Here is a 115,343-nt window from a genome sequence, read left to right as displayed (position 1 = left end):
ATTGAAGTGGAATTACTTAATACGAGTAGTGAGCCGCGCACCTTTGTTGCTGGTGAGAGAATTGCACAGCTTTTGGTACAACATATACACCACGCTCATTTAATTCAGGCCGAGGATTTAGGTGGGGTTGAAACGGTCTAGTTTAGGTTAGTGTCATTGCATATGGTGTAGGTGTTTATAGTGAAAGTCGACTTTAATCATTCAGTATTTTTTTCTATGCAGTACACACATATTGAGGCACAAGATAAGGAAGTGTTTGGTGCGCTCACGGGTGAAGAAGAACGTGAGCGGCTGGGAGTGGAGCTTATTCCGAGCGAAAACTATGTTTCACAAGCAGTCCGCGAAGCAGCTGGTTCGGTCTTTACCAATAAGTACGCTGAAGGGTATCCGGGCAAGCGCTACTATGGTGGTCAGCAGTTTACTGACGTGGTGGAGACGCTCGCTATTGAGCGTGCCAAACAGCTTTTTAAGGCTCGCTTTGCGAATGTCCAGCCGCTCGGGGGTGCGGCTGCCAATATGGCGATGTACTTTGCGCTCATGGAGCCGGGTGACACGGTGTTGGGAATGGACCTTTCGCACGGTGGTCATCTCACACACGGTCATCCAACCACTAGTATTAATAAAGTCTTCAACTTCGTTCGCTACAAAATGAAGGACGTCGAGACGGGTGAGATCGACTATGATGAGCTTAGGGCAGTCGCGCTAGAACATAAGCCAAAGATTATTTTGGCTGGTTTCTCAGCCTACAGTCGTGAGCTCGATTATGCGAAGTTTGTCGCCATTGCCAGGGAGGTGGGAGCGTACACGGTGGCAGATGTGGCACACATTGCTGGACTGATTGCCGGTGGTGCACTGAAGAATCCATTCGATTATGGTTTTGATGTGATGACCACTACGACACACAAAACCCTTCGTGGCCCACGAGGCGGTATGATTTTAGTGCGTGAAAGTGAAGAGCTCGCCAAGCGAATCAATAGGACAGTCTTCCCAGGAGTGCAGGGTGGTCCGCACATGCATATTATTGCGGCAAAGGCGGTGGCATTTGGTGAGGCGCTCAAGCCGAGTTTTAAGATATATGCTGTACAAGTACTGAAGAACGCCAAAGCGATGGAAGCGGTATTTAAAGACGCGGGTGTGCGCTTGCTGGGCGGCGGCACTGACAATCACTTGCTCTTAGCTGATGTCTATGGTTCGCTTGGTATCACTGGTGCTGAGGCGGAAGCAGTGCTGGATGAGGTAGGTATTACGCTTAACAAAAACATGATTGCCGATGAAACACGCAGTGCGCTTGATCCGTCGGGAATTCGCTTTGGTACGCCGGCAATGACCTCGCGTGGCATGAAGGAAGGGGAGGCCACAAAGCTTGCTGAACTCATGATGGCAGCCCTCAAGGCAAAAGATGACGTGGAGGAAAAAGCACGCATCAAGCACGAAGTAGAGACGCTTTGCAAAGCGTTTCCGGTGCCTGAGGTGTATGTATAAGAAAAGCGCCCGCTTCGCGGGCGCTTTTCTTTTGGTATGATACCCAGTATGGCAGACTTTGTGCGCAAAACGGAGTATTTTTTGAAACATCACTGGTTGACGATCGCGTTTGTGATGGGATTTATGACTGATCTGATTCTGTTGAATCAGATCGATAATTTGTTCGATAATCTCATCCTGCTTTTTTATGTTTGCTTGGCCACTATTTCGATGTTGCTGCTGTATGTGGGCGTATCAGAAAAGGGGCCGCGTTTCCTGGTGCGCTTTTTTAATTGGTCAAGTCCGATGATAATGCAGTACGCGTTTGGCGGACTGCTGTCAGGAATGTTGATTTTTTACGGCCGTAGCGGTGATTGGTTTTCGAGCGCTCCATTTTTACTCCTGATTGTCTTCGTTATTTTCGGCAATGAAATGATTGGAAAGCGATCAGATAAATTGATCTATCACATTACATTGTATTTTATAGGTTTGTTTTCTTATGTGGTTATGGTCTTGCCGGTCTTAACCGGCAAGATGGGAGATGGCATGTTTGTGCTCAGTGGTCTTATTGCACTTATGTTGGTGATTTTTGTGGTGCAGCTTCTGTATCGTATTGTGCCGCACTTCATGGCGCTGAATACCAAACGGGTGATTCTTTCGATTGGGAGTGTGTATGTCTTATTCAACATTTTCTACTTCACGAGCATTATTCCGCCCATTCCGCTTTCCCTCACCACGCTTGATGTAGTGCAGTCGGTAGATACGATGATGGCAGCAGACGGAGGTAAGTCATATCGCGTCACCTATGAGCTGCAGCCGTGGTACCGTAAGATACCGTTTGTTGATGATGTACTGCATCCGGCACACAGTTCAATCGCGTGCTTCGCTCGCGTGTATGCACCAACGAAACTCTCGACCACAATTTACCATCGCTGGGAATACAAGGATGTAAATGGTGATTGGGCACAGTATGGTGATCGTATCGGGTATGCCATTGCGGGGAGTAATCAGGCTGGATATGGAGGATACACACGTATTGCTAATTTCACTTCGGGCATTTGGCGCTGTAGTGTTGAGACTGAGCGCGGGCAAGTACTCGGGCGGCGTGAGGTGAAGGTTGTCGTTGGTGCACCTAAAGAGCTTGAAACGCGGATCGAGTAACGCACTACAGAAACTTGTGTTTTTTAGATAACGGGGGTACGCTTTACAAAGCATTGGTTTATATTGTTACGAGAAAGAGGAGGAGCGCCATGTTTGCCCCGACATTCTGGTTTCAAGTCTGGTTCTTCCCGTTCGCTTGGTACGGTGTTGCTTCTGAGGAGGAATCACTTCCGCCGGGGGTGGTTGATCTCCGACACCGGAAGGCAGAAGTGACTCATTTTGAGTGGCACGCCGAGCGAGCCTCGGTACGTCAGCTTAAGGTGGCGTGAATGGACACACCTACGAAAAGGCCGCCCTTCGGGCGGCCTTTCTACATGCTTGTGCAGAAACATCGGACAAGTTATGCTAAAAACAGAAACTCACGGGTTGTCCACTGAGTATGCAAGGAGAAAAGAGATGGAAGGAGATGCCAGTCTTGATCCCTCGTGGATTGTTCTTGCCTGATTCCAATCACTGCAGCTGCTACCCAGCAGCTGCTTTTTCTGTTAGGATGCCAAAACACGTCTGATACACGTGGTTTATATGTCTGATATACATAACCAAACAATTTTATGTCTAACAAAAACAACGATACTGTTGAGGTAGTTGAAGTGGAGAAGTCTGAAGTGGCACTCCGCGAAGAATCGATGCTCGAATTTTGGCAGGAGCACGATATTTTTAATAAAAGTTTGACGGCGCCAGCCGGCGGGGCGCCGAAAGGTGACTACGTATTTTATGACGGTCCGCCGTTTGCGACGGGTATGCCGCACTACGGCCACATCTTGGCTGGCACCATTAAGGATGCGGTGCCACGCTTTTGGACCATGCAGGGCTACCGTGTGCGGCGACAGTGGGGCTGGGATTGTCACGGCTTGCCGGTTGAAAACCTCATCGAAAAGAAGCTTGGTCTGGCGACCAAGCGTGACATCGAAACCTACGGGGTGAAGAATTTTAATGAAGAAGCGCGCGAGTCGGTGATGGAGTACGCCGATGATTGGCGGAAGATTGTGCCGCGCATGGGTCGCTTTGTGGACATGGAAAACGACTACAAGACTATGGATAGCACCTACACCGAAAGTGTGTGGTGGGTATTTAAATCACTCCATGATAAGGGCTTGGTGTTTGAAGGGTTTAAGAGTATGCATCTCTGTCCACGCTGTGGCACGACGCTCTCAAACTTCGAGGTAAACCTTGGATACAAAGACATCAAGGATATTTCAGTCTTTGTGGAATTTCCTCTGGTAGATGAAGAAAATACATCACTTATCGCGTGGACAACGACCCCGTGGACACTGCCAGGGAATATGGCGCTCGCGGTCAATCAGGAGATTGAGTATGTGAAAGTGAAAAATGTACACTTAAACAGAACTTCTGAAACTTGGGTTAAGTCAGAATCTGATGATGTTGATGAGTCTTCTGTTGTTTCTCCAGGTGCTTACATTTTAAGTAAAGAAATTTTCTGGAAGAATCTAAACAGCGGAAGAAGTGTGATGTCAGCCTTAGATCAGCTTTTTGACAGGGAAGAGTTAGAAAAAAATATTACAAACTCTGCTGGTGATTGGGGGGTATTTGCTGATTTTTATCCAAATCAAATTGAAGTACTTAAGGGCTCTGAATTGCTCGGAAAAAAGTATGAACCGCCATTCCCATGGCTGCGCGAGCAAGTAGCAGAAGCCGGCGAACACGCCTGGACGGTGCTCCATGCTGACTTTGTGGAAGTCGGTGAGGAAGGAACTGGCATCGTACATATCGCGCCAGCCTATGGTGAAGATGACATGAAGCTGGGGCAGGCGCATGGTATTCCAGTAAAGCATCATGTGACTGAGTCGGGGCATTTCGAAGACTTCGTGACGGATTTTGCTGGGCAGCTCGTGAAGCCAAAAGATGAAGGTGACATTACGCATATGGATGCTGACATCGAGGTAATTCGCGCGCTGGCTGCTCGTGGTCGGTTGTTTGCGAAGGAGAAGATTTCGCACAGCTATCCGCACTGTTGGCGCTGTGACACACCGCTGCTTAATTACGCGACGACGTCGTGGTTTGTGGACGTGCCACAAATCAAAGACCAACTTTTGGCGGCCAATAATACTGTTGGTTGGGTGCCAGGACACGTGGGAGAAAATCGCTTTGGTAAGTGGCTCGAAGGTGCTCGTGATTGGGCGGTTAGCCGGCAGCGCTATTGGGGTGCACCGCTGCCAATTTGGCGTAATACCGCCAATGGACAAGTTAAGATTTTCGGCAGTTTGGCTGAATTACAAAAACATGTTCCAGATTACGGAAATCAATTCTTTATTACTCGTCATGCGGAGTCTGCCCTTAATACCAAAGGGGTCCTTAATCGTGAGAGCGGGGTAGAAAATGGCATCACGGAAACTGGCAAGGAGCAGGTGAAGGCTTTGGCGGCTGAGCTCCGCGAAACCGGCATTGATTATATCTATTACTCACCACTCCAGCGCACCAAAGAAACGGCCGAGGCAGTCGCGGCCGAACTTGGGCTTTCTTCGGATATGCTCATTGCTGATGATCGACTTCTTGAAATGTCGTTTGGTGAATTTGAAGGGAAGCAGGTAGATGAGTACCACGCATTTTATGAGACTGGTATGGACCGGCTTACGAAGCGTCCGGAGGGTGGTGAGAATTGGAATGATGTACGAACGCGTACTGGTGCATTCCTCTACGAAGTAAATGCAAAGCTGGAAGGGAAGAAGGTGCTCGTTGTCTCACACAACGGCACGATGCAGATGCTCCAGGCAGTCGCTAAGGGCGACAGTGCGGAGGTGGCAGCCAAGCATATCGAAGATAATTCATATGACCTCGCGAATGCGGAGCTTCGCGCACTGCCGTTTACACCAATGCCGCACAACGACTTCTATGAGCTCGACTTCCATCGGCCATACATCGACGATATTGAGCTCTTTGATAATGGCGTGAAGATAGAGCGTATTCCAGATGTGTTTGATTGTTGGTTTGAAAGTGGTTCGATGCCATACGCACAGTTTCACTACCCGTTTGCGTGCCAGGACACCTTTGAGACTGAAAATTTCCCAGCGCAGTTTATTGCTGAAGGACTCGACCAAACCCGTGGCTGGTTCTATTCGCTCATTGTGCTTGGCACAGCACTCTTTGGTAAATCGCCGTATGAGAATGTGATTGTGAACGGGCTGGTGCTCGCCGAAGATGGCAAGAAGATGTCGAAGTCGCTGCAGAATTATCCTGACCCAATGGAGCTGGCTGATCGAGTAGGGATTGATGCGATGCGCTTCTACTTGCTCTCATCACCAGTAGTGCGCGGAGAAGACTTGAGCTTCTCAGAAAAAGAAGTGCTCGAATTGCAGCGCAAGAATATCGGTCGGCTGCATAACGTGCTCACGATGTACCAAATGTTTGCTGCAGCGCCGGCGGCCAATGATTCGACCCACGTGCTCGACCGCTGGGTGCTTGCGCGACTCAATCAGCTCATTGCTGAATCGACCGAAGGATATAAAAAGTATGAGCTTGATAAGGCAGTGCGCCCACTGACAGACTTTATTGATGATCTGTCGGTGTGGTATTTGCGTCGCTCACGAGAGCGTCTTAAAGGCGACGATGCAGCTGATAGAGACCGAGCGCTCGCTACCCTCCGCTACACGCTCCGGACGCTCGCGCTCGTAATGGCGCCAGTCATGCCGTTTTACGCTGAGTATCTCTGGCAGGCGGTGAAAGAAGACGATGATGCTGAAAGCGTGCACCTCGGCGCGTGGCCAGAGGGAGGGGAGGTTGATGAGGAAATTATTCTAAAAATGAGAGAGACTAGAGAGTTAATTACGATGGCACTAGAAGATCGGTCAAAGACTAATATTAAAGTGCGGCAACCATTGAATGAGTTGCGTGTTAGAGATTTGAATGGTGGTTTATATGAGCCATTTCAATCTCTTGTGAGAGATGAGGTTAACGTAAAGATGGTTAGTCATGATTCAAACATTGAAAATGCAGTAATGATTGATGCAAATCTTACTCCAGCACTCATTGCTGAAGGGGCGGTGCGTGAACTGATGCGGGCTATTCAGGGGCGGCGCAAGACCGAAGGTCTTGCGCCGAGCGATGCAGTCACGCTCACGATTGCCACGAATGAAGCTGGTCAACAGGCAATCGAACTGCATCGTGAACTGCTCACTAAGACTGTGGGCGCAAGCAAGCTCGTCTTCGCTGAGACAGAAGGAGAAAGTGTGCAGGCGGACGACTACGAGTTTGTCTTTGCGATTTTGAAGGTGTAATCATCATCAGTCTCTTGTATTCAGTGGCAGTTTCGGCAGGCCTCGCGGAGCAGCGGTTCTGTCCAGATGTGCAACATCTTGACAGGTTCGCGTCGCGAGCGGAGAGCTTGACTCGTGCCTGCAGAAACTGACAATGAGATGCAATACTTTATGGCCTACGAAACCTACACAACCGAAGCATTAGTCTGTGGCACGAGAGACCGGAATACTGCCGACCGGTCTTTTTTGCTGTTTACCCGTGAGGCCGGTATGCTTTTTGCTGATGCGCGCAGTGTGCGCGAGGAGCGCTCGCGCCAACGCTATGCACTGCAGGATTTTACCTACCTTCGTGTGTCATTGGTAAAGGGGAAGGCAGGTTGGCGGATTGGGAGTATTGAGCCGCTTAGAAATTTCTATCATGAAGCGGATAGTAAAGAAGCGCGCGGGAGCGTAGTGAGTTTGGTGCGGCTGTTGCGACGGTTTGTGCATGGCGAGGAGGCGCAGCCGCAGTTTTTTGATGAAGTAATAACCTCACTTGAATCACTGCTCGGCAAGCTGTCTAAGCGGACGTTTGTAGAGCAGGTGGTGCAGGTGCGGCTTTTGGGACAGTTGGGGTACGTAGACATGACGTACATACCAGAATCGCTCCGAGCTGCATCGGTGATTGAGATTCCAGACTTATACGCAAAATCATTTGAAACTGGTATTGCCAAACTCTATGCCCATGCGGTGAAGGCGAGTCATCTCTAGGGCGGTGGTATACTTAAAAGCATATGATGAAGCCACTACAATCACAGGATAATCTCGATGAGATGCGTAAGCGTCTGTATGATCGAGGAGCAGAAGCTGAGAAAGCCGCTCGGCACCAGCTGACCGATGAAAAAGTAGATGTATCGCGGAATTGGAGCTTGCCCAGTCAAGCGCGTCGTGGCGATACAAACGATCTTCGGCAAGGTATGGCTGCTGCTGGTGAAGAGTCCGGGTTGTCTGAGGCTCCCAGCGTGCAGTCACCGCGACGGCATTATCGTAGTTTTGTGCTCCTAGGGAGCTTCTTCATTTTTGCCTTTGTGGCGCTTATATCAACTATGTTCTGGTATTTTGGTGGTAACCAAATTTCCAGTGATAATATCCAGGTCACGATTGAAGGTCAGTCACTCATTGGTGGTGGTGAAGTGATGTCACTTGAAGTCTTGGTGGCCAACCAAAATACTGTTCCGATTGAATCGGCGACCTTGATTTTGCGATATCCAAATGGCACGCGCTCAGTAGGAGACTCCCCACGAAATTTATTCGAAGAGCGAATTCCGCTCGATGATGTCGGTCCGGGGGAAATACAAAAAGTACCAGTCAAAGTGGCTGTATTTGGTGAAGAAAACGCTGAGAAAAAGATTGAGGCTTCGGTAGAGTATCGTATTAACGGTTCTAATGGCATGTTTTACAAAGACGCAAATCCGCTTGCCTTTCGAATTAGCTCGTCGCCACTAGTGCTTCGTATAGATAATGTTGAAAAAGTTGCGTCGGGACAGCGGGTCGACCTAACCATCACTGCCGTTTCAAACGCCTCATCACCACTTGAGGATATACTCATCACCGCGTCGTATCCAAATGGATTTGATTTTGAATCATCTACGCCTGCGCCAATTTACGGAGAAAATGTGTGGAAGATTGATAAGCTGCTGCCGGAAGCTAGCACCACCATTAAATTACGGGGGATTGTCCGTGGCTTAACAGATGAAACCTTCCGTATCAATTTTGCAGCGGGTCCAGCTAATCCAGACAACCAGTATCTCGTCGGATCGACACTGACCGATGCACGAGCCGATTTTATTATTGAACGGCCATTTATTGATGTGGCAATTTCCATCAATGGTGATCGTGATGGTTCTGCCATTTTGCCAGAGGCGGATGGTTCTAGTGTAGGAATTAATATCAAGAATACGCTTGAAGAATCGGTGTATGACATGATTGTTGAGGTGGTGCCGGGAGGCAATGCACTTGACGAAGATTCGATTGCAAGTAGCAACGGCTTCTATGACTCAAATACCGGCACGGTCCGTTGGGAAGTTTCCAACAATCCTTCCTTTGCACAAATCAATCCTGGAGATACGCGCGGACTTAGTTTTAGCCTGAATCCAGGACCGCTTAGAACAGAAGCCTTTTTTAACATGGTGGTAAATGTCTATGCGAGACGCGTGGCTGAGACAAGCGCTCAAGAAACACTCATTGGTTCGGTTACTGCGGAGGCTAAGTACTCATCACACGTTGCAATGAGAAGTCAGGTAAGCAGGGACGCCGGTAGCTTTACTGGCAGCGGCCCGATTCCGCCGAAAGTTGGTGAGTTTACTACGTACGCGGTTACGCTGGTGGCTGAAGCTGGTGCCAATAACGTCGGGAATGCGATTGTGGAGACTAGCTTGCCGATTTATGTTAACTGGCTCGATATGTACGAAGGTGATGGTACATTGACATACAATACCGTATCAAAAAATATGGTTTGGGATATTGGTGACATCACGCGCGGTCAGCGAAAAGAACTTACCTTTCAGGTGAGCATTCAGCCAAGTCTCTCTCAGCTTGGAACTAGTCCGGTGCTCGTGCGACCGCAGTCTTTGAAGGCTAATGATCGCTATACCGGTGTGCTCTTGCAAGATTCTGCGGGAGCTGTTACAACTGAACTCTCAACCGAAATGGGATTTGAAAAGGGGGACGGGGCAGTGGTTAGATAATTCATGTTGCCCAAGACCTAGGGCAAATCGCTGGACGGAGCTGAAAAGCGAAAGAAATATGAAAGAAAACATTGATCAAAAAATGGAAAAAATAACTAGTCTGTGTAAGCGACGCGGTTTTGTGTTTCAGGGGAGTGAGATTTATGGCGGGTTAGCTGGGGTGTTTGATTATGGTCCGATGGGCGTGGAGTTGCTCAATAATCTAAAGCAAGCGTGGTGGAAGGCTAATGTATATGACAAGGAGAACTACTATGGACTAGACTCGGGAATGTTTAAACATCCTATGGTTTGGGAAGCGAGTGGCCACACGTCTGGCTTTTCAGATCCATTGGCAGAATGTAAGGAATGTAATACGCGCATTAGAGTCGACAAGGAGCTAGAGCGAGTTGGAGTAACGGCTGACGAGAAAATGTCGGAGGCAGAAATCAATGAACTTTTTGATGCAAATCGAGATAAGATTCCATGTCCTAAGTGCGGCCAGAAAAACTTCACTGCCGCTAAAGCATTCAATTTGCTTGTGAAATCAAACCTAGGTGACTTTACTTCAGAAGGAGCTGAGCCGGTTTATCTTCCGGGCGAGGCTTGTCAAGGTATCTATCTAAACTATAAGAACATTGTTAATTCGATGTCGCCAAAACTTCCGTTCGGTATTGCTCAGATTGGTAAGGCGTTTCGTAATGAAATTTCTCCGAGAAACTTCTTGTTCCGTACTCGTGAAATGGAGCAGGCGGACACGCAGTTTTTTGTAAAGCCGCATGAAAACAAAGCCGCATACGAAAAGATTAAACAAGACCGACTTGATTGGTACGTATCTATTGGTATCAAGCCAGAAAATCTTCGCTTTAAGCAGCATGAGAATTTGGTGTTCTATGCAGCTGATGCTTGGGATATCGAATACAATTTCCCTGGAGGTTTTGATGAGTTGGAAGGAATTCATGACCGTACGGATTATGACTTAACTCAGCATCAAAAATTCTCGGGAACAGACTTACGATTCACAGATCCTGAAACAGGAGAGAAGTACATTCCGTGGATTCTTGAAACATCAGTGGGTATGGGTCGAATGTTCTTGGCTGTATTGTGTGACGCTTATGACGAGGATGAATTAAATGGGGAAACTCGTACAGTCCTTCGCTTGTCATCTGAACTAGCACCATATCGCGTGGCGGTGTCACCGCTCCTGAAGAACAAGCCGCAGCTTGTAGAGAAGGCGCGTGAAGTCTTTGTGGCGTTGAAGAAAGAGTTTGGCAACGTGGCATGGGATGACAACGGCAACATCGGCAAGCGCTACCGTCGTCAAGACGAAATTGGTACACCGGCGTGTGTGGTAATTGACTTTGATACGCTCGGCGAAGAAAATCCAGCGCTGAAAGATACCGTGACTGTACGCAATCGTGATACCGGTGAGCAGGAGCGTGTGGCAATTGCTGAGCTAGCTGCGTACTTGAAATAAAAACAAAGAGCAAACTGACGCAATGAGTAGGCACGAGTCAAGCTCTCCGCTCGCGACGCGAACCAGTCAAGACACTTCGTATCTTGACTGAACCGCTGCTCCGCGAGGCCTACACATTGCGTCAGTTTGCTTTATGTCTCAAAACGTATTTTCTATGCTACAGTAATTTCACTATGTCTGAAAAAACACCGAAATACATCACTACAACGCTTCCGTACGTAAACTCGAGTCCGCATATTGGGTTTGCGGCTGAGTTGGTGCGCGCTGATGCCTACGCACGCTATTTCAAGCTGCTCGGGCATCCGGTGTTTTTGAATACCGGTACTGATGAGCATGGTCAGAAAATCTACGATAAGGCGCTCGAGCTCGGTAAGGATACACAGATGTTTGTGGATGAGCTGGCTGATGAATTTAAGAAACTGTTGCCTGAGCTCGGCATTTTGCCGGAGGCAAATTTCGTTCGTACAACAGACGCACATCATAAGTTGGCTGCGCAGGAAATGTGGCGACGCTGCAAGGCGAAGGGGGATATTTATAAGGCGGAGCATGAGGTGAAGTACTGCAAAGGGTGTGAGCTTGAAAAGACCGACTCAGAGCTTGAAGATGACAAGTGCCCGCTCCATCCAAATTACGAAATTGAAATCCGCTCTGAGGAAAACTACTTCTTCCGCTTTTCAAACTATCAGCAGGCGTTGCTTGATTTGTATGCTTCACAAGAAAATTTCGTCGTGCCAGATTTTCGGTTGGCCGAAATTAAGAAGTTTGTTGCAGGTGGTCTCCAAGACTTTAGTGTGTCTCGTCTGAAGACTAAAATGGCGTGGGGCGTGCCAGTGCCAGACGATGAGGAGCATGTGATGTACGTGTGGTTCGATGCTCTGACCAACTACATCTCAGTCACAGGTTGGCCAGAGCAGGCCGACTTCGGCGGCTGGTGGCCAGGCGTGCAGTTTGCTGGTAAGGACAACTTGCGTCAGCAGAGTGCGATTTGGCAGGCGATGCTCCTTTCGGCTGAGCTTCCGCCTTCAACCCAGATTTTTATTGGTGGTTTTATCAATAGTGGTGGCCAAAAAATGAGTAAGTCACTCGGGAACGTGATTAGTCCATTTGAACTTACTGCCAAATATGGGGCAGAGGCGACACGCTACCTGCTGCTTCGTCACGTGCATCCATTTGAAGATACCGATGTAACTTGGGACAGACTCGATGAGTGGTATACCGCCAATCTTGTGAATGGCCTGGGCAATCTCACCGCGCGTATTATGAAGATGGCCGAGACGCACCTTGAAGACCCGGTTGACACAAAAGATGTAACAACCATGGATCATGCGGCACTTGAGCGGTTTGAATTCCAGACGGTGCTTGATGGAGTATGGAATGCAATTGGGCAGATGGATGAATACATCACGGAAAATGAACCATTTAAGGTGGTGAAGACCGACAAGGAAGCCGCGGTGGAAATGATTCAGAAGCTGGTAAAAGATCTGCATGAAGTAGCAGAAGCTTTGGCGGCGTTTATGCCAGAAACCGCAGCGATTATTTTGACTGCGATTAAAGAGAACAAAAAGCCGGATAATTTATTTGCGCGACTTGAGCAATAGCCATGAAATACATCGACACTCACGCACACTTGAATCTCGCGGCTTTTACGGAGGATGTAGACGTAGTGCTTTCACAATGTGTGGCTGATGAGGTGGCGATTATAAATGTAGGGACTGGAGAAGCATCGAGTAAGCGAGCGGTGGAGATTGCAAATGGGACGTTCAACCAAGCGAGCGAGCGAAATAGCGGAAAGATTTCCGATATTTCCGAGCGAGCGCAGGTTGCCCCCGGAGGGGATAATTGCTACGCAATTATCGGCCTGCATCCCATCTACACTGTTCCGGGTAGAGAAGACGAGGATTCTCCTCGTTCGGGAATAGAGTCGTTCAATCCAGATTTTTACCATGAGCTCGCCAAAGCGCCGAAGGTAGTGGGGGTTGGGGAGTGTGGGTTTGATTATTGGCACACGGCGCCAGATAGTTATGAGACACAGGAGCAAAACTTTATCGCCCAGATACAATTTGCGAACGAGCATAACTTACCGCTTATGATTCATACGCGCAATCCAAAGCCGGGGGAAGCGAGTCCGACTGGGCGCAGTGTGTATGAGGATGTCTATGAAGTGCTCAAACAGTACGCTAAAGTGCCGTTCAATGTGCATTTTTACGCCGGCACCTACGATGAGGCTAAGAAGTTTTTTGATATTGGTGGCACGGTTTCTTTCACTGGGGTGATTACCTTTGCATCGGTGTATGAGGAGGTGGTGAAGGCGGTGCCGCTTGAGCTTATGCATGGCGAGACTGATTGTCCGTACGTGGCGCCGGTGCCTCATCGTGGCAAACGTGCCGAGCCATGGATGGTGATTGAGGTGTACAAAAAGATTGCGGCCATTAAGGGAATGGATGAGGAAGTGGTGCGGCAGCAGCTTGTTGAGAATGCTAAGCGATTCTATAGGATTTAAAAAGGCCGGCCCTCTCGAGGGCCGGCCTTTTTAAAGAGCGTAATAACCAATGCCGCCACCTTGAGACACATTTACTATCTGCTTTTCAGAGTAACGAGTTAACGTGTGTCCGCTGCCAAGTACAGTACCGTTTTTAACAAAGAAATGAGGACAGAGGTCAAAATACAGCTCTTTAGTTATTACTGTGTTTTTATCATACAAATCAACAGCGCGTTTCGGTATTTCAACTAATTCTTGAGCTATATAGTTCTTTTGAAGTAAGGAATACGCCAACGATTCCCACTCAAGTGGGGTTATTTGATGCCCAAAGTATATACCGTAACCCTCACATCCATCTGCGGGCTTAAGGACTATTTGGGACTGTCTGGAGGTAACTTCCGGTACACTTTCAGAAGTTAATTTGATTGTTTTGGGAACAAAAGAGTGATTTATGGTTGCAAGTAAATCTTTATAGCCCAAAGTTCTTAAAGCTAGAGTGTTGATGTATCGATGGTTGTTGTTTTTTAAACGTTCGACTTGTTTTGGAGTGAGTTTGCTGGTCTCAAGACATCTGCGAACAGTTGCATTTGATGGTATTTCAGTGACGTCGTATCCAATAAAACTCTCCTTGCCATGATGAGTAAGTTTGTTGTGTTCAGCATGGTAACTATCAACAAAAAAAGCGTGTTCATTATGCAGCACGTACACAGACTCGGCTTCGTTAAGTAGTTCTAGGAATAAGTTGTGATGCAGGTTGGTTTCGGTGCTCGTCAGTACGCTATATGTACTGTCATGAAGTAGTAGGCCGTCAGGATAGTCACAGTTAATCTCTAGAATTTTTACCGAACCAGTAGCTGGCTCCCAAATGCAATCAAAGCGAACAATTCCTGTGTATTCGTCAGTAATTAACGGTGTAATAAAATCCTCGCCAGCATTTTTAGCACGAGTCTCAGCGCTTTGTTTCGTGCCGTGTGTATCAAGCAGTTTTTGTAAAATTGCTTTCAGTTCTTCTTGAATCTCTTTATGTACGAAATTTGGCAGCGAGGTGAGTTTTGTAGCTATGGGCAAACGAAGACTGCCGCGAGAAACGGGATACGCAGGAGATAGACGGGCCCAAAACGCCTCGTACGCTTGGTCGGCTGAGGGTTTCATTAGTCAAACAAAGTCAACAGATACTCATTAATATCACGCTGGTCAAGGTCGTAAAATGTTTTATCTTTGCGATGCAAGTCGCGAGCCAAGTCGATCCCAACAAAGCGCCAATGCCACGGTTCGAAAATGTAATAATCATTACCTTCAGGGTAGGAAAGGATAAAGCCGTATTTGTAGGCGTTATCAAGGAGCCAGGTGTAGGCATCGGTATCTTTAAAGCTGGTATATGTCCCGCCAACTTCAACGGTAGTGAGGTCAACGGTGGTGCCAAGTTGGTGTTCTGAGTAACCTTGGTCGGCTGAGAAGGCATTTGCGCCAGTGCCATAGACTTGCGTGTATTGACCCTTGAGGTCAGTTTGTTCGTCGAAAGAGCGGTAGGCGGATGCAACTTTAAGGTCGAGGTCAGCTTTTTTTGCTGCGTCAAGTAAATCTTCGAGGTGGTCGATGGCTTCAGCGTGAAAATACTGGTCTTTCTTACCTGGGAGGATGTACTTGTCATCAATTTGTTTTACGCGAGACGGGGTATAGTTTTCATTCAGGAAGTACACTTTTGAATATTTAGCAAGTAGCTCCTCATCAGTCTTGGCCAGTTTGTCGAGGTCGCCAAGGGTGCCAGCGAGGTCGCGTATTTGGTCTTCGAAGTCGTCATTCTTATTTTTCTCGTCGCGGTAGTCATCGGCGAGTTCTTCAAGTTCTTCTTTGAAATCAGCCAAGTCTGATTTGAGGTCGGCAATCGTACTACTAGCTACTTCTAGCTCGTTGATCTTTTGAGACTTTTCTTGCAGTAAGTTGTTTCGTTCGGCTGTAAGGATGGCAATTTCAGAGCTTTTGTTCTGGTTCAGGAGGGTGAGTGCAGTGCTTGCAATTATGCCTATAACAGCGACTGTGCCTATCAAATATGTCGTTGCATCGTGTGATAATTTCATGTGTTTTTTATCATACCACTAATCGTAATTTGAGGGTACGTAAGTGCTACTATGTGGGTATGTTTGCTAGTTACGTGCTTTTGGCTGTCTTCGGTATGGCCAGTGCCGAGCTTTTATCAGGTTCATCACCACTGTGGTTTGTTAGTCCTTGGGCGCTTTTGGTGACGTTTCCGCTATATTTTCTACACATCGTCTTTCTGTGGTCGGTGGCTGTTCGATTCCAAAAAACCGCTTGGTACCAGCTATATTTTCTAGGAGTGATGTTTGCCTTGTATGAAGCCTGGATTACCAAGGTGCTATGGATTGGGTATCCAAGTAACGGTGGATTCGTATTTGGTGAAGTGGCAGGGGTGGGAATTGGTGAGTATGTTGCGCTCGTTTTGTGGTGGCACCCCGTGATGTCATTCATTGTGCCAATTGCGCTGTATCAGTTAATTTCAGGTAAGGTTTTGCCGGAGTTTCAATCACTTTTGCAGTACGGAAAGAAGAAATGGCGGCTGATCTTGGCCTTGGTGGTAGGCTGTGGACCGATTGTGGCCACTTCTCACGGGTTTTTTGCGCCAGCAGCTTGGTTTACGATACTGGGCACCTTTTTAATGGTCGCCTTGCTTAGGAAACGTCAATTGGTTGATATTCGAGCATTGGCAGTAAGTAGGATGGGTTTTTGGGCTTATGGAATATTGCTGACGCTGCTCTATCTAGTGACGTACCCCAAATTGGTGCCGGAAGGAATTCCGCAAACCGTAGAGCCGATTGTGGTTATATTGCTCACCTATGTAGTGGCTGTGTATCTTTTTGCGCGCTCCCAAAAGGCAACGTCTACGGAATCAGTGTTAGGGTCTGAATTTTTCAGTTGGCAGCAGATCCGTACGGTATTTTTAGTCTTTGGCGTATCGGTAACGATTTTCAGTGTTTTGCCACCGGTGGCAATTATTGGCATAAGCGTCTGGTATATCGCGCTGATGACGGGTGGGGTGTATATTGCCGTGGCAGCGCTAAAAGCACGCTCGAGGGAGCGAAAATAGTATTGAAATAAAACCATCTTTGTGGTATTGTTCTCCGCGTTATTAATTAAGTTCCTGAACACATGTCAGAAACAAACATGCCAGCAGCCGAGGTGAACTCATACGAGCTTGCCTTCCACGTACTTCCAACGGTTGCTGAAGGGGAAGTGACTACAGTCTTTGATAAGCTCAAGGCTGCCATTACTAAGCACGGTGGTACCGTGACTATCGAAGAAGCACCAGCTCGTTTTGAGCTCGCATACGAAATTGTGAAGCACCTTGAAGGTCGCAATCGCAAGTTCGCCAGCGCATACTTCGGATGGGTACGCTTTACAGCAGAACCGGCAGCGATCGAAGAAATTATGGAAGAAGTAGATGGAACCAAGGAATTGCTCCGTCACATGCTTACCAAGCTTACTAAGGTTGAAGAGGAAAACCCATTTTACTTCCACGAAGCACTCGCTGCTGCTGGAAAGAAGGTTGAAACAGTTGACCTAGACGAAGCGTCAGAAGACGGTGAAGAGTCAGCCGAAGAGGTTGACGAAACTGAAACCGAGGAGGCTACTGAAGCCGAAGATGGAGCAGAATCAGAAGACAAGGTATAATTGCCTGATACACGTCTTAACGATTCAAATCCGAAATTATGTATCTTAACAAAGCAATGGTCTACGGGAATCTCACTCGTGACCCAGAACTCAAGGCTCTCCCAAGCGGGATGCAAGTATGTAGCTTCTCAGTCGCAACCAACCGCGTCTTCAATGACCGCGATGGTAAGCGTCAGGAGGCGGCTGATTATCACAACATTGTGGTATTTGGTAAGCAAGCTGAAAATTCTGCAAAATATCTCTTCAAGGGTAACGGCGTCTTCGTAGAAGGTCGCATGCAGACCCGGAGTTGGGATAAGGACGGTCAGAAGCAGTATCGTACGGAAATCATCGCCGATCGTGTCCAATTTGGGCCAAAGGGCGGAGCGACCGGTTCTGGAGCACCAGCTGCAGCAGCAGTGGGGGGAGATGATGGAAAAGCGCCTGCGATTCCAGATTATCCAGAGGAGGAGATCAATCCCGAGGACATTCCTTTCTAAATACAGAATGTAACCCAGCTACGGTGTTGCCTTTCAGTAAAATAATACTCACTGGACGTAAGTCCCATTCGTATTATTTTCTTCCGGCGCCTTGTATCTGGGTCACCTCTGAATTTAGAATTTTGACCTGTTGCTTTGTCTAACTAATAAAATCATGACCGAAGTAAAAGAAACCAGCCAGCCTGCGCACCACATCGACTACAAGGACATTATGCGCCTTAAGGCTAATGTGAACCCACACGCTCGTATGTTCAATCGTCGTCGTACACACATGACCGCAAAAGCCCAGCGAAACTTCGCTTCTGCTGTAAAGCGCGCACGATTCATGGCTCTTATGCCATACATCCAGCACTAGGAACAAAAACCGCAATCAAATGATTGCGGTTTTTGTTTCCTCTGCCATAATGGGTATGGGAAGTACGAAAGGAGAACGCTATGTTCATCTTCGCGGTAGCAACTGCGTGTGGTCGCTTGTACCAAGTGGCTCAGGCAGCATTTCGGCGCACCGGACAATGTCTGGCGCGGTTCATCAATGATGAGGCAGTAAATGACAACATCACCACCGTTGAAATTCAAACCATCGACGTGCCGCAAATTCGGCGAGTCCGGGAATGGGCGGCACAGCATCCGTTTGATCAGCGAATGGAGTAGGGTCAAAAAAGGGCCGACGCGTACGCGTCGGCCCTTTCTCATGCATTAATTCTTCTCAGCGCGAGCAGAGTATGTACCTTCTTCGGTGTTGATACTAATGATGTCACCTTCGTTGATAAACATTGGCACCATGATGGTAGCACCAGTCTCTAGTGTTACCTCCTTTTGAGCGCCGCTTGAAGTATTGCCCTTAACTGCCGGCATGGCTTCAGTTACCTTAAGGTCTACCTTAATTGGGAACTTGAGACCAATAATCTCTTCGTTGAAAATGAGGGCGTCAATCTCAGTGCGCTCTTTCATATATTTGCCTTGATCGCCCACCTGGTCTTCTGGCATTGCGAAGCGTTCGGATGGCTTGCCGGTGTTGTGGAACCAGTATTCTCCAGGTTTTTTGTAGATATACGTAACACTGCGGGTCTCCAGTTCGGCTTCATCGGCAGTTTCGTTTTGATGGAACGTAACCTCAAGCAATTTGCCTGATTTAAGGCTTTTGAGCTTGGTGTTATTGACTGGCTTGCGCTTCTGCTTGCGGAATACGTGTGACGAAATCACCAAAAAGGGTTCATCCTCGTAATTAATGACTTTTTTAACGGTAATCTCGTTGTAAGATAAAACTGCCATATTAAAATTTTTCTATTGTGTTAGAGTGGCAGCATACTAGCATATGTTGGGATTTACAGCTACGGATGAAGCGGAGGAATGGGAAGATGAGCGGCTTTTGGCGGAGTCGCAGTCTTCGCCGTGGTTGTTCGCTATTTTGGTGCGCCGATACCAAGACCCGTTTACGCGAAAGGTTCGCGCGATTATCTATGATCCACTTGATGTGGAGGAGGTGGTACAGGACGCATTTACCAAAATCTACGTAAACGCTGATAAATACGAGCCACAATCGGGGGCGAAGTTTTCATCATGGGCGTATCGCATACTACTGAATACTGCTTTTACGCGCTATCAGAAAGTGGTGAAGGATAGGCAGCGTTTTGTAGCAATGGATCCAGAGCTGGAGCAGCAGTACGGTGAGTGGAAAGAACATAGCGGCTTTGCTGAAAAGCGAGACGGGGTAGACCGAATATTAGCTCGTCTTCCAGAGCACTTTGCGGTCGTGCTTAGGTTGCATTACATTGAGCGGTGGTCGCATCAAGATATCGCCGATTATACTGGAGAAAATGCCGGCACTATCAAGGCGCGCATTCATCGCGCCAAGGCAGCTTTTAAAAAAGAGGGGAAAGATGGAGAAGCCGAGGCGTTGCTATAAGTCCTGGCTGGATGCAGTAACTTTTTTGTAACTAGTTGAGATATAGAGAGTATGAAGTCAGATATGCAATCAATCATCATGCGGCGGGTGTACTACAGCTATGGGCTTAGTATTATTTCGCATAGTATGTTTTGGCAGGGAGTATTTCTTCCCGTCGCGGGCTTTTTCTTAGCAAAATGGCTTCACGTGGCGAGTATTGTGCACAATTTACTTTCTGTACCCGTGGGCGGTGCGCCGAGGTTTGTGTGGAATAGTTTTGTGGAGGCAGCTACGCATGGCGAGCTCGTGACCGTAGTAACCTTTGTGGTGGCTGGGGTAGTGACAGTGAGTGCTGGCTATCATCTCATGCAGGCATTGGCGTCTCGTATTTTGCTACCTAAAGTAGCGTAGTCATAACGTTGTATTGAAAAACCGGCTGGGACCCAAAGGGTCCCAGCCGGTTTTCGCACAGCTCATTACTTCGCAGCTTCTTCCTTAAGCGCCTTACGAATGTTCTTCAGTAGTTCCGCTTTGAGTTTCTTATCTTCTTTCAGCGTGGTGCGCGCAGCATCATAGCCACGGCCGAGCTTCACGACAGTTGACTCATCGCCACCTGGTGGGGTGTATGAGTATGAGGCGCCGGCTTTGGTGACCATCTTGTACTTTTCACCGAGAGCCAAAAGTTCACCTTCGCCTGAAATGCCTTCTCCGTAGAGGAGGTCGAATTCAGTGGTGCGGAATGGGGCAGCGACCTTATTCTTCACTACTTTCACGCGGTGGCGGCCGCCAACTACTTCTTCGCCCTTCTTAATCTGTGCGATACGGCGAATATCAAGACGAACTGAAGTATAGAATTTAAGCGCTTTACCACCCGGGGTGGTTTCTGGGTTACCAAACATCACACCAACCTGCATACGGATTTGGTTAATGAAGATCACTACCGTTTTGCTTTTGGCCACAATACCGGTGAGCTTGCGGAGCGCCTGGCTCATGAGACGAGCTTGCTTACCTACATGGTGCGCACCCATCTCACCCTCGATTTCGTCTCGTGGAGTGAGCGCAGCGACTGAGTCAATCACAATCACGTCGAGCTTACCGGAGCGGACGAGTGACTCCACAATCTCCAGCGCCTGTTCGCCGTTGTCAGGCTGGGAAATAAGGAGTTCGTCGAGCTTCACACCGAGATTCTTAGCGTACTCTGGGTCCATCGCATGCTCTGCGTCGATAAATGCACAAATCCCACCGGCTTTTTGTGCTTCGGCTACGGCATGCAAGGAAAGAGTAGTTTTGCCCGATGACTCTGGACCAAATATTTCAATAATACGCCCGCGCGGATAACCGCCAATGCCAAGCGCATCATCCAGACCGATTGAACCTGATGAAATTGCTTCCACATCGACGTGCTTGGTTTCGTCGAGAGTCATAATTGCCTCGTCACCAAACTTGGTCTTGATGCTACGAATTGTCTCAAGAATCTCATTAGTGCCTTTCTTTTCAGCGGTTTCTGGTGCGTCGGTGGTTTTTGCGGTCTTCTTTTTTGCTGCTGCCATAGTATGTATTGTTATGAGTAAACTTGGGTTCGTCTAGCAATTTCGCCTAGGGCAGGGCGAAATTGAGACGTAAATTCAATATAGTCGCTTTTGCTCCTTATTTCATTTATCTTTTTTGCTGCTGCCATAGTGTTCGTCATTGCTTAGATTGATTGGATAAAACTCGATGGTGTGTACACGAAAGGTCTTTCTACAGTGGTGACACGTCCATATCTATCTTCTGCCCGAAGGGTAGCTACAGTATAGCCGTTTTCGAGGATGAGCGCCTCCTTGAAATGTCCGTGCGCGTCAGTGTAAATTTGTCGGTCGTTGAGCCAAAGGCGACTGATGTTGAAGGTGGAGCCAGTGAGGTAAATTTGTCGGTCGTTATGAATGATGGTAGGGCTGCTGGTTAGGGTGATTTGTGGTCCCATAATCAGGAATCTAGCCTGAAAAATCACATATCCCAGAATAATTAAGAGTCCCGAGGCGATGAGGGTTGATTTTACAACCGAGCGAAATGGGACAGTGTCTTCATGCATAGGTTAGAATTGACGTTTTTCGTCTGTTTCATCATCTTCTTCTGCGTCGTCGTTCATATCATCATTGCCGCCCGTCATCAGAATTTCGCGTGGCTTTGAGCCATCGGCCGGGCCAATAACACCATTTTCTTCCAAGAGGTCCATGAGACGGGCGGCACGAGAGTAGCCAACGCGCAGTTTGCGCTGAATGTATGAGGTGGATGCTTTACCAGCCTCAATGACGGCCAGTTTGGCGTCTTCGTATAGCTCATCGTCTGCGTCGTCGCCACCACCAACCATGCTACTAAAGACGGCGTCGTTGCTGCTGCTGGCTGCGTCGTCAAAATTGATCGTATCAAGCTCGTGCGCGTCTTGCTTCTTGAGATATTCTACCACTTTCTTGATTTCGTCTTCCGACACATACGCAGACTGGAGGCGGATTGGTTTTGGACTGTCCGAAGACTGATACAGCATGTCACCTTGTCCAAGGAGTTTTTCGGCTCCGACGGTGTCGATAATCGTGCGTGAGTCTACCTGCGAGGCCACCATGAGTGCGACACGGGTTGGGATGTTTGCCTTGATTGTACCGGTGATAACGTTTACCGACGGTCGTTGGGTGGCGAGGAGAAGGTGAATGCCGACGGCGCGCGACATCTGTGCCAAACGCACAATGTACGCCTCGAGTTCGCGTGGATACGCTTGCATGAGGTCATTGAGCTCATCAAGAATAATCACAATATAAGGGAGTGCTTCAGGTAGGTTGGCGCGATCTTCTTCGTTTTTGCCAGCGGCTTCCCAGGCTTCTTTAGCTGGTTGGTATACATTCTTGTGGTATGAAGACAGGTTTTGTACTTGTTCAGACTCGAGAATGTCGTACCGCCGTTCCATTTCCTTCACTGCCCAGTTAAGTGCCTGCAGGGCCTTCTTGGCTTGCGTGATAACTGGTGTGAGGAGATGTGGAATCTTATTGTATAGGGTGAGCTCGACGCGCTTCGGGTCTACAAGGATAAAACGAAGCTGGTCTGGTGAGTTGCGATAGAGGAGTGAGATGATGATGTTGTGAATTGCCACCGATTTACCAGCACCAGTTGTACCAGCGATGAGGCCGTGCGGCATGCGGGCGATGTTGGCAAAGTGAACGTTGCCGGTTACGTCTTTGCCGAGTGCGGCTACAAGCGGATGCGGTGAATCAGTGTACTCCGGAGTAGACAGAAGTGAAGCGAGACCAACCGTGGCACGGGTCTCATTTGGCACCTCAATACCCACGAGTGATCGGCCAGGAATCGGTGCTTCTACACGGATAGTCGATGCTTTGAGGGCAAGCTGCAACTCCTGCTGCAGACCAACGATGCGAGAAATTTTGACACCCTGTGCTGGCTTCAGTGCGTAGCGGGTAATAGTCGGACCGCTCTCCACCGCATCCATTTCGACGCTGATACCGAAGTCACGCAGGGTGCGTTTGATGGTATTGGCGTTGGCTTTTACGTCGCCGATTTGTGCCTTGCCTTTTTCTTTATTGAGCAGGGTCAGTGACGGAGCAACGTAGGTGCCGTTAAAATTCTTGATAACGATTTCGCTGCCACCTTTGGCTTTGCCGAGTGAGGCGACTTTCTTGGTCATGGCAGCAAGGCCCGTCGCTGGCTCTTCATCAGACGCTTCGTCTTCATCTATTGTCTGCTCGTCCTCGACTGGTTCGATGTCGGGAATATCGAGGGCTTCAATGTCATCGAAAGTATCCATTTCATTTTCTGTGTTTGGTTTCTTCTTTAAGAATCCTGGCAGTCCGATGCCGGTATTGAACAGGAGGAAGATGGAAATGAGCACGAGACCAAAGATAAGGATGCCCGCAACGGTCGTGTCGAGGAGATATGCGAGCGGTGCTTCAAGTGCCCAGCCAACCCAGCCTCCACGATCAGCTTCTGAGAGTTCGAGTCCGGCAAGCAAAGAGACAAAGAGGAGAATCATTCCGGTAATTTTGGCACCACTGAGACTCTGGTCTTCCTCACGTGGATTCAAGAGCACATATATGTATGTTGCGCACGCAAGTGGCGAGAGCCAAGCACCGGCCCCAAACAGAGCCACAAGGGCTTCCTCGGTAAATGAGCCGACTGGTCCGGCGTAGTCGAGTAGGGAAAAGAGAAAGAACACCGCCAAGATGCCCATCACTACCGCTCCAATTGCTTGCTTGGCGTGTGGACTCAAGTCATGGAAGAGTGGTTCTTTTTCTTTTTTAATCGATCGTTTCTTGCGGGCCATAGGACAAATGTAGCGGGTTGAATTTCTGAATGGTTACTAAATTAAAGTACCCACATGATAGCACGAAGAAGGGCCTAAAATCAGGGTCAATCATCTCAAGGACGAAGAAAGGACAGCTCTTGCAAAGTACAAAAATGTCCTTATAGTAGTAGATAACGTACAACAAAGACACGTCTTAAAAGTCGTTAAGGTCAGACAACTATGCAGGCAGAAAAGGACAACACAATTCAGATTAAAAGACTCTCAAGCGACACAAATTACTACAACAATGTCTTTAAGAAGACAGAGAAGATTGTGTCGGTTATTTTCTATATTCTGTCTGAGACAAAAGACAGTTCAAAGACAGAAACTCATATTGAAAAAATTAAGGACAGAGCATTAAAGACTCACGAGCTATCTTTGGAGACACTGACTCTGCAGTCACACGAGCTGCACGATGGTCTTTTACGATTTCAGTACGGACTCGTTGGACTTGAAAGTACACTACGTATTGCGCAGATGGCCAAAGTAATTCCACTCGATATTTTCCGCCTCCTGTCTGATCAGCTAGATGCAGTACTTCGATATATCAACAATCACTACACCAACAACGAAGGAGTGTCAGTAGAAGAGTTGACAGAAGTGGTTATTCCAAAGCAGACACCGAGTAAGCCCGCCAGCCGGTCGGCCGCAAGCAGTGGGAGCGGTCAGGGTGCTCCAAACAGACAGCGCCGCGTTACGATTCCGGCTGGGGACATCAGCACAGACGCGTACTTGGTCTATAGTCAGCTGACCGATAGAGCAGAACGCATAAAGACAGTCCTTGAAGCAAAACCACAAGCCACAATCAAAGACATTGCGGAAGTGATAACAGACGTGAGTGAAAAGACAATTCAGCGTGAGCTCAATAGTCTCATAGAGTCTGGACAAGTTGTCCGAGAAGGAGAGCGTAGATGGTCTAGATACTCAGTTAGCAAATAGTGTCTTAGACTGAATAAGTCCTTGACTATCTATGCTGATAAGGTAAGAATAGTCATCATTGTTCTTTATCTTGTTTTAATAAGACAAGTACTGGCTCTGTAATAAAAGACACTAGACTGTGTATAGGAGAAGGAAGATTGCGTGCGGGACACCTACGGTGTCCCGCACGCAATCCAAAGCACTGCCTCCAGGTATCACATAGTGCGAGCGTATGACTTGCAAAACAAATTTTGTGTTTTGTAATTTGTGGCTTGGTAAGACACTGCGAGGTGCCTCGTCTTAATACACAGAACCACAAGATGGGTGTTTATCTGTCGAAGCAAGAGTCATCTGAAGGGCTATGGGAACAAGGCAGGCTGCAGTTGCAGCCGACCATGTATCCACAACCTGTGAACTCCCGAGTAGACAAAAATAATGCTACTATCTTGGTACGCGCTGGTGCGCTTTTTTTCTAGGATTGTTATGCAAGGGGCAGTACCCCAACCATACCCTTAGAGACAAAAGTCACTAGATGGATGAGCGTTTGTTTTTTGACAACTACATAGCAAAAACAAAAACCATTTTCTATGGAGTGTTTACTCTATAGAAGTGAAACCTACCGCACGACTTTTTCCCGCCCTGTCCGCCGCACAGACACGCAGTCCGAATTCGCAGCCTAGCCTCACACTCTCGGGTGAGAGGTTTGGTGATATTACGTAAGTGATCTGATAAACCACTTACTAATATGAATTAATTCATATTATTAGACTTATCAAGTTTAAGTCTCCTTCGGGAGGCACGCGTAGTAATTACGCAAACTATTACAGATAATTATAGTTATGACTAACACGAAAGACATTGCTTCAAAGCTTTCAGTAGCTTTTGTAGCAGTAGCTATGATCTTCACTGCATTTGCTTCAACAGCAAAGGCGCAGACTACTGAAGATCTACAGAAGATGATCAATGACTTGCTCGCGCAGGTTGCAGCACTTCAGTCACAGACTGGTGCAGCTACTACAGCAGCAGGTGTATGTCCTTACACATGGACCCGTGACCTTTCAACAGGTGCTACCGGTGCAGATGTAAAGATGCTCCAGATGTTCCTCAACGCTGATGCTGACACTCGCGTGGCAGTAGAAGGTGCTGGTTCAGCTGGTATGGAAACTGAATACTACGGTCCAGCTACCGCAGCAGCAGTTTCAAAGCTTCAGGTAAAGTACCGTTCAGAGGTTCTTTCACCAGCAAACCTTGTTAACCCAACAGGTTACTTTGGTCCAGGTACACGTGCTAAGGCTAACAGCCTCTGTGTAGCTGCTCCAGTAGTAGACACTGATGAAGACATGGACGAAGATGAAGACATGGACGAAGATGAAGACATGGAACTTTCAGGTGAAGCTTCACTCGACAAGTTCGAAATGGACTCAGCTTCAGATGATGAGCTCGAAGAAGGTGCTGAAGATGCAGAAATCGCAGAAGCAACTGTAGAGTTCGCTGATGGTGATGCTGAAATCTCACGCATCGATGTACAGCTTCTCGGACAGGCTGAGACTGATACTTCATCAGTACGTCCATGGGACGCTTTTGAAACTATCTCTCTCTGGGTAGATGGCGACAAGGTTGCTGAAGAAAATGCTGACGATGAAGATGATTACCTTGATGAAGATGAAGGTACACTTCGTTTCTCAGGTCTTCATATCGTAGGTATGGAAGATGAAGAGCTTGAAATTACTATCGCTGCAACAGTACAGACTGGTCTTGATACAGAAGAATTGACCACTTGGACTGTTGGTGTAGTAGCTGTTCGTTTCTTCGATGCTGATGGTGTTGCTACAACTGAAGATTCAATGGATGACATTGGAACTGATGGTGAGCAGACTTTCACTGTTGATGAAGCTGGTTCAGAAGATGAACTTAAGGCTAAGACCTCATCAAACGATCCTGATGCTTCAACCCTTCAGGTAAATGATGATAAGAAGTCAGACTGGTACACTGTATTCGTGTTTGACCTTGACACTGATGATTCAGTAAACGACATTGAACTTAACTCAATCAAGATCAACGCTTCAACTACACTTGCTGCTTACAGCACACTTGTGGATGATGTAGAACTTGTTATCGACGGTGTAACAATCGACGATGTGTCTGTAGCTAACGGTTCAAGCCTCGTTATCCCAGCTGTTCTTACATTTGATGTAGACGGTGATGTGGTTATCGACGCTGGTGATCGTGTAGAAGCAGAACTTATGGTTCGCTTCAAGTCAATCGCTTCAACAAGCGAAGGTGCAACTATCAAGGCTTCTATTGACGCTCTTGATACAACAATCGTAAGCGCTGAGGGTGCTGATGATCTTGGTGACAGCCAGCTTTCTGGTGCTGCTACTGGTGATGCGCACACTCTTCGAACTGCAGGTATCGACGTGTCTCCAGTTTCTACTGACGCTGACGTAACAGTTAACGACGGTGCTACTGATGACTACGCTACTTTCGAAATCGAAGTAGAAGTAACTGCGTTCGAACAGGATGTATACCTTTCAACTGATCCTGCAACCTCAACTTCATGGTCACTCGTGAACGGTTCAGGTGCTACAGTATCAGCTGGTACATCAACGGTTGTTCTTACTTCATCAGCTGATGAAGTGGGTGGATTCTTCGAAATCACTGAAGGTGAGACTGAAACTGTTACTATCACCGTTACATACGTTCCTGGTGTAGCTAACACAGCAGCTCGTCTTGTTCTTAACTCACTCTCATTCGATGAGGATCAGGACACAACTCCAGATCAGACACAGTCAACACTTCCAGTGACTGACTACCGAACATCTGTTGTTACAATCGTTAACTAGTTTCTAGTTTCGATGCAACAATGGTTTGTGACGAACGTCTAAGCTAGAGTTAACAAAAAGCCCCTTCGGGGGCTTTTTGTGTATCTGAGTGATTTTGGTTGGCGGTGACGGAGTGGGGAGAAAGGAAGCAAAACCGCCGGAAACCCGAAGGGTTTCCGGCGGTTTTGCGTTTGATTTGGTATACTGTACTCACTATGCCACCACGTAAAAACGCCTTCCGCCAAAACATATCAGAGAAACTCGCCAACAAAACCTTCTACCGCTTTCTCTTTAGTTTCATTGCGGTCGTCGCTGGTGTGCTCTTGTTTATTTTGCTTATCGGTACAGGTGGCGAAGGTGTACAATAGTCTTATGTTTCGTATTACTGATCAATATTTTTGGAACTTTGTTTTCTCCGTTTTTTTTGCAGTTTTGATAATCATGGGAGCGATTATTCTAGAGACCGAAGCTCGGATTCCACTGGTCGATCTCACGCTGGTTGACTTTGTCCTTATCACGCTTGCAACGTGGCGTCTGACTCGGCTGTTTGTGTACGATGGCATCACTAAGTTTATCCGTGAACAGTTTTGGGATGTGGTGAAGGTGGGGCGAGGATACGAGCTTCAAAAGCCGAAGACTGGCCCGCGCCGCACGTTAGCTGATCTGTTTGACTGTCCGTGGTGCATGGGCATGTGGCTTGCAGCAGTAGTGATTTTCTTTTACCTCATTACACCGTACGCAGTCTTCCCGGTATTACTTCTAGCTCTCTCTGCTGTAGCTACATTTTTGCAGCTCCTTTCTAATCTGGTTGGCCACAAAGCCGAATTACTCAAACAGCAAAATGACTATGATCGGTCATAGCAGAGTGTCATATTTTGTCGCAATCATGGTTTCTGTTTGTGCCTGGGCGCTGTCATTTGCAGCCTCCCAGGCATTTTATGAAATCAATGCAACTGGCGGTGGTTGTCGGTCCATTGGCAACTGGGAGGCGACGAATCGTACGTGCACGCTGACTACAGACATTTCTGAACCAATTATCATCACTACTTCGGCAGCTACCCTTGAGGGGGCCGGACATACTATAGATATCGATGATATGTCAGGCGAGAAATGGGCGGTGCGAGTGAACAGCGTCGAGGGTGTGGCTGTTCAAAACCTTAATTTGATTGGTGGTGGAATTATCTTTGATCAAGCAGATAGTGGCCGGGCCAAGTCCAATGTCATTGAGTCTTCGTTTAGTGGCATCCACTTCTTCGATCAGATTGGTGGCTTGGTGGAAGGGAATGTGGTGCGCGGGAGTAGTGATGCTCCACTTTGGACTGCGGTGAGTGCGCAAAATGCTGCAAATCTTGAGATACGTAATAATTTCATTGAGCATGCTGCTGTTGGTATTGATTTGAATGCGGTTAGCGGTAGTGTGGTGAAAGAGAATCGCATCGCCGAATCGACTACGGGGGTATCAATTGATCTATCAAGCAGCAATACAATTACTGCCAATGATATTGCGCGCTCAAATATTGCTCTTACGCTACAGACAGATAATGCAGCAGGCAACATCGTTACAAACAACGCCTTTCGTGACGGGAATACGGGTGTGGTGGTAGTTGCTTCGAGCGACGCTGGTGGTCCAGGTGATGAGCCGATCCCTACGTTTGGTGCTGCACATCAAGTGCGCAAGATTGCGCTTAGTGAGCAGCTAAAAAATCTTGTTCATAATTTTGCAGTCATAGTACGGTCAGCAGTATCGAAGGTTGCGTACGCGCAAGCTGAATCAATCAGCTGGCTGTATGGTAATAATTTTATCAACAACGACACGCATGTTGATGTGCCGGAGTGGGCTACTGAAGTGGCTTTCTCGCACGCTTCGCTGGGTGGTAATTATTGGGATACCTTTGATGAGGTGGGGGAAGGCTGTGTCAATGAAGATGCTGATGATTTCTGCGATCAAGCCTATGAATTGAATGGCTTTGGTTTGTTTGACGAATTCCCACGCACAGCAGCACAATTGGTCGAGTTGCCGCTGGCACAGTGTAGCGATGGGATCGATAATGATGCTGATGGTCTTATTGATTTTCCCGCTGATCCGGGTTGCGCTACGGCGGATGATTTTATTGAGGTGAATCCACCAGCACCAACGTGTGTTATGTATGCAGCACCAGCGACAATTGCTGCTGGTGGCACGACAACTCTTTCTTGGACCAGCGAGCATGCGGCATCGGTCGAGATTGATACTGGCATAGGCGCGGTTGATCCTACTGGTGAATTGGTCGTATCGCCGACGGAAACGACAACCTACACTGCTATGTTCACTAGTGTTGGCGGCTCGAATAATTGCCAGGTGACAGTAGCGGTGCAGTCTGCACCAGAACCAGAGCCTGAACCCGAGCCGACTCCTGAACTCACGCTGGGTGAGAGGGCTGCGGAGTTGGCAAAACAATTACTAGCGGCAGCGGTTCAGTCACAAGCAGATCCAGGAGATGTGTATGAGTTAGGTTCCCGTGGTTGGAACTACATCGAGGGTTATTTCGTTGATCCACATGAGATAGTTTCAGGCTACTATCAAAAGAATCATTATTACAATTACGAAAGAGTTGCGCCTGGAATCGACTGCTCGGGGTTGATTTATTGGGCTTTTAACAAGGCAAATGATCCAACTGAAGCGCATGACAATTATGTGGCCAATGTAACTGCTGATGGCATGTTCGGTGATGTGCAGTCAAGTGAGGTGGTGGGGGAGTTGGAGCCGGGGGACGCATTATTCTTCGGGGATGATTCTCGAATCAGTCATGTGGCAATGTACGTTGGTGAAAGCGAAGGGTACGATGTGGTGAACGCATCGTCTGAAGATCTTGGAGTGATTCAAGGGGAAAGTGTAAATTATGAAAAAGATTCTGATTTTGTTGAACGCAGACGTATTCACCAGCACGGATTTTCTTCTGCCAGCACCTTTTCTCCGGTTGACCTGATTGTCACCGACCCTGATGGCTTGACGTTGTCATACGAGGATATCATCCCATCTGATTTGGAGTATATCCGAGAAGTTCCGGGGGTAATGTATTACTCAGAAATTGAGCGCGGTCACGATGGTCAGTCAATTGACCGGGTGTACTTCACAGAACTGAAAGATGGCGTCTACATATTTGAGGTGGCGCCTGATGAAACAGCTACTTCTGGGAGTCAGTATTCACTTGTGCTGAACACGGGTCAAACAGTTATTGAGCTTGCTAAGGATGAGTTAGTGTCTGAAATTCCCCCACAAGGTTTTGCGGTAGAGGTGAGTGGCGGCGGAGAAGTGATTGAGGAGGTCGAGGTTCCACTAAATACAAAGCCGCTATTTAGTCTATTAAATGAACGAATTGATGAAGCTGAGATTCAAAATCGATTTCTTCGGTTACGACTAGAAGCTAATTTGAAGTTGGCCGAGAAACATTATAATAAAAATCGTAAGCGCGCAGCATCGGCTATTTTAAAAAATCTTAACCGTTTGGTAGAGCGACGGGCTGGTCGGGGAATGAATAACAGTGACGCTGACGAAATAAACGACATTATCAGTCAGTTAATTGCAAAACTGAAATATGAGTAAGTCACTTTTAACTTTTGTATTGATTTTGGTAATCATTGGTGCTGCTTGGTGGGTGTGGCACGAAATGTCTGATTCAGCAGTTGAGGTTGAGATTGGCACTAATCAAACTGCCACCACGTCCCCAGAAGAATTTGTTGAAATAGAGACAACCGATGTAAATATTTATCGCAATGAAGACTGGGGATTTCAGTTTGAGTATCCACAGGAATGGGAGGTGCGGGAACCGGCATTCGTGAGTGGTGTGAGTTTATTCAATATGGCAATTGGTCCAGCGCCTGCCAATGGCATCACGATAAACATTACTCCCAAAAACTGGATAGAAGGTGCCATGACCAAAATGAAGGCTAGGGGAGTTGTTTTTGAAGAGATTTTTCTAGACGGGAAATCAGCCTACAAGACATATGATAAAGATGGGTGGAGTCGTCCAGCGATTCTCACGTTAGTCTTGGTCAGTGATGAGTATTGGATTGATATTACTGGAATTAGTAAATATGAAGAGGAGTACAATCAGATCATTGAATCTTTCGAGTTCATAGAATAGATGTGATTAACAAAGATAGAGTTCAACAAATTATGACAGTGCGCATAGTGCCATTGAAATTATGAATAAAAAACTCACAGTATTAGCAATACTTTGTATTGTAGTTGTGGCTGGACTAGTAGCTTGGCACTGGCTTTTTATTGAGACAGGCGAGCAGGCCACAGAAGACATTGCGGAAACGGAGCAGCCTGAAGAGATCGCTGAAAGCGAGAACCACATCTATAGAAATGAAGAGTGGGGATTTCAGTTTGAGTATCCCAAAAGATGGAATTTACAAGATCCCGTTTCAAAGTGGCAGTTCAGAGTTTAATGTGACTCTCTATCCTGATCAAGAATTACATCACGGTGACCCAGTGCTGGTAAACATTGTTACACACAGTTTTGCGGAAAAATCATTTAATAACATAGACAAGACCGAAGAATTGATTGTAGTCGACGGAGTTTCTGGGGTTAAGTATATTTATGACTGGAAAAGTGATACAGAGATAGCGATAATTCTTCCCATTAAAGATTATAAAATGATTTTGGGCACAAACGGCCATTATGAAGAGTTGTTTGCTGGTGTTGTTGAGTCCTTTGAATTTGTTGATGAATAAAAAACTCCCAGTATTAACAATACTTTGTATTGCGGTCGCGGTCGGATTGGCAGCTTGGCACGGGCTTTTTATTAAGACGGGCGAGCAGGCCACAGAAGACATTGTGGAAACGAAGCAGCCTGAAGAGATTGCTGAAAACGAGAACCACATCTATAGAAACGAAGAGTGGGGATTTCAGTTTGAGTATCCCAAAAGATGGAATTTACAAGATCCCGTTTCTTCTAATAAGGCCGCCCTACTAAACATTGGTTTAATTGATGATGAAAAATTAGCCTTTTCCCCATTACGTATTTTCATAAGCTCAAAAGAATGGGGGGAGCGATTGAGAAAGAAATTTGAGTCAAAGATAGTAATAGGTGGTCGGGAATGGTGGAGTTATTCCTCTGTTACTATGTCTTCAATACCGACGCAAGAATACTTTGTACTGATTAATGATGAATATTGGATAAATTTGAGTGTGCAAGATGAGTACGCGTCAGAGCTCCAGCTTGTTCTCAACACCTTTAAATTCATCGAGTAAACCTGTGTGACAAGTGGGCAAAAATGATGTGGTGGCAGCGAATGATATAGAATAAATAACGCACATTATCAACCAATTAATTACAAACCTGAAACATGAATAAGTCACTCTTAACTTTTGTAGTGGTTTTGGTACTCATTGGGGCTGCTTGGTGGCTGTGGCATGAACCATCTGATTCAGCAGCTGAGAAAGACACCAAACAAACCGCCACAACGTCCCCGGAAGAATTTGTTGAAATAGAGACAACCGATGCAAATATTTATCGCAATGAAGACTGGGGATTTCAGTTTGAGTATCCACAGGAATGGGAGGTGAGGGAACCAGCGTTTGGTAGTAGTGTCAGTTTGTTCAATATGGCTATTGAGCCTATTGATCCCTATAATTTACATGCAATTTTGGTAAATATTACTCCAAAGAGCTGGATCGAAAGCGCGCATGCAAAAATGAAGGCCCGTGGAGTGGTTATTAGTGAGGTGGAGTTCAAAAATAGAACTGCATTATTTGCGGTAAATGATCAGGGTATTGGTGGTCCAACTGAAAATTACTATATCTTGATTAGCGATGAGTACTGGATACACTTATCTGGCCAGGTAAGACAAAAGGATGCATTTGTTGATTTTCTTAACTCTTTCGAGTTCATAGAGTAAATACAATTAACAAAGATAGAGTTCAACAAATTATGACAGTGCGCGGAGTGCCATTGAGATTATGAATAAAAAACTCCCAGTATTAGTAATACTTTGTATTGCAGTGATGGTTTTGCAGGCACTGGATGGCGGCTCCCTAGGCAGAAAAATAAAAATAGGATAGAGTACGGCTTGATCTGGTCTTTTTGTGTTGAAAGGGGAACGACATGCATATGGCAGAGATGTACTGGCAAGGGTCGTCGCGGCAGTGGAATCTACCCAATGCCATTTCGCTCAGTCGAGCAGTGGCGGGGGTGGCTGTGCCTTTGTGGTGGCTTGCCGGCACACACGTGCTGTTTTTGGCAGTCGTGTATGCTGGTCTGTCCGACTGGCTTGATGGCTGGCTGGCGAGACGGCAGGGGATGGTGACGCCGCTTGGTGCGGTAATCGACCCGCTGGCGGATAAGTGCTTCACCAATCCGTTTTTGCTTGGTCTTGCCATTACGTCTGGTTCGGTTTGGCTCAGTGTGTTGTTTGTGGTCAACTTGCTGTATGACATCGACAACACCTACCAGCGGCGGTTTGATATCGCAGCGGCGATGCGCGGGGTACGTGCACCAGCTACCAAGCCGGTGACACTGCTTTCAAAAACCAAAACGGCCGTGCTGTTTGGCTTGATGATCGTGGCGTTGTATCCCTCTCTGGTGTCGTTTGTGGCGCCCGATGAGCTGGCGATGGTCTCGCTGGGATTGGTCCTTGCCTCATGGGGACTTAATCGGGCGGCTACGTTCAGGCGGTATTTTCTATAGTTAACGGCCCGCGCAGCGGGCCGTTCTTTTGTCAAGCGCGTAGCGCTTGGCAATTTTAATTTTTTTGGTATAGTGTCTCCACGCAGGCTCATGACAGCTGGTTCCTCAAGGGGAGTAAAGGCATTCGCCGCCGGCCGAGGTCCAACTATTTTTTAGTGTGGAAAGGTCGAGCCCGTCAGGGGTATTTTTTATATCTACCCGCCGGGCCTGCAGTTTATCCATTGATTTCTATAAAATCATGGCAATTACAAAAGCAAAAAAACAAGACATTCTTGCAAAACTTGATGGCGTAAAGGCTGACTCAGAGTCAATTGTGTTTGTGAAGTTCAACGGGATGACCGTGGCTGACACAACTGCAATGCGTTCACAGCTTCGCGAACAGGGCGTTGGCTACTTTGTGGCTAAGAAGACGCTGATGAAGCGTACGTTTGGTGAAGCGTTTGAGGGCACTATGCCTGAACTTGAGGGAGAGATCGCGGTGGCATACAGCGCCGACGCCATCACTCCAGCGCAGCAGATCAAAGAGTTTGCAGGAAAGTATAAGGACAACATCTCAATTGCAGGTGGAGTCTTCCAGGGCGTATTCAAGGATGCAGCTGAAATGACTGAGATTGCTTCAATCCCAGCGCTTCCAGTGCTTCGTGGTATGTTCGTCAACGTTATTAATTCACCTATTCAGGGGCTCGCGATTGTTCTCAACGCTGTAGCTGAGAAGAAAGGTGCATAATTAAATTCTAGATTATGTCAGAAGATAAATGAAGAAAGGAGCGCAAGCGACTATTCTGAATTTAGTTCCCAATTTGCTTCTTTACTAAAGCAAATTGCTGGAACGCTCTGACTATAGAACTAAACTAAAAATTATCATGAGTGAAGAAAATGAAACAAAGGTAGAAGAAACTACTGAAACTGCCGCTCCAGCAGCCGCTGAAGTAGTAGCAGAAGAAACTACTGAAGAAGTAGAAGTTCCTGCCCAGTTCAAGAGCATCGTAGAAGCTATCGAAAAGATGAGCGTTCTCGAGCTACACGAACTCGTAAAGGTATTTGAGAAGAAGTTTGGTGTATCAGCAGCAGCTGTTGCAGTAGCCGGTCCAGCAGCCGCTGGCGACGCTGGTGAAGAACAGTCTGAATTCACTGTTGAACTTACTGAAGCTGGTGCTCAGAAGATTGCTGTTATCAAGGTAGTGAAGGAAGTACTTGGTCTCGGACTTAAGGAGGCTAAGGAAATGGTAGACGGCGCTCCAGCAGTAGTGAAGGAAAACATGAAGAAAGAAGACGCTGAGGCACTTAAGGCTAAGCTTGAAGAAGCTGGAGCCAAGGTGACATTGAAATAAGTCAATTAAAAAACTGCCCAAAGGACAGTTTTTTAAAGACTGTATTTCATTCACCTTTGCTCCAGAGCCGCAGCGATATGAGGAGCTCATTTCCTAGGGCGACAAATCAGCGAGACGGGCTCGCAAGTACTTAGTGCTCACAGCCAGCGAAGCTGGTGAGAACACTTAGTAACTTGTGAGGGAGCAAAAGTTACCCTTGAATAATTACGTTAGTAATTTGATATAAAACCGGCGGGCCCGAAGGGCCCGCCGGTTTTATTGCATTGCACCACGACATTTTCTTCTCACACTGTCCACCGAAAAGCTGTGCTATAATCGCTGCACGTAATTCTGTATGGCAGCGCGCGATCCATTATCCATTCTGTTTGGCAGCACCGCTCGGGTGAAACTACTCCGCTTTTTCCTGTTTAATCCGTCTAAGGAATTTTCGTTCGACGATATTAGCAAGCGCGCTAAGCTTGTTCGTCGTACTGCACGCACTGAAATGAATGCGCTTGAAAAAGCCGAGGTGATTAAGCAAAAAACTATCTATATTGAAGTGGAAGGAAAGGCAAAAAAGATGAAGGCGATTGGCTATTCGGTCAACAAAGATTTCCCTGAACTTCAGGCCCTACAAACTTTCTTATTTGAAACAGCGCCGATTGATGGGAAGAATCTTTTAAAACACTTGCGTCAAGCTGGTGTGCTTGATTTTGTTGGCGTAAGCGGTGTGTTTGTGCGCGACTTCGAACAGCGGCTCGACGTGCTTTTGGCAATGAAGAAATTCTCGCAAGCAAAAGTGGAAAAGGCGATTCGTTCTTTGGAAGCAGAGATTGGTATTGAAATTCGGTTTGCGGCGATGTCGTCGGAAGATCTCATGTATCGAGTAGGAATGTACGACAAACTCACACGAGATTTCTTTGATTACACACATCAAGTATTGGTAGATAAAATCGGTGTACGTGATGAGGTGATGAGTCATAGTACCTTTCGGTAAGCAAAAGCACCGGCCAAATTTTGGCCGGTGCTTTTGCTTAGTGTGCACATTATAAGTGTCTCCAGTTTAGTCAATGCTAGACTAAAAACATGAATACGATCCGGTTAACCGCCAGAGAACGTTTGGTTGAAGATTGGTTTGAGTTGCCGATGCTGGTGGTCACGGTCTGTTTGGCGCTGACACTTGCTGTCCCCGCATTGTTTGCGCTGCCAGACACGTGGGTGCGCGTTTTTGCTCTTCTCAACGTACTCATTTGGTCAACATTTTATTTAGAATTGTTTGCAAAATTTGCCGTCGCTAAGAGCAAGTTGGCGATGCTGAAAAGAAACTGGTCGTTGGTAGTAATCACGGTCATGCCCGTATTTCTATCGCTTCGCTTAATGCGACTATCGCGGCTGGTGAGTCTGTTGCGTTTTCTTCGGTTGCAAAAGAGTGTCGCAAAGTTGCGCAAGAGTGCTCGGGAATTGGTGTATAACATCGAGTACATTCTCATCACCATAAGCATATTTATTGTCAGCACTGCGTTTATCATGTGGCAGGTGGAGATGCGGTTTGATGGCTCAATCACGTCTTTGTATGACTCACTGTGGTGGGCGGTGATTACCATCACTACCATTGGCTATGGCGATGTAATTCCGTCATCTCCACAAGGAAAAGTATTTGGTGGCATAGTGAGTTTGTTGGGGACGATTTTATTTATGATTTTTGTCGCCCGTGTTACCACAATGTTTGTGCACAACAAAGAAATTAGTGATTTAAAGCGAGTGATTGAGCAGCAAAATCGTTCGAAGGCACACAAAAACTAGCAATTTTTCGGTGGGGAAAAACTGTTGATAGAACCGAGGATAAATATCCAGAATAAATGCTTGACTTTATTTTTTATTCGTATAAGATAGCGGGCACGTATTTATGAAGTTTGGAGTTAAAGCTCAGTCGTAGTAAGAGAGTCACTCGTGATTTTCTTGCCGCGACACCGCGGCTTTTTTCTTCCAAAGTTCAAGGGGATGCGCGATCGTTGAAAATTGCATATTCAAGAAGTCAGATTGATAAGGTCTGACTTCGAAAAGTCCTACCGTGGAATCGACGCCCGGTAGGCACCGCTTGGTGTGACTGGTCGCAAGCCCAGAAGCATCAAGCACAGGTAGTGTGTCGGGTTAAGAAATGAGTTTGGTGTTGCAACCGCTCAGGTCTTTTCGTCCCCGACACACATCAGTAATGCCCGCGCCGGTAGGCGCGGGCGACACTCAAAATCTATACAGCGGTGTATAGCGTTCCCTATGGGAACGAAGGGTGTATGGTGGATACCTTGGCTTCAAGAAGCGATGAAAGACGTGATATGGCTGCGATAAGTTTCGGTGAGGTGCCAAATAACCTTTGACCCGGAAATGTCTGAATGGGGAAACCCCACTGTCATCGGCAGTGATCCTTGTATGAGGAGGCGTACCTAGGGAAGTGAAACATCTCAGTACCTAGAGGAATAGAAAGCAATAGACGGAAATTTCTTTTTGAGCGGATGCTTTGCATCAGCTCAAGCAATTGAGCATGGTGCCTAGCGCCATTACGCTCAAGAAGAAGTTTCTTGCGATTCCCGGAGTAGCGGCGAGCGAAAGGGGAACAGCCCAAACCATACGTATTTATATGTATGGGGTTGTAGGGCGAAATCTGCATTTAGTTGCGCAGAGTTATCAAAGCGTAATATAGGAAAACGAGCTGGGAAGCTCGACCCCAGAAGGTAATAGTCCTGTATTCGAAATGTTACGCTCTCTGTTGATTTCGTTCCTGAGTAGCCCGAGACATGAATAGCTCGGGTGAACCCGCCAGTACTAACTGGTAAGGCTAAATATTCTTGAAGACCGATAGTGAACTAGTACCGTGAGGGAAAGGTGAAAAGAACCCCGGAGAGGGGAGTGAAATAGATTTGAAACCATACATCTACAAGGAGTCGGAGCCCTGCGGGGCGACGGCGTGCCTATTGAAGAATGAGCCGGCGAGTGTACCTTTATCCCTTGTCTAAGTGGCAATCCCACGGAGGCACAGTGAAAGCGAGCGTGAACAGCGCGACTATGGGGTAGGGGTACGACCCGAAGCGGGATGAGCTTGCCATGAGCAGGGTGAAGCGACTGTAATAGGTCGTGGAGGCCCGAACCGGTTGGCCGTACAAAACCATCGGATGACTTGTGGTAAGGAGTGAAAAGCTTATCGAATTCCGTAATAGCTGGTTCTCTCCGAAACAGCTTTAGGGTTGGCGTCAAATGTTTCTGCTGGGGGTAGAGCACTGGAAAAGAAGAACAGGGAGAAATCTCGTCTTCTTTATCAAACTCCGAATACCAGTTAGTTAAGTTTGGCAGTTAGACTATGGGGGAGAAGCTCCATTGGTCAAAAGGGAAACAGCCCAGATCGCCAGTTAAGGTCCCTAAATTCATGCTCAGTGCAAAATGAGGAGGTGAGGATTCCTCAACAGCCAGGAGGTTGGCTTAGAAGCAGCCATCCTTTAAAGAAAGCGTAACAGCTCACTGGTCGAGAGTCCTTGCGCCGAAAATGATCGGGGCTCAAGCATGATACCGAAACTGCGGATTTGTACTTTTAGTACAAGTGGTAGGAGAGCGTTCGTATTGCGATGAATCCAAGGCGGGAGCCGCGGTGGAGCGATGCGAAGTGAGAATGCCGGCACAAGTAACCGCAAGGCAGGTGAGAACCCTGCCCGCCGAAATACCAAGGTTTCCTTCGCGATGGTGATCAGCGAAGGGTTAGTCGGTCCTAAGGGAATCCCGAATGGGGGACTCGATGGATAGCAGGTTAATATTCCTGCACACTGCTACGTTCCTATGGAGGGACGGAGTGTTGTACCCAAAGCTTCTTATTGGATTGGAGCTGGAACTATGAGGACGTGTCTTAGGCAAATCCGGGACATATAATCCGAGTAGGGTCTGAACTTACGGCTACGGCCGTGGGAATGAGGGGAGCACACTTCCGAGAAAAACTTCGTTTGGGTTAAGCGTAGCGGTTCCGTACCGCAAACCGACACAGGTGGTAGAGTCGAGAAGACTAAGGCGAACAAGTGAGAGGTCCTCAAGGAACTCGGCAAAAAAGCGACCGTAACTTAGGGATAAGGTCTGCCCAATCTCTTCGGAGGGAGGGCCGCAGCGAAAGATTTCCTGCCGACTGTTTAACAAAAACACAGCTCTCTGCAAACACGAAAGTGGAAGTATAGAGGGTGACGCCTGACCTATGCCGGAAGGTTAAATACGGGGGGTGATATGAGATTCGTCTTGTATTGCTGGACTGTATAAGCCCCGGTAAATGTCAGCGATAACTATAATCGTTCTAAGGTCGAGCGCATGATCCAATAAATCATACGCTCGACGGATTGGAACGATTGTAGGGTTAAGCAGCCTAGCCACAGTTACCTTATGGGTCAGAAATGATTCATATAATCCAAACCAAACCTACAAGAGACCAAATGTTTGGCACCGCAGCATTCACGCAAGTGAGATGGTGGTGAAGATAGAGTCCTATTGTGTACGTGTGATTCAAGGGTCACACATAAAAGAAGGGAAAATAGAGCGTATTTCCTTGTCGGGTAAGTTCCGACGTGCACGAATGGCGTAACGAGTGGGAAACTGTCTCGAGGACTTGCTTGGTGAAAATACAATCGCGGTAAAGATGCCGCGTACCTGCAGTTAGACGAAAAGACCCCAGGAGCTTTACTGTAGCTTCGTATTGGGGCTATTGAATTAATGCGTAGTATAGGTGTGAGACTTTGAAGCGGGCTTTCGGGTACCGTGGAGTCGCCAGTGAAATAGCACCCTTTATTTTGGTAGTCTCTAACCGGTGAGGAAAAACCTCATCGAGACAGTGCGTGGCAGGCAGTTTTAGTGGGGCGCTACCCTCCCAAAATGTAACGGAGGGGTCTCAAGGTTGGTTAGTCGCGAATGGAAACCGTGACGATAGTGTAATGGCATAAACCAGCTTGACTGTGAGGAGTAGATTCCGAACAGACACGAAAGTGGAGCATAGTGAACCGATGGTTGGCTTTAGATGCCGCCGGAGATTACCCGATAAAAGTTACCCTGGGGATAACAGGCTAGTCGTGCCCAAGCGTCCATAGCGACGGCACGGTTCGGCACCTCGATGTCGGCTCATCTTATCCTGGGGCTGGAGCAGGTCCCAAGGGTTTGGCTGTTCGCCAATTAAAAAGATACGCGAGCTGGGTTTAGACCGTCGTGAGACAGGTTGGTCTCCTATCTACTGCAGGCGTCGATTTTTGAGGAGAGTTGTCCCTAGTACGAGAGGACCGGGATGAACGAACCTCTGGTCTATCGGCTGTCACGCCAGTGGCACTGCCGAGTAGCTATGTTCGGAATGGATAACCGCTGAAAGCATCTAAGCGGGAAGCCAACTCCAAGATTAGAAATCATTAAGTTCCCAGAGAGATGATCTGGTTGATAGGCACTAGGTGTACGCACAGTGATGTGTTTAGCCGAGGTGTACTAATAGAACGTAGTTTCCCATAGGGAACGCTGTACATCATGTATAGATTTTGAGTAGCGAAGAAACTTCTTGAATATGCAAATACGATCGTGTGAAATGGTCAAACGGAGGGTAGCTCAGCCTGGTAGAGCGCTAGTGTAAAAAGCTAGAGGTCACTGGTTCAAATCCAGTCACTCCGACCATTTCCCGACAACGGGCGGAATAGCTCAGTTTGGCAGAGCACTGGTTCACCACCAGAGGTCGCAGGTTCAAATCCTGCTTCCCCCTCTTCCTTGTTCTTTTGTCGGGACCATTTCACACGAGCGTAGCGACGATTAATTTGAAAGTTTTATGTTGGTGCTTTGGGGGAAGGGGTACACCCGTTCTCATTCCGAACACGGAAGTAAAGTCTTCTACCACCAATGGTACTGCGCAAGCGGAAGAGTAGGTAGGCGCCAACATAAAGCTTTTAATACTCCTAAAAACCGCCTTAGGGCGGTTTTTTTGTGTGAAGTGGCAGCTGATATCTTGTGTACAGCAAGGGAAGCTATTGCTAGTATCGTAATGTGTGTTATAGTGCAAGTGCCTAATTACACCTGCTAAGGAGGGTAAAGTCATGGCAACCAAGTTCCGCGGTCTTTTTGCCGCTTTCATGTGTGTCGCGTTCTCGCTGTTTCTGGCGGCGTGTACGACCACTCAAACCAGGTCATCGGCTGTTGGCTCCGGCCTGCAGGCGGTGAAGCTGGGCTCTGGCAGCCAAGCGGTGACGCTCCCTAGTGAGCTGAACGGCAACTGGCGAGATGGAAATGCGCGGGGATGGATGACGCTCGAGATCAGCAAGCAAACCGCTGATGGATTCGAAGGCCAAATCAACTTCCGCAGCAAGAACAATCCGGCCTGCCGGAACTTCACTCCGGCAAAAGGCACACTGTCCGCCGACGGCACGCTTCATGTGACGAACAGCTGCCAAAATCTCATTTTGACCCGCAAGGGCAACGTCTGGGTGGATCATCGCCCCTGGGACGGTGTTGAGCTCAAGTGATGAGCTCCCTGCCACGAATGTGGCGGGTTTTTGTTTGTAATAGGTACTCACACACATGCAAGGCGTGTTTCCTGGGTGGATAGTCTGCTGAGCGCTGTGTTGCGCTGGTGGTACAATGCTAGGGATAATGTAATCATATGTCTCTTACCAAAATATTTACGACTCTTTTTCCAGCGGCTTTCTTGCTGGCAACTCTTGTCGCTGCTGTTCAACCTATTGTGGTAGAGGCAGCTGCAACCGATAATGTGTCTGGCTACGCGTGGAGTGAAAACATTGGCTGGATTTCGATGAATAGTCTAGATGTACCTGCTAGCCCAGACTATGGCGTAACGGTAAACACACTAGGAACAATCTCAGGCTATGCTTGGAGCGAACATGTTGGTTGGATTAGCTTTGACCGAGGTGATTTAAGCGGTTGTCCAAGCGGCAGCTGCGTGGCTCAATTAAATCGTGCTACAGGCGTAGTTACTGGATGGGCGCGAGCATTGTCTGCGGTAGCCGCCGGAGTGAACAGTGGCGGCTGGGACGGTTGGATAAGTCTTTCTGGAACGGCCTTGGATGGTGCGCCGTATGGCGTAGCGGTTGATAATTCTTGTGACTGGAGTGGTTGGGCATGGGGATCTTCGGTAGTTGGTTGGATTGATTTTGGTAATGATGGTGGTAATGCTCCTGGGGTTACTGGTTCAGCTAGTGCTTGTCTGGGTCCTGTTTTTACAGCCCCGGATATAGTGGTAGAAAACGTTTCTGTGGTTGGTTTGCTGCAAGAGGGAGAGCAAATTACCTTTAGTGCAGATATTCGCAATATTGCAGACTCAATGACAACAGAAAATACCTATGGCTATCGAGTGGCAAGTGAGTCAGAAAATATGTATGCGGATGGTGGTGTGTATGACATGGTCCAGGTCGGAAATTACTTGTATGCGGCGGTCTACACTATTTCTGCAGAAGGTTTACGTATTTATGATGTTTCAGATCCGGAAAATATTATAAAAGTTGGCGGTGTGGTAGTGCCAGGCGGTGATTATCCAAATCAGATTGAAGTGCGGGGCAATTACGCTTATATCGGTGCGCGCGGAAATGTCGATAATGTCAAAATTTATGATATTTCAAATCCAACTAATCCAGTGTTAGTTAATACGTTTACCACAGCCTTGCCTTCATTTGAGGTGCTAAAGATTGACGAAAGTTACTTATTTACAGGAACAGCCAATGGTAATGCTGGTTTCCCGATGGAAAATCTAGAGGTTTTCGACATCACTGATCCAGTTAACCCAGTCAAAACAGCTTCTATTACTGAAGCAGATACCGTACCAAATTTCACGGTCGGCAATGGTTTTTTGTATAAATTATCGGTTCCAGTGTCAGGAGGAACAAAGCTAAAAGTATACGACTTGAATTCTCTGGCCTTGGTTAATGAGCTGGATTTGCCGGACCTTAGCCCGGTTGGTGTAAACAAAATTGACTTATTTGGGGATGACACGCTGTACATATCGCTCAATGGATCCGATGATTTCGCGGTGGTTGATGTAAGCGATCCTGCTAACCTTATCTTACTTGATCGTATCGACTTCAGTGACTTCTCTACGAATTCAAATTTGCTGTATGGAGGAGGCATTTCTCACAATGATCGCTATGCTTTTGTTGGCAACGTGACTGGTTTTGCCGGAGTCAACGCTGTTGATGTGTCGGTGCCGTACAGTGCTCAATTGGTGGGGCATGCTGGTGGAAAAACCTCTGGCTATGCACATGTAAGTTATGAGTACGGCAATCAACAGTATTTATTTGCTGGTGGTTTAAATGGTGTTCGGTCGTATGGTTTGAACAGTTTAGTTCGATTTTGCGTTGATAATCCAAACTGTGCTACTAGTAACATTGGCCGAGTCCATGGTGATAGTAATACGGGTCGTTTGGCCAATGGCATGACATATTCGACTAGTACCACTTGGTCAACGGCAGTGGTCGGCTCGCATGTCTTGTACGTCTGCGCTGACGCAGTCGATCTTGATTTTGGATTTGATAGCGTATCAGAACTCGATGAGTCGAACAATTGCGCCTCATATCCGTTTACCATTTCGGAAGCTCCACCAGCTCCTAACCTTTCTGCTGATGTTGGCAGCTTGGCAACTTCAGTTACCTTTGATCGGACGACAGGCCATTATGACTACTTCACTATTAATTACAATATTTTTAATGATGGAACTACTGAGGCGCTCGAGTCAGTGTTAAGATTCAACATTGATTATGGCGGTGGAGGTTTTGATGAGGTTGTAAACGTATCTATTCCCTCAATAATGAACGGTAGCGATACCGGAACACAATCAATCAACCTGGGCAGCGATATTCCGCCTGGCCCACATATGGTAGAGATTTTAGTTGATGCTGATGATGATGTTCTTGAATCAAACGAAGATGACAATATTTTTATGCGCCAAATTTATGTTGGGTACCCTGATCCAGACATTTCACTAACAACTGATCCGGATCGTTTGGTACGAGCGGGCAATGCTATTGATCTACACTGGGATCTTAATGGTGCCGGGTATATTGGCAGTTGTGAAATTGAAGGGCCGTCTTTAGGCGGACCTCAAACAGTTTACTCCGGCGGTTTAGTCACGAGCGGAACGCTAAGTAATGTGGGACCAATCAATAACAAATCAGAATTTATACTCCGCTGTGTCGCGGTTGATGGTTCTACTATATTTACTGACACGGCTGTTATTGAAACGACTGGAACGGTCGAGGAGATATAGCAAAATTATCAGACGGTGGCAGTTTTGTGCATAGGGCAACGTTCTTCGCTTTGTTTTACCTGATACAATAAGGCACATGAGCATTAGACCTTGGGCAGTGGCAAGAAGAGTACAGTATGGTTCTGGCTTTTTGTTGTTTTGGTTGCTCGTGGGTGCGTTTGCATATTATGTTAATTTTTATCAAGCTCCTACGTGTCTTGATGGAGTGATGAATGGGGCAGAGACAGGCGTGGATTGCGGTGGTGGCTGTGTGCAGATTTGTGCGGCGACAGTAGTACCACCGCGGATAGTGTGGGCACAAAGTTTTGAGATTGCGCCTGGTCAGTATAATTCGGTCGCGTATATCGAAAACACCAATCAAACCGCCGGTGTGCCGGAATTGAAATATGTGCTAGAGCTCAAAAACAACGGTACGATACTTGCTTCACGAGAGGGTGTTATTGCACTGCCTCCCAATAGTGTCTATCCCATTTTTGAAGGGAAGATTTTTACTACTGGCGCAACAGCGGTGACTGAAACAACACTCACGCTAAAGCCAGCGTCATTGTGGTTACCAGCTTCAGTAGCGCGTGATCAATTCCGCTCACTTGATATCGACCTGACTGACGCTGACGAAAGTCCTCGTCTTGATGTAACCATTGAAAATACCGAACTAGTGGGCGCGAGCGACGTTGAGGTAATCGCGACTATTTTCGATGAGGGAGGCACTCCGGTAACCGCATCAAAGACATACGTTGAGTCAATTCCAGCTCGTGGCACTAAAGACATTGTATTTACGTGGCCAAACTCAATCGCCAAGACTGTAAAAAGCTGTATTATTCCAACCGATGTGGCCGTAGCGATTGACCTGTCGGGTAGTATGAACAATGATGGCGGGGATCCGCCACAGCCAGTGACTGCAGCACTAGAGGCTGCCAGTACGTTTGTGAGCGCGCTTAAAGATACAGACCAGGTTGCGCTTGTTACGTTTGCTACAGAGGCGACATTGATTTCACCACTTGGCGCAAGTCGGGATAGTGTGGTTGGTGCGTTAATGGATTTGCAGATTGCTTCAAGTGAAGAGTCTGGATTTACAAACACCAGTGCTGCGCTCACGCTGGCGGCGTCCGAATTAAATGCAGTGGAGCATAACAACGACGCTCGTCGAGTGTTAGTGCTTTTGACGGATGGATTGCCAACTGCTGCGGGAGATGAAGATGCAGTGGCAGAAGCAGTCACAACTGCTGCGGAACTGAATAAAGATAATATCGAAGTGTACGCAATTGGCCTTGGTGCTGGAGTCGACCGCCAGTTTATCAATCAGATTGCGAGTGAGCCGGCTAATGCCTACTTTGCTCCAACTGGTGCCGATTTGGCAGATATTTATGCTGAAATCACGTCTTCACTTTGTGAATCGGGGCCTACCAAGATTGATATTATTGCTAAGCCGAAAACTAATTTCGCAGAAGTGCGGTAGGTTGCGCAAGTTCCTGGAGCTGCACCAGAGGGGTACAATGAGATAATGGGACAACTCAAAACATTTTTTGGCGGGTTTGACGTAACGCTGTTTCTCAGTGTGATTGGCCTTTCGCTCATGGGGTTGGTCACCATGTACTCACATGTTGGCGATAATGAATTTTTCAACCGTCAGCTTATTTGGATTGCGGCAGCAACGATTGCACTGTTAGTGGCAATGGTGCCTGATTATCGTTTTTTGAGAATGGGGAACACCGCCTTTTTCTTGTACCTTTTCACTATTGGTTTGCTGTTGTTGGTACTTATGATTGGTGAAATTACGCTTGGTGCGCAAAGTCGTTTTGACTTAGGCTTCTTTTCATTCCAGCCATCCGATCCCGCTAAATTAGTATTGATTATTGTGTTGGCGAAGTATTTTGCCAAACGACACGAGCTGATTGGTGACTTCAGACACATTATTGTCTCGGGAATGTACGCACTTGGTATTTTTGGCCTGGTGTTTATTCAGCCTGACTTTGGCTCGGCAATTATTCTTTTCTTTGTGTGGTTGGGGATGGTGCTTGTTTCAGGAATTAAACTCCGGCACTTACTGACGGTGTTTTTACTCGGCGCGGTGGCGTTTGGGATTTTGTGGCAGTTTGTGTTTTTGCCGTATCAAAAAGAGCGTATTATGACGTTCTTAGATCCGCTATCAGATATTCAAGGGGCTGGATACAATGCATATCAGTCGACAGTAGCCATCGGATCTGGTCAGCTTTTTGGTAAGGGGATTGGATATGGTACACAATCAAAGTTGCTCTTTTTGCCTGAATATGAAACCGACTTCATTTTTGCAGCGTACGCTGAGGAATGGGGGCTTATTGGTGTGTTGTTGCTTTTTACGTTGTTTGGCTTGGTGGTGTGGCGATTGCTCAGTAGCGCGGTACATGGTGCAACCAATTTTGAGCGTCTGTTTGCTGCGGGGGTATGTATGCTATTTGTGGCGCATTTTTTTGTGCATATTGGTATGAATATTGGTTTGCTGCCAGTGACGGGAACAACCGTGCCGTTTTTGAGTTATGGAGGTTCGCATTTACTTACTGAGTTTTTGGCCATCGGGATGGTAATGGGGATGCGTCGTTATGCGCCAGTTAGGTACAAAGCATCTCACATTTTAGAGTCGTAGAGCGAGAAGGTCTCACGACACATGCGATTGACAGAAAACGTTTGTTCCACAAATGCTTTGTGTGCTTGGCCAAGACGACGACGCATGCCTTCATCGCGGACAAGCATTTGCAGTGTGGTGGCGAAGTTGGTGGCAGTTGGCTCTACCAAGAGACCGGTTTCGCCGGTTTTGATGATGTCCTGATTGCCAGGAAGATTGCTGGCGACAGTGGGCAGTGAAGCGAGGCCAGCTTCAATAAGGACATACGGCAAGCCTTCTTTTATGGATGGTAAAACAAAGATATCAATGGCTTTAAGCAGCGGTGCAGCGGTATGGAATCCAGCCAGATAGACTCGGTTTTCTAGGCCAAGCTTTTTAATCAGCGCTGAAAGTTTTGGTCGCTCTTCGCCTTCTCCGATAATTATCAACTTTGTCTTTTCAGGAAGGGCGGTCATTGCTTCGATGATGACGCTCCAGTTTTTGTTGGGGTGCAGCTCGCCAACTCCACCAATCCATAATGCGTTTTGTGGTAATGACGGCGCGAGCTTTGCTCGCGCCGTTTTTCGATCAAGAAAATCAATCGGTGCTACACCATTGAAAATAAGGGATGCTCGGTCTTGCATGCTTGGCATATTTCGAGTCCGGGCGACTGTGTCGGTTGAAATCATGATGGTGTGTCGTGAAAGGAGCAGCGTAAGCCATGTTCCAAGGTAAATGAGCCACTGCTGCCACTTAGGGCGCCAGGTTTCATCTGTGGTAAGGCCGTGTGAAGTGAAAATAATTTTTGGTATTCGTAGTAGCCTTCCCGCCAAGGCCCCAATGCCACCAGCCTTTGAACTGCTCGTGTGCAGTACTGTTGGTCGGTAGTTGTGTAGTAGCTTAAGCACTTCAAAAAAAGCTTGGATGTCATTGAGTGGAGACATGTTGCGAGCAAAGTGGTTGATGGGGTAGGTGGGTATGCCGGCTTCACGAAGTGCTTCGTGCAGGTGGCCTACGGCGGCACCGGCTTTGCCGGTGCCGCCGTAGGCCACCGCCACCTCATGGCCCGCTGCTCGCGCCGCAATCGCTAGTTCGTAGATGTATTTTTGCGCCCCGCCCCAGTTGCTCTTGGTAATGAGGTACAGTATTTTTTTTCGATTCTGATTAGACATACGGCTCGTGTTACAGGGTTTGGGGCAATGGGGCGGTTAACTGGAAAAGCGCCCCACGCTTTTCCAGCCCACAGTTGCTCTTAGTGATGAGATAGAGGATTTTGTGCTTATGTGCAGCCATATCAGTAGTATATATCTTTAACTAAATTCACCAAGGTTTTGTTATAACGGTTGCTAATACTGAAAACTCAGGTAGGATTTTTGTATTCAGACATAAATATATGGGTGAACGTGCACGAGAACTGTCAGTTTTGATTATCGGTGATATTATCGCTTTTAACGTAGCGTTGTGGCTGACGCTGTTTTTTAGATATCTTGAAATTCCATCCGTCGATCGACTTGCACAACACGTGCCCCCATTTCTCACTATTTCAGCGGTCTGGCTTGGTATTTTTTTCATTTCTGGTCTGTACGATAAACATACTAATCTACTAAAGAAACTGATGGTGAGTCGAATCCTGACTGCGCAAATTATCAATGTGGTGGTTGCAGGAGCGCTTTTCTTCGTGTTGCCTTTAGGGATTACGCCTAAGACAAACTTAGCAATTTACCTGGTTATCTCTATTGTACTGCTGACTCTGTGGCGATTACGAATCGTGCCTAAACTGTCACCCAAACAACGACACAAAGCAATTTTGATTGCCGATGGCAAGGAGGCGATTGAGCTAGCAGATGAAATCAACAATAACGATCGGTACAATTACTACTTCGTGCGAATTATCGACGCAGAAACTTTACGCAAGACTGATGATTTTGAATCAAAGATTATGCATCTCATGGAACGTGAAGCGGTGCAGCTTATCGTGGCAGATCCACGAGCGGATGAGATAAAGACATTTCTACCAACCCTATTTAATTTATCCTTCCTCCATTTCGCGTTTACGTTCTTGGATTTCAATCGTCTGTACGAAGATACGTTTGATCGCGTGCCGGTGGGGTCTCTCCAGTATGAGTGGTTTATTAGCAATATTTCGCAATCGAAAAGTACTCTTTATGATGCCGTTAAACGAGCTATTGATGTGGTAGGTGCAGTAGTGCTTTTGCTGCCGGCGGCGCTTATTTTCCCGTTCGTTGCACTAGCTATTAAGCTGGAAGACCGTGGTGAGCTCCTGTACCACACGACCCGAGTGGGTCAGTTCAATCGGTTGATTACCATATATAAGTTTCGCACCAAAAACGGCGCCGATAGGGGTCAGGCGGCGCTCAATAGTACACTCGTCGATACTCGAGTAGGAGTTTGGCTTCGTAAGTTGCGTATCGATGAGCTGCCGCAGCTTATCAATGTATTGCGTGGTGATCTTTCTTTCATTGGTCCACGGCCAGAGATGCCAGCTTTGGCTTCGGTGTATGCTAAAGAAATCAAATATTACAATACCCGTCATTTTTTAAAGCCAGGCTTGTCAGGGTGGGCACAAATTAATAACTATGACGTGCCGCGCGGTGGGGTAGACGTAGAGCGTACTATTGCGAAATTGTCGTACGATCTCTTTTACCTAGAACGTCGTTCTCTCTTGCTCGATATTCACATCGCGTTCAAAACCATCGCGACCATCTTAATGCGCACTGGAACCTAAATGAATAAAGGAGTACGACTCGTCCGACTATTATGAATTCGTTGGCGGCGAGCTGTACGAAACAAAATTGATCTGACGAGAGTTATACTTTTGTATGACACGGACATTTTTAATCACCGGCGGCGCCGGTTTTGTGGGAACGAATCTCGCGGAGTATTTAGTGGCGCATGATCAGAATGTGATTGTGGTTGATAACTTAAGCGGTGGCACCGATCCGACCCGATTGCCCGACGCTGTTACGTTTCATCAGCTTGATATTCGTGATACGGAAGCTTTCACTGCTCTCTGTGAAGGGGTGGATGTGGTGGTGCATTTGGCAGCATTGCCGCGGGTACAGTTTTCGATTGAGCATCCTGTTGAAACACATGATACAAATGTAAATGGCACGCTCTCGGTACTAGAGGCGGTGCGGGCCGCAGGGGTGAAGCGGGTGGTGTACGCTGCCTCGAGTTCAGCCTACGGCGACCAAGAGACGCTGCCGCTCTCGACTAATCTCACTCCGCAACCAAAGAGTCCGTATGCACTCCAAAAATACATCGGAGAAGAAATGATGCGCACCTGGAGTGTGGTGTATGGACTACAGACTGTGTCACTTCGGTTTTTTAATGTGTATGGGAAGCACATGGATCCGGACGGGGCGTATGCACTACTTATCGGTAAGTTTTTGAAGTTGGCAAAAGAAGGGAAGCCGCTCACCATTACTGGTGATGGTGAGCAGACACGAGATTTCACACATGTGTCAGATATTGTCTCGGCAATGTATCGGGCGGGGACGGTCGCTGGCGTGGGCGCTGGCGAAGTGTTTAACGTCGGTGCGGGATCTCAGACGAGCGTGAATGAAATCGCGGCAATGATTGGCGGTCCGGTGGAATATGTACCGGCACGGCTGGAGCCAAAACACACCATGGCTGATATTACCGAGACTAAAGCTGCGCTCGGTTGGGAACCAAAGGTGGCAGTTGCAGACGGAATTGCAGCGTTGAAGCACACGATGGGACTGGTATAGCTTGCGGCAAAAACGGGCGCAAATCCTTCGGATTTGCGCCCGTTTTTGCTATACTGCCGCCATCTATGCTCGTAGACGGTAAAGCAATTGCAGCGGATATTTTGGCGACCGTGCAGGAAGATGTGATGGCGTTTAAAAGAGCGCCGCGGCTTTCGGCTATCACGGCTGCACCTAACTTTGAAACCAAAAAGTATCTTGAGATGAAACGCGCAAAAGCCGCGGCAGTAGGCATTACTCTTAATGTCATTGAGTTGCCGGCTGATGTTTCAACCGCGGCAGCTGTTGCTTGTGTGCACGAGGCCGCCGCTCAGTCCGATGGAGTAGTGGTACAGCTGCCGTTTCCCGCTCAGGTTGATCGGGTGGCACTTCTTGCGGCTGTGCCGGTCGAGAAAGATCCTGATGGTTTTCGCTACGGAGAAGTGCCAGGCGCTTGTTTTTCGCCGGTAGTAGGTGCGATTGATGAGATAAGCAAGCGATATGAGGTAGCGTGGGCAGGGAAAAGAGTAGTGGTGCTTGGTGAAGGGATTCTGGTCGGCCGGCCGGCCGCAGCGTATGCACGAGAATGCGGTGCGAAGGTGACTGTGCTCACCAAAGAGACGTATAGTCCAGCTTTGTTACAGTCGGCCGATATTATCATCAGTGGCATTGGCCAGCCGCACTTTATCACTAAAGACCTGGTACAGTCTGGCGTGGTTGTGTTTGATGCTGGTACTTCAGAAGAGGGTGGTGTACTGGTTGGTGACGCTGCTGCTGCAGTGGCGGAGGTCGCTTCGCTTCTTACACCCGTGCCGGGTGGCATCGGGCCAATCACTATTGCATACTTGCTTAGAAACGTCGTCGCCTTAGCAAAGGGTGATACATAGCAGAAAACACTTTGTTTCTTTGTGTAGGGTGCGTTTCAGGGTCTTTGTGTGGTATAACAAGACCCGTAGTTTTCATATATGTCTAGTAAATCAGAACAATCATCAGCTGGATCCGCCGCATTTTTGCGTTGGTTTCGTGCATTGGTGGTCGTGGGAGTGATGGTGTGGCTCGCTTCTTCGGTGTATCAGAACGCCACCACAGAGGATGCTGCGCACCCGTTTAAGCTTGGTCTCGATTTGGCCGGTGGTTCACACTTGGTCTATGAGGCCGATGTAACTGGTATCGACCAGCAGGATGTGCCAGATCTTATGAATGTTCTACGCGATGTAATTGAGCGTCGTGTGAACGTATTTGGTGTATCTGAGCCGATTGTGCAAATTGAGAGCAGTAGCTTTGTGACCGATGAACCAAAGCAGCGACTTGTTGTTGAGCTGCCAGGTGTTACGGATGTCGGTGAAGCGGTGGCCGAAATAGGCAAAACTCCTCTTCTTGAGTTTAAGCTCTATAGTGAAGAACTGGCGCAGCAACAAGCAGCTCTTGAAAGTCTTGGCTCACTCTCAAGCAGCACCGCTTCCTCTGGTGCAGTAATCGGTACGGTGAAGGTAAATGGTGAAGAGATTGACACCACTGCTGACACAGAAGGCGATGAGCCATTCATCGATACTGGACTGACTGGTCGGTATCTCGAAACGGCTACGCTCGCCTTTGCGGGCGCAAACAGTGGACAGCTTGCAAACGAGCCAATGGTACAGGTGAAATTTACTGACGAAGGAGCAGCGCTCTTTGAGCAGATTACATCTGAGCATGTCGGTGAGCAGCTGGGTATTTTCCTGGATGGTGAATTGCTTTCAGCGCCACGTATCAACGAACGAATTAGTGGGGGCACTGCAGTGATTTCTGGCAACTTTACCCCTGATGAAGCGCGTGCATTAGCGCAAAATTTAAGCTTTGGTGCACTGCCGGTGCCAATTGTATTGCAGAGCACTCAGACTATCGGCGCTTCGCTCGGTTCTGAGGTGCTTGGTCACGGAATGGAGGCTGGAATGCTCGGACTTACTTTTGTGATTGCTTTTATGCTTCTGTGGTATCGCTTGCCTGGACTAGTGGCTGGTGCAGCGCTCTTGTCGTATGTAGTGCTAATGCTGGCGTTGTTCCAGCTTGTTCCCGTGACACTCACAGCAGCAGGCTTGGCTGGTTTTGTGCTTTCGCTTGGTATGGCTGTAGATGCCAATGTGCTTGTCTTTGAGCGCATGAAAGAAGAGTTTCGTCACGGTGAATCAAGTCGCTTGGCCGCTCAGTCTGGCTTTGCTCGTGCGTGGAGCGCCATTCGCGATGGTAACATCACGAGTTTGCTGTCAGCGATCATTCTCTTTTGGTTTGGTACATCAATGGTAAAAGGCTTCGCTCTCGTGTTTGGTATGGGTGTGCTCGTATCGATGTTCTCTGCTTTGGTGGTGACACGAACACTCCTCATTGCGCTTCCTGAAGTGCGACGCGAGCGAGGTGGTATCATGGCCTTTTTATTCGGTAGTGGTTTCAGTAAGTAAAGAATGTATGTTTGCAATTACGTATCGAAAAATCTTTTTAGCGATTGCTACCGTAGTAATGGCTGGCAGTGCACTCATCGTGCTTACGCTGGGGCTAAAACCGGGTATTGATTTTACCGGTGGATCGTTGACCGAAGTGGTTTACACTGAAGCACCCGCCCAGTCGGCAATCGAGGAAGGTTTGGCGCCGCTTGAGCTTGGTGGTATCTCAGTGCGAGAAACCATTGCTGATGATGGTCGTGCTGGCTACATCATTCGCACGCGCGATTTAACCGATGATGAACGCACGTCGCTTGACGAAACCATTTCGTCAGTTGGTTCTGAGGCAGATATCATCCGTTACACCTCGATTGGTCCAGTGATTGGTCAAGAGCTTAAAGACAAGGCGGGCTGGGCTGTCTTTGGGGTAGTGTCTATCATTGTGCTGTATGTGGCTTTTGCGTTTGCTGGTATTGGTACGCCCGTTAGTTCTTGGGTGTATGGCATGATTACAATTCTCGTGCTCGTTCACGACGTGTTGGTGCCAACTGCAGTGATGAGTTTACTAGGCTACTTTATTGGTACGGAAGTCGATGTTCTCTTTGTGATGGCGGTACTGGCGGTGCTCGGATACTCAGTCAATGACACTATCGTGGTGTTTGATCGTGTGCGCGAAAACCTCAAGCTCAATCGTACCGAGCACCGCAAAAAGCACACTGAGCCAGGAGGACTTGTGCGTGAAGAAGTGACCTATACGCTCACCAAGCCGTATGATGAGATTGTCGGTTCTGCAGTGAGTGAAACAATGGCACGCTCAATTAACACTTCCTTAACAACCCTTCTGGCGCTTCTCGCACTCTACTTCTTTGGTGGAGCAACGACGCAGACGTTCACACTCATGTTGCTCGTTGGTGTTATCGCCGGAACGTACTCATCAATCTGTATTGCCAGTCCGCTTGTGGTAACATACGCACTACGTAAGGCAGCAGTAGAGAAGAAAAAATAAATTAGTATGCTCGTTGGGATTACAGGTTCATTTGGTGCTGGGAAAGGCTTCGTCGCCAATTATCTGGTGCAGAAGAAAAGCTTTAAGCATTATTCCGCGCGCGCTCTAATCACTGAAGTGATTGCAGAGCGAGGTCTGCCGATTAATCGAGACACGATGACCGAAGTCGCCAACGACTTACGAGCAAAGGGTGGTCCGACGTACATTTTTGAACGTTTGGTCGCAAAAGCAAAAGCGGAAGGTGGTGACGCGGTGGTGGAAAGTATCAGGGCTGTCGCCGAGGCGACGTACATGAAGGAGCAGGGTGGTATTGTGCTTGGTATTGATGCTGACCCAAAATTGCGCTTTGAGCGTATTCAAAAACGAGGGAGCGAGACTGACAAAGTGACTTTCACTGAATGGCTCGCTCAAGAAGAGCGCGAAATGCACTCGGATGACCCAACTAAGCAAAACATTGCGGGAGTGATGCAGATTGCAGACGTGGTCATTAAAAATAACGGCAGTTTGGGTGTGCTCACCGCCGAGATTGATAATTTTATCGCAACACATCATGGTTAATACAGTGGGTATTATTGGACACGGAAACTTTGGTCAGTTCATTCATGAGCTTGGTCAACGCTTTTTTCCTGAAGTGCAGTTTCGTATTCATTCTCGGCGCGAAACACCTGACAACACAACCTTTTTTGATCTCAAGACAGCGGCGCAATCAGATGTGGTTATTTTATGTGACGGCATTTCTGAATATGAAGAGCGTATGAAAGCAACGCTTGAACATGCACTTCCCGAATCAATCATCATTGATGTGGCGACGGTGAAAAAGCACACGAGTGATTTGTGTAATAAGTATTGTGATGGACGTCGTTTTATTTCGACACACCCAATGTTTGGGCCGGTCAGCTACAAGAAACACGACGGTGTAGTGAAGGGGTTTCGTATTGTGGTTACTGACTACGCACTTAAAAATGACACGTACCAGTTACTGAAGAGAAAGTTTGCAGGGCTCGGTTTTGATATTATTGAGATGACTGCTGATGAGCACGATAAGCGCTTGGCAGAAACACTCTTCCTCACTCATTACATTGGCCGTTCAATGATAGAAGCTGATTTTACGCGTACGGCAATTGATACGCTCTCATTTCAGTTTTTGATGGATGCCGTCGATAGTATTCGTGATGATAAGAAATTATTCGAGGATGTCTATCGATTTAATCCATACTGCAAGGCTGCGGCAGAGCGGTTCCATTCGGCGCAAGAAGAGGTGTATCAGGGCTTGCAATAGTAATAAAGCGCGAGGGACTTCGTCCCTCGCGCTTTTTTATGTATAGCTTAGAAAATCTTAGTCCCCACAAACTGCTCGTTGTGCAGATAGTGACGGAGTGCATCTGGGCGATTGCCGTTTATGATTGCTACCTCAATCTGCTTTTCGTCAGCTTCCTTGGCTGCGATAGGATCAAATGGAGAGGAAAGCCCGGGGTCCCATTCGCCTGGTATTAAGGCGCGGAAATCACTCCAAGAAATAGTCTCGATTTTTTTAGCAGTTTCATCCGTGCGGGGGTCAGCCGTGTACACATAATCAATATTTGAAAGGTTGATGACTTTCTTAGCGCCAACTCGTTCAGCAATTTGGATGGCACGCAGATCGGTAGAACACCCCGGGCGGTAGCCGGAGGCGATAACCACCTTTTCTGTGGTTGGAATATCGAGAATGTCGTCTGGATTGGTAATCATGACGCGGTAGGCAGTGTCACGAAATATCGTGCGGAGCAAGTGACCGTTCAAGCGGGTCGCATGAATCCCCATCCAGTCAAGATCATCGCTCGTGAGCTTTGCTACCTCTGCGGCGGCGTCTTGGTAGCGGCGGGCAGTTTTTCCGCCGCCGGCGATGATAATAAAACGACGGCCTAAAGCCGTTTCTGCATCAATAAACGTTTTTAATGTGGTAAGAAAACCAGTGTCAATCTGGTCGGGAACAATGAGCGAACCGCCCACTGACATAACAATCGTTTCGTGTGTATCCATAGGTGCATTGTGCATTGTACGCTAGATGCGTGCTGCTGCAAAATGGTAAGCTGTTGTATACATTAGTAATAACTCACATAGTAATGAATATGTCCCCAGAACTACTTGCAGCAGTTGCCGAACGAGTCGAGCGAGGATACAGCGATGAGCAAATTCGTACCGAACTTGCCGCTGCTGGTCACGATGATGCAACTATAACAAAAGTACTGGCCACAGCACGCACCGAGAAGGTTGGCAATCCACGCACTATTCCTGTCGCCGATTTACCATCTGTCACCAAACTGGTGAGTGAGGGTTGGCGATACGCTAAAGAACACTCGGTACTTTCACTCGTTCTTGCTATACCGGTTGTGCTTTTGTACATGCTCGAAACTACGCAGCAGATGATGTCAGGTCTTGCATTGCCGCTTAGTGTCTTGATGTTTCTTGTAGTGATTGCCAACATTCTTTGCACCGTTGCAGTTTTGTACGTAGTGGTCCAAACACAAGAAGGGGAGCCGCCGCAAGTGTCGACTGGTTTTTCATGGGCAATAAAAAATATCTGGAGTCTTTTGTGGCTCGGTATTCTGGCAGTGCTGGTTGTGTGGGGCGGTTTGATGCTTTTTGTTATTCCCGGTCTGGTCGTGTCATTTTACATCTATTTTGCACAGTATGTGTTTGTGCGGGAAGGTCTGAAAGGATTCCCTGCATTGTTGCGTAGTCGGCAGCTTGTATCAGGAGATGCATTGGCTGTTGCTGGTCGTTTACTTGGTGTTGGATTTTTGTTTCTTGGATTGTTCATTTTGTTCTTCATTACGATTGGGCTCATCGTTGGTATTGGGTCTCTAGTGTCTAGTACAGACGTGAGCGAGTTGCCGGCTGTTGACTGGACCGTGGGACTGCTAGGGCAACTCGCCGGCGCAGTTTTGACAGTCATCAGTCTTCGGGTGACGGTTATACTCTATCAGGCACTCGCATTGAAAAAACCATATGTTGCTACAGCAGAGCTTCCTGGCCATGGAAAGTATCTTGCGCTGGCAATCTGGGGGCTCGTTTCCTTAGCGCTCTTCGTGGCACTGGCAGTAGCGTTTGCTCCTGAAAGGCAGAGTCTGGAGAAAGGTTTTGATGTCGAAGAGTCGTCTGAGCGCATCATTGATCTTGACGCTAAGGATCGCGCGATGGAACTTCGTTTGAATCAATAAGTGTCGAGGTTGGCTGATTGACAAATTTGTAAAGTATGCTAGTTTGATCGTGTCTTCACGGCGTGCCGGACTAGTGGCGAACTCTTCATCGAGAACTCCACAACATCTGTCTCACGTTCGTGAGGCAGAAATGTCGGTATTCCGACGAGTGTTCCTTTCAATAGTATCAACAGGAGAAACATCATGAAGATGATGCAAAAACTGGCAGCTCTGGCTGCATTCGCGTTCGGTCTGATGGCCACTCCGGCATTCGCTGAGGATGCCACGACCTACACTCAGCCCGGTCCGTGCGGCGGCAATCAGTGCTACGACTCGTTCCTCGGTGTTCAGATCGGTGGCGACGCGCTCTCGGGCGGCTTTGGCACTTCGGTGTTCGAGGGCTCCGAAGGCATGAACGAAGTCCTCAAGCAGGGCTACGCCAAGAGCGAGACGACGCTCGAGATCGCCGGCCCGCTGTGCGGTGTCGAGTGTTCCGACGGCAGCTTCACGTTCAGCGGTTCTGCCGGTGAGCTGGTGCAAACCATGACCCAGGCCAAGGGTGCTGAGTCCGGCGTCGCGACGTCGGCGCTCAACCAGGCCGGCGCCTTCTCGGGCGTCACCTTCCAGTTCGGCAAGCTGAACGTCAGTCCGTAATACGGCCTGATTCTCCACAACCCAAGACCCTACGCACGTAGGGTCTTTTCTTTGTCTAGCACTTGATTTTTTTATTAAAGTGTGCTATAAAAGTGCCCATGGACTCTATCTTGACAAAGCTGTATTACATGGCTTTGTACAGACGGGGATGTTCGGTTCTTCACAACTGAAGAGGAAATTAACATGAAACAAACGCGCTTGTGGGCGCACGTGTGGAGCGTTGTCACGCAAGTGGCGGTGTCTCTCATCCTGTTTGCGGCTTTGCCCGCAAGCGCCCAAAATCTTCCGTCATCACCAGCGCAGGGACACTTCAGTCCCTGGCGCACGATGCATCCGTCGTCGTTTGACGTTGATATGTTCTCGGTAATTGAGCAATGTGAGCGGGCTCGGCCAACTGAAAAGTGGCTGACTTCGTCGCATTGTCAGCGATTGCCGGAGCTCATCTCGAATGGTAAGTGTCCGGTGGTATGGGTGCCTGATGGTACTCGCCTGGATCGCTTGCTTGGCCGAGTGGACGGTGACTCCGGCAAGGAGTCAAAGGCATGGCCGCGGCAAGAGAAGCAAACTGGTCGAAACGACCGGGCGCTGCTCTGCAATCTTGGGAAAGGTGTGTACGCGTACTGGTTTACCGGCGATAAGGGCAAGAGCTGCAACAATGTGGCCTTTGTCCACACGCCCCCAAAACCAGTCGTAGTAGCACCACCACCGCCGGTGGTCGAGGAAGACGAACTCGTCTGCTTCGACGAACCAATTGGTGGGGTAAATCCACAGCCGGAAGGTGAGGTACTGTTTATCAATAGCGCTTACATCGAGTCGTGCTGCTGCGGCGGGAATGGGGACTATGTTCCCAGTCTCTACGTAGACCAACGGGCGCCGGCGAGTGTCTCCCAAGGGAGCGTGCGCCGGTGTGTTCCGAAATCATCTCTCAAGCAACATCGTTAACCAGGAGGACAAACCATGAAAACGATGAAACTTTTCGTGATCGCCCTGGCAGCGCTCCTTCTGGGAGCGTGCGCCAGTCCGCGAATCATGCCGGTCGCGTCTCAGGAGGAGTACATCAAAATGACTCCGGAGGAGCGGAAAGCTGTCGACCAAGAAGCCAAGCAGGTGGCGGATGCTGCCGAGGCGTGGTGGAAAAACGTCGGGGAAGTGCTGTACAAGAAGCACCAGCCGGTGACGGTCGGTACCGAAGGCGCTCGCTGGACTATGCAATGGCATAGTCTGCCCGGCGACTACGATGCCGTGACGGTCTATCCGGGTTACAACCCGCCGGGCATGAACGGCAACAACAGCGAAGGGATGTATACGGCACTGGCGGACAAGCAGGGTAACATCCTGTATGCCAAAGGTGCTGGCGGTATTGTGTCGCCAAACCGCTTGCTGGCCAACGTGACCACTGACGAAGACTTCGGTCGACTGGTGGCACGCGGTGTCCTGCAAATCGGTTCAGCGGCCTCCAACGGCCTGCTCGGTCAGATTTATCGGACTGAGCGCGGCTGCGATGGTGGCAACTGCGGCGGTGGCAGTTCCATTTCACTCACGAACGTGGGTGGGGTGAGTACGGCTGCCTCCGGCGCTACCGCCAAGTCGGAGTCGGCGACGGACGCTACCATCGACATCGGTGGCCTGTGTCCGGGTTGCAAACCGTAAGGGTGGTACAGCGGAACAGCAGTGCAAGCTGCTGTTCCGCCGCTTCACTTTCTGTTCCCTCATAATCTTCAAGATTTTTCATTTCTAGAAGGAGGGCATCATCATGTCCAAGCAAATCATTCGTAACGTCCTCGGCCTGATTGGTGCCTTTCTCGTGACTGGCACCTCGCTTGCGGCGACGGCTATCCAGCTGCCGCTGTGGGAGAAGACTAAGGATCCGCAGGTGTTTGAATCCTTCGTGGCCAACGTCAAGAAAGATGGCGGTGTCATCGAAGGGCGCGAGCTGTTCCGGGTGGATCATCTGGCCGGTCTCGCCTGTGGCATTCTGAATCCGGGTCAGCCGGTCAGTGCAGACTGCAAGCAGCAGTTCCGCACTGACAACGGTCTGCGTCAGCCGGTGGTTTCGTTTGCTGCGTTCAAGCAGCGCGCGGTCTCTGGCGGATGGAAAGTGTCGGTGGCTCCCTTGTGGACCAACGGCAAAATCTATCAACAGATCGCTAAGCAACAACCGGCTGAGTCGGTGAGTGCGGGGGCTATCGAAGCGCCTGCTCCGGTGGCAGTATCAGTTCCTGCTGGCGCAACGCTTGAGGAGCTCAAAGCTGCTCGCCAAGCAGCTGCGGCGGCCGTCTCGGCCAATCGCACACTGTCTGGTACGGTGGCTTCGCTTCAAGGCAAGCTCACCCAGGCAACCGCTGGTTCGGCCGAGGCGAAAGCTGAAATTGCTGCATTGCGGCGTGAACAGTCTGGTCTGCAAGCCGATATGGTCACCATGCAACGTGGTGTCGACGAGGCAATGAACGGTATTGTTGGCACCGCAGCCGAAGCAAAGCAGCAGTCAAAGCGAGCTGAGGCAACCGCTAGCACGCTGGTTGGGCGGTTCGAGCAAAATCGGACGCTCATCTACGTGCTTGGCGGCCTGGTCGCGGTTGTGCTTTGCCTCATGGTCTTTGGTGGTCGCACTCAGCGCAAGCAGGGTAAGCGACTGACTAAGGTCGAGGAGAGTGTTGCTGCTACTACAGCATCGTTTGACGGTGCCGTGGAAAAGGGTATTGCTGCGCGTAAAGCCCAGCAGGAGCAGCTTGACGCTCATGGGCAGCGTTTGACGCAGTTGGAGGCTGACCTCGCTAAGACCCATAGACGTGTCAATGCAGCGGCTGTTGAGGCTCACAATGCAACGAAAGACGTTGCTGCAGTTCGTGAGATGGCAGAGGAGGCGTTGGCAGCGTCAGCTCGGGTTCGGGTCATGACTACGCTTGATGCCGATGCCATGGCAACGCTCCAAGATACAAAAGAGCTTCGGCTTGATGTGGTGACTGTTGATGGTCAGCACCGTGCGGTCGTTACTTTGTTGATTCTCGATAATGGTCGAGTTGGCATGCAGGGTGTGTATCGCGGTGCAATGGGCGGAGAGTATGTTGTGGTCGATGCTGATCCAACCAAAATCCTGCGTGCGATTCGTCGCGCGGGGAATGATGGTCGGATTGAGTTCGGTCGTAATATGCTAACGCTGGCTGCATAAGGGGACGGCGCGCGAGCTTGCTCGCGCGCCACCCAGCTTTTGTTTCATTTTTGAATTTCTACAAGTTGTCCATTTGTTCGCCAATGCCATATCCACGATCGATTCACGCACTGACGTGAGTACCATCGATGCATGTGCCTGAGGCAAAGAGCAGATCAACAACTTAATGTATACGTGTGTAGCTTTATGGGCCGTTAGTGGCCGCCTTGAGCAACAGACTCAAAGCCAATCACTGACCAATTCATACAACCTACACAAATACGTATCCTCTTCATACATGTTCATTCGAACCCGAACACAGTCGACGCGCGGTCCTCGCTGCTCCTGTGTTCAAAAAGCCTTGCTGTTTACACGCAGGGCTTTTTACATTTTAGGAGTATGTGTAGTGGTAGTATATAGAGATGAAGAAAATGCGATATCTCTCTGGTTTTACTCTGATTGAGCTGTTGGTAGTAATTGCCATCATTGGCATTTTGGCGGCGGTGGTGCTTGCGTCGCTGAATGATGCACGAAGCGCTGCGCTCGAAAAGCGCGCCATCTCTGATATGCGTCAGCTCCATACCGCGATGGAGATGCTGGCTAACGATACGTATTTGTATCCACATAAGCGTTCGCGATATTGTCCTCCGCGCAATGCAAGTGGTAACGAGATTAGTCTCAATCTGCCAAGTTCAGGATTGGTAGCGACAGATGGCACGTATCAAAACTGGCGTGGTCCGTACATTCAAGAGCTCACTGACCCTTGGGGGAATCCTTATTATTTTGATGAAGACTACTACTGTACGGCAGGTGCAGAAGGGTGTAAGGGGTTTGATACGACGACAGATTTTTGGGCAGTGATCGTATCATGTGGACCTGATGGTATGCTTGGAGATGACTCCGGGAATCCGCAACCATCTAATGGAACTGCATGTGCGTACAACGATGACAATATTGTGTACGTCCTTTGTACGCAGTAGTCCGCAGAAAAGACTTGCAAAGTTTTTCGGTATATGTATAATAGCGCCACTGTTCATCGGAGGGATGCACTGAGTGATTTTCACTCACGACTCACGGGTAAGTTCCGGAGTGGCCTTTCGAAGGGGATAGCGTTGTTTGAAATTTTCATAACCTACTATCTATAGCCCAACTATAGGTAGTAAGAAGTATATTGTTGAATGAACAAATGCTCGAAGAGCATATTGTGAATTTACTTCTCAATTTTTTCCTTCATAGAAAAAATTGCTAGAAGCGGGATTCATTTTAGTTCATTGAATGGTATGCATCACAGCACTTAATAAAGGCAAGAGATTTTTTCTTTTGTCTTATCCTTAGGTAAATCGTTTTTGAGAGAGCGTCGAGACAAGTACACTCCGCTCACTATGCTCAGAAACGCAGATACATGAAGCTTAGCTTCAGTACCTGTCTTAAATTAGAGTTTGATCCTAGCTCAGGATGAATGCTGGCGGCGTGGATGAGGCATGCAAGTCGAATGGGTTCAGACCCATGGCAGACGAGGTAGGAACACGTAGGTACGTACCCTAAAGTCAGGGATAACCCGGCGAAAGTCGGAATAATACTTGATGGTCCCTTCGGGGTAAAGTTTTAACGCTTTAGGAACGGCCTGCGGTCTATCAGCTTGTTGGTAAGGTAACGGCTTACCAAGGCTACGACGGATAGGGGAGGTGAGAGCCTGGCCCCCACCGATGGAACTGCGACACGGTCCATACTCCTACGGGAGGCTGCAGTCGAGAATCTTCCGCAATGGGCGAAAGCCTGACGGAGCGACGCCGCGTGGTGGATGAAGTCCTTAGGGACGTAAACACCTTTTATGAGGGAGGAAGTTTATTGACGTTACCTCATGAATAAGGGGCTCCCAACTCTGTGCCAGCAGGAGCGGTAATACAGAGGCCCCAAGCATTATCCGGATTCACTGGGCGTAAAGGGTGCGTAGGCGGTTATATTAGTCGGGTGTTAAATCCTTGGGCTCAACCCAAGAATCGCATTCGAAACGGTATAACTAGAAGATGTGAGAGGTGAACAGAACTCTCGGTGTAGGGGTGAAATCCGTTGATATCGAGGGGAATACCAAATGCGAAGGCAGTTCACTGGCGCAATCTTGACGCTGAGGCACGAAAGCGTGGGTAGCGAACGGGATTAGATACCCCGGTAGTCCACGCCCTAAACGCTGTCTGTTGGCTTTTGGGGGAATCGACCCCTCCAGAGGCGAAGTTAACACGTTAAACAGACCGCCTGGGTAGTACGAGCGCAAGCTTAAAACTCAAAGGAATAGACGGGGGCTCGCACAAGCGGTGGATCATGAGGCTTAATTCGTCGATAAGCGAAAAACCTTACCAAGGCTAGAAACCATACTGCATACTCCGGGAAACCAGAGTAGCCTTCGAGGGTGTATGGCAGGTGATGCATGGCCGTCGTCAGTTCGTGGCTTGAGCTGTTCCCTTAAGTGGGGAAACGAACGCAACCCTCGTTGCCTGTTACAAGTGTCAGGCGAGACTGCTCCCTCACGGGAGAGGAAGGTGAGGATGACGCCAGGTCAGCATGTCCCTTGATGCCTTGGGCTGCACTCGTGATACAATGGGACCTACAAAGGGACGCAATACCGCAAGGTGGAGCAAATCCTGATAAAAGGTTCCTCAGTTCGGATTGTGGGCTGCAACTCGCCCACATGAAGTCGGAATCGCTAGTAATCGTGAATCAGCACGTCACGGTGAATACGTTCCCGAGCCTTGTACTCACCGCCCGTCAAGTCAGGGGAGTCGGAAGTGCCCGAAGTTCGTCCTTGAGGCGACCTACGGTAAATTCGATAACAAGGACTAAGTCGTAACAAGGCACGGCTAGCGGAAGCTGGTCGTGGATTAATTCCAATTGGACACGTTGTGGTAGGCCGGTGACGGTTCTACAACTCGCAACTAATTGGTCGGTGTCGTAGGTATCAATTGAGCCTATGACGAGAGATAATACCCACATCTCTGAAATGGTATTGGACTCCAGGGAAAGACCGGACCAAAGGATAAGACAAAAGTGAACGTCTCTCCAAGGTGTAGAGCAGGTTATGAAATTTCAATAAAGAAAGAAAAGCGCGGCCCTTTGGGTCGCGCTTTTCTTTCTTTTAGGATTTATCTGAGTGATTTTATCCGCCTTTCAAATCTACATAATCTTGCTTTGGCTGTGTGCCTTCACCTAGTCCAATACCGTCAACGAGCACATTGACGATGCCCCAGAAGGTGATTATGATTATAAACGCTAGTACGCCATATAGCGCCAGCGCTTTGGCCTTTTCTTGCTCCTTTTCATTACTGCCGCCAATAACAAAATAGCGAATAGTATTGATTGCAAAAAAGAGAAAACCCACTCCTATGAGAAAAGGAATAACGGTATCATTAAAAAATTTTACGATACTGACAAGAAAATCTTGCACGCTTTGTGCGTGGGTAATTCCTGGAGTGATAAGTAGTGCGGTCAATATAAGTAGCTGTTTTTGCATGTACACAGTATAGCGCATAGCAGTCGTTCGTAAGGCGAGTAAGCAACATTGACATTACTTTAGATTGTTTTAGTATATTCCCCGGTGTTTTGTTCTATATCAACCTCATGAGGTTTGCATGCTTACCAAAATCATTAATAATACACTCACTTTTATCGTCATTGTCATTGCGTCTACCGTTGATATTGGTGCGTGGGCTAGTGGTGTTGGTTTTTAGTTTTTGCGCTAGCACAATAGTCGACTTGGGTCGGCTATTTTTTTTACAAGACACTTTCTTTTCTTGAAGAAATTTGCTATAGTTCTGGCCACGTTCGCAAGAACAGGTATATCCGCGCTTAGCTCAGTTGGCTAGAGCGTTCGACTGATACTCGAAAGGTCCTAGGTTCAAATCCTAGAGCGCGGACACATAATAAATGCGCGCTGCCTTTGGCAGCGCGCATTTATTATGTGTCCGCGCTTTGCTACTATAGTGCGTATGGAAAAAATCTCACCAGAGCATGCAAATATTGCTTTTTCAGAAGAAAAGGGTACAGAACCTTTGAATGTGTCTCCTGGCGAACAAAAAGTGCTTGAGTATGTTGACCGGATTAAGTCTGGTGAAGCATTGAGTGCGATTCTTGATGGGTTGCCAGAATCGTTTGCGCTTGGCATCGCGAAGGAACTGCTCGGAGATATCAAAACCCCGGATCATATTATTTCTGAGTTAGATGACCGGGGCTACATTGCTCAATTGTTGGCCGAAGAGCCAGTCGATGAAGAGGCTGCAAGTGTTACTGAAGCGCATTCTGTTGAGTTGCCAATGAGATTAGCAACTGAAGTAGAAAAGGAACGTCTGTCTGGCTGGCCAGCTGGATACGAGCTGGCGCGTGTGGCGAAGGCAGAAGGAGTTGATCTGCTGTCGCTCTCCCGAGAGGAGTACGCAGAGTATGCAGTGTCTCACAATCTTGAGATTGATGATGCGCAGCTGCGGGCAGCGCGCTGGGAGCGGACGGCTACCTCACCAGAAGAAATAGTGGCTCGTCGTAAAGAATTGGTAGCCAACATACCATCTGAGCAGCTCAGTGCTTTTTCTCAGTTCGATACTGACATGAGAGCTCTGGCTGCCACCGACAACCGGTTCTTGCGTGACGGTGTGCGAGTCCGTCAGGGTACGGCACAGAGCAACTCGTGGCTGTTTTTTGGTATCAATCAAAGTCTCGGTAATCACCTGACTGAGATGCACAAGGGGTATCTTACATTCAAAGAGTTGGGAAAATTTTCGCCTGAGATATTTGTGGGGTATCTCGAAACGCTCCAGCAAGCTGGCTATAACGGTGATGTGAAGGTGTTCCAGGACATGGGCAGTCAGGGATTGCTACTTAATGATCAGGTAGTTATGCATGGTGCTACTGCGGAAGATGTTGTATTGGCCAATGATATAGCCCGTCAATACTTTGGTGAAAATGTGGCTGAAGTGGGCGTTGGTGTGGATATGCAGATAGCGGGTAAGTGGAAAAGTTACAGTCAGATTTTGGCGGAGCAAGTAAAGGAACGCATCGCACAAAACCGACAGGCGTAAATGTGTGGGGTGTGTTATATATAGTATAGTTTTGTACAGAGAGATTAATTATGGAAACCAAAGATAAAATTGATCGACTACAGGCTCTGGCGGAGGGGGCAATTGAACGACTGCGTAGATTGCCGCAGCCAGTGGTGCGGGTAAGTGGCCCGATAACCTCTGGTGGATATGGGTACGAGGAAAACGTACGACGCTTTGTGCTTGCCCAGCAGAAATTGCGCGAGCTTGGGTATACGGTCTTTGATTACTTTGAAGACAATACCGATGAAGAGGTGATAAAGAGCTTATCGCTGTCTGGCGACGTGGTCATGCAGTATTATCATCAGCCGATTCTGCAAACGGGACTTATCAGCGCCGTGTATATGATGCCGCGCTGGGAAGAGTCCGGTGGAGCGACCGCGGAGCGTACTCACTTTGTGGAGAACGGTTTACTAGTGGAGCAGATTTCTGGAGAGTGGTTTTTGTAAAATAACGGCCAAGCGCCGTTATTTTTATTGCTTTGATTCGTAGTCAACAGTGTCGCTAGACTGGGCGTTTATTTTTGCTTCGAGTGATTTGGTTTGAGCTTGGAGATCAGTAGCAACACGTTCAAGCCTAAGGCTGAGGTTATAGACAAAAAATGCAAAGCCGAGTGTTACTATCCAGGCTACATACGGAAAAATTTTGTACGATTCCAGAGCTTTATCGTTGCCGTTTGTTTTCATAGAGTAAGTATAGCAGTTGAGTAATCATCGAGTGTGACGGGTCGTGTACAGGCTGGTATTTTTTTTCATTTCCTCTATGATGCAGTCATGGAAAATCTAGGCAGTTTTTTTGCAGGGAAGAAGGTGACAGTCATGGGTTTAGGGCTTCTCGGCCGCGGGGTCGGAGATGCGGCGTATATTGCCGAGGCAGGAGCACATGAAGTTTTAGTGACTGATCTAAAAAGTGAGGCTGAGCTGGCTGATTCGGTTGGAAAATTGCGTGATTTTAAAAACGTACGATTTGTACTGGGTGAGCATCGATTGGAAGATTTTGAGAATCGAGACATTGTATTGGTGGCGGCTGGCGTGCCAATGGCGTCTAAGTACGTGGCGCGCGCAAAGCTCGCGGGCGCGCGAGTGGTGCAAAGTGCTGCACTTTTTGCTGAACTTTCTGGCGTGCCTATCATCGGCGTGACCGGTACGCGCGGTAAGAGCACTGTAACGCACATGATTCATCACGTACTGACACAAGCGACCGGAGAAGAAATTTTGCTGGGAGGCAATGTGCGAGGGTTGTCCAACTTGCAGCTTTTGAAACAAGTGAAAGAAGACTCACTCTGTGTGATGGAGCTTGATTCCTGGCAGCTTCAAGGGTTTGGGTGGGCGAAGATGTCGCCGCAGATTGCGGTTTTTACCAACTTCATGGAAGATCATCTCAATTACTACGGTGCCGATGGAGTGAGCAAGGAGGAGGCAATGCGGCACTACTTTGAAGATAAGGCCAATATATTCACACATCAAGAAGAGAGTGGGGTGTTTATCACCACACCAGCAGTCTTCGAACGTGCCAAACAGTTGGCTGGGGTGGAGATTGGGCAAGAAGTGATTTTGGCTGATGAATCGGTAATTCCTGAGGACTCGCTTCTTTCAATGCCAGGAGCACACAATCGCTTAAACGCTGCTCTAGCGTACGAAGCTCTGAAAGCGGTCAGTCTGGAAGACGAAGAAATTTTTGCGGGCTTGGCGTCGTTCCCAGGTGTGCCGGGGCGGTTAGAGTATCTTGGTGAGCGCGATGGGGTGAAGATTTATAACGACAACAATGCCACCACGCCGGCGGCGACCATTCGTGGTTTAGAGGCAGTCGGCAATGCTGATGATAAAAATGTGGTGCTGATTGCTGGTGGAGCCAATAAAAATATTGATCCGGCTGAATTGCTTGAAGCAATTGGTCGCTACTGCAAAAAGGTGGTTTTGCTACCAGGCACGGGTACTGATGTAATTAAAGGCTTGCTTGAAGCAGAGGTGGTGGAGAGTATGGAAGCGGCGGTGGCGGCCGGGCTGGCCGTAGGCCAGCCCGGCGACGTGCTGCTCTTCTCACCCGGCTTCGCCTCGTTTGGGCTCTTCAAAAACGAGTACGAGCGTAACGACGCGTTTGTGGCCTGTGTAAATAAATCAGAATAGGAAACGGCGGCCCGTAGGGCCGCCGTTTATTTAGCGAAGAACGAGAATTACTGGGTTTCTCAACTTGACCCCTGGATCACGTCGATTGCTGGCAAGTTTCGCGTGTTCGTGTGTACAGAGTCCATCATGGTGGAGGTCTGATTCAGCCACGCCGAGGTCAATAAGCTGCTGACGAATAATCGCCACCAGATTAAGCCTGCCGGTCGCATAGTCGATGAAGGCGTGTTCGCCAAATACGGTGAAAGGCTCGACGAGCGCACGCGCTTCTGGCAGGTCGTGCGGAAAGTGGTTGGCACAGATTGATCCGGTAATGAGCGCAATCACTCGTGACGCAGGCAGTTCTTTTGTCAGTCGGCTGAAACCTGAGGTAATGATATTGCTTAATTCGTCCGAGTTGCCACGTGGAGTGAGAGCCGCTCGGCCGGCATGCAGAAGTACCGCCTTCCCATGAGCCGGCGCAAACAGCGCTACAGCTGGGCAGTCGCCGGTGCGGATGATAGCAGCACTGCCAGCCTCGCTTAAGAGGACGCCGTCAGCTGCGATATCGTGCCCTGATTGTTCGACTGGTCCATACACTGGCTCCTTCACTGCTCCAAAACCCGGTTGTCCGAATGTGGCGGCAGCCCGAATAAAGCAGATGTTTTTTAAGCGTGCTCCTTTTTGCGCTGCCAGATAGCGAGGATTACTACTGGTCGACTGGCCATGATACAAAGCGACTGTCGCTTGGGATTTATAAGGAGGTGCAACTAAGTCTCGTTCATAAACAATCATCTCAATCTCCTGGCAATGTAAAGAATGGTCTATTTGTGATATTATGCTTTGTTCGAGGTATGTCAAGCATAGATATTAATCAGATTACGCGGATTCACTTCATTGGCGTTGGCGGCATCGGCATGTCCGCTTTGGCTCGTCATTTTTTGACTGAGAAAAAAATAGTAAGTGGTTCAGATCGCTCACTTTCGCCGCTGACAAAAGCACTTGATGCCGAAGGGGTACAGATTTTTGGTGAACAGGTAGCAGAGAATATCTCCGACGACATTCAGTTGGTGGTCTACACCGAGGCAATGTCGCCAGATCACGAAGAAATGAAAGCAGCCAGAAAGCTTGGAGTGCCGATGATGAATTATTTCGAAGCGCTCGGCCTGGCGATGAATCCATACTATTTAATTGCGGTAGCTGGTACACATGGCAAGACCACAACTACCGCTATGCTTACTGATATTTTTGAAGCAGCAGGCAAAGATCCAACTGCCGTGATCGGGTCGCTACGAGCAAAGACAAAGAGTAACTACCGCGCAGGGAAAACCAAATACGCAATCGTAGAGGCGTGTGAATACAAGCGAGACTTTTTAAGTTTGCGGCCAGATATTTTAGTAATTACAAACGTTGAACTTGAGCATGTTGATTGCTACAAAAATCTTGCAGAAGTGCAGGAGGCATTTCGTACATTGGTGTCACAAGTAAATGAAAATGGTGTAGTAGTAGCGGATACGAGCGATCCAAATGTTAAGCCGATTATCGAAGGGTCGCCGGTCGAGGTGGTGGACTACATGGACTATTTCGATCCACAATTGGCACTTAAGATTCCTGGTGTACATAATCGTCTCAATGCTGCCGCAGCGTTTGCTGCCGCTAGGCATGAGAAAATTGAAAGCGAGACCATTAACGATGCAGCACTTCAGTTTGCCGGAACGTGGCGTCGGTTTGAATACAAGGGAGATTGCAATGGCGCGCTTGTGTATGATGACTACGCACATCATCCAACCGAAATGTTCGCATCGATCGAAGGAGCTCGTGAGCTTTACCCCGATCGTCGAGTAATTGTAGTGTTTCAGCCGCACACGTACACACGTACCAAGGTGTTGTTTGAGCAGTTTGCCAAGGTGTTTGGACGAGCAGATGAGGTGCTACTACTGCCGATTTACGCCGCACGTGAAGAAAATAGCAGTGGCGTGACCAGTCGTGAGCTGTCAGTGCGCGCGCTCGAGTTTAATAAAAATGTGCAGTTTGTAGAAGATTTTGCTGCGGCTGAGCAGTACTTAAAGCAGACGCTTACACCGCATGAGGTGTTGCTGGTAATGGGAGCGGGGAGTGTCACAGAGTTGGCAAAAATGTTGGTGGAGTGAGCCATAGAGAAAGCGCCGACCCGTAGGGTCGGCGCTTTGGTTACTCATTATCCAAGACGCTTTCAATCACTTCGTCACATTCGTGTTGCATGATGACATGACGATGTTGGTAGAAGAGAGCTGTCCAAATGATGAGAGAAAGAGCAATGCTCGGCAGAAGCTGAATTTCGTCAGAGACGCAGCGCAGGAGTGACAGTATGCCAAAGCCGCCAATCACGGAAAAGCTGGCCAGATCAGACCAGTAGTGCGCTTGCGCTACGGTGCCGGTAAATCTCTGAGCGGATTTGTGTAGCTTTTGATTAATCGGCGCTGCAGCCGCAATTGCGAGTGATGTACAGATAAATACGGTGCTGCCGATTATAAGAAAGGCTGTCCCGGTTTCGGCGAAGCTCCATCCTTTGGTGTTGCCGATAGCTACGAGCGATGGTCCAAAGAGCAAAGCGTCCCAACTGACCGACAAGATTGCGAGTGTATTACTGGCCGTCTTTCTCTCAAGGCCGAGCAAGGTTTCTAGCTTGCTAACAATCGCAAATTTTGCGTCGACGCCAATTTTCTCGCAGAACTCTTCATAGAGAAAGAGACTAATGAAGGCAAAGCCGATTAGGTTGATAAATAACTCAGCGATAAGACCCAGTTGTCCAAGAAGCCAGGCTGCGGTAAAGGTGAGTGCTGGAAACAGCGTGTGTGTTACCGCAATGGGAAGGGCCCAGCTCTTTATGCTTACTCCACTTTTGTGTCGTGCTAGAGTGGCAAAAAAGACATCAAGCGAAATTGAACAGCCGATGCCAATGCATAGTCCAAGATATGGTGTGAGGGCCACGAGGCATCTCCTTGTAAGGTGCAAAACTGCACGTAACAGTAGTATGAAGTCAGTAAATGTCAACTGCGAGCGGAACGATGTTTTGTGTGCTACTGTACGACGATATGGAAACAGGCACGTTATATATAGTGGCGACACCAATTGGTAATCTTGAAGATATTACGTACCGTGCGGTGCGGATTTTGGGTGAGGTAGATTATGTGCTGTGTGAGGATACTCGTGTGACTGGGCGATTGATGGAGCGGTACGACATTGTTGCGAAGCTTCGTCGTTATGATGCGCACGCGAGCGAAGGGGCGCATGAGCAAATTCTCGCTGATTTGGCAGAAGGGAAGCGGATTGCGCTCGTGAGCGATGCGGGGACGCCGGGAGTGAGTGATCCGGGCGTGCTTTTGATTCAGCGCGCCCGCGAAGCGGGCGCGCGTATTGAGGTCATCCCTGGTCCGTCAGCGGTGACGGCTGCGGTATCGCTCGTGGGTATCCCCGGTAATCAATTTACTTTCCTTGGCTTTGTGCCGCAGAAAAAGGGCCGGCAAACGTTCTTCGAACGTTTGCCGGCCCATGTCCAGCCAGTGGTTTTCTTTGAATCTACCCATCGCATTCTCAAAACTCTTGAGGCGCTTAATGACGTGTATCCAGAGGCGACCGTCTATCTCGCGCGAGAACTGACCAAGCTCCATGAGACGCTTCATGTCGGCGCGGCGGGGGAGCTGCTTACGGAACTAACCGAAACTCCGGTTACTCAAAAAGGGGAATTCGTAGTCGTGGTAGACACATCTGCTGCAAAATAGTCTGATTTATACACATTTCGCATCATTTCGCATTTTGCGTTATACTGCCTCTTGTATTTACGTATGACGAAAGAAACGCTGGTTTTTGTTGCAGGGATTGTACTCACGATTGTGCCGTATCTCGGAATTCCGTTAGCTTGGAGACAATATATTATTTTTGGGTTTGGTATTCTTTTAATACTGATTGGCTATGCGCTTCGGCGCGCGGTCTACTTACGACAGCTCGACCTTGGTAATGGCGAGCGCGGCACAGATTCGTTTGTTGAAACGACCGAGCGGCTTTTTGAAGATTCTACGCTACAATAAGGTATGCATACATATGGCACACCACTGGTTCTCGCTGCAGTAGCATTTGCGGTCTTGAGTTTTGTGCCGGTTACTTTTTTTGATGTGACCGTTGAGCAGACTGCAAGCGCAGTGTCTAGCTCAACCACCACTACTGCTGGGCCTGCGATGGTAACCGAACCGCTGCCGGAGCCAGTTGACGTACGGCCAGTAGTGCAGCATGTACCACTCCCTGAAGCGGTGAAAGCTATCTATATGACTTCGTGTGTAGCCGGAACGCCGTCGTTTCGTACGAAGCTGGTGGAGCTGATTCGCGCGACGGAGATAAATTCTGTCGTGATTGATATTAAGGATTACTCAGGTACCATTTCATTCCCACCAGAAAGCACTGAGTGGCAATCTGCTTGGGTAGACGCGCGTTGTGGTACGCGTGATATGCCAGAGCTGATTACGATGTTGCATGACCATGACATCTATGTGATTGGTCGCATTACGGTCTTTCAAGATCCATACTATGCGCCGAGTCATCCGGAACTAGCAGTGCTACGTAGTGATCAGCAGACAGTTTGGAAAGACGGGAAAGGGTTGTCGTTTATTGATGTGGCTTCGAAGCCATATTGGGATCACATCATTCAGCTCTCAGTAGATTCATACAACATCGGCTTTGATGAACTAAACTTCGATTACGTACGCTATCCGTCAGACGGCAACATGAGCGATACATACTATCCACAAAGCGTAGCTGGGCAGTATGGAATGGACAGGCAGGCCAATCTCGAAGCGTTTTTCAAATATCTCAACGAGCAGCTCGACGACGAGTCGAAATTTTCTGCTAAAAAACATACTAATACTGGTCGCGCTTCAAGCACTCCGTATACCTCGGCTGATCTTTTTGGTATGACAACTACGAATTACGACGACCTCTCGATTGGGCAAGTGCAAGATCGGGCCGTGCCATATTTTGATTTCATCGCGCCGATGGTGTATCCATCACACTACCCGAATAATTACCTTGGTCTGGGGGATCCAAACGATCACCCATATGAAGTGGTCTATCACGCCATGAAGACCGGAGTCGATCGCTTGGCAGCTAGTACGACACCAATGAATGGCTTCTTGCACGAGCCGCTCTTTACCTACAATGCGAGTGGTACGCCGCTTGCGACCGGGAAGTATACGAAGCCAGTATATGGCCCAGAAAAGCTCCGCACGTGGATCCAGGACTTTGATTATGGTGGCGATTATGACGCGGCTGATGTGCGTACGCAGATTCAAGCGAGCTATGACGCTGGGGTGGAAAGCTGGATGATCTGGGCACCATCTAATATCTACACCAAAGCGGCGTTGTTGCCGGCCGCCACGAGTACCGGACTGGCCTTGTAAAGTGTGAGCTAGTGTCAAAATAAGGTTGGTTCGTGCGGTATGATAGTGGTATGTCAAAAAAGCCAGATTCGTCTGTAAAGCTGTTTTCGTATAGTGATGATGTGCCTAAGAATGGAAAGGGGATGCTTATTCCGCAAACTGGCTCAAAAGCAACCGTACATCCTAAACACACCTTTACGCCACAAAGTGCTCGGCCGACACCGTTGCTTTTACCTGCTTCACGAGTGATTGTTACAATCATGGCCGTATGTGCGCTTTTTATTCTGGGAGCGACTGGATACGGATTGGTTTCAGAGCGAAATCTAGCAGCTCCAGTCGTAACGGTGGTGAATCCGTACAGTCAGGTGAGTGTTGATCTTGAGTACGGTCCACAACCGGCTCTAGCGCAGGAGTCATTTTTTGCCAGTACGAGAGATTCGTTCATTGAGGCAGGACTTAGTTTTATTGAAGTCGATTTAAGTACTAAGCAGGTTCGCTTGTTTAAGAAGGGTGTTTTGTATTTTAGTGCTGATGTGCTTGCAGTTGGTGAAGTTGGTTCTTGGTGGGAGACACCGTCTGGTTTGTACCAGATTGAAGCTCGTGATATTGAGGAGTTTAGTAATATTGCGCAGGTTGAATTTCCTTGGCAATTAAAGTTTGGTGGCAATTACATTATTCATGGTATACCAACCTATCCAGGAGGCGGTGCAGTTCCCGATGATTTTGTTGGTGGTGGAATTCGGCTGGCTAATGATAAGGCTGAGCAGCTGTATCGAGATGTTGCTGCAGGGTTGCCGGTCTTGGTGCGCGCCAAGTTAGAGCAGAAGCGTGATGTGTTTGTGTATGAGCCACAGGTACCAAATCTAGACACGCCGCACTACTTCATCGCGGATATCGATAACGGCACCATTCTGGCTGCAACAGACTTAGATGCAGAGGCACCTATCGCATCGCTCACTAAGTTGATGACCGCAGTAGTGACAGCGGAAGAGCTCGACCTTGATGGTCGTGTGCAGATTACGTCACCAACCTTTGTTCACTCACTTATCCCACGTTTGTCTGAGCGTAGCAGTGTATCAATGTACAGCTTATTACAGTTGCTCTTGGTTGAATCTTCCAACGAAGCAGCTGAAACAATTGCTGGTGAAATGGGTCGGGTTGAATTTATCGAAGCAATGAATGCAAAAGCGCGCCAGCTGGGCATGATGCATTCGCGCTTCGCTGACCCATCGGGTTTGAGTGCTGACAATGTTTCTTCTCTTGGTGATTTGTTTCGGTTGACCAAGTACATTCGTAGTAATCGCAGCTTTATTTTAGAAATAACTGCTAATGATAAAATCCCAAGTGCGTATGTTGGTGGTGAGTTTGATGGCCTCATCAATTTCAATGAAGTAGAAGATATGGATAATTTCGTTGGCGGTAAAGTGGGTGAAACCTTGGCTGCTGGCAAAACATCCATTTCACTGCACGAGGTTGAGCTGCAGGGTCAGGTCCGTACTTTGATTGTGATTATTCTTGGTTCTGATGATCGGACTGGCGATGTTGTGACTTTGCTTGAGTATGTCCAAAATCGCTTTGGACGCTAGTGGTATACTAAATACAAATGACAGCTTTTGATCCGGAAAAGATTACCTTTTTCGCTAAGACTGACGCTCGAGGTCAGGAGGTGGCTTTTGGTATTAAGGCGAAGGATCGTCAGCGTCACATGTACGTGGTGGGAAAGACCGGTATGGGTAAGTCCACCTTGCTCGAAAACATGGCCGCGCAAGACATCCAAAATGGTGAAGGGATGGCTTTCATTGATCCGCACGGCTCCGCCGCTGAAACCCTGCTTGAGTATGTGCCAGAACATCGCGTACAGGACGTGGTATATTTTGCGCCGTTTGATTTAGACCATCCAATTTCATTTAACGTCATGGAAGACGTTGGTCCGGACAAGCGGCACTTGGTGGTGTCTGGGCTCATGTCGACCTTCAAAAAGATTTGGGTTGATGCCTGGAGTGCGCGCATGGAGTACATCCTTACCAATGCGCTCTTGGCACTCATTGAGTATCCAGACACTACACTCTTGTCAGTAAATCGCTTGTTTGTCGATAAGGAGTTTCGTAAGAAGGTGGTGGACTACATTCAAGACCCAGCGGTGAAGGCATTTTGGGTGGATGAATTCGCCAACTACACTGACCGCTTCACTGCTGAAGCACTGCCAGCCATTCAAAATAAGATCGGTCAGTTTACAGGCAATCCGCTCATTCGTAACATTATCGGGCAGCCACATTCAAGCTTTGATATTCGAAAGCTCATGGATGAGAAGAAAATTCTCATTATGAACCTTTCAAAAGGATTGATCGGTGAAACCAATGCCAATCTATTAGGGTCAATGCTCACCACGCGTATTTACTTGGCAGCAATGAGTCGCGCCGATTTGCCGGTAGCGCAGATGAAGCAGATGCCAAACTTCTATTTTTACGTCGACGAGTTTCAGTCATTTGCAAACGCTACTTTCGCCAATATTCTTTCTGAGGCACGTAAATATCACCTCAATCTCATCATTGCACACCAGTACATCGAGCAGATGGAGGAAGACGTGCGCAACGCGGTGTTTGGAAACGTGGGTACCACGATTGCATTTCGGGTCGGTCCGTTCGATGCCGAAGTGCTCGAAACAGTCTTCGCGCCACGCTTTGAGGCGACTGACTTAGTGAACTTGGGCTTTGCGCAGATTTACCTCACGCTTATGATTGATGGGATTGGTTCGCAGCCGTTTTCTGCTAAGACGCTCCCGCCGGTGCCAATGCCGCAGGTGTCGTGTCGGGAGATGGTGGTGGAATCGAGTCGAGGACTATACGGCAATGAGCGTGAGGCAGTAGAAAAGATCGTGGCAGAGCTGCACACACCGGAGCGTACCGAAGAACCGAAGAGATTTGATAAAAAGCCAGGCGGCGGAGCTGGTGGGCAAAAGCGTTCAGGCAACAACAGTGGAGGATTCGGAAACAATGCTGGCAACAGTCAGTCTCGTGGTAGTGCGGCACCGCGAAGCAGGGATTCGCAACATGACGTGCGCTCCGATGAGCGCAAGCGGCCGCCTGAGAAAAGCCCAGATGATTTGCGCCAAATTCTTGCCAAGATGGCGAGTGATTCTGATACTGATAAAAAAGAAGCGAAGCAAGCAGAGCAAAAGACTTCAGAACAACCAAAAGAGCCGGCAGCCGGCTCTTCCCAAAAACAAAATGAAGTGACAGCTAGAAATAGAAATAAGTATAGCGATAAGAAAGAGCAGCTGCAGCCAAGGCCACAGAAATCAGAAGATGCATCACCACTTCGCATGGCTTTGGCTGATGCCCTAAAAAGTGTTCAGCCAAGTGATTCTGCTACACAAACGATTTCAGCGCCAGCTCCGAGACCTGAATCTGTCTCAACTCCTTCTACGACATCAACAGAATCAATTGTGCCACCAGTACAGCCGGCTAATACTCTAGCTGCCGATGCCAGGCGCGTGGTATTGGAGTACCGTAAAGATAAACCCATTCCTGTGTCAGGTGCTGAGGTGTCATCAACTGCACAGGTAAAATCATTTACTAAGGAGTCTGGTGATGTTGGTGTTGATATCGCAACAGTTCGTAAGCTGCTTAGAGAATCACCTGAAGGCCGGTCGCCATTCCAGTAGGTAACTATGTGGCGGGTGGTGTTGGTCTTGTTTACAGGTATGTTTCCGACGGCTGTCCAAGCTGCGGTTTCAATCAGTGAAGTAGCTTGGATGGGCTCGGCTGAGTCTGCGAATTATGAGTGGATAGAGTTGCATAATGATGGAGCGGCAATAGACGTTACAGGGTGGCATGTGAATGATGGTGTGAATCTTGATATCACGTTGAGCGGTGTGATTGCAGCTGACAGCTATGTGGTTTTAGAGCGCAGTAGTGATGCGTCTGCTCCTGGTTCTGCATTTATGATTTACACTGGAGCATTGGTAAACACCGGTGCGACCTTGAGTCTTGCTAGGGTTGATGGGAGTCTGGTTGATCAAGTGAGTGGGGGAGAAGATTGGGAAAATATTGGAGGCGATAATGTAACGAAGGAAACGGCGCAGTACACCGCAAGTGGCTGGGTGACAGCGGCAGCCACTCCTGGGCGAGGAATTACGACAACTGAGATACAAGTAGCCCAAGCGAAGTCTGAATCCGCCTCCGTCCGAAAAACTGATGGTGGGCCACTCGCGAAGCCGGTTGAGGTAACTGAAACAAAATTAGTTTTACCAGGCATCACTTTGGAATTGGCAATTAGTGCACCAAAGACGGTGTATGTGAATCAGGATATCACTTTTTTAAGTAGCGCTTCCGGCATCGGGGATCATTTGATTGACTCTCTTTTGTATGAGTGGAATTTTGGCGACGGGTCAGTGAGTAGCGGGAGTGAGACGACGCACTATTTTACGCACCCAGGAACGTACGCGGTAGTTTTGTATGCTAGCTTTAAGCGGCAAGAACAAATTGCGCGCCACACGATTACGGTGCTGCCGGTTGCGTTGTCGCTTACCACCAACTCGGTGGGTGATTTGCAAATCAATAATGACTCGCCGTACGAACTTGATTTGTCTGGGTATCGCGTAGTGGGTGCAAAGGAGGTGCTGTTGCCGCCGCGAACAATTCTCTTGCCGAATCAGACCATTACACTCTCAAAAAAACGTATTGGTAGTACTGATATGGTGCTGGCGGTGTACGACGCACAAGGTGAGAGTGTGGCACTCAAGCTTCCCAAGCAGCTGCAAACAGAGAATGAAATTGAACTTGCGTATGCTGATAGTGCGGTGACTTTTTATCCAGTGATACGTGATGAGATGCCAGAGAAGTCCACAGAGTTTCCGTTAGCTCAGTCTGTTGAGGTGAGTGAAGTCACTGCTGCGCCGTCGCAATCACCGGCAGGCGCGGTGCCACGAGCAGGCGGTGAGTCGTGGCCATACTATGCCTTTGGAGCATTGTTGGTAGTCGGCACGTTTGGTGTGCTCGTGGCGCCGCGCCCAGCAAAACCAGCTGAAAGCGCCTTTTTTACCGACTCAAAATAACGCTCGTATCACAGACGTATTTTTGGTACTATCTAACCACTATGGAACAGCAATTAGCAGTCGTGACCGGCGGAGCCGGATTTGTCGGGTCGCACCTTTGTGAGCGGTTGGTGCAGGAAGGGTATGCGGTCATTTCACTCGATAATTACTTTTCAGGTACCAAAGACAATCATGTGCCTGGAGTTGAGTATCGCGAAGGTCACACTAAGGATATTGCGCTCCATATTTCTGAAACACCAACGGTGATTTTTCATCTTGGTGAATACTCTCGCATTGCGCCGAGTCTGGCGGAGCCGCACTTGGTGTGGGATTTAAATACTGCTGGCACAATGGCTGTGCTTGAATTCTGGCGCGAGAAGCAGTGCAAGTTGGTGTACGCTGGCAGCTCGACCAAACATACGCAAGATGAGCGGAGCAGTGAGATAGAAGCGCGCAATCGAGCGCCGTATAGTTTTTCTAAGGCAATGAACTCAGAGCTGGTACACAACTACGGTCGCTGGTACAATCTCGAGTATTCGATTGCGTATTTTTATAATGTCTACGGACCACGTGAACGTGCGGGGCAGTACACTGGTGCGTATGGTACGGTGGTAGAAACATTCAGGCAGTGCGCCATAAAACACGAGCCATGCACCATCAATGGTACCGGCGAACAAACGCGCGCGTTTACACATGTGTCAGACACGGTTAGTGCGCTGCTTCTCATTGCCGAAAAGGGCATGCGCGATGAGTACGCAATTTGCGCCAAAGAAGTGTATTCACTGAATGAACTGGCCGATATGTTTGGGCTGGAGAAGCAATATGCTCCCGCAACAAAGTCATCACGTTCTAGTATGGCAGATGATACGAGTAAGCTTGAAGCTCTTGGTTGGCAACAGCAGTACGAGTTGTCTGAGTATACACAGTCTAATTTGTAGCAAAAATGGTCCGAAGTTGAGGGCTACTTTTATGATAAAGTGAGTTATATGAAAAAGCGAATAGCAGTGTTTTCCTTGGCCTACTATCCATGTCATGTCTCCGGCGCGGAGGCGGCAATTAAAGAAATCACCGAGAGGATTAGTCCAGAAGATATTGAGTTTCACGTCATTACGCTACTCTTTGATACAACTGCGCCGCGAACTGAAGTGATGGGAAATGTGACCGTGCACCGGGTTGGGTTTGGTGGAGCGTATCTTTCGAAAATTCTGTTTGTGTTTTTGGCTGCACGTACGGCACGGGCGCTACACACAGAATCGCCACTTGCCGGTATGTGGGCGATGATGACCTACATGACTATGCCGCTCACGCTTGCGCGGTGGATTGGAGTGAAGGTGTCACATGTGGTGACGTTCCAAGATGGTGACCCATACGATAAGGTCTTTGAGCGCTGGTTTATTAAGCCAGCGCTTCCGCTGATTGATAGTGGCATTAAAAATGCTGCAGTTATTCAGGCTATCTCAGAATATCTGGCAACGTGGCCAGAAAAGCGTGGCTACACTGGTGAGGTGGTACTGGTGCGTAATGGTGCTAATCCAAAAAACTTCGACCAGTACTACGGTGATGCCGAGCTTGAAACGGTTAAAGAATCACTCGGAAAGAAAGAGGGAGACGTGTACCTTTTTATTGCAGCGCGACTGGTGTATCAGAAGGGAATTGATGCAGTGGTGCGAGCGCTGACGCTTTTGCCAGAGAATGTACATTTTTTGATTGGCGGCGGCGGACCTGATGAAGCCATACTCAAGGCTTTGGCTGCAGAGCTAGGTGTAAGCGAGCGAGTGAAATTTTTAGGACAGCTTGAGCGCGACGATGTGCCAAAGTATCGCAACACGATTGTGAGCGATATTTTTGTACACCCGAGTCGTTCGGAAGGGCTGGGTAACTCAGTACTTTCAGCTATGGCTGGCCGCTTGCCGGTGATTGCTTCAAATGTCGGTGGGTTAAAAGATTTTGTGTTTGACGAAGCGCACAATCCAAACAAAGCACCAACCGCTTGGGTGGTAGAGCCGGATGCGCCAGAGCAAATTGCCAAAGCGGTTGAGGATATTTTGACGCACCCAGAAAAAGTGGCTGAAGTGACCGCCAATGCTCGAAAGCTCATGGAGACGGAGTATCACTGGGATGCTGTGGCGAAGAAGATGCGTGAGGAAGTCTTTAGCAAAGTAGTAGATTAGTATGATGACACTAACCGAGAAGGCGCTCCGGCTCGCCACAGCCGCCCACAAAGACCAAGTGCGAAAGAGTGATGGTTCGCCGTACATCACACATCCAGTGATGGTGGGCGTGCTCCTTAAAGAGTACGGTTTTTCTGAGGCTGTGGTAGCAGCTGGCTTTACACATGATGTGCTTGAAGATACGTCAGTGACGCGGGAAGAGTTGGCGGCGAAACTTGGTGAAGATGTTGCAGTGATGGTGGACGGAGTGAGTGAAGATAAAGACTTGTCGTGGGAGGCGCGGAAAGAGCGGTATGTCGCGGGAGTGGTGGCGGCCGGTGAAGGAGTGCGCGCGGTTTCAATTGCGGATAAGATTCACAATGCGGAGAGTATTTTAAACGATTACGAGCACAAAGGTCGCGCGGTTTGGAATGTGTTTAATCGCGGCAAAGCGAAGAAGCTGTGGTTTGAAGAATTGCTCTATACTGAACTAAAGAAAGACTGGGAACATCCACTCTTGGAGCGATACGGGAGATTAATTGAACAGTTGAAAGGACTTGAGGAATAGAAATGAGCGCGGCCCGAAGGGCCGCGCTCATTTCTAGTGCAAGTTTTTCTGTCTCATTTTTTCTTCATCGCTACGAAGTGTGTCGCGAAGTTTTTTATACGCGGCTACGATGGTGTGATCAACTCGCGTATTTTCCAGTTCTGCTTCGAGCACATCACGCCAGAAGTGAATACGAGCGGTGTTGAGATCGTGTAGACTGCCCGTGCTACTTCCGAGCGTGCGAACATAGTACGTGATGATTTCAGCGAGTCGATAGATGCGCAAGAGTTGTAGTGATTCGCGTTCTTCTGGAGCTCGATTGTCTTCAACGTAGCGTATGAGCAGCGCTTCAAGTTCAGGGTTATAGAGTGTCATAAAATTTAAAAAACGTGCCCAGCCTTCGTGTTTGTTGCCAAACGTGAGTGAGGAGAAGTCGAGCAGGTATAGTTTGTCGTCGGCAATACGGAAGTTGTGTGGAACAAAATCAGTGTGTGTCAGAAAGCCGCAATACTGTTGGACGCGGATAAGATTGTTGCAAAAGTGTGTGTGCGCGCGAGCAACAACAGTTCGTACTTCTTTTGAACTGCAATTGTGTTCGAGAAATTTTGAGAAGCCATCAAATAAGTCTTGGTAGCTTTGGCTGGTTCGCACACCAAAGATTCTGGTGATTTGCTGATAGTGATTGCGCGTCGTGGCGTGCACGCTTTCTTGGTTTTTTAGTCCGGTTAGTGCGTACGAGAACTGTTCTGGCAGTGATCGTTCGGTAAAACTTGAAGACTGCTCTATAAAACGCTGTATTGATATTAAGAAGTTGTGTTCAGTAAACAAGGCAAGTTCTTCCGGTGATGAGAAGGTCTCATATGCAAAATTAATTTTATGTAGCAGCTCGCGACATTTTCGCTCATGCTGCAGTTCAGCTTTGCCGGCATAGTCTCGCGTTGCTTTTATCACCACAGGTGTTCCTGTGTGTGTAGTACCAATAAGGATTAATTTGGTGCCGCTCGTGGTGGTAATGTTTCTCATGAGAAAGCGTTCACCGCTAATGTGGGGTTGATTATCATCCAATGCAATGCCACGCCGAGCTAAAATCGGTTCTAATACCGCGAGTTCCACACTGACATATTCTCGCCAAGTTTGTTCGGTGTTATGACCCATACGATTCAATTTGTTTACAGTGTTCATTCCACCAGGCATCTTGAGCCGCTTGGCACGCTGTGTCGATTTTCCTAAAAGGAAGTATTTCAAGTGGCAGGTAGTCCGATTCGTGTGTTGGCAGTTGTAATACACCGCGGGCACGCTTTCGTAGATTCCGGTGTACCAATGCGCGCAGTCCTGTCTGGCTATGAGAGAGAGAAATTGGGTCGCTCTCAATCAAAATGAAAGGTGTTTTTGCAAAAAAAGAATAGATGAGCATTGGTAGTTCAACAGCTGGTCCGTTATTCACTACGATAAGGTCAGTCTTGACTAGGAATAGTTGGCGCAGGGTTTTTGCGATGAGGATAGTCTTGAGAGAATTTTTAGGAATAGAAATGATAGTGGCGTGCGGTACCGTTTCGGGAAGGGTGCCGTGAGCAAGAACGGTTACGTCGTGTTTGGCGAGTCGTTTGGCCAGTAGCTTAGAGTACGGCGCCGGTGCACCGGTGTCGGGAGGAAAAAGTGGAGTAATAATAAGTACTTTCATGGTATCGATTGATTATAACGTATTATTCAGAAACATTTATTGTAAACGTAAAGTGACACGGGGTGAATATTTACTGTTATAGTCCACTGATGCAGAAACAGAAAGTGGTTGTTATTGGCGGTGGAACGGGAACCCATACCGTACTAAAAGGTTTGCGAAAGTATCAGAAGCACGTTGATCTCGCGGCGATTGTAACGATGGCTGACTCAGGCGGTTCGACGGGGCGGCTGCGTGATGAGTTTGGTTATCTGCCTGTCGGTGATGTGCGTATGGCACTTGCAGCCCTTGGGAGTGCTGATGATGAATATGAAGAGTTGGTGCGCCAGCTGTTCTTGTACCGGTTTGAAAAAGGGCACGGCCTCTCGGGGCACAACTTTGGCAATTTACTACTAGTCGCGCTCACTGATATTCTCGGCGGCGAGGAAGCTGCCATTCGCGCTGCCGGTCGCCTCCTTGGTGTGCGTGGCGCCGTGATTCCGGTCACTACTGAAAAAGTTAATCTTATGGCGACCTACGATGATGGCGTACAGTTGGTGGGAGAGCACGGCATTGATGAGCCAGACGAAGATCGTGCGCGCCACAAAATCATCGCGCTAGAGGTCACTCCCCACGCCACCATTAGCGAAGCGGCCGAAGCGGCTCTCTTGCAGGCTGATTTGATTGTAATCGGTCCAGGCGATTTGTATACCAGCGTACTGGCAAATTGTGTCGTGGACGGAGTGTCCGAAGCGGTTCGGCACGCCACAGCGAAATTAGTGTACGTCTCAAACCTCATGACGAAGGTGGGGCAGACAGCAGGTATGGGATTAGCTGAACATTTGTCAGAAATAACCAGGTACATTGGACGACATCCAGATGCCGTGGTGGTTAATACTGCACCACTGCCAGCTGATTTGCTGGCACGCTACGCTGCTGATGGCGAGTACCCGGTCGTCTTTAATTGTGAGACAGAGAATTGTCGAATTATTCCAGCTGATTTGCTGGCGGATGAGGTGGTACAAAAAAGCCGAGGCGATGTGCTTAAGCGTAGCTTGATTCGTCACGATTCGCGAAAGTTAGCCCGGAAGCTCATCGGGCTCTTATAGAAGCAGTCTGTCTACTTCTGCCAAGAGACTGATATTGGTATGATGAGAATGAATATGAAAGTAACGATTGCAACAGGATTATATCCACCGGAAATTGGCGGACCAGCGACCTACGCTGCCATGCTTGAGACGGAGCTGCCTGGACATGGATTTGAGCTTACCACCGTACCGTTTGGCTGGGTGAGACAGTATCCAAAAGTGCTTCGACACCTGGTGTATGCTTGGAAGCTTTGGCGGGAAAGCAAAGGTGCCGATATGATTTATGCGCTAGATCCAACCAGCGTTGGCTTAGCTGCGTACTTGGTAGCAAGAGTGCGTCACAAGCCGTTCTTGGTCCGACTGGGCGGTGATTATGCTTGGGAGCAGGGTCGGATGCGGTTTGGAGTGACTGATACGCTAGATGTCTTTTTGACGAAGCGGGCATCGTGGCCATTTATGGTGCGGCAGCTTGCGAAGGTGCAGACGTTTGTGGTGTCACAAGCCGTGCGCGTAGTGGTGCCGAGTGAGTATCTCAAGCGCGTAGTGGTGCAGTGGGGAATTGATTCGAAGAAGATAAAAGTGATTTATAGTGCACTGTATCCGCTCGAGGTGCATGGAACCAGACAAGAACTGCGCGAAGAGCTCGAGTGCCCGTACCCAACCATTGTCTCGGCTGGGCGCCTGGTGCCCTGGAAGGGCTTTTCGGTACTGATTGATGTGGTGCATCGTCTAAAGGATCGATATCCGCAGATTGCGTTGGTTATTGTGGGTGATGGCGCCGAGCGCGCAGCACTGGAAGAAAAGGTAGCACAGCTCAAGCTCGCACAGCATGTGTGGTTTACTGGCAGTATTACCAAAGACGCGCTCGGCGCTACGATCAAAGCGGCTGATGTTTTTGTACTTAATACTGCATATGAAGGACTTTCTCACCAGCTGATTGAGGTAATGGATATTGGTACACCAATTGTGACGACTGATGCCGGTGGCAATCCAGAGCTTATCACTGATGGCGTAAATGGCTTTTTAGTGGAGTTTAACGATGTTGATGCTCTGACTGAAGCAATTGCGCGAGTCCTTGGGCATCCTGAGTCGCGCGAGCGATTAGTGCAATCGGCTCGTGGTCGATCAAAACAATTCGCTAAAGAAGAGGTGGTGAAAGAAATAGTTTCACTTCTTACATCGATCTATGAAGGACGAATCTAAGTTGCGGTTGATTGCAATCAGCTACGCTAAGCGGGCGCTTGAGACAGGCACGCGTGAGCGCGCGCGTATGTTGGCGTATGCGGAAGCAATGGGTGAGTATCACCTTATTGTATTTACGCGTAAACACGATGGATACCCAGCGTATGTTCAGGATGGTAATTTACATTTGTATGCCACCAATACTCGTACTCGATTAGGAATGATGTGGCAAGCATTTAAAATTGGTAGACGGATTTTAGCGCAGCGGGGTGGTGACTGGGTGGTATCGAGTCAGGATCCGTTTGAGACGAGCGTGGTGGGTAGCGCGGTTGCCTTTGGCAACTGCGCTACCCACCATATTCAAATTCATGGCGACGTATTTAATCCGCGGAGTTATCAAGTGTCTTTATTGCAGCGGGTCCGCGCGACGTACGGCCATTTGGCCGTACGTCGCGCGGACGGCATCCGCGTCGTTTCATCACGTATTAAGCGCTCACTTCTATCGCTTGGTGTATCGGAAGAAAAAATCACCGTCTTACCGATTTTCTCAGATATCACAGCTTTCAAGGCGGTTGGTGTCAGTAGAAATTACGCAGTGGGCGGTAGAGTCTCATTTTTATATGTTGGTCGGTTTGCTCCGGAAAAGAATCTTCCGTTTTTAATTGATGCGTTTGCTCAAGTGGCAGTGCGATATCCAAATACGTCACTTACGCTTGTTGGTGGAGGTTCTTTACAGAAGGTGCTTGAAAAGCAAATCACTGCGCTTGGCTTACAAAGCCGCGTCACGTTTATCCCGTGGACTGAAAACGTTGCGGCAATTATGGCAACGCATGACATCTTTTGTCTTACGTCCAATCATGAAGGTTGGGGTATGGTGCTGGTTGAAGCAGCTGCAGCTGGTATGCCAGTTATCACTACGGATGTGGGTTGTGCCGGCGAGTGTGTAAGGAGTGGAGAAACGGGTCAGGTGGTTTTAGTGGGTGACCGTGACCACTATGTACAAGCAATGGAAGTATATCTTAAAAATCATAGCCTCGTAGCAACTGAAGGTGTGCGAGGACACAAGCTGGCGCTCGAAACGACGCTGGATGAGGCAGCCTATATTACGCAGTTAGTGGAATCTTACGCTTCTTGTGTCCCTAGATAGCCTGCTATACTAGCTGGTAATGGCGAGACGAGATCTTTCACAGCGTGATGCTTCAGATCATGCAGCATCAGAGCTTCAGTACATCATCCGTAACGAAAAACGAACGGCGGAGGGTGCTGTGCGTAGAGTGACCGCTGAGCAAGCTTTGCATTCTAAGCGTATGCTCGAGTTCAAATCAAATCGCAACGTTACTCGCGTACTTTTTATCTCGTATAACACAGAGTTGTTGAATCCTACACAGCAATCGCTCGATGGTTACATCGATATTCGTAACCTGTTCGATGAGGTGCATATTCTGATTTTGCGTACTGGAATCGCACCGAAGGATCCGGTTTTGCGTGTGGCGCCAAATGTTTGGATTTATACTGCTGCTGCCTCACAGTGGTGGCTTACACCACGTGCTGGTATGGAAATGCTCAAAAGCCAATTAGAGTTTGCTTCAGGATTTCGGCCAGATTTAATCGTCGCTCGTGATCCATTTGAGTCAGCGGTGGTGGCGCTTCAGGCAGCTAAGCTCTACGATCGTCCAACTCAGCTCCATATTCTTGACGACTATCGCACGACAGATTTTTTACGCCGCAGTCGCCGTAATTTTTGGCGTTTGTTTTTGCCGATTTTCACCGTGCCGCGTTTCCTGAGTGTGCGTACGCTGACAGACACCATGTTGACTTGGTTGCAAAAGAAATACGTTATTTCAGATATTGCACTTTTGCCACGGTACCAAAATTACGAGGCACTCATCACCGCGGAGTCTTCACTTGATCTTAAGAGTAAGTACAAGCCGTTCATTTTCTTCTTGCTATACATCGGCCGTTTAGATCACCAAAGCACGCTCTTTCGCGCACTTGATGCAGCACGGTTTGTTTTACGTAATCCGCGAGTGGGCATGATTGTGCTTGGTGATGGCCCAGCTCGATCGGAGTTTGAAAAACGCGCCAAAATTTTAGAGATTGAACATCAGGTAGTGTTTGAGACCAAGGCAGAAGAAGCGCTGCCTTATTTAAAGGCAGCCAACATGCTTATCGTGACCGATACCGATCCAGAAAGTGAGGAAATTGTCTTGCGGGGGGCCGCTGCTGGAATTCCGATGATTATGTCACGCACCGAAAAGCGCGCTGATATTTTTGAACATGGTGAGGACGCGTACCTCTGTGAGCCGAGTGACGTCCAGGCTTTTACCGACCGAGTCAATGATCTTTTAAATAGTGTTCCGCAGCGTGAGGAATTTATTGAAAATGCGCAAGACATGATTCGTGAAAAGTTCCATCACGACCCGCGTGAATATCAGGAGGCCTACCGTACTAGTATCGAACAAGCTTTTTTCGTTGGTGAATCATCAGAATCAGACCATACGTAGGTAAAATAGGCTGCTGTATCAGCAGATGAGTGTGGTATTATGGGCCGAACTATGAACACAGAGACATTAGAGACACTGCTTAAACCGCAGTCCACGATTGAGCGAGACGGCATCAAAATAGCAAAAGAAATCGCTGAAAAGACCGTTTGGGACAAGCTTGCTACCGAAAATCCTACGCACGCGGTAATTTCTGCCAAGGATGAAACCGAGGCGAAGCGTAAATCAGAAACCCAGATTGCCGACATCAAAAGCCATCTCACCGGCAATGAAGTATTGCTTGATTGTGGGACTGGCTATGGTCGCGTGGCTAAGTACGTACTGCCTGATATGCCGCTTGCTGGCTACATCGGTGTTGATAGTGCGTACGAAATGCTCACTCTCTTCAAGCAGCGCTATAACGGCAATGAAGCAGAACAGCAAACGCCGGCGCTGTTTCTCAATGCCGACATCCACACGCTTCCGCTGAAGAATGGTAGTGTTGATGTAGCAATTGTCTCAGCGGTGTTTCTTCATAATCACAAGAGCGTGGTAGAGCAGGCAATGAGTGAGATTAAGCGAGTATTGAAACCAGGCGGAACGCTACTGGTGTATTCATCTTTCCCGCGGTCGGTTACGCTTATGGGCATACAAGGACTTGCGTACCAAGCACTACTCAATCTGATCGGCCGTCCGTTTAAGAATGGTCCAGTACGATATTACACACGACGTGAGGTCCTCCATCTATTAGATGGGTTTACCGAAGTGGAGTTAAAGCCGGTAGGGTATGCAGTGCTGCCAAAGTCGATTATCTTTTTGCCGCATATTTTAGACACAGTCTGGCGAGTGGTGGTTGCGAAGCCGCTCAATTTTCTACTCGAAAAAATCACCCCACCGTTCCTCAAATACTACTGTGCGGTGCACTTTGATGTAGTGGCTAAGAAGTAACATTTAGCTACGATTGTTACTTCATGTAGTCGTGGTAAGTTGTATAGATTATGAAGTTACTTATCGTTACACAGGTGGTAGACAAGCAGCATCCAGTGCTTGGCTTTTTCCATCGTTGGATTGCAGAGTTTGCGAAACATTGTGATCATCTACATGTCATTTGCTTGCGGCAAGGTGATTTTGATTTGCCTAGCAATGTCACAGTTCATTCCCTGGGTAAAGAGGATGGGAAGGGGAGATTTACCTATGTGTGGCGTTTCTATAAGTATATCTGGAGTCTGCGGCATGAGTACGATCGAGTTTTTGTACACATGAATCAAATTTATGTAATTTTAGGGGCCTCACTTTGGCGTATTTTAGGAAAAAGAATTGGTTTTTGGTATATGCACGGAAGTGTGCCCCTTTCACTTCGTTTAGCCGAGAAATTAGCAGATACCATTTATAGTGGCTCAGTTGAAAGTTTTCGTCTAATTAGTGACAAATTGGTAGTTACTGGACACGGAATTGATACTAATTTGTTCAAGCCTCAAAAGATTGAAAAGGATACTGACCTGATTACAGTTGGTAGAATTACGGAATCTAAAAATCTTTTGGTACTTGTCGACGTGTTGAACTTAGTTAACAAAAAGACGAGTGCTTCTTTGGCGATTGTTGGATTGGCTGTCACTGAATCAGAAAAAAGGTATTTGGAAAGATTAAAAAGTTGTATTGCGAAAAAGGGACTAGAGAACAAAGTTCATTTTCTTGGAAAAGTCGATCAAAATTCATTGCCTGCCGTTTTAAATAGAGCAAAAGTTTTTGTTACGGCGGCAAAAAATGGTAGCTTAGATAAGGCGGTGCTCGAAGCGATGGCTTGTGGCTTGCCTGTGGTCTCTATGGCTGAGGGCACAAACTCTTTGCAACTCGGCGCTGCTCAAGTTGTAAATAAAAAAGATTTTTCTAATGAAATAATAAAATTCCTTGATGAAAGAAACTCAATCGAAGAAAAAAAAATCGGCTTTGTGAATGAATTTCATAGTTTGGAGAAACTAATACCTAAAATATTAATTGAAGTATGAATTTATCAAAATTTAAATTTTTATTGATGGAAGTTAGTGGTGGGAAAAGTGTAACGCGTGCTTACCTTAATTTTGCACTTTTGAAAGAAGAGTTGAAAGGGAAAACAATTGATATTGGCGGCGGTCGAAAATCATCATACCTTTCATTTATTCCTAGGAAAGAAGGAGTGACGTTTGAAACCTTCGATTTAAAATCAGGAAACAATGTAAATTTTGAAACCGATACTCTTCCTGCTGTAGATAATTCGTACGACACTGTACTTTTTTTAAACGTAATGGAGCACATATTTAATTATCAGCATATTGCAAACGAGGTGGTTAGAATAACAAAAAATGACGGACAACTTATAGGTTTCGTTCCGTTTTTGATGTGGTACCACCCCGATCATTCTGATTTTTTTAGATATACAGATGAATCGTTGCGGAAAATATTTGAATGTGCTGGAGCAAGGTGTACAGAAATTATACCAATTGAGGAGGGTCCTTTCATTGCTTCATTTCAAATGTTTAATTTAAGCTTGCCGCTATTTTTAAGGCCAGTATTTTTGATTATATTCTATGGCCTTGATTGGCTGTATTTTATGTTGAGAAGACCTTTGCGTAATAAATATGTATTGGGCTACTTATTTAAAATTTCAAAATAAGCGAATGATATTGTTATACATATGATTAAAGAAATGACCAAAAAAGTATTCAGATATTTTGGTAAAAGGATTACTAATTACCATGCTCCCGCGAAGCCTTATTGTGAAGGACTCTTGTTTTTAAGTACGTTAATATCAAAACCAGATTGGGTCATTGACATTGGTGTTGCTGATGGTACGCCAGAGTTAATCAATGCTTTCCCGTTCAAACATTATAACTACTTATTGGTAGAGGCAGATTCTCGGTATAGTGAGTCACTGGATGTGCTTGAAAAGCAATATATGTCTACTGTTAATGTTGAAAATTGTTTCTGCGGCGCGGAGGATGGGACTGTTGATTTTTATGAAAATAAAAACGGTCGATTGTCATCAAAATATGCCAATCGTGAATCTTCTAGTGTTATTAAGAAAGAGGTTAAGAAACTCGATTCATTGTGCGAAAAATATCATATTAAAGGTAATATATTTCTTAAAATTGATGTCGAGGGGGCTGAAATGGATGTCTTGAGGGGGGCGACTAAAACTCTAGCATTGTGTGATGTGGTTTTGTTGGAGTCTTGGATTAATCCACTAGGTAGCGTTTCAACCCCGAGTGATTTTGCAACTATCGTTAGTTTTATGAAACAAAACTCGTTTGTCGTATTTGATTTCTTCGGTGGACATTCATATAAAAATGGTGTGCTGAAAATGATTGATATTGTCTTTGTAAAAGAAAATAGTGAATATAGGAAAGTTTGATTAGTTTAAATTAAAGAGCTTTTTGTTGACTTATTTTTAAAAAGCCACCTGATTCTTTTGGTTGTAACTAAAAATAAATTTAGAGTGTTAATATGAAGTATATGAAAATCGGTTGCATTGGACAAGGTTTTGTCGGGAAAAATATTGCTGATAATTTTGAACACCGTGGTTATGAGGTGGTTCGATACTCTGTAGAGTCTGAGTATGTACATAATGAGGAAAAGATCTCCGAATGTGATGTGGTTTTTATCGCCGTCCCCACACCAACCACTCCTGTGGGCTTCGATTATAGTATTGTCGAAGAAGTTCTTGCGCTAGTTACTGAGGGAGCGGTGGCCGTTATTAAATCAACCATTCTGCCTGGCACTACAAAAAAACTGCAAGAAAAGTATCCAGGTATTACGGTGCTATTTTCGCCTGAGTTTTTGTGCGAAAAGACTGCTGCGTATGATGTGGCAAATCCGATTATAAATGTAGTTGGTCACCCTTTGAGCACAGAGCAGCAGAAAGGGGCAGCTGAAAGAGTGTTGTCATTGTTCCCGAAGTCGAAATACAATCACGTAGTTTTAGCTCAAGAGGCAGAACTGTTTAAATATGCGCACAATCTACAGGGTTACTTTAGAGTGATTCTTTCTAATTTGCTTTTTGAGGTAGGTGAAAAAACTGGTGGTGACTGGGAAGCGGTGAGAAAAATGATGGACGAAGACGTTATGATGTCACCGTATTACAATAGTCCGATTCATAAGAGTGGTCGTGGAGCAGGGGGTGCTTGTTTCATAAAGGATATGGCTGCTTTTCGTTTCTTGTATGATAGTTTAGTAGCTGAGGATAAGGTCGGTTTAGAAGTGTTAAAATCTCTGGAAGCCAAAAATCTTGACTTGTTAGGCAGTACTGGTAAGGATAAGAGTCTAGTTGCTGGTGTATATGGAATTTCACTGCTGGAGTGATTAAAAATTACGTATGGATATTTACTATGTTGCGAATGTAAGAATCCCGACAGAAAAAGCTCATGGGTTACAAATCTCAAAAATGTGTGAGGCCTATGCTGCACAAGGTCATTTGGTTAACTTGGTTGTTCCAAGACGAAAAAACAGCCTTAATGAGGATGTTTTCGAATTTTATGGGGTAAGTAAAAATTTCAAAGTTACTTATTTACCTATTGTCACTATTTTTCCCAACACGTTGTTTGGATACTACCTATTGGAAGTGTCATTTTTATTTCAGTTACTTTGGTTCTTCTTTAGAAAGGAAAAAAAGAACGAAGGCGTGAAAGTAGTAACTAGGGATATTTTTTTTGCACTATTCTTTGGGCGTTATTTAAGTGTCTTCTATGAAATGCATGATTTTCCTGAGAGATACTTGAAGTTATTTACCTCTGCCATTAAAAATGCAGGGCTTGTCATAGTTACAAACGAATGGAAGAAGAGAGAGGTTGTGAACCGATTTGGACTTTCAGTTTCTGACGTCTTAACCGCTCCCAACGGTTTTGATCCAAAACTGTTCTCGCCTAATGTTATTCCCGTCAAACGAGATAAAATTGGAATACCAATTGATGCAAACATTATATGTTACGCAGGAATGCTTAAAACGCTTGGTATGGACAAAGGAATTCGTTTATTAATTGAAGCAGCGATACAATTGCCTCCAGGGGTCGTTTTTTTAGTGATTGGAGGGTCTGAAGCAGATATCGCAGAATATCAGGGAATTGCTGAGATGTATTCGGTTAAAGAAAAATTCTTTTTTGTCGGGAGAGTTCCACATCATAGTATGGCGAGTTATTTAAACGTAGCTGATGCTTTTGTGGCTCCATTTCCAAACACTGACCACTATCGATACTACATGTCTCCAATTAAACTATTTGAATATATGGCAATGGGGAAGCCTGTAATCGCCTCTGATTTGCCATCAATTAGAGAAGTGCTTAAAGAGGAAGGGTACTTTTTTAGTCCTGATGATGTGGGCGATTTTATTTCTGTGGCTAGTGAAGTTATTGCAAAAAGGGCGGGTGTATCGAACCAGTTACTAGAGCAGGCCAGCAAATATACATGGAGCAGGAGAGCTGAAAATATAATTTCGTTTATGTCAAAAAATGTTCCTGAGCAAAAACTTTGATTAGTCATTACTATGAATATAAAACTTTTACAGGCGATTCTAAACATTGGGAAATCAATCTATTGGTTTATGGCAGCAGCGCTATTGCCGACTAAGTCTGGAGCTGTAGTTCTTACGTATCATTCAGTTGGAGATAATGGTTTTTCGTTCACTGTGAGTAAGAAAGTCTTTGAAAGACAACTTAAGTATATTAAGAATAAAAAATGGAATGTTGTGTCACTGCCGGAACTTGTTGTGATGTTGAAAAAAAAGAGAAAAATCCCCCTAAAAACAGTCGCTATAACTTTTGATGACGCGTACTCTGATTTTATTGAAAATGCTTTACCGGTGCTTGAAAAATATGAAATACCAGCAACGATTTTTGTACCAACCGATTTTGTGGGTCGAAGCATGAACAATGTGGATGGAGCGTTGCCTCTCTTGAACTGGTCTCACTTAATAAATCTTGCCGCTCACCCACTTGTAACTATTGGCTCACATACCAAATCACACCTTGTTTTACCAGACGTGACCAATCTAGATCTTCTTTCGTTAGAGCTTAAAGAAAGCAGGGAAACTCTCAATAGTAAGTTGAACATAGACTGTAGGTATTTTGCCTACCCGAAAGGTAAAAGGAGCGAGCGTATAGAGGCTGAAGTTGCGAAATACTATGATGTTGCTTTTGGCACAAGGCCGGGTAGAGTTACTGTTGATAATTCGAATATGTTACATTTGAACAGAAAAGGAGTATATTCGTGGACGACTTTTGAAAAATTTAAATTTTTGCTAAAGAGATGAGCATATCTGAACAGAATAAGAAAGTATATGCACACCAAGCCAGTCAATATGGTGAAGTAAATTATTGGGGGCACGATGAGGAAATTTTAGCAAAGAAACACTTTAAAAGAGATAATGTGTTAGTGCTTGGGTGTGGTGGAGGGAGAACTCTGAAGCCACTGCATGATTTAGGATTCTGTGTTACAGGAGTTGACATTGTTCCTGAAATGGTTGACCAGTCAAAAAAAAGAATGGCAGGATATCAAGTAAAAGTATTTGAGATGGATGCTAGTCGACTAGCATTTGAAGATGATACGTTTGACACAATTTTTTTTCCTTTTCACGGCATTGATTATGTTGAACCAGATATCTATTCTGCCGTGTCAGAAGCTGCGCGTGTATTAAAAAGAGACGGTGTATTTATTTTTAGTTCTCATAATCGTTTATATTTAAAAAAGTTGCACCGTTTTTTTTCTGGTAGATTTGATTATTATCATGAACTTAAAACATACAGAACAAGCCCGTCAGATTTTTTTAAACTTAAAAAATATTTCAGGGATATAGAAATTATTCATAAGATTTCATTGGCAAAAGAAGATAATTTAAATTGGAAAGATAAGATTTACAGATTCTTCCCGTGGTTCAGTAAGACGACCTATTTCGTTTGTCGTAACAAGAAATGATTAGAAAAAAAACAGTTTACAATTTAATAAGAGTGTGTGAGATTTATTACGAAAGTGAAAACGTTGTTTTAGATGTTATAAGAAAATACTCATTTCACTCTGCGAGGGTATATTCCTATCTTCCGATGAATTTGCCGGACGATTTCAAACTGAGTCGAGTTAAAAAAACAACAAGAATTTTTTTGACAAGTAAGACGGACGAGGATATTTTACTCTCATTTAAAAAGAATTATAGAAACGAAATTCGTAAAACATACAAAGAAAATTATTCGTTTAAGCTAGTTAAGGGTTTTTCTGAGGAAGGTTACTCTTTGTATGATGTATTTGAAAAAGAAAGCAATCGCCCGTCTCTCAAGAGAAGGAATGCAAACGGTATTTGGGCGCTTGGTTGCTGTAACGGGAAGGTGGTTTCCGGCATTTATCTTATTGATGCTAATCCTGTTTTAAAGGTCATTTCAATTTTTTCATCAAGAAAGCATGATGAAAACGTTTCTCAGAAAGATATTGGCTATATAAGTAAGAGGCTGATATACGAAGTTTGCTGCTTTGGCGGGGCAAGAGGATTTGAATATGTAGATTTGGCATACATTAATATGACCGACGAGTCAAAATCTGGGATTAACAGATTTAAGTTGGGTTTTGGTGGCGATATCGTTGACGAGTATCTCTATGAGAGACATACCAGATTCTTGAGTGTACTAAAATCAGTACGGAAAAATATTGGCTTATGAAATTTAGTATCATTGTTGCTACTTACAATCGGTCTAAGGTTTTGCAAAAGTGTGTTGAAAGTGTTCTTAGCCAAAAATATCAAAAATTTGAACTTCTGGTTGTAGATGATGGTTCTACGGATGATACTCAGAAAGTGATGGGTAGATTTAAAGATCAGCGCATTAAATACATCAAATTAAATAGAAACTACGGAGCTGCGACAGTTGCTAGGAATACGGGCATAGAACATGCGACTGGAGATGCTTTAATTATATGGGACAGTGATGACTTGTTACTGCCTAATGCTCTCGAGGTTTTGTTAAGTGGTTTCCAAAAATTTGAGGTTGGGGTCGTTTGTGCAAGTACTGTTTTCTATCGTAATGATGGAGAGCCGCAAATGCTCCCGCGTTGTCAAACGGGTCTTTTAACAAAATATGATTGGGTTGGGGGACGAAGGCCTCAAGATGCTGAAATTATTGCAGTTAAAAGAAATTTGATAGATGACGTGCGGTTTCGTTCCAGAGGAATTGACTTCATGTTTTATATTGAAATATTGGAAAAATCTGGAAGCAACATTGCCTACATTAATGAAACCTGTGGTGAAGTATTTTTAGAGTCAGACTCAATGTCGCTTACAATTCAGAGGAAAAAGATGAACGTTGCGCTCTCAATTGAAAGGGGTCCCGTTCTAGACGCTTTCCTATTAAAACATAGGTATCTGTATCTGGTTGCAGATGCACGCGATAAGTATGCGGGTCATGCATATGGTGCTGCTGTTGGTCTGCTTCTTGGCGGCAATAAAAGAAGGGCTCTTTGGAACGCCTGGCAGGCGTTTCTGTACTCATGGAGAGGTAGATATTTTTTGTTTTTTGCTTTTTCAGTACTTCCTTTTTCTTCAAAAATAATGAGATTTATTGCCGATAAAAAAGCATTGCGTGTTTAAGCTATGCTAAACTTCGTAAATATGACAAAAAAAGATTTAACATTAGAGCAGCAAATACAGGAAGATGAGTACAGTTATCCATATCACTGGTGTAAGAAAAGTTCCACTTCTTCGGGTCGCTTGTACTTTGGTTATCTTGACCTTGCAATAAGACAGTCATCTTTAATGAAAGAATCTCGTACTTTGAAAATTCTTGATTTAGGGTGTGGTGATGCACGTTTCTTAAAAGAATTAGAAGATCGATATCAACACAGTCTTTATGGTATAGATTATTCAGAGAGGGCAATATCGTTTGCAAAACTACTTTTGCCTAATGTTACATTTTCATCTAAAAATATTGCTAATGAAGTTACGTGCGAGAGTAACTATTTTGATGTTATTTTCATGATTGAAACGTTAGAACATATCATCCCTGATGAAATACCGTCTCTCTTAAAAGAGGTGAGCAGGATGTTGAAGCCGGGAGGTGAGTTTATTGTAACTGTTCCATCAGATGCGCTGCCTCCTGGACCGAAGCATTACCAGCATTTTTCAGCACAAAAGCTGACCGACACACTAAGTCCCTTTTTTGATGTTAAAGAAGTGGTGGGGCAGGACAAAATGGGTTTTCATCCACTTAAGATTTATGATAAGTTGATTGACAATAAAATCTGGACACTTAAAAAGCTTTCTAGTCATTACAATCTTAGTATCTGGCCTAAGTATTTTAATAAGTGTGAAAATAACAAAGGTCGTCGAGTAATCTCTGTGGCCACGAAACCTATGCAATAGGAATTTTAGCGAGTTCGTTTGAATATCAAGAATAAACTAACGAGTGTCAGAAAAGCTTTTCCGAGTAGTACATTAACTACAAGTCCTAAAATGCCGAAGAAATAGATAGCGGGTATCGTCAAAAGGTCAAAGAAAATAAGAATGCCGTTACTTAGATAGAGATTACGGATTTGTTTTTTTGATTTCATTATAGTCATCAGGATGATGTTGATGCCTGTGAACAGAAGGCTTACTGAAAACACCTGTGAAAGAAAGACAGATTCTGCATAATTTGGGAAGAATAGCTCATAGATAAGTGGCGCTAAGCCAATGTAAATGGCCACAAGAAGCAAGATTATGAGAAGAAAAGTTGCAGATTTTTTAAAAAACCATCCAATGGAGTAGGTTCTCCATGTTTTTTGAGCCATGTTTGGCATGAGTAGGTTTTCAGTTAGCTGAAGCATTGGCCGGACTTGTTCAATCGGTGCGAGTGCCAGTGTGTATACAGGGAGGGCAAGAGGGCCCAGGATTTGCCAAAGAGCTATGGTGCCAATGGAGCCAGAGGCAACGGTAAGTCCTTTGAGTAGCGATAGGTGTTTTGCGTACCCGACAATCTCAGGGTCAGTTGTTTGTTGGGTGTTGCGGAGTGTTCGTGAAATTTTAAGGTAGATATATAGTTGCAGCAGAACGGAAAATAAAAAGTAACCAAGTAGTATAACGACAATGTTATTGGTTAGGAGCAGTACGGCAGAGAACAATAGAAAAAAAGCTATATTGTACAATGTAGTTTCGCGAGCGATTGCTTTATATTCTTTCTTCCCGTTGAGGTATGATCGGTATAAGTTAAAGGTGCCAAAAAAAGGTATTGCAAGAGCGGTGACTAAAAAAGAGCTTCCCAGTATGGTGTTCTCTTGAAGAAAGTAGTATGCACTTATAGTCAAACCAATAGCTGTTCCAATGCTTCCGAATAACATTTTGGTGCGGATACCTTCTTTGAGAGCGTTTTCGTAGCCGCGACTCACTGACTGCGCGACCGCAGTATTCATTCCTTGAAGTGTAAAAATGGACAGAATGCTTGCAATCGACAGAACATATTTATATGTACCGAAAGTTTCTTGCGGTATAAAATTAGCAAATATATAGACAATGCCGAAGCTTGTGATTGAGGTGATTAGATTGGAGTAGGCTAAAAATCCACCGTTTGTGAGATGATGCCGATGAGACCTTATCAAATTTAAGAGTTTTTCAATCATAATTTTCCTGAAGAATGAATTCGATGTTACAAATTCTGTATGACCACATCTAGTGTCTAACAGTTATACTTTGTAATTAGTTACAAAATAGTGTAACCAAAATTTTGCATCTTTCTCATAGGTTAATATTAGCAGCTAATTAGTAATTAAGTACATTGTTAACCATAAGTAGAACCTTTAAAGATGTCTCTTTAAGTTTGATGTGTTGTTTCTCGTAAAAATGTGCAAAGTGACTGCAGTTTATGTCTTGCAAGAGCAATTGAGAAATGGTGACAGTGGACACAAAGAGCTGCGCGAGAAAGAAGGGAAAAGAAAGGGAGAGAAACGGTAGAGGATAAAACCGGTGGGTCGTGCGACTAAATTTTCAAGAAGCGAAGCGACTATGAAAATTGAAGTACTCTTGTAGTGAAGCGCCCACCAGTCTTTCTGTGTATAGCCTACACCTCCAAATCTCGGCCTCGTCTAGTCGGAGCTTATCGGGCGTACGTGGTATAGTTTCACCCATATGAAAGACGTAATGAAATGGTTGGTCTACGCAGGTATTTTTGCCGTGCCGTTTTTGACCTTGTACGTGGAGAATGATTACTTCTTCCCGTACATTACTGGTAAGAATTTTTGGTTTCGCATTATTGTCGATGTAACATTCGCGGCGTGGGCAATTCTCGCGTTGTATGAAGTAAAGTATCGGCCGAAAGTTTCGGGTATTGTCTGGAGCTTTGGTGCGCTTTTGGTGGTGATGTTTGCGGCCGACTGGTGGGGTCTCAATCGCAATGTAAGCTTCTGGAGCAACTTCGAGCGTATGGATGGCTACGTATCGCTTGTGCACACATTCTTGTACATGCTGGTGGCAGGAAGTGTGCTGCAAACGAAAGAGCATTGGCAGCGACTGCTCAACACCTCACTCTTCGTGGCGTTTGCAGTAGCGTTTTATGGCTTGGCGCAGTATGGTGGATTTGTCGATGGCAGCAGTCGTATCGATAGCCGTTTGGGTAATGCCGCATACATGGCGGTGTACATGCTCTTCCATATTTTCGTAGCGTTTTGGCTCTTTGTAGAGACGCGTGTCACGTTCCATAAAGTGCTCTATGGCGTGCTGGCTGCCATGTTTACCTTTGTGCTCATCGAGACCGGTACTCGTGGTACGGCAATTGGTTTGGCGGTTGGCATCATGGTGATGGCAGCGTACATTGGTCTCTTCGGCAAGCAGTTTGTGCAGTATCGCAAGTATGCCATCGGTGCATTTGTGGTGCTACTACTTGGCGTTGGTACGTTTATTGCGGCTCGTGATACCGCATTTGTGCAGAATAGCCCAAACTTGGCACGTATCGCCAATATTTCTCTGGGCGACTTGGAAATCAGAACTATCATTTGGGGTACTGCTTGGGAAGGGGTGAAAGAAAGTCCAGTCCTTGGGTATGGCCAGAGCAACTTCAATTACGTCTTTAACAAATACTATGATCCACGACTGTACGGTCAAGAGCAGTGGTTTGATCGATCGCACAACATTTTCATGGATTGGCTGGTGACCGGCGGCATCCTTGGTTTGGTGGTGTATCTCAGCATCTTTGGGTGGTGCGTGTGGTACCTGCTTGTTCGTCCACTTATCGACAAGGAGGATCATGCGTTTAATGCGATGGAGCGTGGGGTGCTCCTTGGTATCTTGGCCGGGTACTTCACCCACAATCTCGTAGTGTTTGACAATATTGTCAGCTACATCTTCTTTGCAATTATTCTTGGTTTGATTAATTCACGAGTTGGACTCGTGCCAAAGGCTGTAGCGGAGTGGAAGGTAGACAAGTCAATCATTGAACAATTTGCTGCGCCGGTCATGGCCGTGCTTGTGGTGGCGGTGATTTACTTTGCGCATGTGCCGGGTATGCATGCGGCAGGTGATATTATTTTGGCTTTTCGTGCGGCAGATCCGGCTGAGCGACTCGGATACTTTAAGCAGGCGATTGGTCGCGAATCATTTGCTCATCAAGAGATTACTGAACAATTGGCTCAGCAAACTATGAGTGTGGTGCGTGACACAAAGATTCCTGAAGCGGTACGGGCCGAGTATCAGTCCTACACTGAAGAACAACTGAGTCGCTTAGTGTCGGAAAAGCCTGGTGACGCGCGCGTGCATGTGTTTGTGGGAAGTTACTATCGCGCGATTGGTAATCTTGAGAGAGCAGCTGAGCATATGGCACTCGCGCGTGAATACTCACCGCTAAAGCAGGCCATTATTGAGCAGCAAGGTTTTGTGGCGCTCTCAGAAGGAAAGAATGACGAGGCGCTCGAATACTTTAAGACCGCCTTTGAACTCGACGTGCGCAATCTTGAGGCACGTGAGTATTACGCAGCGGGACTTTTGTATGCGCAAAAGCCAGATGAAGCGCGATTACTTATGATAAGTGCTGATGATCGAATCACCGATGACGCAATTATGCGTCGCTTGGCAGCGAGCGACTTCCTCATCAGCGCCGCCAATCAGTTTGGGCAGTACGACATTGCAATTAAACTCTTCGAGTATCGCACCCAGGCTGCGCCAGATGGTGCACAGAAGTGGGCTGAAGAGCCACAGACATGGGCCACACTCGCGTATCTCTACTACCAAAATAGTGAGCCGGAGCAGGCAATTACTGTGCTAGAAGAGGCAAAGGAGGCGTTGCCAGATTTCGAGACCACTGCCAACTGTTTCATTGGCAACATTGAGAACGGTAACGATCCGCAGGAGGGTTGTTAGTACTATGACAGTACGAGTAGAAGAAAATATTCCGTTGGATGTGCACACCACCTTACATGTAGGTGGTGTTGCTGCGTATTTTCATCGACTCACTGATGAACAAGTTTTGCCGGAACTGTCAGCTTTTGCACAAGAGCACAAAGTGCCCATATGGGTGCTTGGGGGAGGGTCAAATGTGCTTATCGATGATGGAGTGATTGGTCGACTCGTGATTAAAAATGAGCTTACTGGAGTTTCGTTTGAGGCGACCGCTGATGACGCTATAGTGCGCGTCACCGCTGCTGCTGGAGAGCCGTGGGACGCTTTTGTAGCAGCAACAGTTGAGCGAGATTTGTCAGGTCTCGAAAATCTCTCAGGAATACCGGGCACTGTCGGTGCCGCACCAATTCAGAACATCAATGCGTACGGAGCACAGGTAGCTGATGTGATTGAGGCGGTGCGCGTGTACGATGTGCAGGCCGGAGTTGAACGAGTACTAACCGCTGCGGAGTGCGCGTTTGGGTATCGAGATAGTACTTTCAAACATGCGGCGGGAGCTGATTTGGTGGTGTTGGAAGTGGTGTTTTTGCTGACAAAAGCTGCGGTAGTAAATCTCCAGTATCGTAGTTCGTCACAAAGCATTGCGCGATATCTAGAGGAACAAGGTGTTGCTGAGCCTGGCTTGGCAGATATCCGTGCAGCGATTCTGCATGTGCGCAGCAACATTGGCATGCTCGCGGGACAGTTTCGCTCAGCGGGATCGTTTTTCAAAAACACAATCGTGAGTAAAAAACAGTTTGCTGAAATTCAGTCGGTGGTGCATGAAACGTTTTCTGAACTTGATGAAAAAATGTCTCCCTGGCACTGGGAGGTTTCTGAAGCAGAAGAAAAAATTTCTACTGCGTTTTTGCTTGAGTGTAGCGCATACAACAAGCGCACGTATGGTGAGAAGCGATATAGAGGAGTGGTCGGCATTTCACCTAGGCATTCACTCTCAGTGGTGACAGAAGTCGGTGCAACAGCAAGCGATGTGCTCGATTTTGTCACCTTAATTATACGCTCAGTTGAGAGTACGTTTGGAATTACGATTGAGCCAGAGGTACATTTTGTTTTGAGTAATGATCGCGAGAAAAAATACGGGTAAAAAATTTCTTTAAAAAATTTTTAAAGAAATTTTTTTATCCCCAAAATGGTTGTAAAAAAAATTGTGTAACGATTAATAACGCGCCATAATATTTGTAAGCAAAAATCTTCTCCTGGTTTGTTCTTTGAAAATGAGAAGGTCTTGCGGTCGAACTTTATTCATACAAGTATCTCTCATCACGCTATGCCAGCAGCAAAGAAAAAGGTGGCTAAGAAGCCAGCTAAGAAAGTTGCAAAGAAGGCTGTTAAGAAGGTAGCAAAGAAGGCAGTAAAGAAGACTGCAAAGAAAGCTACCAAGAAAGCGGTAAAGAAGACTGCAAAGAAAGCAGTAAAGAAGACCGCAAAGAAGAAGACAGCTTCGAAAAAAAAGTAGTTAGGACGGACGGTGTTCGTCACCTCCGTGTTCGACTTATTGCATAATCGCCCTTTGGGGCGATTTTGCGTAGTGCAATAGTAGAAGCCTTTATCTTTGGTCAGATTGCGCTATACTACGCCCATTATGTCATTTTTGGATAGATTTTTCGGTCCTACGTACGAAAAGGAACTAAAGGCAATCAAGCCAATTGTCGCTGATGTTAATAGTCGAGAGGAGGCAATCGCTGCGTTGTCTGATGATGAGTTAGTGTCTCGTTTGCAAGCAAACAAAGCAAAAGTATCCGGTCCAGACGATTTGGATGCGGTTTTACCTGATGTGTTTGCACTGGTGCGAGAGGCGGCTAAGCGTACACAGGGTATGCGTCATTACGATGTGCAGCTCATTGGTGGTGTTATCTTGCACCGCGGGAAAATTACCGAAATGCGTACGGGTGAAGGTAAAACATTGGTAGCAACGCTGCCAGCGACGCTCAATGCACTCACTGGCAAGGGTGTTCATGTGGTAACCGTTAATGATTACCTTGCGCGCCGTGATGCGGTGTGGATGGGTCAGGTGTACAACAAGCTCGGACTCAGTGTTGGTATTGTAAATCATGAAGAGTCGTATCTCTACGACCCTGAGCATCAGGAGAAGGATGCTGAGCGTGATGAAAAAGGTTCATACAAGGTGGTACATGAGTTTCTTCGTCCATGTACGCGTCAAGAGGCGTATGCTGCCGACATTACGTATGGTACCAACAGCGAGTTCGGCTTTGATTTCTTGCGCGACAACATTGAGTACGACGCAGCAAAGTTACGCCAACCGCACCATGCGTATGCCATTATCGACGAGATTGACTCCATCCTGATTGATGAGGCTCGTACCCCGCTTATTATTTCTGCACCGGCTTCAGACACAGAGAATCTATATCCAACCTTTGCCACCATTGCCGCACGACTAAATATCGAAGAGCACTTCACTGTTGACGAGAAGCACAAGAGTGCAACGCTCACTGATGCAGGGATTGAGGCGGCTGAAAAGATGCTCGGCATTGAAAATATTTATACCGAGAAAGGTCTTAAGTATGTACATCATCTTGAGACAGCTGTTCGTGCGAAAGCTCTCTTTACCCGCGATAAGGAATATGTGGTGCGTGATGGTGAAGTAGTTATTGTCGACGAGTTTACTGGTCGTTTGCAGCCTGGTCGACGTTGGTCTGACGGCTTGCATCAAGCGGTTGAAGCCAAGGAGTCTGTACAGATTCAGAAAGAGTCAAAAACGTTTGCGTCTATTACGTATCAAAATTACTTCCGTATGTATGATAAGTTGTCAGGCATGACCGGTACGGCGATGACTTCACAAGAGGAGTTTTATACGGTGTACAAGCTTGAAGTAATTCCGGTACCAACTAATCGTGAGGTGCAACGTATTGATCGTAACGACCTCATCTATCAGAACGAAAAAGGTAAGTTCGCAGCGATTATTGAAAAAGTGAAAGAGGTGCATGCCAAGGGTCAGCCAATTTTGATTGGTACTGCTTCAATTGAGTCAAACGAACGTCTCTCAGCGGCGCTTGCTACTGCTAGTATTAAGCACGAAATGCTTAACGCAAAGAACCACGAACATGAAGGTGAGATTATCGCGGCAGCTGGTCGCCCAGGTGCGGTGACGCTCGCTACCAACATGGCGGGTCGCGGTGTCGACATTAAGCTTGGTGGACCTGATGCGTCCAAGGATGAGGCGAAAAAGGTGAAAGAACTTGGTGGGCTTTTTGTGCTCGGTACTGAGCGTCACGAGGCACGTCGAATCGACAACCAGCTACGTGGTCGTTCTGGTCGTCAGGGAGACCCTGGTGAAACCCAGTTCTTCGTTTCAATGGATGACTCGCTTATGCGTGTCTTTGGTGGCGATCGAGTGAAAAGCCTCATGGGTACGTTTAAGATTCCCGAAGATCAGCCAATTGAAATGGGTATGATTTCCCGCACGTTAGAGAGCGCTCAGTCTAAGATCGAAGGGTTCCACTTTGATGCTCGTAAGCAGGTGCTTGCCTACGATGATGTACTCAATGTGCAGCGCCAGGCTATTTATGCTCGTCGACGCAAACTGCTCACTGGTGAACCGGCCGAAGTGGAGAGTGTTATGGAGGAATTCACTGACGAGTTCCCGGAGTTAGAGGCAGTGGTTGTGGCTAAGAAACAAGAATTCGGTGCTGAAGTTTTCACTGATGTGTTTCGTCGCCTCACGCTCCAAATGATCGATATGCTCTGGGTGGAACATCTTGAAGTTATGGGTTATACGCGCTCAAGTGTGAGTTTGCGTGCCTACGGACAGCGTGACCCGCTGATTGAATATCGCAAGGAGGGCACTCGTCTCTTCAAGGAAATGCAACAAGCTCTCTTCGTGCGACTTTCAGAAGTATTGCCACGCATTCAGCCACAAGTGGTAGCCAAGGAAGAAGAAGAACGAAAGCATGAAGCTGAAGTTGCGCAGCAATCAGCTGGTGAGACAGTAGAATCGCAGAGCAAGAAACGCGCACCGGTTGTGGCCAATAAGACGCACAGTCGTAATGATGTGGTAACTATCACCAATGGCTCAGAGACACAAGAGCTCAAATTTAAAAAAGCTGAACCGCTCTTGGCAGAAGGGTGGAAATTAGTTAAGTAGCAGTTAGTCAAAAAAGATCCCGCGAGGGATTTTTTTGTTGTTCAAATAGTAAATGCAGTTTACAATGTGCTTCTATGACTCTTATTCTAAGACTTCTGTTTAACGCACTTGGCTTGCTGTGTATCGCGAATTTTGTAGCAGGCATTCATGTCGACGATTTTTACGCAGCACTTATTGCTGCCATCATTCTCGGTCTTTTAAATGCGATTATCAAGCCAATTCTTTTTGTTCTGACACTACCAATCACGGTCATCACTCTTGGCCTGTTCGCTTTTGTATTGAATGCGCTGCTGTTTTTGTTCGCAGCTTCGTTCATCGAAGGGTTTGCTGTTGATGGTTTCTGGTATGCGCTTCTAGGGTCACTTCTTATGAGTGTGGTGAGTACTGTTGGTAGTCGCTGGATTGGCAAAAGTACCACTCGCTAAGGAGTCTAGCCAAACCGTATTTTAATTGCATATTTTGCCTAAGTAAGGTACTGTTTTGAAACTCAAAACAGTATGTTTGTTGATGAAATTACAATTTACGCAAAAGCAGGCAACGGCGGTAACGGCGTTGTTCGCTGGCGTCATGAAAAATTTAAGCCAATGGCAGGGCCAGCTGGTGGCAACGGCGGACGCGGCGGTGATGTTTTTGTGCGCGCAGTAAAAGACCTTAATCGCCTTGCTAAATATACGGGGAATAAGTCATTCGTGGCGGAGGCTGGCGCTGCTGGCGCCAACAATAGCCGTGAGGGTAAAGACGGCGAAGATTTATTCATTGACGTGCCCGTTGGGTCTAAAATTACTGACATTGACCGTCGGCGAGTATTTGAAGTGACTGATGTGGGGCAGACAGAGCGTATTTTAAAAGGTGGCGGTGGCGGACTTGGCAATGAGCACTTTAAGTCCGCAACAAATCGATCTCCAGAGGAAGCGACCAAAGGTCGTCCTGGCGAAGAAGGAAATTTCTTAATCGAGGTCGCACTGATAGTTGATGTTGGGTTTGTTGGATTGCCAAATGCTGGTAAGTCTACGCTCATCAATTCACTTACCAATGCGCAGTCTCGTGTTGGCGCGTATCCATTTACCACACTGGAGCCTCACTTGGGTGAGTTGTATGGTTTTGTCTTGGCAGACATCCCAGGTCTTATCAGTGGCGCCGCTGACGGAAAAGGTCTTGGTCATAAGTTTCTACGTCACGTATCACGCACAAAGATGCTCCTTCATGTGGTTTCGCTTGAGCACGAAGACCCTGTCTCTGAGTATTATGCCATTCGTGAAGAGCTATCTAAGTACGGAGATGGTTTACTAGAGAAGGAGGAATGGATAATTTTGAGTAAAAAAGACCTTGTAAATCAAGATCATATTGGAGATGTCTGTAAAAGACTTGAAAAAAATGAGAAACGTGTTCTTGTTGTTGGTCAAAATGACCCTGATTCCTACAAAAAACTGCAAGATACATTGATGCAGCATCTGCAATCTCGCTCACGGTAGCGTTTGAATTCTACTCAAAACACACTGTTTGCAAAACGCAGCTGTTTGTTGGTGAGTCTGCGCGCCAGCTTGTCAGTTGAAGAGTCTGTCCGTACAATGTGGAGCACAGACTTAGTAGCTAAATATCTGTTGAAACCCATGTCTTACACCCCGACAATTGGTCTTGAAGTTCATGCCGAACTAAAGACCGCTAGTAAAATGTTTTGTGGTTGCAAAAACGCTCCACATGACAATGAACCTAATACGAATGTTTGTCCAGTATGCTTGGCACACCCAGGTACACTGCCGGTTCCTAATGAGCAGGCGATTGAGATGGTTCTCATGTTTGGTCAAGCGGTTGGTGCAACGCCAGCGACATACTCAGAGTTTGACCGAAAAAATTACTTCTATCCAGACATTCCCAAAGCGTACCAAATCAGTCAGTATGCTTACCCGTTCTTGAGTGGTGGCTCGCTAGAAGAGGTTGAGCTCACTCGAGTACATTTGGAAGAAGATACTGCTCGCAGTCAACATGATAAGGGTGAGGGAAGTCTGGTTGACTTCAACCGGTCAGGTGTGCCGCTCATGGAGCTCGTTACGGAGCCAGTCATTCACGATGCTGCGACTGCCGGAAAGTTTGCACGCGAGTTACAGCTTTTGCTTCGGACACTTGGTATTTCTGATGCCAATATGGAACGAGGGGAAATGCGTGTTGAGGCAAATATATCTGTCAGTCCTAATGAACATTTTGGCACTAAAGTTGAAGTGAAAAACCTCAACTCGTTTAAATCAGTTGAAGCAGCGATACAGTACGAGATTGCTCGACAGATTGAGCTTTTGGAAAAGGGAGGGAAAGTAGTGCAGGAGACACGGGGGTGGGATGAGAACCGTAGCAAGACATTTAGTCAGCGTTCAAAAGAGACCGCCAAAGATTACCGCTACTTCCCAGATCCTGATATTCCAAAGATTAACGTGGCTGAACATGCTGAGTTTTCTTCAAATCGTCTATCCGAGAAAATGCCTATTTTACCAAGTAAAAAAAGGCTAGATTATAAAAATCTCGGATTACCGAGTGATCAAGTAGAGGTAATTATATCCGATAAAAACCTTGACGATTACTTTTCCTTGCTTATCACTGAAGTGGGGCAATCTGAATCAATACTCAAGCTTTCAGCAAACTACCTCACTTCAGATGTGGTTTCAATTCTGTCTGCAGGAGATCGACACTTATCAGATCTCAAAGTCGCTGATTTCGCTTCTCTTATGCATATGATAAGTGCAGGCGAAATAAATTCTCGTGTAGCGAAGGATTTGTTGCCGGAACTTTTTGGATCTGAGGTGTCACCGCAGGTACTCGCCGAGAATAAAGGCTTACTACAAGTTTCTGATACTGCATCACTAGAGTCAGTTATTGCTGAAATTATCACTGAGAACGAAACTGTTGCGGCTGAATATCGTGCGGGTAAAGCGGCTGCTCTACAGTACTTGCTTGGACAGGGCATGAAAAAAACACGTGGCGCTGCCAATCCTGCGGTACTAAAAAGTTTGCTGGAAAAGGCTTTAAAATAAGCTTTTCTCGTCTAGGCTGGAAAGTAATACACCTTAAGTAGAGGTGTATTATTTTTTTCTCTGTTAAAATATGGACATGGACAAGGTGGTTCTTGATGGTATTGAGTATGTGCGGGCTTCAGTTATTGCCAAGCGGTTTCGGTATACTGCAGATTATGTTGGTCAACTCTGCCGTAACAAGAAAATTGATGCTAGGTTGGTTGGTCGTTCCTGGTATGTTAATCCGCTTTCGATGGATGAGTACAGAGCGGGTCGGCACCAAAAAAGAGAGGCTACGCAGCAGACAGAATTTGTAGCGGAAGAGTCAGCTAATATCACTCACACTCAGGTTCAACCATCTCTACAGCGCAGCGTCGCCGGTACTCCTTTGAAGTCGGCCACCCTTAAAATTCTAGCCGATCAGCAACTACGCCAGCATGGTGCCAGGCGCAGCTTGCGTGTCACATACGAACCGGATCACGGCAATCTTATCCCAACGCTTACTAAGCGAGAGACAAGACCACCCAAGTACATTCACATCCAACCTGCTGAGTCTAAAAAGCTAGGTATATCGAGCAGCCGTGCACACCATATGTCATCATTTGCTCCAACAGAGATGCCAGAGGTAGCTTTATCAGGTAAAATACCTGTTCTAGACTATCCTGATGCAGAAGCGACTCTTGCTGCGCCTGATTTATCAGCGGAGACAATACCAGATGTCGCATCAGATAGACGAAATATCTTTAAAAATAAAGATATATCTGATAAACCTGTAAGTACCGAGTCTTTGGATGTTAATGTTCATGGCACTGACACAGCTTTAGCCAAGGTTGGAAAAACTAAAAGAATAAGGAACAGTGCAAATCTTGTTCAAGAGGCGCAAATGGCTGAAACTCCAGCAAATCTACCGACGGGAGACTTTTTGACCAAGGTAAGTCTTGAAAAAGGAATTCCTCACGTTGTAGGCACTGTTCCTGATAAAAAGATGGTCTCTTCATTTTCGCCAAAATCAGTTACTTTGGATGAAGCCAGTTATCGCACAAGCAGCTTGGTGCTTTTTTCGCCGGTTATTGCCACGGTTATGGCACTGGTGGTTGTTGTGTTGCTATTTTTAAGTAGCCTCCAGGTTACGGTTACGAACGATAATTCTGACTCTCGACTTGTTTTTCAGATGGCGAGCCTGCTCGATTTTTTGCGTCAATAAGAGTGATTAATGTAGTAAAAGTTATACACATATAAACGTTCTTCGAGTAGTCGATTCAGCTTTATAATTAAAGTTAAATCGATATGAATAGCTCACTCGAGATTGATGGAAAAGTACTGCATCCAATCAAGGAAGCAGCTCGGTCGACAACGTATTCGCGTGATTACATCACGCGCCTCGCTCGTGAAGGTAAAGTTGTCGCTTCTTACATCGGTCGACAGTGGTTTGTCGATCTCGCTTCACTCAAGTCGTACGCAGAAAACGCTGCGCTTGAGCAAGAGGTACGAAAAAAGATTTTAAGTCAAGAGAGGAAGCGTGAGCGTCAGTTGCGTGAGGCTGTTGAAGAACGTCGCACCCTACAGATTAAAAAGGCACATTCCCTTAACGCACGGGCTGCCTTTGCCGCTGCATTTGTGCTCGGGGTTGGTTTGCTTGCGGGGCAAGGGGCGTACCAACTAAAACACTCGAATGCTCACGTGTCACTTGCCGACAAGGTGACCGTACAGCAATCGGCCCAGTTGACTCAAGTAAGTCCGGTTGTTTCAGAAGCAAAGCGGCCGGCGACTCAGGCTCAGAAAGATACGGCTCAATTTACGCAAGCATCGCTCGGCGAGATTGATCATGGAATCATTCTTTTTCCGGCAGGGCTCAATACAGAACGACCAGAACGATTATTTTCCGACACAGTAGAGGTTCGAAGTCTTTCTGATGGTTCGCAAGTGATTGTTCCGGTGGACGCAAGCGGTAATCAAGTCGGTAATGAAGTGCCTTTTGTAAGGGTGCCTGTATCGTCTTCAAATATGTAGGTATGTTTTTAGCTTATTCGACAATCAAGAAAGTGACCAGGGCAATGAGTCTTGCCATGTTTGCTTTGTTTGTTGCGGTAAGTTTTGTATCTGCTGAGCCAAATCAGCAAATTAATTACCAAGGTAAGCTTACCGACAGTTCAGGAGTGGCAGTGCCTGATGGTTCGTACAACATGCGTTTTTGGTTGTTGCAGAGCACCAGTCAGGCTACTACGTCGGCAGTATGGACCGAATCACTCACTGGCGCTGATCAAGTGCAAGTCACTAATGGTCTTTTTAGCGTAATGCTTGGCTCCACTTCACCGCTTACTAGTGTCGACTTCGGTCAGACGCTCTATTTGGGTGTGGAGATTGGCGGCACTGGAGCGCCTGCCTGGGACGGCGAGATGTCACCTCGCAAGCCACTTGGTGCAGTGCCCGCCGCTTTCGAATCGATGAAGCTTGGTGGTGTTGCCTCGTCGTCTTTCTTACGTTCCGATGAGGCTGATCAAATGATTGCTAATACTTTTGACGGCACTCCAGTATTAACAATCCAGCAAACTAGAAGTATTGCACCAGGCGATGTTTTGTCGTTGCTGGACTATAATTCGAATGATTTATTTACAGTGACGGCTGCTGGTAGAGTAGGAATTGGCACGACTACTATGGATCGCTTATTAAATGTTGCAGGCGCGACAAATGCTGGCGCTCGCTTCACTGATACGACCAATGAGGTAAAAGTTGATGTACGCAGTGAGGACTTCCAAGGCTTCCTAGGCACCTTCTCAAATCATGATTTACGACTCATTACCAATAACACTTCACGGCTTACCATCACCTCGGGCGGCAACGTTGGTATTGGGACATCAACACCAACTGCTAGGCTTGACGTGTCAGGTAGTATACAAACAACGAGTACTAGCTCGCATATCTATGTCAACCGTTACGGTGCTATTACGGATGTAAACTATATAGGTATCACTAATGATCGTGCTGCGTTTGGGTATAACGGTAGTACTGCAAATACTGCTATACATGGAGGTTCTGGAAAAGGTATTGAATTTAATGTCAACAGTTCTGTTTTTGGTTCTGGTACAGCAGCGGTTATTACTCCAACTGGCAACGTCGGCATCGGTACCACCTCACCGTACGCCAAGCTATCAGTAGCTGGCGATATAGCTCTTACGGGAGGTGTGTATGACAATAATGCTACTCGAGGTACTACTGGTCAGGTGCTTCAGACTACGGGTGCGGGTGTGGAGTGGGTCGCAACTTCTAGTCTAGGCTTTTTGTCCGACACGAGCGGTGATTGGGTGGGCACATTCGATGGTCAAGAGGGTAGTTATTACATAGCTAATAGCTTCTCAACAACTTCAGCAAATTTTTGGGAAACACAACAGACAGCGCGTACGGCTGATAATTTGACTGACAACTCTATTGAAGAATTGTCTGACGTGGCGGCCATGACCAAAAATTACGGTGACCTTTTTTACTGGAATGGTACCGCCTGGGCAGACATTGCCACCTCATCGCTCGGCCTTGGTAATGGCACTTTCTTAGGGTTGTCTGATACGCCGGGGTCTTATACCAGTAATGCGATTCCGTATGTCTCAGGTTCAGCGCTCGCGTTTGATTCCACCTTTGTGTACGACGGTACCAATCTTGGTTTGGGTACTGCTTCACCTGGCGCGATGCTCGATATTTTCGGAGCAGGCAACAGCCTCCGGCTTTCATATGATGGTTCAAATTATGCAGAGCTGAGCGTTGATAGTTCTGGTATCCTTTCACTCGCCTCTACTGGTGGAACAGGGAGCGGCTACACGCTTGGCTCTGGCTTAGCTGAAGACACCTTTACTTTGTTTGATGGTAACGCACTCGATTATTACTTTGGTCTTGATGATTCAGACGACACTTTCAAGCTCGGTACTGGCAGCACCGTGGGTGCGAATGTGATTGGAGCATTTACGAGTGCGACGAGTACGTTTAATACAGCGATTGTGGCATCTACGACAGCTACCTCAACTTTCACCAATGGTATCGCTCTCTCTGGTGGATGTTTCCAGACTGCCGATGGAAACTGTCTCAATACCGCAGGCGACACTTCCGTGGTGGTGGCAGCCTCAGACTCTCCAGCAGCAGAAAAGGCATATGCTGACTACGTGGCTGATGGTACGAGTGACGAAGTTGAGATTCAGCAGGCGATTGATTATGTGTATGCCAATGGCGGTGGTGGTACGGTGTATCTCTTGGCTGGTAACTTTGAAGTTTCTACATCCACCGCACCAGGTATCGCAATAAATATGGCGACCAACACTCAGCTTATCGGGCAAGGAGTTTCTACTGTGATTAAATTGAAGGACAATAACGATTTGGGTGATGTGGTTATTTTGAGAGCAAGCAGCACTCCTCGAGTGGCAATTTCTAGTCTCAAAATTGATGGTAATCAGGCAAACCAATCTAGTTCACAAACTGCGGTGTACCTCAGTGATTCAAGTAGCTCAACCATATCTGAGCTTGAGGTAGTTAATGTTGATAACTATGGTGCTGATGTTAACAATTCGACTGATGTTCTTGTGATAAATAATAAACATATATATGGAATAAACGTTTTTCTTTCCAGTCGCATAAGAATCAAGAATAACAATATCGCAGGCATTGATATTGACGGTTCGTCTGATGTGGAGGTTGCTAGTAACAACATTAGTGAAAATTGGGACGGCATAGCTGCATATAATTCGAGTCGGTTGTCAATTCAGAACAATACAATGTGGGCGAGTGCTGACAGTGCTCTTTACTTCGAGAATATAACTTACTCTAATGTTGCTAATAACGTTATCTCCAATACTGGCAAGGGTGTTACTCTAACTGAGGAGTCTATGTACAACGTTATTTCGAGTAACCAGCTATCAAATCTTAGTGCAGGTATTTATTTTGACGCTCCGTATAGCTATGCTCCTTCACATAATATTGTTAGCAATAATGTTATCAGAAACATCTTCGGCAGCTTTGTTGGTGCAAACGGTATCTTTCTAGGTTGGGGTGCTTCAGATAACACTATTTCTAACAACAAAATTGAGAATGTTGGACATGCCGCAATTGCTGCATATAGTAGGTACGGCGGCAATGCTGCCAACAATGTCATTTCTAATAACCAATTGTACTCAATAGGTTTGTCTGGTGCACATCCTGCAATCGATATTGCAGAAACCACAAACATCGCAATCGTTGCAAATAGTATTTATTCGACGTCGACGTATGCGTTGATAGAAATTGCCAGCGGTGCTGTTGATACGACTCTTGCTTCAAATCATTTCGAAAATCCAAACAGCACAAACTACATCGCGGATGCGAGTGCGAGTACTCGCTACAACGAATGGGATAGGACTACGATCACGACAGATAGCGCTCGCGGGTACAATCTCTTCAGCATCATTGGTTCAACTACTGCAACGTCCGCTGCTATCACACAGCTAGGTGCAGGAGATATTCTCACACTCGACAATGCTTCCGGTCGTGTCTTAACCATGACCAACAGTGGCAATCTCGGCCTGGGTACGTCAAGTCCAGCGGCAAAACTTTCTGTCGCCGGCAACACCTGGCTCGACTCAAACGTGATTAACTTCGCGTCTTCAAGTGCATCTTCACTCCTTCTTCATTACTTCACTGCTGCCACCAGTACGGTAGTGAATGGTGATAGTTTTGCGTGGACTATCGCTACTTCAAGTTCAGTGTCGCCAATCTTCCGGATTGATACCTCAGGTTCGTATGCAAATACACTTATCTCTGGTGGCTTTGATGTTAATAATGGTGCAATTTCGTATAACGCAGCAACCAACCAGACCACTATTGAGAACCTGGCGTTGGGCAACATGAAGTTTGAGGATGATGCTGGAGTGGTGACGTGGACTGACATGGGCGTCACTGCTGGCGCTTCGGTTGGTACTGTCGAAAGTTATACTGCTGCTATTGATGGTAACTCACTACTTACTCTGTATGGTGAATCTGATGGAGCGGGTAGTGTGACCGATCTTGCTGTGGGTATTGGTACTACCTCGCCTTGGGCACGCTTCAGCGTGCTTGGTGACGCAACCGATGCTACCAAGCCGCTCCTTACGGTTGCGTCATCAACCGGTGATGCGCTCTTTCATATTACAAACGCAGGTAGGGTTGGTATTGGCACCACTTCACCAGCGGCAAAATTGGCAATTCAAAATACTGCGTTTTCTGGAGCAGGAGTGGTTGGACTTGATCAGTACCTCGAAACACAAAACAGTGTTCTTTCAGCAGTGCAGTATGGTAATCGATTTTTCCTCGATGCTAATAACACTGCCACTACCACCATTGTGGGGAGTATGATTCGCCTGCGGGACGATACTACATATGGTAATACGGTGCGTACGCTTGAAGTACAAGCCAATCGCGGTGCGAATACGTACGGTGAAAATACGGCGATTTCAGCCTTCGCCCGCACTTTTGGTGTGCGAGCAGTCACGACTGGTGAAGCAGGCGATACCTACGAGCCAGCAGCTGGTTTCTTTGAGACCGAAGGTACTGCTCAAGGTAATGCAATTCGTGCGTATACTGATACGCTTACTACTGC

General features: G+C 47.1%; 102 protein-coding genes, 3 tRNA genes and 3 rRNA genes (2 of these 108 cut by a window edge). 93 read left to right on the top strand and 15 right to left on the bottom strand.

Annotation, left to right across the window (positions count from 1 at the left end; translation table 11 throughout):
- The 10 genes from H6780_01345 to H6780_01300 all read left to right on the top strand — a co-directional run.
- Nucleotides 1-141, top strand: the 3' portion of a protein-coding gene (locus H6780_01345) for a dUTP diphosphatase (protein ID USN89051.1). Its footprint begins 255 nt before the window's first position; only the last 141 of its 396 coding nucleotides appear in the window; its start codon lies beyond the left edge, outside the window; it ends in the stop codon at nt 139-141.
- Between the two features lie 75 nt (nt 142-216).
- Nucleotides 217-1,482, top strand: a complete 1,266-nt coding sequence (locus tag H6780_01340) for a serine hydroxymethyltransferase (GenBank protein USN89050.1) — start codon at nt 217-219, stop codon at nt 1,480-1,482.
- 48 nt (nt 1,483-1,530) lie between these two features.
- Nucleotides 1,531-2,622 carry a DUF2914 domain-containing protein gene (locus H6780_01335; protein ID USN89049.1) on the top strand — a complete coding sequence of 364 codons (1,092 nt, stop codon included), beginning with the start codon at nt 1,531-1,533 and terminating at the stop codon, nt 2,620-2,622.
- 89 nt (nt 2,623-2,711) lie between these two features.
- Nucleotides 2,712-2,891, top strand: coding sequence for a hypothetical protein (locus H6780_01330; protein ID USN89048.1), 180 nt, complete (start codon nt 2,712-2,714; stop codon nt 2,889-2,891).
- A gap of 282 nt (nt 2,892-3,173) precedes the next feature.
- Entirely contained in the window at nt 3,174-6,854 is a 3,681-nt protein-coding gene (locus H6780_01325) for a class I tRNA ligase family protein (protein USN89047.1), read from the top strand.
- Nucleotides 6,855-6,992: 138 nt separating this feature from the next.
- The gene (locus H6780_01320; protein ID USN89046.1) at nt 6,993-7,583 is read left to right on the top strand and encodes a recombination protein O N-terminal domain-containing protein; all 591 of its coding nucleotides are present in this window, start codon (nt 6,993-6,995) and stop codon (nt 7,581-7,583) included.
- A 23-nt stretch (nt 7,584-7,606) separates the two neighbouring features.
- On the top strand, nt 7,607-9,559 hold the full coding sequence (locus H6780_01315) for a hypothetical protein (GenBank protein ID USN89045.1): 1,953 nt from the start codon (nt 7,607-7,609) through the stop codon (nt 9,557-9,559).
- A 58-nt stretch (nt 9,560-9,617) separates the two neighbouring features.
- On the top strand, nt 9,618-11,012 hold the full coding sequence (locus tag H6780_01310; protein USN89044.1) for a glycine--tRNA ligase: 1,395 nt from the start codon (nt 9,618-9,620) through the stop codon (nt 11,010-11,012).
- 173 nt (nt 11,013-11,185) lie between these two features.
- On the top strand, nt 11,186-12,610 hold the full coding sequence (locus H6780_01305) for a methionine--tRNA ligase (protein USN89043.1): 1,425 nt from the start codon (nt 11,186-11,188) through the stop codon (nt 12,608-12,610).
- Between the two features lie 2 nt (nt 12,611-12,612).
- The gene (locus H6780_01300) at nt 12,613-13,512 is read left to right on the top strand and encodes a TatD family hydrolase (GenBank protein USN89042.1); all 900 of its coding nucleotides are present in this window, start codon (nt 12,613-12,615) and stop codon (nt 13,510-13,512) included.
- Between the two features lie 30 nt (nt 13,513-13,542).
- On the opposite strand, the gene H6780_01295 is transcribed toward H6780_01300, so the two are convergent.
- Together H6780_01295 and H6780_01290 are read right to left on the bottom strand one after the other, a co-directional pair.
- Nucleotides 13,543-14,643, bottom strand: a complete 1,101-nt coding sequence (locus H6780_01295; protein USN89041.1) for a hypothetical protein — start codon at nt 14,641-14,643, stop codon at nt 13,543-13,545.
- Nucleotides 14,643-15,569, bottom strand: a complete 927-nt coding sequence (locus H6780_01290; protein USN89040.1) for a D-alanyl-D-alanine carboxypeptidase family protein — start codon at nt 15,567-15,569, stop codon at nt 14,643-14,645. The genes H6780_01295 and H6780_01290 overlap by 1 nt, the downstream gene beginning before the upstream one ends.
- A 59-nt stretch (nt 15,570-15,628) precedes the next feature.
- Between H6780_01290 and H6780_01285 the strand changes: the two genes are divergently transcribed.
- From H6780_01285 to H6780_01265, 5 genes are all read left to right on the top strand, one after another.
- Nucleotides 15,629-16,594, top strand: coding sequence for a hypothetical protein (locus tag H6780_01285; protein USN89039.1), 966 nt, complete (start codon nt 15,629-15,631; stop codon nt 16,592-16,594).
- Between the two features lie 62 nt (nt 16,595-16,656).
- Nucleotides 16,657-17,178, top strand: coding sequence for a 30S ribosomal protein S6 (locus H6780_01280; protein USN89038.1), 522 nt, complete (start codon nt 16,657-16,659; stop codon nt 17,176-17,178).
- A 38-nt stretch (nt 17,179-17,216) separates the two neighbouring features.
- On the top strand, nt 17,217-17,657 hold the full coding sequence (locus H6780_01275) for a single-stranded DNA-binding protein (protein ID USN89037.1): 441 nt from the start codon (nt 17,217-17,219) through the stop codon (nt 17,655-17,657).
- Between the two features lie 154 nt (nt 17,658-17,811).
- On the top strand, nt 17,812-18,012 hold the full coding sequence (rpsR, locus tag H6780_01270) for a 30S ribosomal protein S18 (GenBank protein USN89036.1): 201 nt from the start codon (nt 17,812-17,814) through the stop codon (nt 18,010-18,012).
- An 80-nt stretch (nt 18,013-18,092) separates the two neighbouring features.
- Nucleotides 18,093-18,308 (top strand): hypothetical protein, encoded by a 216-nt coding sequence (locus H6780_01265; protein ID USN89035.1) that lies wholly within the window; start codon nt 18,093-18,095, stop codon nt 18,306-18,308.
- Between the two features lie 45 nt (nt 18,309-18,353).
- On the opposite strand, the gene H6780_01260 is transcribed toward H6780_01265, so the two are convergent.
- The gene (locus H6780_01260) at nt 18,354-18,929 is read right to left on the bottom strand and encodes an elongation factor P (GenBank protein ID USN89034.1); all 576 of its coding nucleotides are present in this window, start codon (nt 18,927-18,929) and stop codon (nt 18,354-18,356) included.
- A gap of 43 nt (nt 18,930-18,972) precedes the next feature.
- On the opposite strand from H6780_01260, the gene H6780_01255 reads away from it, so the two are divergent.
- Entirely contained in the window at nt 18,973-19,563 is a 591-nt protein-coding gene (locus tag H6780_01255; GenBank protein ID USN89033.1) for an RNA polymerase sigma factor, read from the top strand.
- A gap of 51 nt (nt 19,564-19,614) precedes the next feature.
- Nucleotides 19,615-19,953: a hypothetical protein gene (locus H6780_01250; GenBank protein USN89032.1), complete on the top strand. Its 339-nt coding sequence runs from the start codon at nt 19,615-19,617 to the stop codon at nt 19,951-19,953.
- A 65-nt stretch (nt 19,954-20,018) separates the two neighbouring features.
- On the opposite strand, the gene recA is transcribed toward H6780_01250, so the two are convergent.
- From recA to H6780_01235, 3 genes are all read right to left on the bottom strand, one after another.
- Nucleotides 20,019-21,092, bottom strand: a complete 1,074-nt coding sequence (gene recA / locus H6780_01245) for a recombinase RecA (GenBank protein USN89031.1) — start codon at nt 21,090-21,092, stop codon at nt 20,019-20,021.
- Between the two features lie 143 nt (nt 21,093-21,235).
- Nucleotides 21,236-21,613, bottom strand: coding sequence for a hypothetical protein (locus tag H6780_01240; protein ID USN89030.1), 378 nt, complete (start codon nt 21,611-21,613; stop codon nt 21,236-21,238).
- A 3-nt stretch (nt 21,614-21,616) separates the two neighbouring features.
- Nucleotides 21,617-23,848, bottom strand: a complete 2,232-nt coding sequence (locus H6780_01235) for a DNA translocase FtsK 4TM domain-containing protein (protein ID USN89029.1) — start codon at nt 23,846-23,848, stop codon at nt 21,617-21,619.
- Nucleotides 23,849-24,049: 201 nt separating this feature from the next.
- Here H6780_01235 and H6780_01230 point away from each other — a divergent pair, with 201 nt between their 5' ends.
- The 23 genes from H6780_01230 (at nt 24,050) to rodA (ending at nt 47,473) form a co-directional block, all read left to right on the top strand.
- Complete coding sequence (locus H6780_01230) at nt 24,050-24,808, top strand: hypothetical protein (GenBank protein USN89028.1); 759 nt, start codon at nt 24,050-24,052, stop codon at nt 24,806-24,808.
- Nucleotides 24,809-25,626: 818 nt separating this feature from the next.
- Complete coding sequence (locus H6780_01225) at nt 25,627-27,630, top strand: hypothetical protein (GenBank protein USN89027.1); 2,004 nt, start codon at nt 25,627-25,629, stop codon at nt 27,628-27,630.
- A 194-nt stretch (nt 27,631-27,824) separates the two neighbouring features.
- On the top strand, nt 27,825-27,977 hold the full coding sequence (locus tag H6780_01220; protein USN89026.1) for a hypothetical protein: 153 nt from the start codon (nt 27,825-27,827) through the stop codon (nt 27,975-27,977).
- 4 nt (nt 27,978-27,981) lie between these two features.
- On the top strand, nt 27,982-28,470 hold the full coding sequence (locus H6780_01215) for a DUF1360 domain-containing protein (GenBank protein ID USN89025.1): 489 nt from the start codon (nt 27,982-27,984) through the stop codon (nt 28,468-28,470).
- A gap of 25 nt (nt 28,471-28,495) precedes the next feature.
- The gene (locus H6780_01210; GenBank protein ID USN89024.1) at nt 28,496-31,192 is read left to right on the top strand and encodes a right-handed parallel beta-helix repeat-containing protein; all 2,697 of its coding nucleotides are present in this window, start codon (nt 28,496-28,498) and stop codon (nt 31,190-31,192) included.
- Nucleotides 31,185-31,733 (top strand): hypothetical protein, encoded by a 549-nt coding sequence (locus tag H6780_01205; protein USN89023.1) that lies wholly within the window; start codon nt 31,185-31,187, stop codon nt 31,731-31,733. The genes H6780_01210 and H6780_01205 overlap by 8 nt, the downstream gene beginning before the upstream one ends.
- 61 nt (nt 31,734-31,794) lie before the next feature.
- The gene (locus H6780_01200; protein USN89022.1) at nt 31,795-32,043 is read left to right on the top strand and encodes a hypothetical protein; all 249 of its coding nucleotides are present in this window, start codon (nt 31,795-31,797) and stop codon (nt 32,041-32,043) included.
- A 1-nt stretch (nt 32,044) separates the two neighbouring features.
- Complete coding sequence (locus H6780_01195) at nt 32,045-32,329, top strand: hypothetical protein (GenBank protein USN89021.1); 285 nt, start codon at nt 32,045-32,047, stop codon at nt 32,327-32,329.
- Nucleotides 32,322-32,849 carry a hypothetical protein gene (locus tag H6780_01190; GenBank protein USN89020.1) on the top strand — a complete coding sequence of 176 codons (528 nt, stop codon included), beginning with the start codon at nt 32,322-32,324 and terminating at the stop codon, nt 32,847-32,849. The genes H6780_01195 and H6780_01190 overlap by 8 nt, the downstream gene beginning before the upstream one ends.
- A gap of 95 nt (nt 32,850-32,944) precedes the next feature.
- Nucleotides 32,945-33,496: a hypothetical protein gene (locus tag H6780_01185; protein ID USN89019.1), complete on the top strand. Its 552-nt coding sequence runs from the start codon at nt 32,945-32,947 to the stop codon at nt 33,494-33,496.
- A gap of 212 nt (nt 33,497-33,708) precedes the next feature.
- Entirely contained in the window at nt 33,709-34,284 is a 576-nt protein-coding gene (locus H6780_01180; GenBank protein ID USN89018.1) for a CDP-alcohol phosphatidyltransferase family protein, read from the top strand.
- 238 nt (nt 34,285-34,522) lie between these two features.
- On the top strand, nt 34,523-35,011 hold the full coding sequence (locus tag H6780_01175) for a 50S ribosomal protein L10 (protein ID USN89017.1): 489 nt from the start codon (nt 34,523-34,525) through the stop codon (nt 35,009-35,011).
- A 136-nt stretch (nt 35,012-35,147) separates the two neighbouring features.
- Entirely contained in the window at nt 35,148-35,615 is a 468-nt protein-coding gene (rplL, locus tag H6780_01170) for a 50S ribosomal protein L7/L12 (protein USN89016.1), read from the top strand.
- A gap of 334 nt (nt 35,616-35,949) precedes the next feature.
- Nucleotides 35,950-36,591: a hypothetical protein gene (locus tag H6780_01165; protein ID USN89015.1), complete on the top strand. Its 642-nt coding sequence runs from the start codon at nt 35,950-35,952 to the stop codon at nt 36,589-36,591.
- Nucleotides 36,592-36,680: 89 nt separating this feature from the next.
- Nucleotides 36,681-37,397, top strand: a complete 717-nt coding sequence (locus tag H6780_01160) for a potassium channel family protein (GenBank protein USN89014.1) — start codon at nt 36,681-36,683, stop codon at nt 37,395-37,397.
- A 476-nt stretch (nt 37,398-37,873) separates the two neighbouring features.
- Nucleotides 37,874-41,098, top strand: a 23S ribosomal RNA gene (locus tag H6780_01155).
- Nucleotides 41,099-41,187: 89 nt separating this feature from the next.
- Nucleotides 41,188-41,264 (top strand) — tRNA-Phe (locus H6780_01150).
- A gap of 12 nt (nt 41,265-41,276) precedes the next feature.
- Nucleotides 41,277-41,349: transfer RNA gene (locus tag H6780_01145), tRNA-OTHER, on the top strand.
- Between the two features lie 65 nt (nt 41,350-41,414).
- A 5S ribosomal RNA gene (rrf, locus tag H6780_01140) occupies nt 41,415-41,522 on the top strand.
- A gap of 155 nt (nt 41,523-41,677) precedes the next feature.
- Nucleotides 41,678-42,103 carry a hypothetical protein gene (locus H6780_01135; protein USN89013.1) on the top strand — a complete coding sequence of 142 codons (426 nt, stop codon included), beginning with the start codon at nt 41,678-41,680 and terminating at the stop codon, nt 42,101-42,103.
- A gap of 137 nt (nt 42,104-42,240) precedes the next feature.
- A complete protein-coding gene (locus H6780_01130; protein USN89012.1) occupies nt 42,241-44,853 on the top strand; it encodes a hypothetical protein in 2,613 nt (870 codons plus the stop codon).
- 76 nt (nt 44,854-44,929) lie between these two features.
- Nucleotides 44,930-46,309 (top strand): VWA domain-containing protein, encoded by a 1,380-nt coding sequence (locus tag H6780_01125; GenBank protein ID USN89011.1) that lies wholly within the window; start codon nt 44,930-44,932, stop codon nt 46,307-46,309.
- 45 nt (nt 46,310-46,354) lie between these two features.
- Complete coding sequence (gene rodA, locus H6780_01120; GenBank protein ID USN89010.1) at nt 46,355-47,473, top strand: rod shape-determining protein RodA; 1,119 nt, start codon at nt 46,355-46,357, stop codon at nt 47,471-47,473.
- Here rodA and H6780_01115 read toward each other — a convergent pair.
- Nucleotides 47,455-48,603 carry a glycosyltransferase gene (locus H6780_01115; GenBank protein USN89009.1) on the bottom strand — a complete coding sequence of 383 codons (1,149 nt, stop codon included), beginning with the start codon at nt 48,601-48,603 and terminating at the stop codon, nt 47,455-47,457. The genes rodA and H6780_01115 overlap by 19 nt on opposite strands.
- 221 nt (nt 48,604-48,824) lie before the next feature.
- On the opposite strand from H6780_01115, the gene H6780_01110 reads away from it, so the two are divergent.
- The 7 genes from H6780_01110 (at nt 48,825) to H6780_01080 (ending at nt 55,858) form a co-directional block, all read left to right on the top strand.
- The gene (locus tag H6780_01110) at nt 48,825-50,177 is read left to right on the top strand and encodes a sugar transferase (GenBank protein ID USN89008.1); all 1,353 of its coding nucleotides are present in this window, start codon (nt 48,825-48,827) and stop codon (nt 50,175-50,177) included.
- Between the two features lie 94 nt (nt 50,178-50,271).
- Nucleotides 50,272-51,183, top strand: coding sequence for an NAD-dependent epimerase/dehydratase family protein (locus H6780_01105; GenBank protein ID USN89007.1), 912 nt, complete (start codon nt 50,272-50,274; stop codon nt 51,181-51,183).
- Nucleotides 51,184-51,248: 65 nt separating this feature from the next.
- Complete coding sequence (locus tag H6780_01100; protein ID USN89006.1) at nt 51,249-52,046, top strand: bifunctional 5,10-methylenetetrahydrofolate dehydrogenase/5,10-methenyltetrahydrofolate cyclohydrolase; 798 nt, start codon at nt 51,249-51,251, stop codon at nt 52,044-52,046.
- A gap of 78 nt (nt 52,047-52,124) precedes the next feature.
- The gene (gene secD, locus H6780_01095; protein ID USN89005.1) at nt 52,125-53,594 is read left to right on the top strand and encodes a protein translocase subunit SecD; all 1,470 of its coding nucleotides are present in this window, start codon (nt 52,125-52,127) and stop codon (nt 53,592-53,594) included.
- A 7-nt stretch (nt 53,595-53,601) separates the two neighbouring features.
- Nucleotides 53,602-54,579 carry a protein translocase subunit SecF gene (locus H6780_01090; protein ID USN89004.1) on the top strand — a complete coding sequence of 326 codons (978 nt, stop codon included), beginning with the start codon at nt 53,602-53,604 and terminating at the stop codon, nt 54,577-54,579.
- A gap of 6 nt (nt 54,580-54,585) precedes the next feature.
- A complete protein-coding gene (locus tag H6780_01085) occupies nt 54,586-55,137 on the top strand; it encodes an AAA family ATPase (GenBank protein ID USN89003.1) in 552 nt (183 codons plus the stop codon).
- Nucleotides 55,130-55,858: a prephenate dehydrogenase/arogenate dehydrogenase family protein gene (locus H6780_01080; GenBank protein USN89002.1), complete on the top strand. Its 729-nt coding sequence runs from the start codon at nt 55,130-55,132 to the stop codon at nt 55,856-55,858. Before H6780_01085 ends, H6780_01080 begins: the two co-directional genes overlap by 8 nt.
- 47 nt (nt 55,859-55,905) lie before the next feature.
- Here the strand turns inward: H6780_01080 and H6780_01075 are convergent, their stop codons facing one another.
- Nucleotides 55,906-56,598, bottom strand: a complete 693-nt coding sequence (locus H6780_01075) for a UMP kinase (GenBank protein USN89001.1) — start codon at nt 56,596-56,598, stop codon at nt 55,906-55,908.
- A gap of 89 nt (nt 56,599-56,687) precedes the next feature.
- Between H6780_01075 and H6780_01070 the strand changes: the two genes are divergently transcribed.
- The 7 genes from H6780_01070 to H6780_01040 all read left to right on the top strand — a co-directional run bounded on the left by H6780_01070 (nt 56,688) and on the right by H6780_01040 (nt 64,428).
- Nucleotides 56,688-57,779, top strand: coding sequence for a hypothetical protein (locus H6780_01070; protein USN89000.1), 1,092 nt, complete (start codon nt 56,688-56,690; stop codon nt 57,777-57,779).
- Nucleotides 57,780-57,962: 183 nt separating this feature from the next.
- The gene (locus H6780_01065) at nt 57,963-58,412 is read left to right on the top strand and encodes a hypothetical protein (protein ID USN88999.1); all 450 of its coding nucleotides are present in this window, start codon (nt 57,963-57,965) and stop codon (nt 58,410-58,412) included.
- Nucleotides 58,413-58,595: 183 nt separating this feature from the next.
- A complete protein-coding gene (locus H6780_01060) occupies nt 58,596-59,354 on the top strand; it encodes a hypothetical protein (GenBank protein ID USN88998.1) in 759 nt (252 codons plus the stop codon).
- A gap of 15 nt (nt 59,355-59,369) precedes the next feature.
- Entirely contained in the window at nt 59,370-60,062 is a 693-nt protein-coding gene (locus H6780_01055) for a hypothetical protein (protein USN88997.1), read from the top strand.
- Between the two features lie 103 nt (nt 60,063-60,165).
- Nucleotides 60,166-61,581 carry a hypothetical protein gene (locus H6780_01050; GenBank protein ID USN88996.1) on the top strand — a complete coding sequence of 472 codons (1,416 nt, stop codon included), beginning with the start codon at nt 60,166-60,168 and terminating at the stop codon, nt 61,579-61,581.
- 410 nt (nt 61,582-61,991) lie between these two features.
- On the top strand, nt 61,992-62,540 hold the full coding sequence (locus H6780_01045; protein ID USN89252.1) for a prepilin-type N-terminal cleavage/methylation domain-containing protein: 549 nt from the start codon (nt 61,992-61,994) through the stop codon (nt 62,538-62,540).
- 447 nt (nt 62,541-62,987) lie between these two features.
- A 16S ribosomal RNA gene (locus tag H6780_01040) occupies nt 62,988-64,428 on the top strand.
- 283 nt (nt 64,429-64,711) lie between these two features.
- Here H6780_01040 and H6780_01035 read toward each other — a convergent pair.
- Entirely contained in the window at nt 64,712-65,065 is a 354-nt protein-coding gene (locus tag H6780_01035; GenBank protein USN88995.1) for a hypothetical protein, read from the bottom strand.
- Nucleotides 65,066-65,394: 329 nt separating this feature from the next.
- Here H6780_01035 and H6780_01030 point away from each other — a divergent pair.
- The 3 genes from H6780_01030 (at nt 65,395) to H6780_01020 (ending at nt 67,090) form a co-directional block, all read left to right on the top strand.
- A tRNA-Ile gene (locus H6780_01030) sits at nt 65,395-65,468 on the top strand.
- Nucleotides 65,469-65,540: 72 nt separating this feature from the next.
- Nucleotides 65,541-66,623 carry a hypothetical protein gene (locus H6780_01025; GenBank protein USN88994.1) on the top strand — a complete coding sequence of 361 codons (1,083 nt, stop codon included), beginning with the start codon at nt 65,541-65,543 and terminating at the stop codon, nt 66,621-66,623.
- Nucleotides 66,624-66,673: 50 nt separating this feature from the next.
- Nucleotides 66,674-67,090, top strand: a complete 417-nt coding sequence (locus H6780_01020) for a DUF4406 domain-containing protein (GenBank protein USN88993.1) — start codon at nt 66,674-66,676, stop codon at nt 67,088-67,090.
- 24 nt (nt 67,091-67,114) lie between these two features.
- Here H6780_01020 and H6780_01015 read toward each other — a convergent pair whose 3' ends face one another.
- Complete coding sequence (locus H6780_01015; protein ID USN88992.1) at nt 67,115-67,327, bottom strand: hypothetical protein; 213 nt, start codon at nt 67,325-67,327, stop codon at nt 67,115-67,117.
- 87 nt (nt 67,328-67,414) lie between these two features.
- On the opposite strand from H6780_01015, the gene murD reads away from it, so the two are divergent.
- Nucleotides 67,415-68,767 carry a UDP-N-acetylmuramoyl-L-alanine--D-glutamate ligase gene (murD, locus tag H6780_01010; protein USN88991.1) on the top strand — a complete coding sequence of 451 codons (1,353 nt, stop codon included), beginning with the start codon at nt 67,415-67,417 and terminating at the stop codon, nt 68,765-68,767.
- 30 nt (nt 68,768-68,797) lie between these two features.
- Here murD and H6780_01005 read toward each other — a convergent pair whose 3' ends face one another.
- Nucleotides 68,798-69,538 carry a laccase domain-containing protein gene (locus H6780_01005; protein USN88990.1) on the bottom strand — a complete coding sequence of 247 codons (741 nt, stop codon included), beginning with the start codon at nt 69,536-69,538 and terminating at the stop codon, nt 68,798-68,800.
- 59 nt (nt 69,539-69,597) lie between these two features.
- Here H6780_01005 and H6780_01000 point away from each other — a divergent pair, with 59 nt between their 5' ends.
- Nucleotides 69,598-70,893: a UDP-N-acetylmuramate--L-alanine ligase gene (locus tag H6780_01000; GenBank protein ID USN88989.1), complete on the top strand. Its 1,296-nt coding sequence runs from the start codon at nt 69,598-69,600 to the stop codon at nt 70,891-70,893.
- Between the two features lie 40 nt (nt 70,894-70,933).
- On the opposite strand, the gene H6780_00995 is transcribed toward H6780_01000, so the two are convergent.
- On the bottom strand, nt 70,934-71,713 hold the full coding sequence (locus tag H6780_00995; protein ID USN88988.1) for a hypothetical protein: 780 nt from the start codon (nt 71,711-71,713) through the stop codon (nt 70,934-70,936).
- A gap of 104 nt (nt 71,714-71,817) precedes the next feature.
- On the opposite strand from H6780_00995, the gene rsmI reads away from it, so the two are divergent.
- The 9 genes from rsmI (at nt 71,818) to H6780_00950 (ending at nt 81,904) form a co-directional block, all read left to right on the top strand.
- Nucleotides 71,818-72,504 (top strand): 16S rRNA (cytidine(1402)-2'-O)-methyltransferase, encoded by a 687-nt coding sequence (rsmI, locus tag H6780_00990; GenBank protein USN88987.1) that lies wholly within the window; start codon nt 71,818-71,820, stop codon nt 72,502-72,504.
- Nucleotides 72,505-72,567: 63 nt separating this feature from the next.
- Nucleotides 72,568-72,810, top strand: coding sequence for a hypothetical protein (locus H6780_00985; protein USN88986.1), 243 nt, complete (start codon nt 72,568-72,570; stop codon nt 72,808-72,810).
- A 3-nt stretch (nt 72,811-72,813) separates the two neighbouring features.
- Complete coding sequence (locus tag H6780_00980; GenBank protein ID USN88985.1) at nt 72,814-74,172, top strand: hypothetical protein; 1,359 nt, start codon at nt 72,814-72,816, stop codon at nt 74,170-74,172.
- Nucleotides 74,173-74,222: 50 nt separating this feature from the next.
- Entirely contained in the window at nt 74,223-75,737 is a 1,515-nt protein-coding gene (locus H6780_00975) for a L,D-transpeptidase family protein (protein ID USN88984.1), read from the top strand.
- A gap of 17 nt (nt 75,738-75,754) precedes the next feature.
- Nucleotides 75,755-77,815, top strand: coding sequence for a type IV secretion system DNA-binding domain-containing protein (locus H6780_00970; protein ID USN88983.1), 2,061 nt, complete (start codon nt 75,755-75,757; stop codon nt 77,813-77,815).
- A gap of 6 nt (nt 77,816-77,821) precedes the next feature.
- Nucleotides 77,822-79,207 (top strand): lamin tail domain-containing protein, encoded by a 1,386-nt coding sequence (locus tag H6780_00965; protein USN88982.1) that lies wholly within the window; start codon nt 77,822-77,824, stop codon nt 79,205-79,207.
- Between the two features lie 41 nt (nt 79,208-79,248).
- Nucleotides 79,249-80,124, top strand: a complete 876-nt coding sequence (locus H6780_00960) for an NAD-dependent epimerase/dehydratase family protein (GenBank protein USN88981.1) — start codon at nt 79,249-79,251, stop codon at nt 80,122-80,124.
- Nucleotides 80,125-80,172: 48 nt separating this feature from the next.
- On the top strand, nt 80,173-81,357 hold the full coding sequence (locus H6780_00955; GenBank protein USN88980.1) for a glycosyltransferase family 4 protein: 1,185 nt from the start codon (nt 80,173-80,175) through the stop codon (nt 81,355-81,357).
- Nucleotide 81,358: 1 nt separating this feature from the next.
- Complete coding sequence (locus H6780_00950) at nt 81,359-81,904, top strand: bifunctional (p)ppGpp synthetase/guanosine-3',5'-bis(diphosphate) 3'-pyrophosphohydrolase (GenBank protein ID USN88979.1); 546 nt, start codon at nt 81,359-81,361, stop codon at nt 81,902-81,904.
- 33 nt (nt 81,905-81,937) lie between these two features.
- On the opposite strand, the gene H6780_00945 is transcribed toward H6780_00950, so the two are convergent.
- Nucleotides 81,938-83,038: a hypothetical protein gene (locus H6780_00945; protein ID USN88978.1), complete on the bottom strand. Its 1,101-nt coding sequence runs from the start codon at nt 83,036-83,038 to the stop codon at nt 81,938-81,940.
- A complete protein-coding gene (locus tag H6780_00940; protein USN88977.1) occupies nt 83,028-83,564 on the bottom strand; it encodes a hypothetical protein in 537 nt (178 codons plus the stop codon). Before H6780_00940 ends, H6780_00945 begins: the two co-directional genes overlap by 11 nt.
- Nucleotides 83,565-83,653: 89 nt before the next feature.
- Between H6780_00940 and H6780_00935 the strand changes: the two genes are divergently transcribed.
- From H6780_00935 to H6780_00865, 15 genes are all read left to right on the top strand, one after another.
- Nucleotides 83,654-84,649 carry a YvcK family protein gene (locus tag H6780_00935; GenBank protein ID USN88976.1) on the top strand — a complete coding sequence of 332 codons (996 nt, stop codon included), beginning with the start codon at nt 83,654-83,656 and terminating at the stop codon, nt 84,647-84,649.
- Between the two features lie 54 nt (nt 84,650-84,703).
- Complete coding sequence (locus H6780_00930; GenBank protein USN88975.1) at nt 84,704-85,831, top strand: glycosyltransferase family 4 protein; 1,128 nt, start codon at nt 84,704-84,706, stop codon at nt 85,829-85,831.
- Entirely contained in the window at nt 85,815-86,957 is a 1,143-nt protein-coding gene (locus H6780_00925; GenBank protein ID USN88974.1) for a glycosyltransferase, read from the top strand. Before H6780_00930 ends, H6780_00925 begins: the two co-directional genes overlap by 17 nt.
- A 19-nt stretch (nt 86,958-86,976) precedes the next feature.
- Nucleotides 86,977-88,314, top strand: a complete 1,338-nt coding sequence (locus tag H6780_00920; protein ID USN88973.1) for a glycosyltransferase — start codon at nt 86,977-86,979, stop codon at nt 88,312-88,314.
- A 51-nt stretch (nt 88,315-88,365) separates the two neighbouring features.
- Nucleotides 88,366-89,238: a class I SAM-dependent methyltransferase gene (locus H6780_00915; protein ID USN88972.1), complete on the top strand. Its 873-nt coding sequence runs from the start codon at nt 88,366-88,368 to the stop codon at nt 89,236-89,238.
- Nucleotides 89,239-89,288: 50 nt separating this feature from the next.
- Nucleotides 89,289-90,296 carry a glycosyltransferase gene (locus H6780_00910; GenBank protein USN88971.1) on the top strand — a complete coding sequence of 336 codons (1,008 nt, stop codon included), beginning with the start codon at nt 89,289-89,291 and terminating at the stop codon, nt 90,294-90,296.
- The gene (locus H6780_00905; protein USN88970.1) at nt 90,293-90,940 is read left to right on the top strand and encodes a methyltransferase domain-containing protein; all 648 of its coding nucleotides are present in this window, start codon (nt 90,293-90,295) and stop codon (nt 90,938-90,940) included. Before H6780_00910 ends, H6780_00905 begins: the two co-directional genes overlap by 4 nt.
- 21 nt (nt 90,941-90,961) lie before the next feature.
- Entirely contained in the window at nt 90,962-91,678 is a 717-nt protein-coding gene (locus H6780_00900) for an FkbM family methyltransferase (protein ID USN88969.1), read from the top strand.
- A 92-nt stretch (nt 91,679-91,770) separates the two neighbouring features.
- Complete coding sequence (locus H6780_00895) at nt 91,771-92,625, top strand: hypothetical protein (protein ID USN88968.1); 855 nt, start codon at nt 91,771-91,773, stop codon at nt 92,623-92,625.
- 13 nt (nt 92,626-92,638) lie between these two features.
- Nucleotides 92,639-93,790, top strand: a complete 1,152-nt coding sequence (locus tag H6780_00890) for a glycosyltransferase family 4 protein (protein USN88967.1) — start codon at nt 92,639-92,641, stop codon at nt 93,788-93,790.
- Nucleotides 93,791-93,802: 12 nt separating this feature from the next.
- Nucleotides 93,803-94,567, top strand: coding sequence for a polysaccharide deacetylase family protein (locus tag H6780_00885; GenBank protein ID USN88966.1), 765 nt, complete (start codon nt 93,803-93,805; stop codon nt 94,565-94,567).
- Nucleotides 94,564-95,229 (top strand): class I SAM-dependent methyltransferase, encoded by a 666-nt coding sequence (locus H6780_00880; GenBank protein ID USN88965.1) that lies wholly within the window; start codon nt 94,564-94,566, stop codon nt 95,227-95,229. Before H6780_00885 ends, H6780_00880 begins: the two co-directional genes overlap by 4 nt.
- Nucleotides 95,226-95,960 (top strand): hypothetical protein, encoded by a 735-nt coding sequence (locus tag H6780_00875; GenBank protein ID USN88964.1) that lies wholly within the window; start codon nt 95,226-95,228, stop codon nt 95,958-95,960. The genes H6780_00880 and H6780_00875 overlap by 4 nt, the downstream gene beginning before the upstream one ends.
- On the top strand, nt 95,957-96,883 hold the full coding sequence (locus H6780_00870; protein ID USN88963.1) for a glycosyltransferase family 2 protein: 927 nt from the start codon (nt 95,957-95,959) through the stop codon (nt 96,881-96,883). The genes H6780_00875 and H6780_00870 overlap by 4 nt, the downstream gene beginning before the upstream one ends.
- A 21-nt stretch (nt 96,884-96,904) precedes the next feature.
- Nucleotides 96,905-97,654 (top strand): class I SAM-dependent methyltransferase, encoded by a 750-nt coding sequence (locus H6780_00865; protein ID USN88962.1) that lies wholly within the window; start codon nt 96,905-96,907, stop codon nt 97,652-97,654.
- A 5-nt stretch (nt 97,655-97,659) separates the two neighbouring features.
- Here H6780_00865 and H6780_00860 read toward each other — a convergent pair whose 3' ends face one another.
- The gene (locus H6780_00860; protein USN88961.1) at nt 97,660-98,886 is read right to left on the bottom strand and encodes an oligosaccharide flippase family protein; all 1,227 of its coding nucleotides are present in this window, start codon (nt 98,884-98,886) and stop codon (nt 97,660-97,662) included.
- A 505-nt stretch (nt 98,887-99,391) separates the two neighbouring features.
- Here H6780_00860 and H6780_00855 point away from each other — a divergent pair.
- From H6780_00855 to H6780_00810, 10 genes are all read left to right on the top strand, one after another.
- Nucleotides 99,392-101,614, top strand: a complete 2,223-nt coding sequence (locus H6780_00855; protein ID USN88960.1) for an O-antigen ligase family protein — start codon at nt 99,392-99,394, stop codon at nt 101,612-101,614.
- Between the two features lie 4 nt (nt 101,615-101,618).
- Nucleotides 101,619-102,737 (top strand): UDP-N-acetylmuramate dehydrogenase, encoded by a 1,119-nt coding sequence (locus H6780_00850; protein USN88959.1) that lies wholly within the window; start codon nt 101,619-101,621, stop codon nt 102,735-102,737.
- Nucleotides 102,738-102,920: 183 nt separating this feature from the next.
- A complete protein-coding gene (locus H6780_00845) occupies nt 102,921-103,109 on the top strand; it encodes a hypothetical protein (protein ID USN88958.1) in 189 nt (62 codons plus the stop codon).
- Between the two features lie 126 nt (nt 103,110-103,235).
- Nucleotides 103,236-105,755 (top strand): preprotein translocase subunit SecA, encoded by a 2,520-nt coding sequence (secA, locus tag H6780_00840; GenBank protein ID USN88957.1) that lies wholly within the window; start codon nt 103,236-103,238, stop codon nt 105,753-105,755.
- A gap of 74 nt (nt 105,756-105,829) precedes the next feature.
- The gene (locus H6780_00835; protein ID USN88956.1) at nt 105,830-106,180 is read left to right on the top strand and encodes a phage holin family protein; all 351 of its coding nucleotides are present in this window, start codon (nt 105,830-105,832) and stop codon (nt 106,178-106,180) included.
- A 72-nt stretch (nt 106,181-106,252) separates the two neighbouring features.
- Complete coding sequence (obgE, locus tag H6780_00830; protein ID USN88955.1) at nt 106,253-107,227, top strand: GTPase ObgE; 975 nt, start codon at nt 106,253-106,255, stop codon at nt 107,225-107,227.
- Between the two features lie 138 nt (nt 107,228-107,365).
- A complete protein-coding gene (gene gatB / locus H6780_00825) occupies nt 107,366-108,775 on the top strand; it encodes an Asp-tRNA(Asn)/Glu-tRNA(Gln) amidotransferase subunit GatB (protein USN88954.1) in 1,410 nt (469 codons plus the stop codon).
- 76 nt (nt 108,776-108,851) lie between these two features.
- Nucleotides 108,852-109,958, top strand: coding sequence for a hypothetical protein (locus H6780_00820; protein ID USN88953.1), 1,107 nt, complete (start codon nt 108,852-108,854; stop codon nt 109,956-109,958).
- 83 nt (nt 109,959-110,041) lie between these two features.
- A complete protein-coding gene (locus tag H6780_00815; protein ID USN88952.1) occupies nt 110,042-110,764 on the top strand; it encodes a hypothetical protein in 723 nt (240 codons plus the stop codon).
- Nucleotides 110,765-110,766: 2 nt separating this feature from the next.
- A protein-coding gene (locus H6780_00810; protein USN88951.1) for a right-handed parallel beta-helix repeat-containing protein crosses the window boundary here: on the top strand, nt 110,767-115,343 show its 5' portion. 1,618 nt of this gene lie beyond the right edge of the window; only the first 4,577 of its 6,195 coding nucleotides appear in the window; the start codon lies at nt 110,767-110,769; the stop codon falls past the right edge of the window.

It is taken from the genome of Candidatus Nomurabacteria bacterium, from assembly GCA_023898565.1.
GTDB lineage: Bacteria > Patescibacteriota > Minisyncoccia > Phycocordibacterales > UBA918 > OLB19.
This window is presented reverse-complemented; position numbering and strand designations above follow the sequence as displayed.

Coding starts and splice junctions, on each gene's coding strand:
- H6780_00970 (USN88983.1), top strand. CDS start 75,755: ATGACAGCTTTTGATCCGGAAAAGATTACCTTTTTCGCTAAGACTGAC.
- H6780_01175 (USN89017.1), top strand. CDS start 34,523: ATGGCAATTACAAAAGCAAAAAAACAAGACATTCTTGCAAAACTTGAT.
- H6780_01235 (USN89029.1), bottom strand. CDS start 23,848: ATGGCCCGCAAGAAACGATCGATTAAAAAAGAAAAAGAACCACTCTTC.
- H6780_01015 (USN88992.1), bottom strand. CDS start 67,327: ATGAAAACAAACGGCAACGATAAAGCTCTGGAATCGTACAAAATTTTT.
- H6780_01160 (USN89014.1), top strand. CDS start 36,681: ATGAATACGATCCGGTTAACCGCCAGAGAACGTTTGGTTGAAGATTGG.
- H6780_00915 (USN88972.1), top strand. CDS start 88,366: ATGAACACAGAGACATTAGAGACACTGCTTAAACCGCAGTCCACGATT.
- H6780_01215 (USN89025.1), top strand. CDS start 27,982: ATGTTTCGTATTACTGATCAATATTTTTGGAACTTTGTTTTCTCCGTT.
- H6780_00820 (USN88953.1), top strand. CDS start 108,852: ATGGACAAGGTGGTTCTTGATGGTATTGAGTATGTGCGGGCTTCAGTT.
- rodA (USN89010.1), top strand. CDS start 46,355: ATGGGACAACTCAAAACATTTTTTGGCGGGTTTGACGTAACGCTGTTT.
- H6780_00925 (USN88974.1), top strand. CDS start 85,815: ATGAAGGACGAATCTAAGTTGCGGTTGATTGCAATCAGCTACGCTAAG.
- H6780_01180 (USN89018.1), top strand. CDS start 33,709: ATGGCAGAGATGTACTGGCAAGGGTCGTCGCGGCAGTGGAATCTACCC.
- H6780_00875 (USN88964.1), top strand. CDS start 95,226: ATGATTAGAAAAAAAACAGTTTACAATTTAATAAGAGTGTGTGAGATT.
- H6780_01280 (USN89038.1), top strand. CDS start 16,657: ATGTCAGAAACAAACATGCCAGCAGCCGAGGTGAACTCATACGAGCTT.
- H6780_01085 (USN89003.1), top strand. CDS start 54,586: ATGCTCGTTGGGATTACAGGTTCATTTGGTGCTGGGAAAGGCTTCGTC.
- rplL (USN89016.1), top strand. CDS start 35,148: ATGAGTGAAGAAAATGAAACAAAGGTAGAAGAAACTACTGAAACTGCC.
- H6780_00865 (USN88962.1), top strand. CDS start 96,905: ATGACAAAAAAAGATTTAACATTAGAGCAGCAAATACAGGAAGATGAG.
- H6780_00885 (USN88966.1), top strand. CDS start 93,803: ATGAATATAAAACTTTTACAGGCGATTCTAAACATTGGGAAATCAATC.
- H6780_01230 (USN89028.1), top strand. CDS start 24,050: ATGCAGGCAGAAAAGGACAACACAATTCAGATTAAAAGACTCTCAAGC.
- H6780_01255 (USN89033.1), top strand. CDS start 18,973: ATGTTGGGATTTACAGCTACGGATGAAGCGGAGGAATGGGAAGATGAG.
- rsmI (USN88987.1), top strand. CDS start 71,818: ATGGAAACAGGCACGTTATATATAGTGGCGACACCAATTGGTAATCTT.
- H6780_00910 (USN88971.1), top strand. CDS start 89,289: ATGAAGTTACTTATCGTTACACAGGTGGTAGACAAGCAGCATCCAGTG.
- secA (USN88957.1), top strand. CDS start 103,236: ATGTCATTTTTGGATAGATTTTTCGGTCCTACGTACGAAAAGGAACTA.
- rpsR (USN89036.1), top strand. CDS start 17,812: ATGACCGAAGTAAAAGAAACCAGCCAGCCTGCGCACCACATCGACTAC.
- H6780_01165 (USN89015.1), top strand. CDS start 35,950: ATGGCAGCGCGCGATCCATTATCCATTCTGTTTGGCAGCACCGCTCGG.
- H6780_01340 (USN89050.1), top strand. CDS start 217: ATGCAGTACACACATATTGAGGCACAAGATAAGGAAGTGTTTGGTGCG.
- H6780_00850 (USN88959.1), top strand. CDS start 101,619: ATGACAGTACGAGTAGAAGAAAATATTCCGTTGGATGTGCACACCACC.
- H6780_00835 (USN88956.1), top strand. CDS start 105,830: ATGACTCTTATTCTAAGACTTCTGTTTAACGCACTTGGCTTGCTGTGT.
- H6780_01250 (USN89032.1), top strand. CDS start 19,615: ATGAAGTCAGATATGCAATCAATCATCATGCGGCGGGTGTACTACAGC.
- H6780_01190 (USN89020.1), top strand. CDS start 32,322: ATGAATAAAAAACTCCCAGTATTAACAATACTTTGTATTGCGGTCGCG.
- H6780_00935 (USN88976.1), top strand. CDS start 83,654: ATGCAGAAACAGAAAGTGGTTGTTATTGGCGGTGGAACGGGAACCCAT.
- H6780_01125 (USN89011.1), top strand. CDS start 44,930: ATGAGCATTAGACCTTGGGCAGTGGCAAGAAGAGTACAGTATGGTTCT.
- H6780_01080 (USN89002.1), top strand. CDS start 55,130: ATGGTTAATACAGTGGGTATTATTGGACACGGAAACTTTGGTCAGTTC.
- H6780_01305 (USN89043.1), top strand. CDS start 11,186: ATGTCTGAAAAAACACCGAAATACATCACTACAACGCTTCCGTACGTA.
- H6780_01115 (USN89009.1), bottom strand. CDS start 48,603: ATGTCTAATCAGAATCGAAAAAAAATACTGTACCTCATTACCAAGAGC.
- H6780_01225 (USN89027.1), top strand. CDS start 25,627: ATGACTAACACGAAAGACATTGCTTCAAAGCTTTCAGTAGCTTTTGTA.
- recA (USN89031.1), bottom strand. CDS start 21,092: ATGGCAGCAGCAAAAAAGAAGACCGCAAAAACCACCGACGCACCAGAA.
- H6780_01210 (USN89024.1), top strand. CDS start 28,496: ATGGTTTCTGTTTGTGCCTGGGCGCTGTCATTTGCAGCCTCCCAGGCA.
- gatB (USN88954.1), top strand. CDS start 107,366: ATGTCTTACACCCCGACAATTGGTCTTGAAGTTCATGCCGAACTAAAG.
- H6780_00980 (USN88985.1), top strand. CDS start 72,814: ATGCATACATATGGCACACCACTGGTTCTCGCTGCAGTAGCATTTGCG.
- H6780_00955 (USN88980.1), top strand. CDS start 80,173: ATGAAAAAGCGAATAGCAGTGTTTTCCTTGGCCTACTATCCATGTCAT.
- H6780_01200 (USN89022.1), top strand. CDS start 31,795: ATGAATAAAAAACTCACAGTATTAGCAATACTTTGTATTGTAGTTGTG.
- H6780_01070 (USN89000.1), top strand. CDS start 56,688: ATGTCCCCAGAACTACTTGCAGCAGTTGCCGAACGAGTCGAGCGAGGA.
- H6780_01290 (USN89040.1), bottom strand. CDS start 15,569: ATGAAATTATCACACGATGCAACGACATATTTGATAGGCACAGTCGCT.
- H6780_01020 (USN88993.1), top strand. CDS start 66,674: ATGGAAACCAAAGATAAAATTGATCGACTACAGGCTCTGGCGGAGGGG.
- H6780_01045 (USN89252.1), top strand. CDS start 61,992: ATGCGATATCTCTCTGGTTTTACTCTGATTGAGCTGTTGGTAGTAATT.
- H6780_01050 (USN88996.1), top strand. CDS start 60,166: ATGTCCAAGCAAATCATTCGTAACGTCCTCGGCCTGATTGGTGCCTTT.
- H6780_01285 (USN89039.1), top strand. CDS start 15,629: ATGTTTGCTAGTTACGTGCTTTTGGCTGTCTTCGGTATGGCCAGTGCC.
- H6780_01320 (USN89046.1), top strand. CDS start 6,993: ATGCAATACTTTATGGCCTACGAAACCTACACAACCGAAGCATTAGTC.
- H6780_01220 (USN89026.1), top strand. CDS start 27,825: ATGCCACCACGTAAAAACGCCTTCCGCCAAAACATATCAGAGAAACTC.
- H6780_01025 (USN88994.1), top strand. CDS start 65,541: ATGGAAAAAATCTCACCAGAGCATGCAAATATTGCTTTTTCAGAAGAA.
- H6780_01105 (USN89007.1), top strand. CDS start 50,272: ATGACACGGACATTTTTAATCACCGGCGGCGCCGGTTTTGTGGGAACG.
- H6780_01295 (USN89041.1), bottom strand. CDS start 14,643: ATGAAACCCTCAGCCGACCAAGCGTACGAGGCGTTTTGGGCCCGTCTA.
- H6780_01035 (USN88995.1), bottom strand. CDS start 65,065: ATGCAAAAACAGCTACTTATATTGACCGCACTACTTATCACTCCAGGA.
- H6780_00940 (USN88977.1), bottom strand. CDS start 83,564: ATGAAAGTACTTATTATTACTCCACTTTTTCCTCCCGACACCGGTGCA.
- H6780_01090 (USN89004.1), top strand. CDS start 53,602: ATGTTTGCAATTACGTATCGAAAAATCTTTTTAGCGATTGCTACCGTA.
- H6780_01310 (USN89044.1), top strand. CDS start 9,618: ATGAAAGAAAACATTGATCAAAAAATGGAAAAAATAACTAGTCTGTGT.
- H6780_01055 (USN88997.1), top strand. CDS start 59,370: ATGAAAACGATGAAACTTTTCGTGATCGCCCTGGCAGCGCTCCTTCTG.
- obgE (USN88955.1), top strand. CDS start 106,253: ATGTTTGTTGATGAAATTACAATTTACGCAAAAGCAGGCAACGGCGGT.
- H6780_00900 (USN88969.1), top strand. CDS start 90,962: ATGATTAAAGAAATGACCAAAAAAGTATTCAGATATTTTGGTAAAAGG.
- H6780_01075 (USN89001.1), bottom strand. CDS start 56,598: ATGGATACACACGAAACGATTGTTATGTCAGTGGGCGGTTCGCTCATT.
- H6780_00855 (USN88960.1), top strand. CDS start 99,392: ATGAAAGACGTAATGAAATGGTTGGTCTACGCAGGTATTTTTGCCGTG.
- H6780_00960 (USN88981.1), top strand. CDS start 79,249: ATGGAACAGCAATTAGCAGTCGTGACCGGCGGAGCCGGATTTGTCGGG.
- H6780_00880 (USN88965.1), top strand. CDS start 94,564: ATGAGCATATCTGAACAGAATAAGAAAGTATATGCACACCAAGCCAGT.
- H6780_01065 (USN88999.1), top strand. CDS start 57,963: ATGAAGATGATGCAAAAACTGGCAGCTCTGGCTGCATTCGCGTTCGGT.
- H6780_01260 (USN89034.1), bottom strand. CDS start 18,929: ATGGCAGTTTTATCTTACAACGAGATTACCGTTAAAAAAGTCATTAAT.
- H6780_01005 (USN88990.1), bottom strand. CDS start 69,538: ATGATTGTTTATGAACGAGACTTAGTTGCACCTCCTTATAAATCCCAA.
- H6780_01265 (USN89035.1), top strand. CDS start 18,093: ATGTTCATCTTCGCGGTAGCAACTGCGTGTGGTCGCTTGTACCAAGTG.
- H6780_00945 (USN88978.1), bottom strand. CDS start 83,038: ATGGGTCATAACACCGAACAAACTTGGCGAGAATATGTCAGTGTGGAA.
- H6780_01185 (USN89019.1), top strand. CDS start 32,945: ATGAATAAGTCACTCTTAACTTTTGTAGTGGTTTTGGTACTCATTGGG.
- H6780_00975 (USN88984.1), top strand. CDS start 74,223: ATGTCAAAAAAGCCAGATTCGTCTGTAAAGCTGTTTTCGTATAGTGAT.
- H6780_01300 (USN89042.1), top strand. CDS start 12,613: ATGAAATACATCGACACTCACGCACACTTGAATCTCGCGGCTTTTACG.
- H6780_01325 (USN89047.1), top strand. CDS start 3,174: ATGTCTAACAAAAACAACGATACTGTTGAGGTAGTTGAAGTGGAGAAG.
- H6780_01240 (USN89030.1), bottom strand. CDS start 21,613: ATGCATGAAGACACTGTCCCATTTCGCTCGGTTGTAAAATCAACCCTC.
- H6780_01205 (USN89023.1), top strand. CDS start 31,185: ATGAGTAAGTCACTTTTAACTTTTGTATTGATTTTGGTAATCATTGGT.
- H6780_01060 (USN88998.1), top strand. CDS start 58,596: ATGAAACAAACGCGCTTGTGGGCGCACGTGTGGAGCGTTGTCACGCAA.
- H6780_01335 (USN89049.1), top strand. CDS start 1,531: ATGGCAGACTTTGTGCGCAAAACGGAGTATTTTTTGAAACATCACTGG.
- H6780_01100 (USN89006.1), top strand. CDS start 51,249: ATGCTCGTAGACGGTAAAGCAATTGCAGCGGATATTTTGGCGACCGTG.
- H6780_00870 (USN88963.1), top strand. CDS start 95,957: ATGAAATTTAGTATCATTGTTGCTACTTACAATCGGTCTAAGGTTTTG.
- H6780_01315 (USN89045.1), top strand. CDS start 7,607: ATGATGAAGCCACTACAATCACAGGATAATCTCGATGAGATGCGTAAG.
- H6780_00965 (USN88982.1), top strand. CDS start 77,822: ATGTGGCGGGTGGTGTTGGTCTTGTTTACAGGTATGTTTCCGACGGCT.
- H6780_00860 (USN88961.1), bottom strand. CDS start 98,886: ATGATTGAAAAACTCTTAAATTTGATAAGGTCTCATCGGCATCATCTC.
- murD (USN88991.1), top strand. CDS start 67,415: ATGGAAAATCTAGGCAGTTTTTTTGCAGGGAAGAAGGTGACAGTCATG.
- H6780_01330 (USN89048.1), top strand. CDS start 2,712: ATGTTTGCCCCGACATTCTGGTTTCAAGTCTGGTTCTTCCCGTTCGCT.
- H6780_01000 (USN88989.1), top strand. CDS start 69,598: ATGTCAAGCATAGATATTAATCAGATTACGCGGATTCACTTCATTGGC.
- H6780_01135 (USN89013.1), top strand. CDS start 41,678: ATGGCAACCAAGTTCCGCGGTCTTTTTGCCGCTTTCATGTGTGTCGCG.
- H6780_00920 (USN88973.1), top strand. CDS start 86,977: ATGGCGAGACGAGATCTTTCACAGCGTGATGCTTCAGATCATGCAGCA.
- H6780_00985 (USN88986.1), top strand. CDS start 72,568: ATGACGAAAGAAACGCTGGTTTTTGTTGCAGGGATTGTACTCACGATT.
- secD (USN89005.1), top strand. CDS start 52,125: ATGTCTAGTAAATCAGAACAATCATCAGCTGGATCCGCCGCATTTTTG.
- H6780_01130 (USN89012.1), top strand. CDS start 42,241: ATGTCTCTTACCAAAATATTTACGACTCTTTTTCCAGCGGCTTTCTTG.
- H6780_00890 (USN88967.1), top strand. CDS start 92,639: ATGGATATTTACTATGTTGCGAATGTAAGAATCCCGACAGAAAAAGCT.
- H6780_00845 (USN88958.1), top strand. CDS start 102,921: ATGCCAGCAGCAAAGAAAAAGGTGGCTAAGAAGCCAGCTAAGAAAGTT.
- H6780_01275 (USN89037.1), top strand. CDS start 17,217: ATGTATCTTAACAAAGCAATGGTCTACGGGAATCTCACTCGTGACCCA.
- H6780_00815 (USN88952.1), top strand. CDS start 110,042: ATGAATAGCTCACTCGAGATTGATGGAAAAGTACTGCATCCAATCAAG.
- H6780_00905 (USN88970.1), top strand. CDS start 90,293: ATGAATTTATCAAAATTTAAATTTTTATTGATGGAAGTTAGTGGTGGG.
- H6780_00930 (USN88975.1), top strand. CDS start 84,704: ATGAAAGTAACGATTGCAACAGGATTATATCCACCGGAAATTGGCGGA.
- H6780_01110 (USN89008.1), top strand. CDS start 48,825: ATGGGTGAACGTGCACGAGAACTGTCAGTTTTGATTATCGGTGATATT.
- H6780_00950 (USN88979.1), top strand. CDS start 81,359: ATGATGACACTAACCGAGAAGGCGCTCCGGCTCGCCACAGCCGCCCAC.
- H6780_00895 (USN88968.1), top strand. CDS start 91,771: ATGAAGTATATGAAAATCGGTTGCATTGGACAAGGTTTTGTCGGGAAA.